At 62.7% G+C, this 95,280-nt stretch carries 84 protein-coding genes and 2 tRNA genes; 59 read left to right on the forward strand and 27 right to left on the reverse strand.

Translation table 11 applies throughout. The features are described from left to right. Window positions 1-165: 165 nt before the first annotated feature. Entirely contained in the window at window positions 166-1,368 is a 1,203-nt protein-coding gene (locus tag IGW04_RS15450) for an acetylornithine transaminase (protein WP_194713984.1), read from the reverse strand. A 383-nt stretch (window positions 1,369-1,751) separates the two neighbouring features. Continuing rightward, window positions 1,752-2,780 carry a CDP-6-deoxy-delta-3,4-glucoseen reductase gene (locus IGW04_RS15455; protein WP_194713985.1) on the reverse strand — a complete coding sequence of 343 codons (1,029 nt, stop codon included), beginning with the start codon at window positions 2,778-2,780 and terminating at the stop codon, window positions 1,752-1,754. 27 nt (window positions 2,781-2,807) lie between these two features. On the opposite strand from IGW04_RS15455, the gene IGW04_RS15460 reads away from it, so the two are divergent. Further along, window positions 2,808-3,686, forward strand: a complete 879-nt coding sequence (locus tag IGW04_RS15460) for an SDR family oxidoreductase (protein ID WP_194713986.1) — start codon at window positions 2,808-2,810, stop codon at window positions 3,684-3,686. A gap of 11 nt (window positions 3,687-3,697) precedes the next feature. On the opposite strand, the gene IGW04_RS15465 is transcribed toward IGW04_RS15460, so the two are convergent. After that, window positions 3,698-5,095: an alpha/beta fold hydrolase gene (locus IGW04_RS15465; RefSeq protein WP_194713987.1), complete on the reverse strand. Its 1,398-nt coding sequence runs from the start codon at window positions 5,093-5,095 to the stop codon at window positions 3,698-3,700. Between the two features lie 252 nt (window positions 5,096-5,347). Here IGW04_RS15465 and IGW04_RS15470 point away from each other — a divergent pair, with 252 nt between their 5' ends. The 7 genes from IGW04_RS15470 (at window position 5,348) to IGW04_RS15500 (ending at window position 14,164) form a co-directional block, all read left to right on the forward strand. Then, window positions 5,348-6,037, forward strand: a complete 690-nt coding sequence (locus IGW04_RS15470) for a 2Fe-2S iron-sulfur cluster-binding protein (protein WP_194713988.1) — start codon at window positions 5,348-5,350, stop codon at window positions 6,035-6,037. Between the two features lie 13 nt (window positions 6,038-6,050). Beyond that, window positions 6,051-7,037, forward strand: a complete 987-nt coding sequence (locus IGW04_RS15475; protein ID WP_194713989.1) for an FAD binding domain-containing protein — start codon at window positions 6,051-6,053, stop codon at window positions 7,035-7,037. Further along, entirely contained in the window at window positions 7,034-9,244 is a 2,211-nt protein-coding gene (locus tag IGW04_RS15480) for a xanthine dehydrogenase family protein molybdopterin-binding subunit (protein WP_194713990.1), read from the forward strand. The genes IGW04_RS15475 and IGW04_RS15480 overlap by 4 nt, the downstream gene beginning before the upstream one ends. Before the next feature lie 74 nt (window positions 9,245-9,318). Continuing rightward, complete coding sequence (locus IGW04_RS15485) at window positions 9,319-10,551, forward strand: putative DNA modification/repair radical SAM protein (protein ID WP_194713991.1); 1,233 nt, start codon at window positions 9,319-9,321, stop codon at window positions 10,549-10,551. Next, window positions 10,548-11,984, forward strand: a complete 1,437-nt coding sequence (locus tag IGW04_RS15490) for a UdgX family uracil-DNA binding protein (protein ID WP_194713992.1) — start codon at window positions 10,548-10,550, stop codon at window positions 11,982-11,984. The genes IGW04_RS15485 and IGW04_RS15490 overlap by 4 nt, the downstream gene beginning before the upstream one ends. Before the next feature lie 150 nt (window positions 11,985-12,134). Then, window positions 12,135-13,952, forward strand: coding sequence for a sensor histidine kinase (locus tag IGW04_RS15495; protein WP_194713993.1), 1,818 nt, complete (start codon window positions 12,135-12,137; stop codon window positions 13,950-13,952). A 26-nt stretch (window positions 13,953-13,978) separates the two neighbouring features. Next, on the forward strand, window positions 13,979-14,164 hold the full coding sequence (locus IGW04_RS15500) for a DUF1289 domain-containing protein (protein WP_194713994.1): 186 nt from the start codon (window positions 13,979-13,981) through the stop codon (window positions 14,162-14,164). Window positions 14,165-14,203: 39 nt separating this feature from the next. Here IGW04_RS15500 and IGW04_RS15505 read toward each other — a convergent pair whose 3' ends face one another. Next, complete coding sequence (locus tag IGW04_RS15505; protein ID WP_194713995.1) at window positions 14,204-15,325, reverse strand: ATP-binding response regulator; 1,122 nt, start codon at window positions 15,323-15,325, stop codon at window positions 14,204-14,206. A 7-nt stretch (window positions 15,326-15,332) separates the two neighbouring features. Continuing rightward, window positions 15,333-18,656, reverse strand: a complete 3,324-nt coding sequence (locus IGW04_RS15510) for a response regulator (protein ID WP_194713996.1) — start codon at window positions 18,654-18,656, stop codon at window positions 15,333-15,335. Between the two features lie 262 nt (window positions 18,657-18,918). Here IGW04_RS15510 and IGW04_RS15515 point away from each other — a divergent pair, with 262 nt between their 5' ends. Both IGW04_RS15515 and IGW04_RS15520 read left to right on the forward strand, forming a co-directional pair. Beyond that, a complete protein-coding gene (locus IGW04_RS15515) occupies window positions 18,919-20,376 on the forward strand; it encodes a Ppx/GppA phosphatase family protein (RefSeq protein ID WP_194713997.1) in 1,458 nt (485 codons plus the stop codon). A 59-nt stretch (window positions 20,377-20,435) separates the two neighbouring features. Next, window positions 20,436-21,674: a DUF445 domain-containing protein gene (locus IGW04_RS15520; RefSeq protein WP_228527124.1), complete on the forward strand. Its 1,239-nt coding sequence runs from the start codon at window positions 20,436-20,438 to the stop codon at window positions 21,672-21,674. Between the two features lie 23 nt (window positions 21,675-21,697). Here the strand turns inward: IGW04_RS15520 and IGW04_RS15525 are convergent, their stop codons facing one another. Beyond that, window positions 21,698-22,165, reverse strand: coding sequence for a SixA phosphatase family protein (locus IGW04_RS15525; RefSeq protein WP_194713998.1), 468 nt, complete (start codon window positions 22,163-22,165; stop codon window positions 21,698-21,700). A 14-nt stretch (window positions 22,166-22,179) separates the two neighbouring features. Next, window positions 22,180-24,270 (reverse strand): polyphosphate kinase 1, encoded by a 2,091-nt coding sequence (gene ppk1 / locus IGW04_RS15530; protein ID WP_194713999.1) that lies wholly within the window; start codon window positions 24,268-24,270, stop codon window positions 22,180-22,182. A 171-nt stretch (window positions 24,271-24,441) separates the two neighbouring features. On the opposite strand from ppk1, the gene pstS reads away from it, so the two are divergent. Genes pstS through phoR form a run of 7 tightly spaced genes read left to right on the forward strand, consistent with a single transcriptional unit; the run spans window position 24,442 to window position 31,002 of the window. Continuing rightward, window positions 24,442-25,482, forward strand: coding sequence for a phosphate ABC transporter substrate-binding protein PstS (gene pstS / locus IGW04_RS15535; RefSeq protein ID WP_194714000.1), 1,041 nt, complete (start codon window positions 24,442-24,444; stop codon window positions 25,480-25,482). A gap of 60 nt (window positions 25,483-25,542) precedes the next feature. Further along, window positions 25,543-26,562, forward strand: a complete 1,020-nt coding sequence (gene pstC / locus IGW04_RS15540) for a phosphate ABC transporter permease subunit PstC (protein ID WP_194714001.1) — start codon at window positions 25,543-25,545, stop codon at window positions 26,560-26,562. Continuing rightward, on the forward strand, window positions 26,559-27,419 hold the full coding sequence (pstA, locus tag IGW04_RS15545) for a phosphate ABC transporter permease PstA (protein ID WP_194714002.1): 861 nt from the start codon (window positions 26,559-26,561) through the stop codon (window positions 27,417-27,419). The genes pstC and pstA overlap by 4 nt, the downstream gene beginning before the upstream one ends. A gap of 22 nt (window positions 27,420-27,441) precedes the next feature. Further along, window positions 27,442-28,236 carry a phosphate ABC transporter ATP-binding protein PstB gene (gene pstB, locus IGW04_RS15550; RefSeq protein ID WP_194714059.1) on the forward strand — a complete coding sequence of 265 codons (795 nt, stop codon included), beginning with the start codon at window positions 27,442-27,444 and terminating at the stop codon, window positions 28,234-28,236. 33 nt (window positions 28,237-28,269) lie between these two features. Beyond that, window positions 28,270-28,974, forward strand: coding sequence for a phosphate signaling complex protein PhoU (gene phoU / locus IGW04_RS15555; protein WP_194714003.1), 705 nt, complete (start codon window positions 28,270-28,272; stop codon window positions 28,972-28,974). 5 nt (window positions 28,975-28,979) lie between these two features. Beyond that, on the forward strand, window positions 28,980-29,669 hold the full coding sequence (locus tag IGW04_RS15560; RefSeq protein WP_194714004.1) for a response regulator: 690 nt from the start codon (window positions 28,980-28,982) through the stop codon (window positions 29,667-29,669). A gap of 16 nt (window positions 29,670-29,685) precedes the next feature. Then, window positions 29,686-31,002, forward strand: a complete 1,317-nt coding sequence (gene phoR / locus IGW04_RS15565) for a phosphate regulon sensor histidine kinase PhoR (protein WP_194714005.1) — start codon at window positions 29,686-29,688, stop codon at window positions 31,000-31,002. Window positions 31,003-31,023: 21 nt separating this feature from the next. Here phoR and IGW04_RS15570 read toward each other — a convergent pair whose 3' ends face one another. Next, complete coding sequence (locus tag IGW04_RS15570; RefSeq protein ID WP_194714006.1) at window positions 31,024-32,061, reverse strand: Fe(3+) ABC transporter substrate-binding protein; 1,038 nt, start codon at window positions 32,059-32,061, stop codon at window positions 31,024-31,026. Between the two features lie 167 nt (window positions 32,062-32,228). Here IGW04_RS15570 and IGW04_RS15575 point away from each other — a divergent pair, with 167 nt between their 5' ends. Beyond that, a complete protein-coding gene (locus IGW04_RS15575; RefSeq protein ID WP_194714060.1) occupies window positions 32,229-33,170 on the forward strand; it encodes a patatin-like phospholipase family protein in 942 nt (313 codons plus the stop codon). On the opposite strand, the gene IGW04_RS15580 is transcribed toward IGW04_RS15575, so the two are convergent. Beyond that, window positions 33,148-33,684, reverse strand: a complete 537-nt coding sequence (locus IGW04_RS15580; RefSeq protein WP_194714007.1) for a C40 family peptidase — start codon at window positions 33,682-33,684, stop codon at window positions 33,148-33,150. The genes IGW04_RS15575 and IGW04_RS15580 overlap by 23 nt on opposite strands. A gap of 107 nt (window positions 33,685-33,791) precedes the next feature. Between IGW04_RS15580 and IGW04_RS15585 the strand changes: the two genes are divergently transcribed. The 5 genes from IGW04_RS15585 (at window position 33,792) to greA (ending at window position 40,399) form a co-directional block, all read left to right on the forward strand. After that, window positions 33,792-34,739 carry a response regulator gene (locus IGW04_RS15585; RefSeq protein WP_194714008.1) on the forward strand — a complete coding sequence of 316 codons (948 nt, stop codon included), beginning with the start codon at window positions 33,792-33,794 and terminating at the stop codon, window positions 34,737-34,739. Between the two features lie 34 nt (window positions 34,740-34,773). Then, the gene (locus IGW04_RS15590) at window positions 34,774-35,181 is read left to right on the forward strand and encodes a GlcG/HbpS family heme-binding protein (protein ID WP_194714009.1); all 408 of its coding nucleotides are present in this window, start codon (window positions 34,774-34,776) and stop codon (window positions 35,179-35,181) included. Between the two features lie 255 nt (window positions 35,182-35,436). Continuing rightward, complete coding sequence (gene carA / locus IGW04_RS15595; protein WP_194714010.1) at window positions 35,437-36,591, forward strand: glutamine-hydrolyzing carbamoyl-phosphate synthase small subunit; 1,155 nt, start codon at window positions 35,437-35,439, stop codon at window positions 36,589-36,591. After that, window positions 36,584-39,814 (forward strand): carbamoyl-phosphate synthase large subunit, encoded by a 3,231-nt coding sequence (gene carB / locus IGW04_RS15600; RefSeq protein ID WP_194714011.1) that lies wholly within the window; start codon window positions 36,584-36,586, stop codon window positions 39,812-39,814. Before carA ends, carB begins: the two co-directional genes overlap by 8 nt. 108 nt (window positions 39,815-39,922) lie before the next feature. Further along, window positions 39,923-40,399 (forward strand): transcription elongation factor GreA, encoded by a 477-nt coding sequence (gene greA / locus IGW04_RS15605; protein WP_194714012.1) that lies wholly within the window; start codon window positions 39,923-39,925, stop codon window positions 40,397-40,399. A 49-nt stretch (window positions 40,400-40,448) separates the two neighbouring features. Here the strand turns inward: greA and yhbY are convergent, their stop codons facing one another. Next, entirely contained in the window at window positions 40,449-40,922 is a 474-nt protein-coding gene (yhbY, locus tag IGW04_RS15610; protein ID WP_194714013.1) for a ribosome assembly RNA-binding protein YhbY, read from the reverse strand. Between the two features lie 31 nt (window positions 40,923-40,953). Between yhbY and IGW04_RS15615 the strand changes: the two genes are divergently transcribed. From IGW04_RS15615 to IGW04_RS15640, 6 genes are all read left to right on the forward strand, one after another. Beyond that, window positions 40,954-41,607, forward strand: coding sequence for an RlmE family RNA methyltransferase (locus IGW04_RS15615; RefSeq protein ID WP_194714014.1), 654 nt, complete (start codon window positions 40,954-40,956; stop codon window positions 41,605-41,607). 121 nt (window positions 41,608-41,728) lie between these two features. Next, window positions 41,729-43,609, forward strand: a complete 1,881-nt coding sequence (gene ftsH / locus IGW04_RS15620) for an ATP-dependent zinc metalloprotease FtsH (RefSeq protein ID WP_194714015.1) — start codon at window positions 41,729-41,731, stop codon at window positions 43,607-43,609. A gap of 85 nt (window positions 43,610-43,694) precedes the next feature. Further along, window positions 43,695-44,531, forward strand: a complete 837-nt coding sequence (gene folP, locus IGW04_RS15625; RefSeq protein ID WP_194714016.1) for a dihydropteroate synthase — start codon at window positions 43,695-43,697, stop codon at window positions 44,529-44,531. Between the two features lie 26 nt (window positions 44,532-44,557). Beyond that, window positions 44,558-45,895, forward strand: coding sequence for a phosphoglucosamine mutase (gene glmM / locus IGW04_RS15630; RefSeq protein ID WP_194714017.1), 1,338 nt, complete (start codon window positions 44,558-44,560; stop codon window positions 45,893-45,895). Window positions 45,896-45,954: 59 nt separating this feature from the next. After that, a tRNA-Pro gene (locus IGW04_RS15635) sits at window positions 45,955-46,031 on the forward strand. 67 nt (window positions 46,032-46,098) lie between these two features. Then, a tRNA-Arg gene (locus tag IGW04_RS15640) sits at window positions 46,099-46,175 on the forward strand. Between the two features lie 492 nt (window positions 46,176-46,667). Here the strand turns inward: IGW04_RS15640 and IGW04_RS15645 are convergent. From IGW04_RS15645 to wrbA, 6 genes are all read right to left on the reverse strand, one after another. Then, window positions 46,668-47,924 (reverse strand): glutamate cyclase domain-containing protein, encoded by a 1,257-nt coding sequence (locus IGW04_RS15645; protein WP_194714018.1) that lies wholly within the window; start codon window positions 47,922-47,924, stop codon window positions 46,668-46,670. A gap of 47 nt (window positions 47,925-47,971) precedes the next feature. Next, the gene (locus IGW04_RS15650) at window positions 47,972-48,424 is read right to left on the reverse strand and encodes a CesT family type III secretion system chaperone (protein WP_194714019.1); all 453 of its coding nucleotides are present in this window, start codon (window positions 48,422-48,424) and stop codon (window positions 47,972-47,974) included. Between the two features lie 266 nt (window positions 48,425-48,690). Further along, complete coding sequence (locus IGW04_RS15655; RefSeq protein WP_194714020.1) at window positions 48,691-49,110, reverse strand: DUF4124 domain-containing protein; 420 nt, start codon at window positions 49,108-49,110, stop codon at window positions 48,691-48,693. Window positions 49,111-49,144: 34 nt separating this feature from the next. Further along, window positions 49,145-50,551, reverse strand: a complete 1,407-nt coding sequence (locus IGW04_RS15660) for an FAD-binding oxidoreductase (RefSeq protein ID WP_194714021.1) — start codon at window positions 50,549-50,551, stop codon at window positions 49,145-49,147. Next, the gene (locus tag IGW04_RS15665) at window positions 50,544-50,948 is read right to left on the reverse strand and encodes a DUF2069 domain-containing protein (protein ID WP_194714061.1); all 405 of its coding nucleotides are present in this window, start codon (window positions 50,946-50,948) and stop codon (window positions 50,544-50,546) included. Before IGW04_RS15665 ends, IGW04_RS15660 begins: the two co-directional genes overlap by 8 nt. Further along, complete coding sequence (gene wrbA / locus IGW04_RS15670; protein ID WP_194714022.1) at window positions 50,948-51,556, reverse strand: NAD(P)H:quinone oxidoreductase; 609 nt, start codon at window positions 51,554-51,556, stop codon at window positions 50,948-50,950. Before wrbA ends, IGW04_RS15665 begins: the two co-directional genes overlap by 1 nt. Before the next feature lie 46 nt (window positions 51,557-51,602). On the opposite strand from wrbA, the gene IGW04_RS15675 reads away from it, so the two are divergent. Beyond that, window positions 51,603-52,883, forward strand: coding sequence for a YihY family inner membrane protein (locus IGW04_RS15675; RefSeq protein ID WP_194714023.1), 1,281 nt, complete (start codon window positions 51,603-51,605; stop codon window positions 52,881-52,883). 5 nt (window positions 52,884-52,888) lie between these two features. On the opposite strand, the gene IGW04_RS15680 is transcribed toward IGW04_RS15675, so the two are convergent. Both IGW04_RS15680 and IGW04_RS15685 read right to left on the reverse strand, forming a co-directional pair. Continuing rightward, on the reverse strand, window positions 52,889-53,698 hold the full coding sequence (locus IGW04_RS15680; RefSeq protein ID WP_194714024.1) for an alpha/beta fold hydrolase: 810 nt from the start codon (window positions 53,696-53,698) through the stop codon (window positions 52,889-52,891). Window position 53,699: 1 nt separating this feature from the next. Next, complete coding sequence (locus IGW04_RS15685) at window positions 53,700-55,010, reverse strand: O-acetylhomoserine aminocarboxypropyltransferase (protein ID WP_194714025.1); 1,311 nt, start codon at window positions 55,008-55,010, stop codon at window positions 53,700-53,702. 122 nt (window positions 55,011-55,132) lie between these two features. Here IGW04_RS15685 and IGW04_RS15690 point away from each other — a divergent pair, with 122 nt between their 5' ends. The 20 genes from IGW04_RS15690 (at window position 55,133) to IGW04_RS15785 (ending at window position 78,975) form a co-directional block, all read left to right on the forward strand. Further along, the gene (locus IGW04_RS15690; protein WP_194714026.1) at window positions 55,133-55,579 is read left to right on the forward strand and encodes a CBS domain-containing protein; all 447 of its coding nucleotides are present in this window, start codon (window positions 55,133-55,135) and stop codon (window positions 55,577-55,579) included. Between the two features lie 115 nt (window positions 55,580-55,694). Continuing rightward, complete coding sequence (locus tag IGW04_RS15695) at window positions 55,695-56,687, forward strand: NAD(P)/FAD-dependent oxidoreductase (protein WP_194714027.1); 993 nt, start codon at window positions 55,695-55,697, stop codon at window positions 56,685-56,687. Between the two features lie 68 nt (window positions 56,688-56,755). Then, window positions 56,756-58,642, forward strand: coding sequence for an MFS transporter (locus IGW04_RS15700; RefSeq protein ID WP_194714028.1), 1,887 nt, complete (start codon window positions 56,756-56,758; stop codon window positions 58,640-58,642). A gap of 106 nt (window positions 58,643-58,748) precedes the next feature. Next, window positions 58,749-59,852: a chorismate synthase gene (aroC, locus tag IGW04_RS15705; protein WP_194714029.1), complete on the forward strand. Its 1,104-nt coding sequence runs from the start codon at window positions 58,749-58,751 to the stop codon at window positions 59,850-59,852. A gap of 36 nt (window positions 59,853-59,888) precedes the next feature. Continuing rightward, on the forward strand, window positions 59,889-61,091 hold the full coding sequence (locus IGW04_RS15710; protein ID WP_194714030.1) for an MFS transporter: 1,203 nt from the start codon (window positions 59,889-59,891) through the stop codon (window positions 61,089-61,091). A gap of 102 nt (window positions 61,092-61,193) precedes the next feature. Beyond that, window positions 61,194-62,594 carry a 3-isopropylmalate dehydratase large subunit gene (gene leuC / locus IGW04_RS15715; protein ID WP_194714031.1) on the forward strand — a complete coding sequence of 467 codons (1,401 nt, stop codon included), beginning with the start codon at window positions 61,194-61,196 and terminating at the stop codon, window positions 62,592-62,594. 21 nt (window positions 62,595-62,615) lie between these two features. After that, window positions 62,616-63,263 carry a 3-isopropylmalate dehydratase small subunit gene (gene leuD / locus IGW04_RS15720; RefSeq protein WP_194714032.1) on the forward strand — a complete coding sequence of 216 codons (648 nt, stop codon included), beginning with the start codon at window positions 62,616-62,618 and terminating at the stop codon, window positions 63,261-63,263. Between the two features lie 19 nt (window positions 63,264-63,282). Beyond that, window positions 63,283-64,356: a 3-isopropylmalate dehydrogenase gene (gene leuB, locus IGW04_RS15725; RefSeq protein ID WP_194714033.1), complete on the forward strand. Its 1,074-nt coding sequence runs from the start codon at window positions 63,283-63,285 to the stop codon at window positions 64,354-64,356. Between the two features lie 35 nt (window positions 64,357-64,391). Further along, the gene (gene asd / locus IGW04_RS15730; RefSeq protein ID WP_194714062.1) at window positions 64,392-65,528 is read left to right on the forward strand and encodes an aspartate-semialdehyde dehydrogenase; all 1,137 of its coding nucleotides are present in this window, start codon (window positions 64,392-64,394) and stop codon (window positions 65,526-65,528) included. Window positions 65,529-65,858: 330 nt separating this feature from the next. Beyond that, complete coding sequence (locus tag IGW04_RS15735; RefSeq protein WP_323744864.1) at window positions 65,859-68,579, forward strand: FimV/HubP family polar landmark protein; 2,721 nt, start codon at window positions 65,859-65,861, stop codon at window positions 68,577-68,579. An 84-nt stretch (window positions 68,580-68,663) separates the two neighbouring features. Next, a complete protein-coding gene (gene truA, locus IGW04_RS15740; RefSeq protein ID WP_194714034.1) occupies window positions 68,664-69,467 on the forward strand; it encodes a tRNA pseudouridine(38-40) synthase TruA in 804 nt (267 codons plus the stop codon). Beyond that, window positions 69,464-70,171 carry a phosphoribosylanthranilate isomerase gene (locus IGW04_RS15745; protein ID WP_228527127.1) on the forward strand — a complete coding sequence of 236 codons (708 nt, stop codon included), beginning with the start codon at window positions 69,464-69,466 and terminating at the stop codon, window positions 70,169-70,171. Before truA ends, IGW04_RS15745 begins: the two co-directional genes overlap by 4 nt. After that, window positions 70,168-71,397: a tryptophan synthase subunit beta gene (trpB, locus tag IGW04_RS15750; RefSeq protein WP_194714035.1), complete on the forward strand. Its 1,230-nt coding sequence runs from the start codon at window positions 70,168-70,170 to the stop codon at window positions 71,395-71,397. The genes IGW04_RS15745 and trpB overlap by 4 nt, the downstream gene beginning before the upstream one ends. 108 nt (window positions 71,398-71,505) lie before the next feature. Beyond that, window positions 71,506-72,330 carry a tryptophan synthase subunit alpha gene (gene trpA / locus IGW04_RS15755; RefSeq protein ID WP_194714036.1) on the forward strand — a complete coding sequence of 275 codons (825 nt, stop codon included), beginning with the start codon at window positions 71,506-71,508 and terminating at the stop codon, window positions 72,328-72,330. 78 nt (window positions 72,331-72,408) lie between these two features. Further along, a complete protein-coding gene (accD, locus tag IGW04_RS15760) occupies window positions 72,409-73,281 on the forward strand; it encodes an acetyl-CoA carboxylase, carboxyltransferase subunit beta (RefSeq protein WP_194714037.1) in 873 nt (290 codons plus the stop codon). A gap of 82 nt (window positions 73,282-73,363) precedes the next feature. Further along, a complete protein-coding gene (folC, locus tag IGW04_RS15765) occupies window positions 73,364-74,671 on the forward strand; it encodes a bifunctional tetrahydrofolate synthase/dihydrofolate synthase (protein WP_194714038.1) in 1,308 nt (435 codons plus the stop codon). A gap of 19 nt (window positions 74,672-74,690) precedes the next feature. Next, window positions 74,691-75,611, forward strand: coding sequence for an SPOR domain-containing protein (locus IGW04_RS15770; RefSeq protein WP_194714039.1), 921 nt, complete (start codon window positions 74,691-74,693; stop codon window positions 75,609-75,611). Between the two features lie 18 nt (window positions 75,612-75,629). Next, complete coding sequence (locus IGW04_RS15775; protein ID WP_194714040.1) at window positions 75,630-76,118, forward strand: CvpA family protein; 489 nt, start codon at window positions 75,630-75,632, stop codon at window positions 76,116-76,118. Between the two features lie 24 nt (window positions 76,119-76,142). Further along, on the forward strand, window positions 76,143-77,660 hold the full coding sequence (purF, locus tag IGW04_RS15780; RefSeq protein WP_194714041.1) for an amidophosphoribosyltransferase: 1,518 nt from the start codon (window positions 76,143-76,145) through the stop codon (window positions 77,658-77,660). A gap of 67 nt (window positions 77,661-77,727) precedes the next feature. Continuing rightward, on the forward strand, window positions 77,728-78,975 hold the full coding sequence (locus IGW04_RS15785; protein WP_194714042.1) for a cystathionine gamma-synthase family protein: 1,248 nt from the start codon (window positions 77,728-77,730) through the stop codon (window positions 78,973-78,975). Between the two features lie 169 nt (window positions 78,976-79,144). Here the strand turns inward: IGW04_RS15785 and IGW04_RS15790 are convergent, their stop codons facing one another. From IGW04_RS15790 to IGW04_RS15800, 3 genes are all read right to left on the reverse strand, one after another. Next, window positions 79,145-79,741: an LOG family protein gene (locus IGW04_RS15790; protein WP_194714065.1), complete on the reverse strand. Its 597-nt coding sequence runs from the start codon at window positions 79,739-79,741 to the stop codon at window positions 79,145-79,147. Between the two features lie 67 nt (window positions 79,742-79,808). Then, complete coding sequence (locus IGW04_RS15795; protein ID WP_194714043.1) at window positions 79,809-80,474, reverse strand: TetR/AcrR family transcriptional regulator; 666 nt, start codon at window positions 80,472-80,474, stop codon at window positions 79,809-79,811. 105 nt (window positions 80,475-80,579) lie between these two features. Beyond that, the gene (locus tag IGW04_RS15800) at window positions 80,580-81,044 is read right to left on the reverse strand and encodes a fasciclin domain-containing protein (RefSeq protein ID WP_194714044.1); all 465 of its coding nucleotides are present in this window, start codon (window positions 81,042-81,044) and stop codon (window positions 80,580-80,582) included. Window positions 81,045-81,197: 153 nt separating this feature from the next. Between IGW04_RS15800 and IGW04_RS15805 the strand changes: the two genes are divergently transcribed. Beyond that, window positions 81,198-81,596, forward strand: coding sequence for a hypothetical protein (locus IGW04_RS15805; protein WP_194714045.1), 399 nt, complete (start codon window positions 81,198-81,200; stop codon window positions 81,594-81,596). A 6-nt stretch (window positions 81,597-81,602) separates the two neighbouring features. On the opposite strand, the gene IGW04_RS15810 is transcribed toward IGW04_RS15805, so the two are convergent. From IGW04_RS15810 to IGW04_RS15830, 5 genes are read right to left on the reverse strand one after another with little or no spacing between them, the layout of a single operon-like run. Next, window positions 81,603-82,583 (reverse strand): esterase/lipase family protein, encoded by a 981-nt coding sequence (locus tag IGW04_RS15810; protein WP_228527129.1) that lies wholly within the window; start codon window positions 82,581-82,583, stop codon window positions 81,603-81,605. Between the two features lie 25 nt (window positions 82,584-82,608). Further along, window positions 82,609-83,127 (reverse strand): RDD family protein, encoded by a 519-nt coding sequence (locus IGW04_RS15815; protein WP_194714046.1) that lies wholly within the window; start codon window positions 83,125-83,127, stop codon window positions 82,609-82,611. Between the two features lie 9 nt (window positions 83,128-83,136). Beyond that, the gene (locus IGW04_RS15820; protein ID WP_228527130.1) at window positions 83,137-83,781 is read right to left on the reverse strand and encodes a DUF3106 domain-containing protein; all 645 of its coding nucleotides are present in this window, start codon (window positions 83,779-83,781) and stop codon (window positions 83,137-83,139) included. A 1-nt stretch (window position 83,782) separates the two neighbouring features. Next, the gene (locus tag IGW04_RS15825; protein ID WP_194714048.1) at window positions 83,783-84,190 is read right to left on the reverse strand and encodes a DUF3619 family protein; all 408 of its coding nucleotides are present in this window, start codon (window positions 84,188-84,190) and stop codon (window positions 83,783-83,785) included. Beyond that, a complete protein-coding gene (locus IGW04_RS15830; protein ID WP_194714049.1) occupies window positions 84,187-84,756 on the reverse strand; it encodes an RNA polymerase sigma factor in 570 nt (189 codons plus the stop codon). The genes IGW04_RS15825 and IGW04_RS15830 overlap by 4 nt, the downstream gene beginning before the upstream one ends. 503 nt (window positions 84,757-85,259) lie before the next feature. Between IGW04_RS15830 and IGW04_RS15835 the strand changes: the two genes are divergently transcribed. The 8 genes from IGW04_RS15835 to IGW04_RS15870 all read left to right on the forward strand — a co-directional run bounded on the left by IGW04_RS15835 (window position 85,260) and on the right by IGW04_RS15870 (window position 94,612). Continuing rightward, window positions 85,260-86,984 (forward strand): acetolactate synthase 3 catalytic subunit, encoded by a 1,725-nt coding sequence (locus IGW04_RS15835; protein WP_194714050.1) that lies wholly within the window; start codon window positions 85,260-85,262, stop codon window positions 86,982-86,984. Continuing rightward, complete coding sequence (ilvN, locus tag IGW04_RS15840; RefSeq protein ID WP_194714051.1) at window positions 86,984-87,475, forward strand: acetolactate synthase small subunit; 492 nt, start codon at window positions 86,984-86,986, stop codon at window positions 87,473-87,475. The genes IGW04_RS15835 and ilvN overlap by 1 nt, the downstream gene beginning before the upstream one ends. A gap of 33 nt (window positions 87,476-87,508) precedes the next feature. After that, window positions 87,509-88,525 (forward strand): ketol-acid reductoisomerase, encoded by a 1,017-nt coding sequence (gene ilvC, locus IGW04_RS15845; protein WP_194714052.1) that lies wholly within the window; start codon window positions 87,509-87,511, stop codon window positions 88,523-88,525. 73 nt (window positions 88,526-88,598) lie between these two features. After that, window positions 88,599-89,357, forward strand: a complete 759-nt coding sequence (locus IGW04_RS15850; protein ID WP_194714053.1) for an SIMPL domain-containing protein — start codon at window positions 88,599-88,601, stop codon at window positions 89,355-89,357. Between the two features lie 212 nt (window positions 89,358-89,569). Next, window positions 89,570-90,454 (forward strand): CDP-diacylglycerol--serine O-phosphatidyltransferase, encoded by an 885-nt coding sequence (gene pssA / locus IGW04_RS15855; protein WP_194714054.1) that lies wholly within the window; start codon window positions 89,570-89,572, stop codon window positions 90,452-90,454. Between the two features lie 56 nt (window positions 90,455-90,510). Next, window positions 90,511-92,058: a 2-isopropylmalate synthase gene (locus IGW04_RS15860; RefSeq protein ID WP_194714055.1), complete on the forward strand. Its 1,548-nt coding sequence runs from the start codon at window positions 90,511-90,513 to the stop codon at window positions 92,056-92,058. A 160-nt stretch (window positions 92,059-92,218) separates the two neighbouring features. Beyond that, the gene (locus IGW04_RS15865; RefSeq protein WP_194714056.1) at window positions 92,219-93,529 is read left to right on the forward strand and encodes an NAD(P)/FAD-dependent oxidoreductase; all 1,311 of its coding nucleotides are present in this window, start codon (window positions 92,219-92,221) and stop codon (window positions 93,527-93,529) included. A gap of 102 nt (window positions 93,530-93,631) precedes the next feature. After that, entirely contained in the window at window positions 93,632-94,612 is a 981-nt protein-coding gene (locus IGW04_RS15870; RefSeq protein WP_194714057.1) for an NAD(P)H-quinone oxidoreductase, read from the forward strand. Between the two features lie 555 nt (window positions 94,613-95,167). On the opposite strand, the gene IGW04_RS15875 is transcribed toward IGW04_RS15870, so the two are convergent. Next, window positions 95,168-95,280 (reverse strand): transposase (locus IGW04_RS15875; protein WP_194713700.1); only part of this gene is annotated, 113 nt, incomplete at its 5' end.

The following is a 95,280-nucleotide window of genomic DNA, read 5'->3' on the forward strand; positions in this document are numbered from 1 at the left end:
TGAAGCCGCGCTGTCTCATCGTGGCAATGGTAATTCGGTCCTCAGGCTGAAGCTGCTGATAAGTGGTCGGTTTCTGCATGTGCACACTTTACAAGAAATGGTGTTGCACTTCATATTTGAGGCCGCCTAGAATAATGACCCGCTCAAAACCGACAATAAACCTGCTTAGTCCTCCAACTTTTCCAGCACCTCCGCCAGCATCGCGATCATCTGGTCAATCTCCTCCGTGCTCACATTCAGTGCCGGCATGAAGCGCAGCAGATCCGGCCGCGGCGAATTGAGCAGCAGGCCCACCGGCCCCATGTCGCGCGCCAGTTCCACGATCTGCGGGCCGATCGGGCGGCCCAGCTTCAGCGCCCGCAGCAGGCCCTCGCCGCGCTCGCCCACCAGGCCAAAGCGCTCGGTCAGTTTCAGCAGTTCGCCGCGCAGGTAGTCGCCTTTCTCGCGCACGCCCGGCAGGAAGCCCGGCTCCAGCAGCGCCTTGAGCACCGCGCCGCCCACCGCCGTCATCAACGGATTGCCGTTGTAGGTGCCGCCCTGGTCGCCCGGCTCGAAGCAGGCGACTTCCTCCTTGCACAGCATGGCCGACAGCGGCACGCCGCCGCCGATGCCCTTGCCCAGGGTCATGATGTCGGGCTCGATGTCTGACAGCTGGTAGGCAAACAGCTCGCCGGTCCTGCCCATGCCGGTCTGCACTTCGTCGACGATCAGCAGCAGATTGCGCTCTTTGGTCAGCTTCCTCAGCGCCTGCATGAATTCGCGGCTGGCGGGAATCACGCCGCCTTCGCCTTGCACCGGCTCCAGCATTACCGCCACGGTACGGTCGGTGATCAGGTTTTCCACGGTGGCGATGTCATTCAGGTCTGCCTTGTGGAAGCCCGATACCTGCGGTGCGAAGATCTTGTCCCAGCCGGGCTTGCCGCTGGCCGACATGGTCGCCAGCGTGCGGCCGTGGAAGCTGTGGTCGAAGGTGATGATCTCGTGGCGGCTCTCGCCTTTTTCGTTGGGCGTCTTCTGGCCCCATTTGCGCGCCAGCTTGATTGCGCTTTCATTGGCTTCGGCGCCGCTGTTGGCGAAGAACACGCGGTCGAAGCAGGAGTTGGCGGTGAGCGCCGAAGCCAGCGTCACCATCGGCTCGTTGTAGAAGGCAGGGGAGGGGTTGATCAGCTTTTTCGCCTGCGCACTCAGCGCGTCCTGTATGCATTGCGGCGAATGGCCCAGGCAGTTCACGGCCCAGCCCTGCAGGTAATCGAGATAGCGCTTGCCGGTATGGTCGGTGAGCCACATGCCCTGGCCTTCGGTGAAGACCAGCGGCGGGCGGTTGGTGATGTAGAGCAGCGCGTCGGTGTCGTACTGGCTGAATTCCATTTGATGACTCCTGTTCAAAAAATTTTTCACGGACCATTGTGAACGAACGGCGTTCGTAGAGTGGAATGCCCCGCAGGGGCATTCCACCATGATCAATCGAGGAAGTCGGCCGGCAATGCCATCGCAGTCTGCGACAGCGGTGCAATGCCCTTCGGGTATTACACCCTACGAAAACCGTCTATTCACGCTGGTCCGTGATGAATCAAAAAAAAAGCCACAGGGCTGACCTGTGGCTTGGTGACTGACTGACACTCACACGCACGGCTTCCCGGGTTCAGGATGCGGGATGCGGCGTCGCGAGGCGGTCAGTGAATGTGTCATGCGGGCGATAGTATGATTTTTATCGCAGCGCGTCAAACGGCCCGCACCGCATGCGTGCGCAGTCACGGCGCGGCCAGGTCGGCTTCCGAGGTGAAGGCGTCGGCGTAGAACTCGTCGGCCGGCAGCCTGCACTGCGCGGTGAAGTCGTTCTGTGCCGCATCCACCATGGCCGGCGCGCCGCAGGCATAGACCTGGTAGGCGGACAGGTCGGGCAGGTCTTCGATCACGGCGCGATGCACGAAGCCGGTGCGGCCCTGCCAGTTGTCCTCGGGCTTCGCATCCGACACCACCGGCACGTAGCGGAAATTCGGCAGGGTCTCGGCCCATTCGCGGCACAGTGCATCCATGTACAGGTCGCGCGGCCGGCGGCCGCCCCAGTACAGCGTGATCGGGCGCGTCATCTTGTTGTGCTGCGCCTGCTCGACCATGGCCTTGATCGGCGCAAAACCGGTGCCGGAAGCCAGCATCACGATCGGCTTGCTGCTGTCCTCGCGCAGGAAGAAGGTGCCCAGCGGGCCTTCGAAGCGAAGGATGTCGCGCTCCTTCATCGTGTTGAACACATGGTCGGTGAAGACGCCGCCCGGCAGGTGGCGGATGTGCAGCGTCAGGTGCTCGTCCAGATGCGGCGCATTGGCCATGCTGTAGCTGCGGCGGCGGCCGTCCTTCAGGATGAATTCGATGAACTGGCCGGCGCGGTACTGCAGCCGCTCGTTGGCCGGCAGCTGCAGCGAGAGCACGATCACATCGTCGGCGACGCGGTCTATCTTCGCCACCCGGGTCGGCATTTTCTTGATCGGAAATTCACTTATGCCCAGCACCTCGCGCGCCTCGATCACCAGGTCGCTGTGCGGCACGGCGCAGCAGAACAGGGCGAAGCCGCGCGCCTCGTCGGCTACCGGCAGCGCCCGTTCCTGGTGGGCGCGGTGGCTGACCTCGCCCGAGACCAGCTTGCCGCGGCAGCTGCCGCAGGCGCCGTTCTTGCAGCCATAGGGCAGGCCGACGCCGGCGCGGATCGCCGCGGCCAGCACGGTTTCGTCTTCGTCGCAGCTGAATTGGCGGCCGCTGGGCTCTACCGTTACTTGGAAAGTCATACAATCCCGCAGATGAAAAAATTGTCCATGAATAAGATCGGCAAGCCACGGCTGCTGATCATTGGTTGCGGCGACGTCGGCATGCGGCTGTTGCCGCTGGTGCGCGACCGCTTTCGGGTCTATGCGGTGACCAGCCAGCCGGCGCGTCATGCCGAACTGCGCGCGGCCGGCGCGGTGCCGCTGACGGCAAACCTGGACCAGCCGGCGACCCTGGCGCGTCTGGCGCGGCTGGCCAGCCATGTGATCCACCTGGCGCCGCCGCCCACTGCGGGCGCCATCGACAGCCGCACCCGCAATCTGGCCGCCATTCTACCGCAGGGGGCAAGCCTGGTTTATGTGAGCACCACCGGGGTCTATGGCGACTGCGGCGGCGCGGTGTTCGATGAAACCCGTCCGGTGCGGCCGGCCAATCCGCGCGCGGTGCGCCGGGTCGATGCCGAGCGCGTGCTGCGGCGCTGGGCCAAAAAAGCGGGCGGGCGGCTGGCGATACTGCGGGTGCCGGGCATCTATGCCCAGGACCGGCTGCCGCTGGAGCGGCTGCAGAAGGGCATGCCGGCGCTGGCCGAGGAAGACGATGTCTATACCAACCACATCCATGCCGACGACCTGGCGCGGCTGATTTTGCTCACGCTGTTTCGCGGCGCGCCGTCGCGCCTCTATCACGCGGTGGACGACAGCGACATGCGCATGGCCGACTATTTCGATGCGGTGGCCGACGCCCATCAGCTGCCGCGGCCGCCGCGCCTGCCGCGGGCGCAGTTGCGCGAGGCGGTGTCGCCTATGATGCTGTCCTTCATGTCGGAGTCGCGCCGCCTGCGCAACGACCGCGTCAAGCAGGAGCTGGGCATGCGGCTGCGCTACCCGACGGTGCGCTCGGCGCTGGCGGCGCCGGCGCAACAGGGCTGAGCCAGCCGTTCTTACTGGGTGATTTCCAGCACCGTCACGGCGCCGTCCGCCGCATTCCAGCTGCGCCCCGCCAGGCGTTCGCCATTGAACTCCGCCTGCACCGCGCGCGGCGCCGCGTCCTGCAGCAGCAGCTTGCTGGTCGCCAGCATGCCGCCGCGGGCGGGCAGGCCGGCGGGCGCACGGCCATCCAGCAGCATGCGGTCGCGGCCGGCGTCGAGATAGCCGCGCGGCCGGGTCAGGATCACGATCTGCTTCGCGGCGCGGTCGGCTTCGGCAATGCGCTCCGGCCGCAGTATCACGATGTCGCTGGAGCGCGGAAAGCCGCTGCGGTAGACATGGGTGCTTGCATAGCCCGGCGCGCTGATCACGAACTCGTAGGGCATGTTGGGCTGCGCCCGGAAGGGTCCCCATTTGCCATCTGCGCCTATGGTCTGGACATGCATCGCCTGGCCGATGCGCGCGCCGGCATCCGGGCCATCCGGCTGCACTGCATACACTTCCAGCTTTGCGCCGGGCAGCGGCAGATTGTTGGCGAAGTTGCCGGATTTCGTCTCCAGCGGATCGACGCCGGAGCCGGTCACCATGCCGGACAGCTGCACCTGCGCCTCGGGCGCAATGTCCAGCCGGGCCGGCGCGCGCCCCGTGATGAAGCGGTAGGTCGCCTCGAATGCCGGCGCGCTGTACGAGGTTTCGCGGTGGTCGATGCCGGGTATGACCACGTTGCGCGCGCCTTTCAGTTCCGGGCCGGCGAAGCTCACGCCGGTGGGCTTGCCGTTGCCTGCCGGCCAGCCGGCGTCGGGCTGCGCAAACTTGTCGTTGTTGTCCGAGCGTATCGTCATCCAGCGCACCGGGCCGGCGACTTCATCGCCGGCGGCATTCTTCGGCGCGTTCAGGCCGGTCAGGAAAGGGCCGGTGCCGGCGAATTCATTGCCTTCGCGCTCGCCCGGGCGCGCCCATACGCCGTGGTTGGGCGTGCCGCCCAGGACCGCATGGGACACGGCCGCAGTGCCGGTCTGCTGCATGCTGGTCTGGATGTAGTTGCGGATCGCATTGCCGCCGCGCGAGTTGCCCACCAGGACCACCTTGCTGGCGCCGGTCCGGCGCAGCACCTGGTCGATCTCCTTCTTCAGGTAATCCCGGTGCTCGGCGGTGGAGGTGCGGCCGGGCTGCGGCTTGCCGTCGTCGTCGCGCGCCAGCGGATAGGGCAGGTTGATCGCATGCAGGTGCGAGCGCGGCCAGCCATTGCTCTCGAAGCGCCAGTAGGTGGTTTGCCATAGCGCGGCGCTGTCGCCGTTGCCGTGCACGAAGACGATCGGCGGCGTGGCATCGGCGGCGACGGTATCGCCCTGGCTGGCGCAGCCGGCCAGCAGGGCGGCGGCCAGCAGGGAAAGAGGGAAAGCAAGCTTCATCGGGTCTCCTTGGTTTTTGTCAGGAACGGGCAGTGTCGGACAGTACAGGATTGTCGGGTCAGCCGCCAACTACACCGGCATGCATGGCTCGGCTGTAAAAATTACACGGCTTTTGCCGGCAGGCTACCCGGCGCGGCGGCCTGCATGGGGAAGCCCGCCCGCGCAGTGGCGTGGTATCGAATTTGCATTGGCCCTGCCCGCATCAGGCCGGGCACACATGCCGGGCCGCCACATCCAGACAGGCGCCATACCATGCAAAACGATTCCTCCGACCCTGAAAAGTCGTTCGGCGAACTTCCCCGCGCAGCGCTGACGCGGCGCGGCTTCATCCAGTCCGCAGTGGCCACCATAGGCGGGCTGGCCGCGCCGCTGGGAGGCGCCGAGGCGGCGACGCCGGCGCGCCCATCCGGCGCCACGCAGGCAGCGGCCACCGTGCCGGTGCTGCTGCGCATCAACGGCCGCGAACATCGCCTGAACCTGGAGCCGCGGGTCACCTTGCTGGACGCCCTGCGGGAAGTGGTGGGGCTGACCGGCGCCAAGAAAGGCTGCGACCGCGGCCAGTGCGGCGCCTGCACCGTGCTGGTGGAGGGACGCCGCATCAATGCCTGCCTGACGCTGGCCATCATGCATGAGGGCCAGGAAGTCACCACCATCGAGGGCCTTGGCCAGGAAGGCGCGCTGCATCCGCTGCAGGCGGCCTTCATCGAGCGCGACGCCTTCCAGTGCGGCTACTGCACGCCGGGCCAGATCTGCTCGGCCGCCGGCCTGCTCAACGAAGCCGCCGCGAATGCCGCCAGCGCGGTCACGAAAGACGTGCGCCAGATACCGATCGCTCTGGACGCACAGGAAATCCGCGAGCGCATGAGCGGCAATCTCTGCCGTTGCGGCGCTTACCCGAATATCGTTGCAGCGGTGCAGGATGCCGCCGGCGTCAAGCTCTAGCCCGAAGGCCATCATGCATCCCTTTTCCTATGAACGTCCGACTGAAGTGGCGCAGGCGGTCGCGCTGGCCCAGCAGCCGGGGGCGCGCTTCATCGGCGGCGGCACCAATCTGCTGGACCTGATGAAGAATGGCGTCGAGACGCCGCAGCGCCTGATCGATGTCAGCCGCCTGCCGCTGGCCGCCATCACTGAGCTGCCGCAGGGCGGCCTGCGCATCGGCGCGCTGGCCCGCAACAGCGATACCGCCAACCACCCGCTGGTGCGGCAGCGCTATCCGCTGCTGTCGCAGGCCTTCCTGTCGGGCGCCTCGCCGCAGCTGCGCAACATGGCGACCGTGGGCGGCAACCTGCTGCAGCGCACCCGCTGCTACTACTTCTACGACACCGCGTTCGACAAGTGCAACAAGCGCCAGCCCGGATCGGGCTGCGCCGCCCTTGAAGGCTACAACCGCATCCATGCCATCCTCGGCGCCAGCGAGCAGTGCATCGCCACCAACCCGTCCGACATGAGCGTGGCGCTGGCGGCGCTGGACGCGGTGGTGCGGGTGCGCGGGCCGAGCGGCGAGCGCGCCATCGCGATGACCGACTTCCATACCCTGCCCGGCGACACGCCGCAGCGCGACAGCGTGCTGCAGCCCGGCGAACTGATCCTGGGCGTGGACCTGCCGCCGGCCATGCATGCGGACCACAGCCATTACCTGAAGGTGCGCGACCGCGCCAGCTATGCCTTCGCGCTGGTGTCGGTGGCGGCCGCGCTGCGGATGGAAAACGACGTGGTGCGCGAGGCTCGCATCGCGCTTGGCGGGGTGGCGCACAAGCCCTGGCGCGCGCGCGAGGCCGAAGCCCTCCTGGTGGGCCAGGCGCTGACGCGCGAAGTGCTCGACCAGTGCGCGGCCACGGCGGTGGCCGGCGCCAAAGGCTATGAGCACAACGGTTTCAAGATCGCGCTCGCCCAGCGGGCCATCACACGCGCATTGCGCAAGGCGGGACAGACAGCATGACTTCCACAGGACAGCCACTCAACCGCGTCGATGGCGTACGCAAGGTTACCGGCACGGCCACCTTTTCGGCCGAGCACAAGATTCCCCGGATGGCGCATGCGGTGCTGGTGATGAGCACCATTGCCAACGGCCGCATCAGCGCGGTCGACAGCGCGGAGGCGGAACGCATGACCGGCGTGATCGCGGTGCTGACCCACAAAAATGCGCCGCGCCTGCCCTCCGCCGGCAAGGCCGCCGCCGGGCAACCGCCTGCGGGACGGGTGCTCAACCTGCTGCAGGACGACCGGGTGCATTACAGCAACCAGCCGGTTGCGCTGGTGGTGGCCGAGACGCTGGAGCAAGCCGCCGACGCGGCGCGCCATGTGCGCTTTTCCTACCATGCCGAACAGGCGAGCACCGACTTTGAAAAGGCCAAGCTGCAGCCGGTCGATCCGAAGAAGGCGAAGGATGGACCGGCCGACACCAATCGCGGCAATCTCGAAGCGGGCATCGCCGCGGCCGCGGCGCAGATCGACGTGGCCTATCGCACGCCGATGGAGCATCACAATCCGATGGAGCCGCATGCCACCATCGCGGTCTGGGAAGGCGAGCACCTGACGCTGTACGACTCGACCCAGTACGTGACCGGCGACCGCAACGCGGTGGCCAAGACGCTCGGCATCGCGCCCGACAAGGTGCGCGTCATCTGCCCCTACGTCGGCGGCGGCTTCGGCTGCAAGGGCTCGACCTGGTCGCACGTGGTGCTGGCGGCGATGGCCGCGCGCCGCGCCGGCCGCCCGGTGAAGCTGGTGCTGGACCGGCCGCAGATGTTCGGCCCGGTCGGTGGGCGGCCCAACACCGAGCAGCGCATGCTGCTGGCCGCCGGCAAGGATGGTGCGCTGACGGCGGTACGCCATAACGTATTGACCAGCACCTCGTTCCAGGAAGACTGGCTGGAGACCGCCGCGCTCGTCACCCGCATGATGTACGAGGCGCCCAACCAGCAGACCACCCACCGGCTGGCGCGGCTCAACATCGGCACGCCGACCTTCATGCGCGCGCCGGGCGAGGCCACCGGCAGCTTCGCGCTCGAATGCGCGATGGACGAGCTGGCCTATGAAATGAAGGTCGACCCGATCGAGCTGCGCCTGCGCAACTACGCGCAGCGTGACCCCGAGAAGGACAAGCCGTGGTCCAGCAATGCGCTGCGCGAATGCTACCGGGTCGGCGCCGAGCGCTTCGGCTGGGCCAGGCGCGATCCGCGTCCGCTATCCATGCGCGACGGCGGCACCCTGATCGGCATGGGCATGGCCAGCGCGACCTATCCGGCCAACCGCTCCGCCGCCAAGGCCAGCGCGCGCCTGCTGCCGGACGGCAGCGCGGTGGTGCGCTCCGGCACCCAGGACCTCGGCACCGGCACCTATACCGTGATGACCCAGGTGGCGGCCGATGCGCTGGGCCTGGCGCCGGACAAGGTGCGCTTCGAACTCGGCGACTCGTCGCTGCCGCAGGCGCCGGTGTCGGGCGGCTCGCAGTCCGTGGCCAGCGTCTCGCCGGCGGTGCAGGCGGCTTGCGCAGCACTGCGCGACAAGCTGGTCAGCCTGGCGCTGGCGGACCAGCGCTCGCCGCTGGCCGGCGCAAGACCGGACGACGTCGGCATGGAAGAGGGCTGGCTGTTCCTGCGCTCGTCGACGGACCGGCGCGAACCCTATGCCGCCATCCTTGCCCGCAACGGCGGCCGCGCGCTCGAAGCCAGCGGCGAGGCCAAGGCCGGCAGCGAGAAGGAGGCGTATTCCATGCATTCCTTCGGCGCCGTGTTTGCCGAGGTGCATGTGGACGCCGACCTTGGCGAGGTTCGGGTGCCGCGCATCACCGCGGCCTACGGCGTGGGCCAGCTGCTCAATGCCAAGACCGGCCACAGCCAGCTGATGGGCGGCATCGTCTGGGGCGTGGGCATGGCCTTGATGGAAGCCACCGAATACGACCTGCGCTATGGCCGCGCGGTGAATGCCAACCTGGCCGAATACCATGTGCCGGTGAATGCCGACATCGGCGCGATCGACATCGTGGTGGTGCCGGAAAAGGATGCGCACATCAATCCGCTCGGCGCCAAGGGCATCGGCGAGATCGGCATCACCGGCGTGGCGGCGGCGATTGCCAACGCGGTGTATCACGCCACCGGCAAGCGGGTGAGGGACCTGCCGATCACGCTGGACAAGCTGCTCTGACGGGGCGGGCCGGCGCCAGCGCGGATTGTCCATAACGCTTAAAATACTGTACTTAAACACAGTAAGAGGGCGCTATGGAACTGACCGACAAGCTGGAAATCCTGGCCGACGCCGCCAAGTACGATGCCTCCTGCGCCAGCAGCGGCGCAGCGCAGCGTTCGTCCAGGGGCAAGGATGGCCTGGGCGCGACCAACGGCACCGGCATCTGCCACAGCTATACGCCCGACGGCCGCTGCGTGTCGCTGCTGAAGATCCTGCTGACCAATTTCTGCCTGTACGACTGCCAGTACTGCGTCAACCGCCGCAGCAGCAATGTGCCGCGCGCCCGGTTCTCGCCGCAGGAAGTGATCCGGCTCACCATCGATTTTTATCTGCGCAACTACATCGACGGCCTGTTCCTCAGCTCCGGCATCATCCAGTCGCCGGACTACACGATGGAGCAATTGATCCTGGTGGCCAAAACCCTGCGCCAGCAGCACCAGTTCCGCGGCTACATCCACCTCAAGACCATTCCCGACGCCGCGCCCGAGCTGATCGAGGAAGCGGGACGCTGGGCCGACCGCTTGAGCGTCAACATCGAGCTGCCCACCGACCGCGGCATCGAGACGCTGGCGCCGGAAAAGAGCATGCACACCATCAAGTTCGCGATGGGCTCGATCCGTCGCCGCATCGATGAAAAGGCGGAGGAGCCGAAGGCGCCGGCGTTCTCGCCGGCCGGGCAGAGCACGCAGATGATCGTCGGCGCCGATGCCACCGACGACAGCACCATCCTCAACACCGCGCAAACCCTGTACAGCGCCTACCGGCTGCGCCGGGTGTACTACTCGGCCTTCAGCCCGATTCCGCAAAGCCCCAGCGGCCTGCCGCAGCGTCCGCCGCCGATGATGCGCGAGCACCGGCTTTACCAGGCCGATTTCCTGATGCGCGGCTATGGCTTCCAGGCTGCCGAGCTGCTGGACGGACCGGGCAACCTGCCGCTGGACATCGATCCCAAGCTGGCCTGGGCGCTGTCGCACCGCGACCTGTTCCCGCTGGACCTGAACCTGGCCGAGCCGCAGATGATCGCCCGCGTGCCCGGCATCGGCCTGCGCAATGCCAAGCGCATCGCCGAACTGCGGCGCAGCCGGCGCGTGCGCTACGCCGACCTGACGCGGCTGCGCTGCAGCATGGAAAAGCTCAAGCCCTTCATCATCACCGCGGACTACCGGCCGCAGCGCGACACGCTGCCGTCGGAAGCCCTGCGCCGCATGATGTCGGAAGCGCCGCAGCAGATGAGCCTGTTTCCCGCCCTGCAGGAAGCGGCTTGAGCCGGCGCGTCGCGGTCGGCTCGTTCGGCGAATGGCGCAACGCGGCGCGCACGCTGCTGGCCCAGGCGGTGCCGCCGCATGATGTCGACTGGGTGGCGCCGGGCGAGACCGATCTGTTCGGCAACGAAGCGCTGGACACGCCAGCCGCGGCCGGTGCGCCCAGCCCGGCGCTGCGCATCTCGTCCGGCCTCTTGAGCATGCTGGAGGCGGCTTCCTGCTTTCGCGCCGACGATCGCTGGGCGCTGCTCTACCGCATCCTGTGGCGCAGCCAGCAGGGCGATGCCGCGGTGCTGTCGGCCGCCGACCAGGATGGCGCCCGGCTGCACGCGATGGTCAAGGCAGTGCGGCGCGAGCAGCACAAGATGCATGCCTTCCTGCGCTTTCGCGAACGCGACCCGGCCGCCGGCGATCCACGCTTCATTGCCTGGTTCGAGCCGGCGCATGATGTGCTGCGCCAGGCCGCCGGCCATTTCGCCAAGCGCATGGGGCGCGCCAGCTGGCTCATCGTCACGCCCGACGGCACCGCCGCGTCGGATGGCGAAACGCTGCGTTTCGGGCCGGCGCCTTCTGAACGGCCGGCCGAGGTGGATATCGACGATCAGGGCGAGGCGCTGTGGCTGGCGTATTACCGCAGCATCTACAATCCGTCCCGCTTGAATACCGGCGCGATGGAAATGCACATGCCGGTGCGCTACTGGAAAAACCTGCCGGAAGGACGGCTGATACCGGGGCTGATCAGCAGCGCCAGCGCCGGCGGGCGTCGCGTCGGCCAGGCGCAGGCGGTGGGCGAGCGGCCGGGCGCGCTGGTGCAGGTCGACGCGCAGCAGGCCATGCCGCCGCGCGCGCTGCCGTCCGAGCTGTCGCAGTGCCGCCGCTGCGAATTGTGGCGCAATGCCACGCAGGCGGTGCCGGGCGCCGGCCCGGCCCAGGCGGCGCTGATGCTGGTGGGCGAACAGCCCGGCGACCAGGAAGACCTTGCCGGCCTGCCTTTCGCCGGGCCTGCCGGCAAGGTGCTGGACGACGCGCTGCGCCAGGCCGGCATCGAACGGCAGTCGGCCTACCTGACCAATGCGGTCAAGCATTTCAAGTGGGAGCCGCGCGGCAAGCGGCGCATCCACAAGACGCCGGCGCAGCGGGAAGTCGATGCCTGCAATCCCTGGCTCAGGAAGGAACTGGCCGATGTGGCGCCCGGGGTCGTGGTCGCCCTTGGCAGCACGGCATTGCGCGCTTTGACCGGCCGCACCGACCTGGCGCTGTCGAAGGTGCAGGGTCAGGCGCTGCGCCTGGGCGAACGCTGGCTGGTGCCGACCTGGCACCCTTCCTACGTGCTGCGCCTGCCCGGCGAACAGGAGCGGGCGGCGGCATTCAATGCGATGCTGGGGGCGCTGCAGCTGGCAAAAAGCCTGTTGCCGGGTCAAGCAGAGCCGGCCTGAAGGCAGCGCCGCTGTTATGATGGCCGCCATTGCGCGATGTCATCATTTTTCGGCGCATGACTTGCCGGTTCGGCGCGGAGGAAGAATGTTTGGCAGCGGGGTGCATGTAATGCGGATATGCCGGTATCGCATGGCGGCACGGGACTATTCATGAAGGCGCGCGCCTATCTGGCGGTAATGGCACTGGCGGTGCTGGTGCCCATCGTGCTGTTTTCCACCATTGCGCTGTCCATGCTGCTGCAGGCGGAGCGCGATGCGGCATTGCGCAGCCTGCAGGAAATCTCGCGCGCCGCTGCGTTGGCGGTCGAACAGGAACTGGGCCTGGCGGAGGCGCGGGCAAAGTTTCTGGCCTCGTCCGACAGCCTTTTGAAGGGCGACCTGCAAGGCTTTCACCAGCGCGCCAGCAATGTCAACCACGACGGCACATCCTGGACTGTGCTGTTTGACGAGGAAGGCCAGCAGTTGGTCAATACCCTGGTGCCGTATGGCACCGCCCTGCCGCGGCGCGGCCGTCCAGAACTGGGGCGCGAGGTATTGCGGACCGGCCAGACCCGGATATCCAATCTGACCAGAGGGAACGTGATCGGGGCGCAGGTGCTGGCGCTGGAGGTGCCGGTCGTTGTGGATGACAATCACCGCTATGTGCTGAACCAGGCACTTCTTCCCAGCCAGCTGAGCAAGCAGCTAAGCCGCGGCAAGATACCCCAGCATTACATCATTGGCCTGTTCGACCGCGAAGGCATGTCCATCGCGCGCTCCCACCGCGCCGAGGAAATGGTGGGCAAGCCGGTGCGCAAGGAATTGTTCGAAGGCTCGCGGCACGCGCCCGAAGGCGTGCTGCAGCATGACACCCGCGAGGGAATCAGGGTCTACGATGCCTATACCCGGCTGGCCTTTTCAGGCTGGACCGTGGCGGTTGGCATTCCGGTTCACGTCATCGAAGCATCCGCGCGTGGGGCGGTGCTGGTGGCATCGCTGGGCTTTGCCGCCGCCATCCTTTGCGCGCTCGGCCTGGCGCTGTTTTTCAGCCGCCGCATGGCGCTGTCGATCGACAGCGCCGCCGCTTCCGCAGCCGCCCTGGGCCGCGGTGAAATGCCGCAGCCTTTCGCATCCGGCGTACTGGAATTCGACCGGCTGCATGCTGCGCTGGACGTCGCCGGCGTGCTGCTGCGGCAAGAGCAGGAGTCGCGCGAGCGGGTCGAGCGGGAACGGGAGCGACTCTTCGTGAGCGAACAGCAAGCGCGCCACCTGGCGGAAGAGCAGAACCGGGCCAAGGATGAATTTCTTGCCATGCTCAGCCATGAGCTGCGCAATCCGCTCGCCGCGATCAGCAATTCGATCGCGCTGCTGGAGCACCCGGCGGTGCCGGCAGATACCGCCGAGCGGGCGCGGCTGATCATCAAACGCCAGAGCCGGCACCTGGCGCGCATCGTCGACGATCTGCTCGACCTCGGGCGTCTGATGAACGGCAAGGTGTCGCTGGTGCGGCACAGGCTGGACCTGGCCGAGGCCGTGCGTGACTGCGTTCAGGGCTTGCAGACGACTGGGCGAGTCGACCAGCACCGGATCACTATCCATGCGGTGCCTGGCTGGATCGATGCCGACCCGACCCGCATCGAACAGATCGTGTCCAACCTGATCGGCAATGCGCTGAAATACACGCCTGCCGGCGGCAGCATCGCAGCCGAAGTTGCCAATGCCGGCAACATGGCCGTACTGACGGTCAGCGATAACGGTGTCGGCATGCCGCCGGAGCTGGTGGAGCGGGTGTTCGAAGTCTTCGTGCAGGGCAGCGGCTCGCTGGACCGCGCCCAGGGCGGCCTGGGAATCGGCTTGGCCCTGGTGCGCCAGCTGGTCAAGCTGCATGGGGGCACGGTAAGCGCAGCCAGCCCGGGCCCGGGGCAGGGCAGCACGTTTGTCGTGCGCCTGCCGCTGGCGCACGCCGAGCAGCCGGTGCCGGTACAATAGCGGCTTCCCCGCAGCAATCCCTGTCCATGAACCAGCCTCCAGCCAACCGTCCCGACACGCCTTGCGTGGCGATCTGTTCCACCCTGTTCGACGAAGTCTGCCGCGGCTGCGGCCGCACCGTGGTTGAAGTGGCGAACTGGGTGTTCATGAGCGAGGAAGAAAAGAATGCGGTGTGGGAACGCATTACCCGCGAGGGCTATCCGCGCCGCTAGGACGTCTCGCTCAGGCCAAGCCAAGCTAAGCCGATCCGGTCACGGCAGTTCCGCCTTGGGACAGACGCGCACCGGTATCGTAATCCGCAACTCCGTGCCCTGATTCAGAGCGCTGCTGACGTCCAGGCTGCCGTCCAGCATCCGCAGCCTCTCCCTCATCCCCTGCAGGCCAAAAGTTTTCGGCGTGGGCATGCGCTTCGGGCTCATGCCCACGCCATTGTCGGCAATGCGCATCTGGAACTGGCTGGCGTCCCGGTCAAGCTCGACTTCCACGCGGCTGGCCTGGGCATGGCGCAGCACATTGGTCAGCGATTCCTGGAGTATCCGGAACAGGGCCGTGGCGCTGCGTTCATCCAGCCCGTCGTCGAAATCGCTGCGCTTGGCCAACAGCACGCATTCCAGGCCGTTGCGACGCTGAAACTCATCCACCTGCCATTCAATCGCCGCCTGCAGGCCCAGGTCTAGCACCGGCGGCCGCAGATCATTGATGATGCTGCGCACGCTGCGTATGGTCGAGTCGATCTGGTTCAGCGCGATCCGTGTCTTTTCGTTCAGGCGGGGATGCCGGCTGCCGGTGCGGGCGTTGAGCATGCAGGCGTCGATGCGCAGGGCCAGCAGGTTCTGCCCCAGTTCATCATGGATTTCACGGGCAATGCGCTTGCGTTCTTCTTCCTTGATGATTTCCTGGTGCGAGGCCAACTGCTGCAGCAACATTTTGGAATGGCGCAATTCCTCGGCCTGCCTCGACAGCCGTCGCTGCAAATGGAACAGGTCAACGAAGATCTTCACCTTCGCGGCCAGCACCTCGGGCACGATAGGCGAGCCGATGTAATCCACCGCGCCGGCGGTGTAGCCAAGCGCGCGGTCGACGTCGGACTGGGCTTCGGCGGTAATGAAGATCACCGGCGTATGCGCCGAGCGCGGCCTGCCATGGATCAGTGCCGCGGTCTCGAAGCCATCCAGTCCCGGCATGCGAACGTCAAGCAGGATCAGGGCAAAATCCCGCTTCAGCAGCAGGCGCAGCGCATCCCGGCCGGAGGCAATTTCGGTGGCATGCAGTCCCAGCCCGTGAATCACGGCGCCGATTGCCCTGCGCTTGGCGGCATTGTCGTCCACCACCAGCACCGATGCTGCGCCATCCGTCATGTGTTCGTTGTCCATGGCTTCCTCAGCGATGCAGCCGGCGCCGCATCAATGCCAGCAGTTCCTCGATATCGACCGGCTTGCTGACGTAATCGGTGGCGCCGGCGGCCAGGCACTTGTCGCGGTCGCCCTTCATCGCCTTAGCGGTCAGGGCAATGATGGGCAAGGCGTCGAAGACTGCATGGCGGCGTATCTCGCGCATGGTGTCGAAGCCATCCATGTCCGGCATCATGATGTCCATCAGGACGATGTCGCATGCCTGTCGCTCGTGCAGCAGGTCGACGGCCTCGCGGCCGTTTTCCGCCGAGCACACAGCCATGCCATGGTGCTCCAGCATGCCGGTGAGCGCGAAGACGTTGCGGATGTCATCGTCCACAATGAGCACGGTGCGTCCGTTCAATGCGTGGCTGCCCTGATGCAGCGCGCCGATGCGCTGCTGCCGCGGCTGCCTCATCGCCGCCAGGTCGCGATGCAGAAACAGGGCACTGTCATCCAGCAGCCTGTCTTCCGTATGAATGCGGCATACCAGCGCCTGCCGTTCCAGGTCGAGCAGGGCATGCAGCGCTTCCGACGGCAGGCCGTGCGGCATGTAGACCAGCACGGGAGACTGGCTGTTGACGCCGTGCTGGCGTGCGGCATGGAGCGCCAGCGCCGGGCGTGCATCCGCACCTGCCAGATGCAGCACGATGCAGTCGGTGCGGCGCCGCAGGGCTGACGGCAGGCCCGACAGCCTGGAGAGGCGCACCAGCAAGTCGTCCCCGGCTAGCTGGCCTTGAAGCCGGTCAAGCGCGGCGGCATCGTCGCCGATCAAAAGCAGGCGGCGCCGACGGCGTGCGGCCTTGCGCAGCAGGGCAGGCACGATGGTGCGCATGCTGTCCGCAGACGGCGGGCTGCTGCACGCCGATGCACCTTCCTGCCGCGCGCGCATCGCATCGCCGGGCGCGCAGACCACATGCAGTGGCAGGTGGCGGATTGAATCATCCCGTTTGATGGCCGCCAGCAGGCGCCAGCCATCGACATCAAGCAGATGCGCATCCAGCACGATGGCGCATGGCGCATGCCGTTTCAGCAGGTCCAGCCCATCGGCGCCGCGTTGAGCGACCAGGCCGGGGCAACCGTGCGCATGGGCTGCCACGAGAAAGGCGGCGCCAGACTCGGCGGCGGCACCGATGAGCAGCAGGACCCTGTCGCCAGGGGCAAGCCGATCGCGGTCATCGCTGTCGATTGGCGCGGTCGCTGCCAGCGCTGGCACAGCAGCGGCCTTGATGCTGCTGGCACCGTCGGATGCAATGGCTTGCCGTGGCTGCAGCGGTACGTAAAGGGCGAAGCAGCTGCCTTTTCCCGGCTCGCTGCGAAGCAGCCGCAGTTCCCCGTGCATCAGTCGCGCCAGATCGGTGCTGATCGACAGTCCCAGGCCGGTGCCGCCGTACCTTCGCGAAGTGCCCGTGTCGGCTTGCCGGAATGCTTCGAAGATCAGTTCCTGCTGCTGCGGCGCCACGCCGATGCCGGTGTCGCTTATCTTAAATGCGATGACCATGCCTGCGGCGTCCAACGCAGGCTGCCCGGCACGCCAGCCCCCGGACACCGGTTTGATCGCCAAGGTCACGCCACCATGCTCGGTAAACTTGAAGGCATTGGACAGCAGGTTCCGGATCACCTGCAGAAGCCGGATCTCGTCGGTACGGATAGTGGCCGGAAGCGAGGGTGAACGGGTGACCGAGAAATCCAGCCGCCGGCTCTGTGCCACCGGATTGAACATGCGCAGCACTTGCTCTTCCAGCGCGCTGAACGAGACGTCGCGCTGGTCGAGCACGACCGTGCCGGACTCGATCTTGGCGAGGTCGAGGATCTCGTTGATCATGCCGAGCAAATCGCCGCCCGCGCTGTAGATCGTCTCGGCATATTCCACCTGCCGCGACGTGAGGTTGCCCTCGGCGTTTTCACTGAGCTGCCGAGCCAGTATCAGCAGGCTGTTGAGCGGGGTGCGCAGCTCATGTGACATGTTGGACAGGAACTCGGACTTGTAGCGCGAGCTCAGCATCAGCTGTTCGGCCTTTTCTTCCAGCGACATGCGCGTCATTTCAACTTCGCAATTCTTCGCTTCCATCGCCGCTTTCTGGCGCTCCAGCAGGACGGCTTTCTCGTGCAGCTCCGCATTGCTCTTGCTTAACGCCTCCTGCTGGCTTTGCAGTTCCTGCGCAAGCGACTGGGCTTGCCGCAGCAGGTTTTCAGTCCGGGTCGATGACGCGATCGTATGCAGCACGATGCCGGTCGATTCGGCGAGTTGGGTCAGGAAGCTTCGCTGTATCGCCGTGAAGACGGAAAAGGAGGCCAGTTCCAGCACCGCCCTGATCTCGCCTTCGAACAGGATGGGCTGGATCAGCAGGCAGCACGGCGCGGCCGCACCGATGCCCGTGCGCACCGTCAGGTAACCTGGCGGCACGTCGGTGATCAGGAGCGGCTCGCGGTCCAGCGCGCATTGTCCGATCAGGCCCTCGCCCAGGCGCCATTCCGGCCTGGTTTCCAGTGCCGCGGCGTAGCTTGCGTACAGGCGCATCCTGGGTTGGCCGAGATGGACGTCATCCATCAGGTAGAACAGCCCTTGCTGGATATTGATCAATGGCGCCAGCTCGGACATCAGCATGCCAGCCATGGCCGCGATGCTGCGCTGCTCCTGCAATTGCTTTGTCAAGCGGGCGACGTTGGTCTTGAGCCAGTCCTGTTCGGCGTTGTGGTGCTTGTTTTCCCGCAGGCTCCGGATCAGGGCATTGATGTTGTCACGCAATTGCGCCAGTTCTCCGCGGGCTGCCATCTGCAGGTCAACGCTGAAATCGCCCTTGGCCATTGCCGATGTAACCTCCGACATGGCCCGGACCTGGGCGGTCAGGCGCGTGACCAGGCTGTTGACGTGGTTGCTCAGGTCACGCCAGGCGCCTTCCGGCCCGGCCAGCGCTGCCTGGCCGCCGAGACGTCCTTCGACACCGACTTCATGAGCGATGCGGCCCATTTCGGAGGTCATCCTGACCAGCCGGGTCCGCATCCGGTTGATGCGCTCCGCCAGTTCCAGCAAAGGCCCCCGCAAGGAATGGCCATTCACTTCCAGCGGCATGGGTTGTTCGAACCGGCCTTCGATGATGTCTGTGACAACCCGGTCGAAGGCGCGCAAAACGCTGCTGGCCGCATCCAGCCATCGGTCCACTTCGGCAGCGAGCTTGCCCGACGCCGCATCTTCTGCGGGCGGCATCCGCGCCGACAGGTCGCCGCTGCAGAACGCGGCAAGCGTCGTCAGCAGAAGTCGTTCGCGTGGCTGTTCCTGCTGCTCCGAGATGCTTGAGAATGGCGGTTCCATGGCAACTCCATCGCTGGGCGGCTTGCGCGGGATATGAAATTTTGGAGGGCATTTTAACCAAAAGTAAAATTTTGCGTATTTCTTCTGGTGGCGTTCGCCTCTTCTGCGTTGGAACGCTTGCATGAAATCGGCCGCATTCGCGATTTCCAGGCAGGCCTGCGGACCGATCCGTTATGATTGTTTGGCCTGGCCGGCACCCGCATGCCCGGCGTCAACGCCGGCCAGGCATTTTTGACGCAGGAAATCCTGAAGAAAGGCAAACATGTTTGCAGCGGTTGATCTCGGTTCCAACAGTTTTCGCCTGCATGTGGGCCATCACGACGGCAAGACCATACGCATCATCAAGAGCGCGCGCGAACCGATCCGGCTGGGCGCAGGACTGGACGAGCAGGGCATGCTCACGCCGCAGGCCATGCGGGTGGCCACCGAGTCGCTGGCCCGGTTCGCCGCCGTGCTCGGCGCCTACCAGCTCGACGCGGTGCGCGTGGTTGCCACCAATACCCTGCGTATCGCCGGCAATTCGGCCGACTTCCTGCCGCTGGCGGAAAAGGCGATCGGCTATCCGATCGAGATCATTTCCGGCGAGGAGGAGGGCAGGCTGATCTACCTGGGCGTGGCCTGTGCGCTGGACAACCCCGGCGAGCGGCGCCTGGTGCTCGATATCGGCGGCGGCTCTACCGAAGTCATCGTCGGCAAGGGGCTCGATATCCTGGCCGTGGAATCCTTCAGCACCGGCACGGTCCGGCAGAGCGACGGCTTCTTCATTGGCGGGCGCATCGACGATGCGAATTTCGATGCGGCCATCATTTCGGCGCGCGGTTACTTCGAGGATGCGGTGCCGCTCTACAAGAACCATGTCTGGGACATGGCGTATGGCTCGTCGGGGACGCTGCGCTCGATCTCCGAGGCCATTGCCAGAAACGGCCTGGGCGACGGCACGCTGACGCTGCCCAGCCTGAACGCGCTGCGGCAGCGCCTGATCGGCTTCGGCCACGTCGATGCCATCCAGCTGGCCGGCATGAAGCCGGACCGGGCGCCGGTGCTGGTGGGCGGCCTGGCGATCGTGATGGCCGTGATGCAGGAGATGGACATCAGCAGGATGCTGCCGATCGAAGCGGGATTGCGCCTGGGCGTGATGTGGGACATGCAGCTGCGCGCCACCCGGCATGACCGGCGCGAGCAGTCGGTGCGGGGCTTCCTGCAGCGCTTCCAGGTCGATGAAACCCGCGCCAACCGCACCGCCGATATTGCCAGCACGCTGTATGCGCGCCTGAAGCCGGGCAATGATGCCTATACCCGGCCGGTGTACTGGAGCGGGCTGCTGCACGAGGTCGGCATGGCGGTATCCCATAGCGGCTTTCACAAGCATGGCGCCTACATGATCGAAAACGCCGACCTGTCGGGCTTCACCAACCGCGAGCAGCGGCTGATGAGCCAGCTGATCCTGGGCCAGAAGGGCAACCTGAAAAAGCTCGACCGCATGCTGCTCGACCCGGACTTCGTTCGTGCGGTGCTGGCGCTGCGGCTGGCCGCAGTGTTCATGCATGCGCGCATCGAGGGCTCGCTGCAGCAGGTGGGACTGCGCATCAGGAACCGTATCGAACTGGAGTTTCCGCGCGCCTGGCTGGATGCCCATCCGACCCTGGCCTTCTGGCTGCAGAAGGAACGCGACTACTGGAAGGACGTCGGCACCGAGTTTCAGGTCCGGCATGCCGCCTGAATCATGGCGCGGCGCGGTCATTTCATGCTGATCCTGCACGTATGCGGGAGCGGGGCCTGATGCGGATGTCCGCAACGCCGCCTTCAGCCCAGCTGACCCGGATGCGCCGCATCGCCACCGGGCTGCTGCTCCTGATGGCGCTGATGTTCGTGGCGGCGCGCCTGCTGCAGCCGCGCTATCCATGGCTGTCCTTCGTGGCGGCGTTTGCCGAAGCGGCCATGGTCGGCGCCCTGGCCGACTGGTTTGCCGTCACCGCCCTGTTCCGGCATCCGCTGGGCCTGCCGATTCCGCATACGGCCATCGTTCCCAACAACAAGGACCGGATAGGCAGCAGCGTGGCCGACTTCCTCGAACATAACTTCATGACGCGCGAGGTGTTGACGGAGGAATTGCGGCATATCGACTTTGCCGGCGCCGCCGCGCACTGGCTCTCGGAGCCGGCCAACAGCCGTGCCGTGTCGCTGCAGATTGCGCACGGCGTGCCCGGCCTGATGCGCATGATGGAAGACCGCGACATGGCCGGCTTCCTGCAGGCCACGCTTGCCTCGGGCCTGAAGAACGTGCGCTTCGCGCCGCTGCTGGCCGAGGTGTTCGAGGTGCTGATTGCCGACCGGCGCCATCAGATGCTGTTCGACCACCTGATCGGCATGGCGGCCGATGCGCTGGACCGCAACCGCGACTTCATCCGGCAGAAGATCCATGAAAAGAGTCCGCGCTGGGTGCCGCGCATCATTGACGACAAGCTGTTCGAGAAGATCGTGGGCGAATCGCAGAACATCCTCGACGAGATGCGGCAGCCCGAGAGCGAGTGGCGCGAGCGCTTCCATCGCAGCGCCGAGGCCTTCATCGACAGGCTGAGGACATCGCCGGAGTACGAGGCCCGCATCGCCGGCATGGTGGAGCAGACGCTGCAGCATCCGCTGTTCAGGGATTACACCCATACCGTCTGGGGCAATGTGCGGGAGCGCCTGCTGGCCGACGTCGACAGGCCGGACTCCCGCATCGCCGCGCAGCTGGAAAGGGCGCTGGCCGGCCTGGGCGCGGCGCTGGGCCGGGATGCGCTGGTGCGTGACAAGCTCAACGGCTGGATCAGGGACTTTTCCGCCACCGCGATTTCAAGCCGTCGTCACCTGATCGCCGGGCTCATCAAGCGGGTGATCCAGAAATGGGATGCGGAGACCGTGTCCAACAAGTTCGAGTCCTATGTCGGCAAGGATCTGCAGTACATCCGCATCAACGGCACGCTGGTCGGCGGGCTGGTCGGGCTGCTGCTGCACCTGGTATCAATGGCGCTGTAACGCGTGCCTGAATCCGGGCGACGCTACCTGGCGCACAGATCGGGCGTCATTACCGCCTTCAGATAGACCTGCGGCTGGCCGTCGCGCTCGCGCCTGGCCAGCCACCATATCGCACCCTTGCGCACCGTCCAGTCCGCTTCCACGCCATGCATCAGCAGCGCGGCCAGACGGCCCAGCACTGGCTGATGGCCCACCAGCAGCACCGGTTCGCGCGCCAGAGGCCAGTTGACCAGTTCCAGGATCCGCTGCGGCTGGCCATCGATGCCAAGGTCGGCATGGATGCGGAACTGGCGCCCCAGCGCGTCGGCGGTCTGCACCGTGCGCCTGGCCGGGCTGCACAGGATGCGGCAGCCGGAAGGCAGGTTGCGGTCCAGCCAGCCGGCCATCTTCATTGCCTGCTTGCGGCCTCTGGCAGTGAGCGCACGCCCGGCATCGGGTGCGCCGGGCAGGCCGTCCTCCGCTTCGGCATGACGCCACAGGATCAGGTCCATGCTCTTCCTCGCTTTCAGATCATCTTTCCCAGGGTTTGCATCAGATAGTCCTGCGCGCTGAATGCCGTTTGCTTGCCGCGTGGCCGGCGCCGGGTGTAGCGGCCGTCCGGACCCAGTTCCCATGCATTGGTGTTGTCCTTCAGGTAAGGATCCAGGCCTTCCTGCAGCACGCGCCGCTTCAGCGCGCGGTCCAGCACCGGAAACGCGACTTCGATGCGGCGGAAAAGATTGCGGCTCATCCAGTCGGCGCTGGACAGGTAGACGTCGTGCTTCAGGTCATTGCGGAAGTAGAAGATGCGGCTGTGTTCCAGGAAGCGTCCGATGATGGAGCGCACCCGGATGTTCTCCGACAAGCCCGGCACGCCAGGCTGCAGCGAGCAGGCGCCGCGCACGATCAGGTCGATCTTCACGCCATCGGACGAAGCCGCATACAGCGCCCGGATCACCGATTCGTCGACCAGCGCATTCATCTTGGCGATGATGCGGCCATGCCGTCCGAGCCGGGCAATCCGCGCTTCATTGCGTATCGCCCGCAGAAATTCCCGCTGCAGGTCGAAGGGCGCCAGCCAGAGCTGCTGCAGCCTGGTCGGCTTGGTCAGGCTGGTCAGGTGGATGAACACCTCGTTGACTTCCGCCGTCAGCAGCGGATTGGCGGTCAGCAGGCCGAAGTCGGTATAGAGCTTGGTCGTGGTCGGATGGTAATTGCCGGTGCCGAGGTGGGCATAGAGCCGCAGCTCGCCTTCCTCGCGGCGTATCACCAGCGCCAGCTTGGCATGGGTCTTCAGGCCCACCACGCCGTATACCACCTGGGCGCCGACCCGCTCCAGCCGGTCGGCCCAGTTGATATTGGCTTCCTCGTCGAAGCGCGCCATCAGTTCGACGATCACCGTCACTTCCTTGCCGCGCTGGGCGGCCAGGATCAGCGATTCCATCAGCAGGGAATTCATGCCGGTGCGGTATATCGTCTGCTTGATCGCCACCACATTCGGGTCATGCGCGGCGCAGCGGATGAACTCGACCACCGGCAGGAACGACTGGAAGGGATGATGCAGCAGCATGTCCCGCTGGCGCAGCACGGCAAACATGTCGGCGTTGTCCAGGGTGGGCGGATAGGCCGGCGTGAAGGGCGCAAAGCGCAGGCCGGGCTTGTCCACCGCATCGGCCAGCGCCAGGAGCCGCGTCATGTTGACCGGGCCATCCACCGCATACAGCCGGCTGGACGGAATGGAAAACTGCTCCAGCAGGAAATTGGACAGGGAAAGCGGGCAGTTTCGCGCCACTTCCAGCCGCACCGCGAAACCGAAGTGGCGCGACTGCAACTCGCTCTGCAGCGCCTGGCGCAGGTTCTTGACCTCTTCCTCGTCGACCCACAGATCGCTGTCCCGGGTAACGCGGAATTGCGAATAGGACAGCACCTCGCGGTCGGTGAAGAGGTCCGAGATATGGGCATGGATCACCGAGGACAGCAGGCAGAAGGACATCGCGCCATCCTGCGAAAGCGCGTCGGGCAGCCGGATCACCCGCGGCAGCACCCGCGGCGCCTTCAGGATCGCGATCGCGGTGCCACGCCCGAACGCATCCTTGCCCGACAGCTCGACGATGAAATTGAGGCTCTTGTTGACAACCTGCGGGAAGGGATGCGCCGGGTCCAGGCCGATCGGCGTCAGCAGCGGCCGGACTTCGCGATCGAAATACGACTTCACCCAGGCCCGCTGGGCTTCGTTGCGGTCCTGGTCGCGCAACAGGTGTATGCCCTGGCGGGAAAGCTCGGGCAGGATCTCCTCGTTGAGAATTTTGTACTGCCTCTCGACGATGTCGTGCGACTCGATGCTGGTCTGCGCAAAATCGGCGCCCGGCCCGGAGGCGTCCGGCGTATGGCCGTCCATGCGCGCCAGCAGGCTGGCGATGCGGACCTCGAAGAACTCATCCATGTTGCTGCTGACGATGCACAGGTAGCGCAGCCGTTCCAGCAGGGGCAGCCGCTGGTCCTCGGCCTGCGCCAGAACCCGGCGGTTGAACGCGAGCTGGGACAGTTCACGGTTCAGATAGTTTTCCGCTCCCGGCTGCTTTGTCGTCAGATCGGCGGATTTTGGTTTTCGTTTCATGGCTGGCCGGTCGGGTTGCATTTGTCCTACTGTAGTAAGGCAATATTACGTGTTCGTGACAAATTTTCCATGCGATCTGTCCAATGTCATGTTTGTTACGGAAGGTCATAAACCTGTCATATTTGTCCGCTAGAGTGCGCGCTGTCCTGAATACCATCTGGAAGGAACATCATGAGATTTCAGCAACTCATCCGCGGCGGCCTGCTGGCCATGGCCTGCGCATTGCCCTTTTCCGCGACCGCGGCCGACATCACCGGCGCCGGCGCGACCTTTCCTTACCCCATCTATGCAAAGTGGGCCGAGTCCTACAGGAAGGCCACCGGCAACGGCATGAATTACCAGTCGATCGGCTCCGGTGGCGGCATCAAGCAAATCAAGGCGAAGACGGTGGACTTCGGCGCTTCCGACATGCCGCTGCCGGCGGCTGAGCTGGACAAGGCAGGACTGGTGCAGTTTCCGGCCGTCATGGGTGGCGTGGTGCCGGTGCTCAACCTTGATGGCATCAAGCCCGGGCAGTTGAAGATGAACGGCGCCGTGCTCGGCGCGATCTACATGGGCAAGATCACCAAATGGAATGCGCCCGAGATCGCTGCGCTGAACCAGGGCGTGGCGCTGCCCGCGGCCGACATCACGGTGGTGCACCGTGCCGACGGCTCCGGCACCACTTTCCTGTGGACCGATTACCTGTCCAAGGTCAGCCCCGAATTCAAGAGCGCGATCGGCGCCGGCACGGCGGTGAAATGGCCTGTGGGCGTGGGCGGCAAGGGCAATGAAGGCGTTGCCGCCAACGTGCAGCGGGTCAAGGGCGCGATTGGCTATGTGGAATACGCCTATGCGAAGAAGAACAACATCACCCATGCGCAACTGCAGAACCGCGATGGCCAGTTCGTGCAGCCGGATGACGAGACCTTCAAGGCCGCCGCCGCGGGCGCCGACTGGGCCAAGACGCCGGGCATGGCTGTCGTGCTGACCGACCAGGCCGGCAAGAACGCCTGGCCAGTGACGGGCGCATCCTTCATCCTGATGCAGAAGGCGCAGGACGACGCCGCCAAGGGCCGCGAAGTGCTGAAGTTCTTCGACTGGGCTTTCAAGGAGGGCGGCGCAATGGCTGCCGACCTGGATTATGTCGCGCTGCCGGCTCCTGTGGTCAAGCTGGTGCAGGACGGCTGGAAAGCGCAGATCAAGGATGCGTCCGGCAAGGCTGTCTGGTAAGTTTTTCCAACTGGCTGGCCTTGCCATTGCAACGCCAGCCGCTCCAGGATGATCCATGCCATGAGCGCAAATAGCCCTACACTGCACGATACCGCGCCGGATGCCGCGGCCGGCATCGATGCCGCCGAACGCGCGCTGGCCAGCGCCATGCGCCGCCAGCGCATCCAGGATTTCTTCTTCCACAAGATCACCCTCGGCTTTGCGATGCTGGTGCTGCTGATGTTGGCAGGCATCATCGTCTCGCTGATCATCGGCGCGATCCCGGCATTCCGCGAATTCGGTCCGGGCTTCATCACCACCGTCGAATGGGACCCGGTCAATGACCAGTACGGCGCCCTGATCGCCATTGCCGGCACCCTGATCACTTCCTTTATTGCGTTGCTGGTGGCCTTCCCGGTCAGCTTCGGCATCGCGCTGTTCCTGACCGAGATCTGTCCGGCGTGGCTCAAGCGGCCGCTGGGCACCGCGGTGGAACTGCTGGCCGGCGTGCCCAGCATCATCTATGGCATGTGGGGCCTTTTCGTGTTTGCTCCCTTCTTTGCCGACCATGTCCAGCCGCTGCTGAAGGAGACCATAGGCCAGCTGCCGGTCGTGGGCCAGCTGTTCAGCGGCCCGACCATGGGCATCGGCATGCTGACCGCCGGCTTCATCCTCGCCATCATGATCATTCCCTTCATCGCCTCGGTCATGCGCGATGTGTTCGACGTGGTGCCGGCGGTGCTGAAGGAATCGGCCTATGCGCTCGGCTGCACCCGCTGGGAAGTGGTGCGCAAGGTGGTATTGCCCTATACCCGCATCGGCGTGGTCGGCGGCGTGATGCTGGGGCTGGGTCGCGCGCTTGGCGAAACCATGGCGATCACCTTCGTGATCGGCAATGCCCACAAGCTGTCCTGGTCGCTGTTCGCCGCCGGCAACAGCATTGCGTCGACGCTGGCCAACGAGTTCGCCGAGGCGGATGCGCCGCTGCATGTGTCCTCGCTGTTCGCGCTGGGACTGATCCTGTTCGTGATCACCTTCATCGTACTGGCAGCCGCCAAGATCATGCTGCTGACCATGCAGAAAAGAGAGGGCACCAAATGATGCAGGACGCAAGAAACCCGGTTTATCGCAAGCGGCTGCTGATGCATCGCATCGGCATCGCGCTGTCGGTGCTGGCCATGGCCTTCGGCATTTTCTTCCTGCTGTGGATCCTGGTCACGCTGATCATCAATGGTTTCAGCGCCATCAGCGGCGCGCTGTTTATGGAAAGCACGCCGGCGCCAGGCAGCCAGGGCGGCGGCCTGCTCAATGCCATCGTCGGCAGCCTGATGATGGTTGGCATGGCCACGCTGGTGTCCACGCCCATCGGCATCCTGGCCGGCATCTACCTTGCCGAATACGGCGAGGAAAGCCGCTTTGCGCAGGTCACCCGCTTCGTCACCGACATCATGCTGTCGGCGCCGTCCATCGTGATCGGCCTGTTCGTCTACGCGATCTATGTGGCCAACATCCGGCATTTCTCCGGCTGGGCCGGCAGCTTCGCGATTGCGCTGATCGCCATTCCCGTGGTGGTGCGCACCACCGACAACATGCTCAACCTGGTGCCCACCAGCCTGCGCGAAGCCGCGTTCGCACTGGGCGCGCCGCGCTGGAAGGTCGCGACCATGGTGCGGCTGAGGGCGGTGAAGGCGGGCGTCATCACCGGCGTGCTGCTGGCGGTGGCGCGCATCTCCGGCGAAACCGCGCCGCTCTTGTTCACCGCCTTGAACAACCAGTTCTTCAGCACCAACATGAACGCGCCGATGGCCAACCTGCCGGTAGTGATCTACCAGTTCGCGATGAGCCCCTACGACGACTGGCGCGCGCTGGCCTGGGGCGGGGCGCTCCTGATCACCTTCAGCGTGCTCGGCCTGAACATCCTGTCACGCACTGTGTTCCGCCCGAAAACGCAACAATAACCGTTGATAGACGATAGCCATGATGAGCAATCCATCCGCAGCAGCAAGCCATGAGCACGGTCCCAGGGCCACGATAGAAATCAGCAACCTGAACTTCTTCTATGGCGGCTTCCAGGGCCTGAAGAACATCAATCTGCGCATCCATGACAAGAAGGTCACCGCCTTCATCGGCCCGTCGGGCTGCGGCAAGTCGACCCTGCTGCGCACCCTGAACCGCATGTACGACCTTTACCCGGGCCAGCGCGCCGAAGGCCAGATCATGTATAACGGCCGCAATATCCTCGAACCGGGACTGGATGTGAACATGCTGCGGGCACGGGTCGGCATGGTGTTCCAGAAGCCGACGCCGTTTCCGATGTCGGTCTACGATAACATTGCCTTCGGCGTGCGGCTGTACGAAAACCTGTCCCGCGGCGAGATGGACGAGCGGGTGGAATGGGCGCTGAACAAGGCCGCGTTGTGGACCGAGGTCAAGGACAAGCTGAACAAGAGCGGCCTGTCGCTGTCGGGCGGCCAGCAGCAGCGGCTGTGCATCGCGCGCGGCGTTGCGGTCAAGCCGGAAGTGCTGCTGCTGGATGAGCCGACTTCGGCGCTGGACCCGATATCGACCGCCAAGATCGAGGAGCTGATCAGCGAGCTGAAAGGGGAATACACGATTGTCATCGTGACCCACAACATGCAGCAGGCGGCACGCTGCTCCGACTACACTGCCTACATGTATCTGGGCGAACTGGTGGAGTTCGGCGAAACCGACCAGATCTTCATGAATCCGGGTCGCCGCGAGACCCAGGATTACATCACCGGCCGCTTCGGCTGATGAGTCAACAGACAGCAGAACAAGGAGAACACCATGCCAAGCGAGCATTCTTCCAAGCAGTACGACCTTGACCTGGAGCAGATTCGTTCCAAGGTGCTGCTGATGGGCGGCCTGGTCGAAAACCAGTTCCACGACGCGCTGGAATGCTTCCGCAACGGGGACGTCGATCGGGCCGGCCGCGTGATGCAGGCCGACGAGCAGGTGAACCGGCTTGAGGTCACCCTGGACGACGCCTGCAGCCATCTGATCGTGCGGCGCCAGCCGGCCGCCAATGACCTGCGCACCGTGATGGCCACGATCAAGGTCATCACCGATCTGGAGCGCATAGGCGACGAGGCGACCAAGATCGCCCGCGCTGCGCGCAGCATGCAGGAACGCGGCGTGGTCTCCATCAACCACTATGAGACCGTGCGCGTGATCGCCGCCTCGGCCGGCGCGCTGCTGCATGATGCGCTGGACAGTTTCGCCCGGCTCGATGCCCAGCAGGCCACCCGGCTGATTGCCCAGGACAAGGCGGTCGACCATGAATTCCGCTCCATCATGCGCAACCTGATCACCTTCATGATGGAAGACCCGCGCACGATCTCCAGCGCGCTGGAAACGTTATGGGTGGCCAAGGCGGTGGAGCGCATCGGCGACCATGCGAAGAACATCGCCGAGTACGTCATCTACGTGGTCGAAGGCAAGGACATCCGCCACACCGACTACGCCAGCACTGCCCAGTCGACGCAAGGGTGATCCGGATGGCAGCAGACAACCCGGAAATTCTGATCGTCGAGGACGAGCCGGCCATCGTCGAGCTGGTGCGATACACACTGCGCGACAGCGGCTGGAATGCGGCCGCGGTCGACACCGCCGGCGGCGCCTGGGACTACCTCCAGCAGCGCACGCCGCAACTGCTGCTGCTGGACTGGATGCTGCCCGACCAGTCCGGCCTGCGCCTGCTCTCCCGGCTGCGTGCCGACCGCAATTTCTCCAGCCTGCCGGTGATCATGCTGACCGCCAAGAGCATGGAGGAGGACAAGATCGCCGGCCTGAACCAGGGCGCGGACGACTACATCACCAAGCCGTTTTCGCCGCGCGAACTGGCGGCCAGGGTCAAGGCCCTGCTGCGGCGCAAGGCGCCCGAGCATGCGCAGACGCTGATGCGGGTCGGCGCGGTCACGCTGGACCCGGTCAGCTGCACCGTGAGCCTGAACGACAGCCGCATCGACATCGGCCACGCCGAATACAAGCTGCTCAAGTTCTTCATGGCCCATCCGGAGCGGGTGTTTTCACGCAGCCAGTTGCTGGACCGGGTCTGGGGCGACCATGCGGTGATAGAGGAGCGCACGGTAGATGTGCATGTGCTGCGTCTGCGCAAGGCCCTGAAAGAGGCCGAGTCGCTGATCAGGACGGTGCGCAGCGTGGGTTACATGCTGTCGGAGAAATAAGGATGCGCCTGCCACGATGAGTCCGAAGATGCTGTTCTGGGTGCCGACCCTGCTGCGCCTGGCGCTGATCCTGCTTGCTGCGATGGTTCCAGGCTATTTTTTCGGAAAGACCGTGGGCCTGGTTGCGGCGCTGATTGCCGTCTGCGCGTTGGTCATCCTGCAGCTGGGCTACCTGTGGCGGCTGTCGCAGTGGCTGGACAATCCGGACAGCCGCCTGTCAGATGCATCGGGCATCTGGACCGACATTTTTTCCAGGCTGTACAAGCTGCGCCGCGAAGACGAGCACAATCGTCAGCAGCTCAACGAGTGGCTGACCCGGTTCCGGCAGGCGATGAGCCTGTTGCCGGACGGTGTGGTGATCATGGACGACGTGCTGTTCCTGGAGTGGTGCAATGCGGCCGCCGAACAGCACCTGGGCCTGTCCAACGAGCGCGACAAGGGCATGCGCGTGACCAACCTGATCCGCAGTCCGCACTTCATCGACTACCTGATACTCGGCCGCTATGAACAGCCGCTCACGCTTTCGCTGCGCGACCGCAAGCTGATCGTCCATATCATCCCGTTTGAAAACCGGCGCCAGATCCTGGTGACGCATGATGCCACCGAGTCCGAGCGCATCGAGCGCATGCGGCGCGACTTCATCGCCAATGCCTCGCATGAACTGCGCACGCCGCTGACAGTGATCAATGGCTTCCTGGAAATCGCGCAGGCCGATGCCGGCCTCGCCAAGGAAACCCGGCAGGCGCATCTGAAGCTGATGGTGGAGCAGGGCAAGCGCATGCAGAACCTGGTGGAGGACATGCTGGCGCTGACCCGGCTGGAGTCGGTCGAATATCCGTTGCGGCCGGAGCCGGTGCGCATGGCAGCACTGATGGAACAGGTGTATCAGGAGGCGCGGGCATTGTCGGGAGGGCGCCACGAGATCACGCTGGAGATGGACGGGCCGGACATCAGCGGCAGTCTTGAAGAACTGCGCAGCGCCTTTGGCAATCTGGCGTCGAATGCCGTGCGTTACACGCCGGATGGCGGACGCATCCGGCTGAGCTGGCGCCTGGGCGAGGACGGGCCGCGGTTCGCCGTATCCGATACCGGCATCGGCATACGGCCGGAGCATATCGGTCGCCTGACAGAGCGCTTCTACCGCGTCGACAAGAGCCGGTCACGGGAAACCCGCGGCACCGGCCTGGGATTGGCCATCGTCAAGCATGTGCTGCTGCGCCATGGGGCGCAACTGGACATCGATTCAACGCCGGGCCAGGGCAGCACCTTTACCGCGCGTTTTCCGATGCGCAGCGCCATTGTCGCCACGCCCCAGCTGGAAACCAGCGGCTAGGGCGTCGCAGTGCAAGAGCTTTTACTTGTAGCCGGCCTTGTCCAGGATCTTCTGCGCGGTTGCCTGATTCTTGCCCATCGCAGCAACTGACACATTTTCCATCTTGAACTTGCCCAGCGCGTCCAGAGCCGGATTCTTTACCACGGCCGACTGCACCACTGGCCACTCATTGTTGCCGTTGGCGAAGTAGGCCTGCGCTTCGTCGCTGGACAGGTATTCAAGGAATTTGACTGCGGCTTCCCGATGCGGCGCATTACGAGCCACGCCACCGCCGGACACATTCACATGTGTGCCCGAGGTTTCCTGGTTAGGCCAGACAAAGCCGATCTTGTTGACCATGTCCTTGTCTTCCGGCTTGGTCGAACGCAGCATGCGCACGTAGTAGTAGGTATTGGCCAGCGCCACGCCGCATTCGCCGGTGGCTACGCCCTTGATCTGGTCGGTGTCGCCGCCGCGCGGAGGGCGGGCAAAGTTGTTGACCATGCCCTTGGCCCAGGTTTCCGTTGCCGCTTCGCCATTACGCTCAATCATGGCGCCTATCATCGACAGCATGTAGGGATGCGAGCCGGAGCGGGTGCACACCTTGCCCTTGTTCTTCGGGTCAGCCAGGGATTCATAGGTCGATACATCCTTCTTGTCCACGGCCACCTTGTTGTAGACGATGATGCGTGCACGGGTGGAAAAGCCGAACCATTCCGGTCCCTTGCCTTCATCGGATGCGCGCAGGTTGGCTGGAATGCGCGATTCCAGCACTGCCGACTTGACCGGCTGGAACAGGCCATCCGCTTCCGCCCGCCACAGGCGGGCTGCGTCCACCATCAGGATCACGTCCGCCGGGCTGTTCTTGCCTTCGCTTTTCAGGCGCTCCAGCAACTGGTTGTCGTCCGCCTCGATCCTGTTGATCTTGATGCCGGTCTGCTTGGTAAAGTTTTCGTACAGCAGTTCATCGGTCTGGTAATGACGTGCCGAATACAGATTCAGCACGTTTTCCTGCGCAAAGCTGGCATGGGTGACGGCAAGCGAGGCAGCGATCAGGGTCAGGCGAAAGGCAAGTTTCATCACGTAGGCATCCTGGCAAGTTAAGAAAGTTAAAAGTCGGGCAAGTATAACAAATCGGGTGCAAATGTGAATCATTCTCAATTAGATGCGACGCCGGTTCTGGCGCTTTTCCAAAGGAACTTCCGCTACAATCCGTGGTTCGTTTTTCCCTCAAGCCAAATTCCTTTATGCCAACGTTCTTAAAGCGCCTGCTTCCAGGCGTTATTGTCCTGCTGACCGCCTGTGGTACGACCAAAACCCCTGCGCCAGAGCCTGTGGCCGCGCCGCAGACGCCATCGGCTGCGCCGCATCCGGTACGCATTGGTCTTGCGCTCGGTGGTGGGGCCGCTCGCGGATTCGCGCACATCGGCGTGATCAAGGCGCTTGAAGCACAAGGCATCGTGCCGGAAATCGTGGTCGGCACCAGTGCAGGCAGCGTTGTGGGTGCGCTGTATGCCGCGGGCAACAACGGATTCAAACTCAACCGGATGGCGCTCGAGATGGACGAGGCAGCCATTTCCGATTGGGCCGTTCCTCTGTTTGCAAAGAGTTCAGGCGTGTTGAAAGGGGAGGCGATCCAGCGCTACATCAACCGCGCCGTGCGCAATGCGCCGATCGAGAAGTTCCCGATTTCCTTTGGCGCGGTGGCAACCGACTTGCAGAGTGGCAAGCCAATTCTGTTTCAGCGCGGCAATGCAGGCATGGCGGTGCGGGCGTCGTCCTCTGTACCCGGCGTGTTCCAGCCGGTAAAGATAGGCGATAAAAGTTATGTCGACGGCGGCCTGGTCGCGCCGGTGCCGGTGCGGTACGCCCGTGAAATGGGCGCTGACTTTGTCATCGCGGTCAATATATCGGCTGACCCCGATGCCCAGCCATCCACCAGCAGCCTGGACGTGGTACTGCAAACCTTTGCCATCATGGGGCAAACCATCAATCGTCTGGAAATGAAGGATGCCGACATTGTGATCACGCCCAGCCTGGGCGCGATGAAAGGGAGCGACTTCAGTGGAAGAAACTTGGCAATTCTGGCGGGAGAGCAAGCCGCGGCAAGCGTGATGCCGGAATTGCGGACAAAACTCAGGATGAAGCGGGAAGGCGCGGTAACAATCAGTTCTGCTCGGGATCGCTGATCCTGCGGGCGCCGTTGAAGCGTTTCTTCCAGTAACTCAGATCCATGCTTTCAATGCGGATGGAACTGCCGGCGGCGGGCGAGTGAATGAATTTGTTGTCACCCAGATAGATGCCCACATGAGAGAAGCCGCGGCGCAGCGTGTTGTAGAACACCAGGTCGCCCGGCCGCAAGTCATTCTTGTCCACGTTGTCGCCCACGCGGCTGATTTCCTCGGCGGTGCGCGGCAAGTCAGCGCCCCAGGCCTGCTTGAACACGTAGCGCACCAGGCCGCTGCAGTCGAGGCCACTTTCCGGATTGTTGCCGCCATACTTGTACCGTATGCCGATCATCGACATCGCGCGGATTGCAAGGTCGCCAGCGCGGTCGGTAATGTTATGCAAAGCATGCAGCGCCGCATTGCGCTCGGCCGGCGCCGACTCCGTGCTCCAGGCAACCGGCGTGACGGCAAATGTTGCCGCCAGCAGGGCTGGCGCAAGCAGCAAAGTGGAAAGTTTTGATCGTTTGACTGTCATTCTTCCTGCCTTGTACCATGCAAGGCGTCGAATGTAAGCGAAGCTGATGGGGATTGTCAAAGAGAAATTGCAGTAAAGTAATGTGATGTTTTGGCCAGTTGGAGGCAATGTTGTCTGATAATTCACAAAAAATATCGCACGGAAAGTTGCGCGCGCTCATTGCAGATGACTCGCGCATCGTGCGAGCCACCCTGACAAAACACCTGGGAGACCTGTTCGAGTTTGCCGAGGCGCATGATGGCGAGGAGGCCTGGGACAGTTTGCTGCGCGATGAAGATATCGCCTTGCTCATCACTGACCTGACCATGCCCCGGCTCGACGGCTATGGCCTTTTGCGGCGCATGCGTGCTTCGAAAGCGCAGCGGCTGCGCGAGATGCCTGTCGTGGTGGTTTCGGGCGCAGACGAGTTGGACGAGCGCCGGCTCGCCCGGGAAGCCGGTGCCACGGACCTGATTACCAAGGGTATGGCAACGACAAGGTTGGTGTCGCGGCTGGATTTGCTGGCACAACTGGTCATTGCGCAGCGGGAATACCAGACAGTCGCGGATGCCGCTGCCGCATCGGGGCAGGTGGCGGCCAGCGTATCCCCCTATGTCCTCCAGTCCGGCGCCGAGCGGCGTCTCGGCTACGCAATCCGCCAGCAGGAAAACTTTGCCCTGCTCAATCTGTGCCTGTCCGTGCCGGATGGGGTGGATCATGCCGGCTTGCGGCGCGATATCGAAGCCGTGCTGAGGCGGATACTGCGCCAGACCGACGCGGTCGCGCGCACCGGCAACGCCGATTTCACCATCGTCACCAGCAATGTCGAGCCTGCTTCCCTGTCCGGCTTTGCCAGCCGGCTGTGTCGTGCTGCAACCGAGGCAGCCGCGGAGCGCCATGGTGCTGGCACCGTCGTATGCTGTGGCACCGCCAGCCTTGCGGAATATGCCGGCGCGCAGCCGCCGTCGCTGCATGAGTTATGGGATGCAGCACGCCGACGCGCGATTGCCGGTCTTGGCAGCGGGAAATCGGGCGTTATAGGGCGTGAAGAAGAATCCGCCGCCAGTGCCGGTTAACATCGTACAATCGTGCCTTTTTAAAGGAGCAGAGATGCAGTCCAAGCAAGTGTTGACCCTCGAAGAAGTCCGAAAAATAGCAGCCGCCGCGGAAGCCGAAGCCTTGGCCAACAACTGGGCAGTGACGATCTCGGTCGTCGACGACGGCGGTAACCTGCTGTGGCTGCAGCGTCTGGACAATGCGGCTCCGATTTCCGCGCATATCGCGCCTTCCAAGGCCCGTACTGCCGCCCTCGGCCGCCGCGAGACCAAGGTCTACGAGGACATGATCAACAACGGTCGTTTCTCCTTCATCACCGCGCCCAATCTCGACGGCCTGCTCGAAGGCGGCGTTCCCATCATGATCGGCGGGCAATGCGTCGGCGCGGTGGGCGTGTCCGGCGTCAAGTCGTCCGAAGACGTGCAAATCGCCAAGGCGGGCATCGCAGCGCTGAACGCCTGAGGTGCCGCGGCGGCAAGCCGCAGCTAGAGTTCCGGCGCGCCACGGCGCGCCGTAAAAACGGGCAAAGCTATTTGCCTGTGAGGACCGTTACGCGCTATAATCGCTGGGTTTAGCCAAAATATTTTCCGCCGTAGCGCCTACCTTCCACCCAGTTCCGAAACCAGCCCTTGCATGTGCTTCGCGTCGTCACGCGGAACAGCGCGCAGGCGGTGTCCAGGCCCAGCGCAGCGGCGGTAACCATCTCAGGAGTTACCCTTGCCGCCATTTTTCCAGGGCCAACCAGTACCGGCCATCCTTGCGCTCGCAGACGGCTCGATTTTCCGGGGCGTTTCGATTGGCGCTTCCGGCCAGACCATAGGCGAAGTCGTGTTCAATACCGCGATGACCGGCTATCAGGAAATCATCACTGACCCCAGCTACAACAGCCAGATCGTCACGCTGACCTACCCGCACATCGGCAACACCGGCGTCAATCCGGAAGACAACGAGTCCAGCCGCATCCACGCCGCCGGCCTGATCATTCGCGACCTGCCGCTGCGCGTATCCAATTTCCGCGCCACCCAGTCCCTGTCGGACTATCTGAAATCCCAGAATGTGGTCGGCATCGCCGGCATCGACACCCGCCGCCTGACGCGCCTGCTGCGCGAAAAGGGCGCGCAGAACGGCGCCATCCTGGCAGGCGCCGACGCCACCGTCGAAGACGCGCTGGCGCTGGCCCGTTCCTTCCCCGGCCTGGCCGGCATGGACCTGGCCAAGGTCGTGTCGACCAAGAAGTCCTACGTGTGGACCGAAACCGAGTGGAAGCTGGGCGAGGGCACCGGCAAGCAGGAAGCGCCGAAATACCATGTGGTCGCCTTCGATTATGGCGTCAAGTTCAACATCCTGCGCATGCTCGCCGAGCGCGGCTGCAAGGTCACCGTGCTGCCGGCGCAGGCCACTGCCCAAGAAGCGCTGGCGCTGAATCCGGACGGCATCTTCCTGTCCAACGGCCCCGGTGACCCGGAGCCCTGCGACTATGCGATCAAGGCCAGCCGCGAACTGATCGAGCGCGGCATCCCCACCTTCGGCATCTGCCTCGGCCATCAGCTGATGGCGCTGGCGTCCGGCGCCAAGACCCTGAAGATGAAATTCGGCCACCATGGCGCCAATCATCCGGTCCAGGATCTCGACAGCGGCAAGGTGATGATCACCTCCCAGAACCACGGCTTCGCGGTCGACCAGGCAACCCTTCCGGCCAACTGCCGCGTGACGCACGTCTCGCTGTTCGACAACTCGCTGCAGGGCTTCGAGCGCACCGACAAGCCGGCCTTCTGCTTCCAGGGTCATCCCGAAGCTTCGCCCGGTCCGATGGACATTGCCCCCTTGTTTGATCGCTTCGTTGCGATGATGGAGAAACTGAAACATGCCTAAGCGCAACGACATTAAAAGCATCCTGATCATCGGCGCCGGCCCGATCGTCATCGGCCAGGCCTGCGAGTTCGACTATTCCGGCGCACAGGCCTGCAAGGCGCTGCGCGAAGAGGGTTACCGCGTCATCCTGGTCAACAGCAATCCGGCGACCATCATGACCGACCCGGAAATGGCCGATGTCACCTATATCGAGCCCATCACCTGGCAGATGGTGGAGCGCATCATCGACAAGGAGCGTCCCGACGCGATCCTGCCGACCATGGGCGGCCAGACCGCGCTGAACTGCGCGCTCGACCTGCATCGCCATGGCGTGCTCGACAAGTACAAGTGCGAACTCATCGGCGCATCGCCGGAAGCCATCGACAAGGCCGAAGACCGTTCCAAGTTCAAGCAGGCCATGACCAAGATCGGCCTGGGTTCCGCGCGCTCCGGCATCGCCCATAGCCTGGAAGAGGCCTGGACGGTGCAGAAGGATGTCGGCTTCCCGGTCATCATCCGCCCGTCCTTCACCATGGGCGGCAGCGGCGGCGGCATTGCCTACAATGCGGAAGAATTCGAAGCCATCTGCAAGCGCGGCCTGGAAGCCTCGCCGACCAATGAGTTGTTGATCGAGGAATCGCTGATCGGCTGGAAAGAGTACGAGATGGAAGTGGTGCGCGACAAGGCGGACAACTGCATCATCGTCTGCTCCATCGAAAACCTGGATCCGATGGGCGTGCATACCGGCGACTCGATCACCGTGGCGCCGGCGCAGACCCTGACCGACAAGGAATACCAGATCATGCGTAACGCCTCGCTGGCGGTGCTGCGTGAAATCGGCGTCGACACCGGCGGCTCCAACGTCCAGTTCTCGATCAATCCGAAAGATGGCCGGATGATCGTGATCGAAATGAATCCGCGCGTCTCCCGTTCCTCGGCGCTGGCATCGAAGGCAACCGGCTTCCCGATCGCCAAGGTCGCCGCCAAGCTGGCGGTCGGCTTCACGCTCGACGAGCTGCGCAACGAGATCACCGGCGGCGCGACCCCGGCGTCGTTCGAGCCCAGCATCGACTACGTGGTCACCAAGATCCCGCGCTTTGCATTCGAGAAATTCCCGCAGGCCGACAACCACCTGACCACCCAGATGAAATCGGTGGGCGAGGTGATGGCCATCGGCCGCACCTTCCAGGAATCCTTTCAGAAGGCGCTGCGCGGCCTGGAAGTCGGCGTCGATGGCATGAATGAAAAGACCACCGACCGTGAAGTGATCGAGGAAGAACTCGGCGAGCCCGGCCCGGACCGCATCTGGTATGTCGGCGACGCTTTCGCCCAGGGCTTCACCCTGGAGGAAGTGCAGCAGCTGACCCATATCGATCCGTGGTTCCTGGCCCAGATCAAGGAAATCGTCGACATCGAACTTTGGCTGGAAACCCAGACGCTGGAAAGCCTGAACAAGGATGTGCTGTTCCAGTTGAAGCGCAAGGGCTTCGCCGACCGCCGTCTTGCCAAGCTGCTCAAGACCACCGACAAGGCCGTGCGCGACAAGCGCCGCGCGCTCAACATCCGCCCGGTCTACAAGCGCGTCGACACCTGCGCCGGCGAATTCGACACCGATACCGCTTACATGTACTCGACCTACGAGGAAGAGTGCGAATCGCGTCCGACCGACCGCAAGAAGATCATGGTGCTCGGCGGCGGCCCGAACCGTATTGGCCAGGGCATCGAGTTCGATTATTGCTGCGTGCACGCGGCGCTGGCAATGCGCGAGGATGGTTATGAAACCATCATGGTCAACTGCAATCCGGAAACCGTGTCGACCGACTATGACACTTCCGACCGCCTGTACTTCGAGCCGCTGACGCTGGAAGACGTGCTGGAAATCGTCGACAAGGAAAAACCTTATGGCGTGATCGTCCAGTATGGCGGCCAGACGCCGCTCAAGCTGGCGCTGGATCTGGAAGCCAACGGCGTGCCCATCGTCGGCACCTCGCCCGATATGATCGATGCAGCCGAAGACCGCGAGCGTTTCCAGAAGCTGCTGCAGGACCTGGACCTGCGCCAGCCGCCCAACCGCACTGCGCGCACCGAGGAAGATGCGCTGCGCCTGGCGCAGGAAATCGGCTATCCGCTGGTGGTTCGTCCGTCCTATGTGCTGGGCGGCCGCGCGATGGAAATCGTGCATGAGCAGCGCGATCTGGAACGCTACATGCGTGAAGCGGTCAAGGTGTCGCATGATTCGCCGGTGCTGCTGGACCGTTTCCTGAATGACGCGATCGAAGTGGACGTTGATTGCCTGTCCGACGGCAAGCGCACCTTCATCGGCGGCGTGATGGAACATATCGAGCAAGCCGGCGTGCACTCGGGCGACTCCGCCTGCTCGCTGCCGCCTTATTCGCTGTCGCAGGCTACCATAGACGAACTGAAGCGCCAGACCTCGCTGATGGCCAGGGGACTAAACGTGGTCGGCCTGATGAACGTGCAGTTCGCAATCCAGCAGAAGGAAGTCGACGGGCAGATGCAGGACGTGGTGTACGTGCTGGAAGTCAACCCGCGTGCATCCCGCACCGTGCCTTACGTCTCCAAGGCAACCGGCCTGCAGCTGGCCAAGATTGCGGCGCGCTGCATGGTAGGCCAGTCGCTCGACAGCCAGGGCATCATGAATGAAGTGGTGCCGCCGTATTTCAGCGTCAAGGAAGCGGTGTTCCCCTTCGTGAAATTCCCTGGCGTGGACACCATCCTCGGACCGGAAATGAAGTCGACCGGCGAAGTCATGGGCGTGGGCAAGACCTTCGGCGAAGCCTTCGTGAAATCACAGATGGGGGCAAGCATCCGCCTGCCGAGTTCCGGCAAGGTATTCCTGAGCGTAAAGGCGAGCGACAAGCCGCGCGCAGTGCAGGTGGCGCGCGACCTGGTCAGCATCGGGTTTTCCATCGTCGCGACCAAGGGCACGGCAGCAGCCATCAGCGCTGCCGGCATTCCGGTCGAGGTCGTCAACAAGGTGGCCGAAGGCCGTCCGCATATCGTTGACATGATCAAGAACCAGGAAATCGCTCTGGTAGTCAACACGGTCGAGGAAAAGCGCAATGCGATCACCGATTCGCGCGCGATCCGTACCTCCGCGCTGGCGGCGAGGGTGACCACCTACACCACGATTGCTGGCGCAGAGGCAGCGGTCGAAGGCATGGCGCACCTGGATGAACTGCATGCCTATGATTTACAAGGCTTGCATAACACCTTAAACTAACCCATCGATTCAATCCCGGGCCACAGAGGCCACAACACACAGCATTCCCCGGTTCGCCGGGGAATCGTCTTTGTGGCCTCTGTGGTTTTCATTTCTATACGTCAAAATATGAGCTCAGTTCCAATAACGAAACACGGCGCAGAACTTCTAAAGGAAGAACTGGCCCGCCTGAAGTCCAAGGACCGTCCTGCTGTCATCAACGCCATTGCGGAAGCCAGAGCGCAAGGCGACCTCTCCGAGAATGCCGAATATGACGCCGCCAAGGAGCGTCAGAGCTTCATTGAAGGGCGCATCGCCGATCTGGAAGGCAAACTGAGCGCCGCGCAAATCATTGATCCGGCACTGCTGGACGCGGACGGTCGTATCGTATTCGGTTCGACTGTGCGGCTGGAGGATTTGGAAAGCGGGGAAGAGGTGACTTATCAGATCGTCGGCGTCGACGAAGCTGACTTGAAGGACAAGAAGGTATCCATCACTTCGCCAATTGCTCGTGCATTAATCGGCAAGTCGGCTGGCGATGTCGTGGAAGTACAGGCGCCCGCCGGCATCCGCGAGTATGAGGTTCTGGAAGTGCGATATATATAACAGCGATCAGCGCCGCGCTTGCATCGGCGGCGCCTGCTGAAATCGCCGCTCAGTTTCCGCCGAGCGATGATTTTTTCTGGCTTGTCTGGCGTGCCTTGGCGCGCTTGATATTGCCGCCGGCGGTTACGCGCTCATTTCCCTTGAGAAGAACACGCGTGACGGACGGGCGCTTGGTGCCGCTGGCGCTGGGTTTGACAATCGTTACCTCGCGCATGCCCCGGCCCTTTTTCTCCTGGCGCTGTTTTTCTTCTTCCTTTTTTGGACGGAACAAGACAAGCAGCTTGCCAATATGCTGCACCGGCGCCGCGCCGAGTTCCGAGCAAATGGTTTCGTACATGCCGACGCGTGCTTCGCGGTCGTCGCCGAACACCCTGACCTTGATCAGGCCATGCGCATTCAAGGCGGCGTCAATTTCCTTAGTGACGGCCGGCGTCAGACCGGCTTCCCCGATGAGTACGACAGGGTTGAGTCCGTGGGCCTGTGAGCGTAGTTCGCTACGCTCTGCGGGGGTGAGTTTCAGCATAAAAATCCTTTAAAAGCAGTATTCTACGCGAATGGCAAAGAACAAATTAAACAAAAACTGGCTGCACGATCACATAAACGACCCCTATGTGAAGCTTGCCCAGAAAGAAGGCTATCGCGCGCGCGCCGCATACAAGTTGAAGGAAATCGACGAAAGCGAGAAGCTGATCCGCCCTGGCCAGATCATCGTCGACCTTGGGAGTACTCCGGGCAGCTGGTCGCAATACGTCCGCCATAAACTGTCCGGCGCAGAAAATGGTGGCATCAACGGGACCATTATTGGCCTTGACATGCTGCCTATGGAACCGATCGCCGATGTCCATTTTATTTTGGGCGACTTCCGTGAAGAAAGCGTCTTGGCAAAACTCGAACTCATCCTTGCCGGCAGAAAGGTGGATCTGGTGCTTTCCGATATGGCGCCCAACCTGTCCGGTATCGCGATTGCAGACGCCGCGCGCGTGGAGCATATTATCGATCTGGCAATCGAGTTTGCTCGTGCACACATGAAACCTTCCGGTGCATTGCTCGTCAAATGTTTCAACGGCACCGGTTTCAGTCAATTGGTGGAAAAGTTCAGGCAGGAATTCAAGACCGTCATCCAGAAAAAGCCCAAAGCCAGCCGAGACAAATCGTCAGAGATTTTCTTGCTGGGTAAATCGTTAAAAAATCCCCCTTTAAACCGGTAAATCGCTTCTTAGTCCTTGATTAAGCAGATATTCGGCCTGATATCACGCCTAGTAAGCAGCCTTTAATGCGGGTAGAATTTGCGGACGCATAGAAGGACCAATCTGAGTCCAAGGAGTTCTAGTGAACAACATGTTTTCAAAAGCCGCCATCTGGGTGGTGATCGCGCTGGTCCTCTTTACTGTTTTCAAGCAGTTCGACGATCGCGGCCTGGCTGGCGGGGCAACGCCGATTCCTTACTCGGATTTCCTGGATGAAGTAAAGGCCAAGCGTATCAAGGAAGCTACGATCGAGGATCGCACCATCATCGCCACCACCTCGGACGGCAAGAAGATCAAGGCCACCGTCACCAATCTCGACCGTGGCCTGATTGGCGATCTGGTCAACAACGATGTGAAATTCGACGTCAAGCAGCCGGAACCGCCTTCCTTCCTGTCGCAAGTTTTCATTTCGTGGTTCCCGATGCTGTTGCTCATCGGCGTCTGGGTATTCTTCATGCGCCAGATGCAGGGCGGTGGCAAGGGCGGGGCATTCTCCTTCGGAAAGTCGAAGGCGCGCATGCTGGATGAAAACAGCAACGCCGTTACCTTCGCCGATGTTGCCGGTTGCGACGAAGCCAAGGAAGAGGTGCAGGAACTGGTTGATTTCCTGCGCGACCCGACCAAGTTTCAAAAGCTTGGCGGTCGTATTCCGCGCGGCGTGCTGATGGTTGGCCCGCCGGGTACGGGTAAAACGTTGCTGGCCCGTGCCATCGCCGGTGAAGCGAAAGTCCCGTTCTTCACGATTTCCGGTTCTGACTTTGTCGAGATGTTCGTCGGCGTGGGCGCTTCCCGCGTTCGTGACATGTTCGAAAATGCGAAGAAGCATTCTCCCTGCATTATTTTCATCGATGAAATCGACGCAGTTGGCCGTCATCGCGGCGCCGGCATGGGCGGCGGAAATGACGAGCGTGAGCAGACACTGAACCAGTTGCTGGTTGAAATGGATGGCTTCGAGGCGAATGCCGGTGTAATCGTGATTGCTGCCACGAACCGCGCGGACGTGCTGGACAAGGCGCTGCTGCGTCCCGGCCGTTTTGACAGGCAGGTGGTTGTTGGCCTGCCTGACATCCGTGGCCGTGAGCAGATCCTGTATGTTCACATGCGCAAGGTGCCGATTGCGCCCGACGTCAAGGCGGATGTGCTGGCCCGCGGCACACCGGGCTTTTCCGGCGCCGACCTCGCCAACCTGGTGAACGAGGCCGCCTTGTTTGCAGCCCGCCGCAGCAAACGCCTGGTGGAAATGCAGGACTTCGAGGATGCCAAGGACAAGATCGTGATGGGTCCGGAGCGCAAGTCCGCCGTGATGCGTGAGGAAGAGCGGCGTAACACCGCTTTCCATGAGTCGGGCCATGCCGTGGTGGCGAAACTCCTGCCCAAAGCCGATCCGGTGCACAAGGTCACCATCATGCCGCGCGGTTTTGCCCTTGGCCTTACCTGGCAATTGCCTGAGCATGACCGAGTGAATATGTACAAGGACAAGATGCTGGAAGAAATCGCCATACTGTTCGCTGGCCGTATTGCCGAAGAAATATTCATGCACCAGATGTCAACCGGCGCCTCGAATGACTTCGAGCGGGCAACCAAGCTGGCACGGGCCATGGTGACTCGTTATGGCATGTCGGAAACGCTGGGCACCATGGTCTATGAAGACGCCGAGCAGGATAACTACTTTGGCCGCATGTCTGCCAAGACGGTTTCGGAAGCGACTCAGCAGAAAGTCGATCAGGAAATCCGCAGCATCCTGGATCAGCAGTATGCGCTATCGCGTCGTCTGCTTGAAGAAAACAAGGCCAAGGTTGAACTGATGGCCAATACGCTGCTCGACTGGGAAACCATCGATGCCGACCAGATCAACGACATCATGGAAGGCCGAGAGCCGCGTCCGCCGAAAGCCGGTGTGCCGGTGAAGAAGCCAACGGACAGCGGTGGCGGCGTAGCACCGACCGCCACAGCACCGGCTTGAGCTAGGTCCAAAACTTGTTGTGACAAAAGTGTTGAGATGGAAGGTGGGGAGTAAAATCCCCACCTTTGTTTTTTTGTGGAAAGCCATGCGGGAAATCATGCACTGTGGGCGTTACGATTTGTCTTTTGATCAGGCATCACGCCCGCTGGTCATGGGAATTCTTAACATTACTCCCGATTCCTTTTCCGATGGCGGTTCATTTCAGCGACTGGAAAGCGCTATCGGTCGTGCGGAACAGATGATAGTGGAAGGCGTGGATATCATCGACATAGGCGCCGAATCCACCCGTCCCGGCGTCCAGCCCTTGCCAGACGGGGAAGAACTGAACCGCTTGTTGCCGGTGCTTTACGCGCTGCGCGATTGCGGCAAGCCTATTTCAGTAGACACCCGCAATCCGAAGGTGATGCGCGAGGCGTTGCTGGCTGGAGCAGACATGATCAACGACGTGAACGGCTTTCGCACGCCTGATGCGGTAGAGGCAGTGGCCGAGAGTGATTGCGGACTTTGCATCATGCACATGCAAAATAATCCGGAAAATATGCAGACTGCGCCGCATTACAGGAACGTGGTGGAAGAAGTCGGCAATTTTTTGCGCGACGCAACTGCCCGCTTGCAAGCACGCGGAGTAAGCCGTCACCGGATCTGCATTGATCCAGGATTTGGTTTCGGTAAAAGCCTGGAACACAACTTGGCATTGTTCAAGAATCTTGCAGCTTTGAAGGCGCGCTTGGATATACCCATTCTCGTCGGGGTTTCTCGTAAGTCCATGATAGGGCAGCTTACCGGCAAACCGGTGCAGGACCGGCTGGCAGGGAGCGTGGCGGCTGCCTTGTGTGCTGCGGCACATGGTGCAGATATCGTGCGTGTACACGATGTGGCCGCAACGGTTGACGCATTCAAGGTTTGGCGCGCATTGTTGTAATTTCTGGAAGTCAACTTGGGTTATTTATGAAAAGAAAATATTTTGGCACCGATGGCGTGCGTGGCCTGGTAGGACAGGCACCGATTACAGCAGATTTCGTCATGCGCCTCGGTTATGCGGCTGGAAAGGTGCTGGCGCAGACCAAGGCATCAACCGGGCGTCCGGTCGTGTTGATAGGAAAGGACACCCGCATTTCGGGCTACATGCTGGAAGCCGCGCTGGAAGCCGGGTTTGCCGCGGCCGGTGTCGATGTGATGCTGGGCGGCCCTTTGCCTACCCCGGCTGTTGCCTACCTGACCCGGGCTCTGCGACTGTCCGCTGGCGTGGTCATTTCCGCATCCCACAACCCATTCCATGACAATGGCATCAAGTTCTTTTCCGCACAGGGCAACAAATTGCCTGATGAAGTGGAACTGGCGATCGAGGCGGCGTTAGAAGAGCCCATGGGATGCGTTTCCTCCGAAAAACTTGGGCGGGCGAAACGACTTGAAGATGCCAGAGGGCGCTACATCGAATTTTGCAAAAGCACCTTTCCGAATGAACTAGATCTGCGCGGGCTGAAACTCGTCGTCGATTGCGCTCATGGTGCGGCTTACCACATCGCGCCGGATGTATTTCATGAGCTTGGCGCGGAAGTTGTTGCCATTGGCAACCAACCTAACGGATTGAACATTAACGACAGGCATGGCGCGACGGCACCGCAAAACCTTACAAAGGCGGTTCGCGAGCATGAGGCGGATATCGGGATAGCGCTGGACGGAGATGCGGATCGTCTGTTGATGGTCGACAATTCCGGTCGGGTCTACAACGGCGATGAGTTGCTCTACATTATGGTCAAGGATCGCATGGCGACTGGCCGAATTGATGGAGCAGTAGGCACCTTGATGACAAATATGGCGTTGGAAGTGGCATTCAAACGGATGGGCGTTGGCTTTGCCCGGGCTAAAGTGGGCGACCGCTATGTGCTGGAAGTACTGCAGGAAAAGGGATGGCAAATTGGCGGCGAAGGCTCTGGCCATCTGCTTTTCCTGGATAAACATACGACCGGTGACGGTATCGTGTCTGCCTTGCAGGTGCTATCTGCCTTGAAGCGCTGTGGCAACTCGCTTGCCGCATGTACTGCTGATATTGACATGTATCCACAAAGCCTGATCAACGTGAAAGTTCAGCCCGGTTTCGAATGGCAAAATAACGAGGCGATCCTGGTGGAAAAGGAAAGGGTGGAGAACGAATTGGGCGATGAGGGCAGGGTTTTGATTCGTCCATCCGGCACCGAACCCTTGATCCGCGTAATGGTAGAGGCCAAGCACGCGGAAGCTGCTGAGAAAATGGCTAAACGTATTGCCAGCCGTGTCCCGGTCTGAAAAGAAGATTTCAACAGGAAATTGACCGCACGCGTTTGATGTTGTATAGTTTCGCTTCTCGGAGTGTGGCGCAGCCCGGTAGCGCACCTGGTTTGGGACCAGGGGGTCCAAGGTTCGAATCCTTGTACTCCGACCAGTAACATGAACGGGCTGTCTTTTGACAGCCCGTTTTCAATTCAGTCCGCATTTCAGCTCCGTTCTTGCTGCCCATAGCTCAGTTGGATAGAGCATCGGCCTTCTAAGCCGAGGGTCGGGGGTTCGAATCCCTCTGGGCAGGCCAACCGGCACTTCCTATTTATGTCCTTTGTTCGGTTTCTGCCTTTCAGGCGGATTTCTAAAAGGCACATCATTATCTCTTGCCGCAATCACTGCTTGCGATGACTTGGTGGGCAGGTCACGAAGCTTTTATTGATTTCAGTAAGCTGCAAAAATACATCTTGCTTTTCACTGAATGAGAGCTTGCTTTTCCGTATGAGTCGGTTGACGCAACTGTTCAGACAATGGTGATGAAAAATTTCCATGTTGAAATAATGATGTAGTTGATTATGTTCCTATAAAACCTCTTTTATATTGGAAGACAGCAACTCATATATGTTGCAAAAATTCATGCTAGGCAGATTTCACGATTTTCCTATTGTCTTGATGGATGACCTATATTGCCTTGAGTTTTCATATGCGGAACAAGGTCATATGGATGGTTAATAAGAGGAATGCTTTTAATCCCTGGAATCAATAGTCGTATTACTGCGGTTTCAAGCAGCAGCAAATGATTTCATAAAGCAGTTTTCTTGTTCGTGTCGACCGGAAAAGTCAATGGGAAATTATGTGCAATATCCTGTACCTGCAACAGGTTCCCTATGTGTATTGCACTGCGTGCTCCGTCAACACAGGTAAAGTTGTACTGGCCTGAGAAAGCAGGATTTTCTATCTTTTCATTTAATTTTTTTCCGCGGGTGATGCCGTCCACCGCGCCTTCTTTGAAGAGAATCCGCAACATTTTTTCAAAATCTCTTTCAGTGCAACTCGGACCTTTCCCAGCTGCCGACATGACAAACTCCCCCATTGCAATTGCGCCAAGGTTGGAGTTCCATGCGATGACCTGATGTGCGGCTGGGATGACTGCCTGCATTTCTTCCTTGTTAAGCGCCTTTGACACGCCCTTTATTTGACCCATTCCTGCCTCATTTCCGCCGTCGCCAACAGCGATCGTGTTAATGCGACGTGCATTAGCCAAGTCAGCAATTTCGTCCAAGGCGGCGTTGAAGTCACTAATTTGGATCCCGCGCATATTGAGATATTTCCCATCTTTATTTCGTCCAGGAACTTCGGTATGCACGACGGCATCAGGTTGGTGCCTGTCAAGAATGTACTCCCATGAACCAGAAGGTTCTTGATTATTGGCTTTGACTTCTTCAATTGATATATTTCTCGCACATGCCGGATCAAGGAAAAATAATTGCTCCCTCAACAAATGAGCATTATGGGTGTCTGCTACCAGAGCAACGTATTTCTCAGCACGAAAACATGCATAGGCAAGAAGCGCCGTTCCCAAAGGGCCATCTGTTTCCGGCATGTTTTCCGCTACGTTAAAGCCAGTGCAAAGCAAGACTCTGGTTGCCTGAAGCAAAGTGTGAACGGCTGTGTTGAAATTGCCGGCTCCCGACTCGCGCACAAAATTGCCAATACCACGTGCCTGGAAGGCCATAAGCAGTGGCGTGATCAGGTTCAAACGGTTCCATGTCGCTTCGGAGAATGCCTGTTTGGACTGTTCTATGTCCACGAACAAAGGCTGAGAGAAATTTGTCGGATGAGGAGGGGCGCCGTGACTCTCTCCTCGATCATGAAAGAAGATCGGCGTGCTGTTAACCATTCTGGCTTTTGGCTGTTTTAAAGCGTTGTCTCCTGTTACTGAAAAATCATGTGGGGGTGAGTAATGCCTTGTGTATTTTGTTATGGGATGGCTGTCTGAAAAAGAGATTGACTGGGCGCGTGCCGAGTGTGTCGTTCTGCCAGCTATTGTCCGCAGCATTATTACCTCCTTAAAATTAATTCAATAAAGTACAGCTAATTGAACAGCTAAAAGTGTGAAATCCAGTTTTTATGCGTTGATAATGTCTCTGAAATATCGGTGTCGAAAAGAAAAAGATAGTCCCGCCATGCCAGTGCTTCCTGGGCATGATGCGAGAATTGCTCAATCAGCATTTTTCCTGTTGCCTCTACGAGTTGAACAACGGCTACCAAAATGACATGCCCCGTGTGCGGGGATAAGGAAAATATTGCTTTTGTACTGCAAAATTGCAGATAATTTTTTTTCAATAACTGATCGTACACAGCAGGGAGTTGATTGCCCGGAGGCAGGCCATAATCGATATAGCAGTAAATGTTTTCGGGCGTAATATGATTCTGGTAAATGATGGCGCATTCCACCTCATCGACATTAAACGATTTCCCTTCCGCAATGGCATCAGGCTCTGCCAAGGCGGTGAGGCCGCAAAATTCGTCGATCAGTTGCCTAAACTTGTTTTCCATTGATGCCCCTGAACCTTGGTGAAAAAGCGGAATAACTGATTCTCAGCCCTGATTGTTGCGGGCTTCAGAAGCAGGTATTCGTCTATCTTCAATAAGCCCAGGCGCGTAAGTTGCTGCGACTGCTGTCGAGTTCCTTGACTTTGATTTGAAAAAATTAAATGAAGGAAAAGATTTCGAAGAGTGTTCTATCGATGAATTGGCTGGCCGGATTTCGGCCGTCAGGAGGAGGGATGTTTATCTTGCAGTAAGAGAAATCAGGATGGGGTTCACCTGCCTTGGCACTCGGCGTTGAAGCGCTCGGCCTTCCGACGCGCATGACGCTTCAATGCTTCGGATTTTTCGGAGACCAGATGATTGGAAGAGGCGGCATCTTCAGCACTCCACTTTTTCTCCAGGCCGAGCTGGGTGCATCGCTTCCTGGCGGCAGCCACGGTTTTTTCGCGGCCAGTTTCTCGTCGGCGGCGTTCACTTTGCGCGCGCTCTTCCTGCTTTTCCATGGTGGCGAGTTGTTCCCGCTCTTGCTGAGCAAGTCGGCGTGCACCTGCTGGATCGGAAGCGGCAGGCGGAAGTGGCAGTTCCACCTGCTTCCCGGCACAGGGGATATCGGAGTACACGATGCCGCCATGCGTTTCGCATCGGTACACCGCCAGGGCAGGTGCTGCAACGATCATCATCGAAAACAGCATCAGCCCTGATCGCATGTATCCCTCGCTTCTCTGGTTATAAGACCTTTCCCGGATTCATCAGTTGAAGCGGGTCCAGTGCCTGCTTGATCGTTCGCATCAGGCGCATTTCGACGTCAGACTTGTATTGCTTTACTTCCTCGCGTTTCAATGCCCCCAAGCCATGCTCGGCGGAGATCGAACCGTTGTAGCTGTTGACGCTGTCATGGACCACCTGATTGACTTCATGCTGACGGTTGATGAACTCATCCGCTGGCACGCCCACTGGCGGCGAGACGTTGTAGTGCAGGTTGCCATCTCCCAGGTGGCCGAAGGTGACCATCTGTATACCCGGAAATTGCTCGGCAAGCGAGGCGTCGGTTTCACGTATGAAATCACCGATACGGGAAATCGGCACCGATACATCGTGCTTGATATTCTTGCCTTCGTCGGCTTGCGCCAAGGTAATGTGTTCACGCAGGTCCCATAGCGCACGCGACTGCGCAATGGACCCTGCAACGACTGCATCCTGGATGACGTCTTCCTCCAGCGCGCTGGTGATCAGCGACTCCAGCGTTTCCATCGCGTGCTCTTCGGACTCGCTATCCGATAATTCGAGCAGCACATACTGTGGATACGGCTGCGGAAATGGAAGCTGCATTTGTGGATAATGTTTCGCAACAAGTTCCAGGCAAAACTGCGACATCAGCTCGAAGCCCGTCAGTGTCGCCCCGCAGCGCTGCTGCGCCAGTGTCAGCAGCGCCAGGGCGTTGTCGGTCGTCTGCATGGCCGCCAGTGCAGTCAGCTGCGCCTTCGGCTGGGGAAACAGCTTGATCACCGCGCCCGTGATGATGCCCAGCGTGCCTTCAGCGCCGATGAACAGATCGCGCAGATCGTAGCCAGTGTTGTCCTTGCGCAGTCCGCGCAGGCCATTCCATATCTCGCCTTGCGGCGTGACGACTTCCAGGCCCAGGCATAGTTCGCGGGTATTGCCGTAACGCAGAACGCCGGTGCCGCCTGCATTGGTCGACAGGTTGCCGCCTATCGTGCAACTGCCTTCGGCTCCCAGCGAGAGCGGAAACAGGCGGCCCGCCTCGGCTGCCGCGTTCTGGATTTGAGCGAGGATGCAACCGGCGTCCACCGTCATGGTGTTATTGATCACGTCAACCGCCCTGATCCGGTTCATGCGTCCGAGCGAGAGCACGACTTCACGACCGCTGTCGTCGGGCACGCTGCCCAGCACCAGTCCGGTATTGCCGCCCTGTGGCACGACCGGCACCCGTGCTTCACTGCACAGCTTGACCAGGGCCGCGACTTCCTCCACCGACCCCGGCCGCAGGATGGCCTGGGCGCGGCCGGTGAAGCGGCGGCGCCAGTCGGTAAGGTAAGGGGCCATGTCGGCCTCGTTGGTGATGACATAGGGCGCGCCAATGGCGGCGCGGCACAGATCGAGAAAATTATTCATTCACGGATTCCGAAGCTTTTTTGATGACCTGCCTGGCCAGCATCTTTGCCGACTTTTTATAGGGGCGCAGATAGAGCAGGCTGCAGAGGAAGAAAATGCTGACCAGGGCGATCTCGCCGTAAGCCAGCCACGCGGAAAGGCCGGTGTCGGTATAGGCTCGCACCGATCCTTCGGCCAGATAGATCAATATCAGCATGGACGACCATTGCAGCGTGTAGACGTCACGCTTGATGATGCCGCGCAATGGCAGCAGCAGAGGAATGATCTTGAGCACCAGCCAGGAGCCGCCGGGACGCAGCGGCGCCAGCACTGTTTCCCATAGCGCGCAAAGGATGATCAAGGCGATCAGGCTGCCTACGGCACCGAAGTAGAAGGCTTTCTGGGCGGGGCTTTGCATCATGCGCCTCGTAATTTCAATGCGGTGAGCGCCAGGCGGCGGCCGAGTGCGATGGTCAGGGTACGGCTGTCCTCGCCGATCTGGCGGTCGCCGTTCAGGCCTGCCCAGTGACTGGCGCCATAGGGCGTGCCGCCGCCGGCGGTGGTCATCAGTTCAGGGTGGGTGTAGGGCAGGCCCAGCATCAGCATGCCATGGTGCATGAGCGGCAGCATCATCGACAGCAGGGTCGATTCCTGGCCGCCGTGCAGGCTGCCGGTAGAGGTGAATACGCAGGCCGGCTTGTCGACCAGCGTGCCTGCCAGCCATTCGGCGCTGGTGCCATCCCAGAAATATTTCATTGCCGACGCCATGTTGCCGAACCGCGTGGGCGAGCCCAGAGCCAGGCCGTCGCATTCCCGCAGGTCGTCGAGTTCGACGTAGGGCGGCCCATGGTCGGGTATGGCGGGCGCACTGGCCTGGGTGACTGTCGAGACCGCCGGCACGGTGCGCAGGCGGGCTTCGCAGCCCTTAACGCTGTCGATGCCCTGGCAGATGAGGTCGGCCATCTTGCGGGTGGCGCCATGGCGGGAATAGTAGAGAACCAACAGGGTGAGCGTGCGCTGAGTCATGCTTGGTATTATAGGGCGCTTTGGCTATAACAAAATCGCACAGCGCATGCTCTCGGATGACCAATCGCTCTTCGCCGGATTCGCCAATGTGCAGGTGCGCGACCTGCTGCGGTTCGCCGGCCGCCGCCTGCAGGAAGAACGCCTGCCTCAGGTCGCCGGCAGCCTGACCTTCACCACGGTGCTGGCCCTGGTGCCGGTGCTGACCATTGCGCTGGCCGTCTTCACCACGTTTCCGCTGTTCGATACCTTCCGCCGCGCTCTGGAAAGCTACTTTCTGCGCAGCCTGATTCCGGGCGGGATCGCCAATACCATCCTGAACTACCTGAACCAGTTCGCCAGCCAGGCGACCCGGCTGTCTGCCGTCGGCGCAGTGGCCCTGATTGCCACCGCGGTGGCCATGGTAGGCACGGTCGACCGCACCTTCAACCGGATCTGGCGGGTCCGGACCAAGCGGCCGTTCGCGCAGCGGGTGCTGACTTATTGGGCTGTCATCACCCTGGGACCCTTGCTGATCGGCGTTTCCATCTCGCTGACCGGTTACCTGTTTGCCGCCACCAATGGCGTCGTGCTGAGGGTGCCGCTGCTGGGCGCGCTGGCGTACACCCTGGTATCGCTGGCGCTCAATTCAGGCGCTTTCACGCTGCTGTACATGGTGGTGCCGAATCGGCTGATCGACTGGCGCGATGCCGCCTGTGGCGGGGTGCTGGCGGCGATTGCATTCGAATTGTCCAAGCGGCTCTTTGCGGTGTTCGTCGCCAGCTTTCCCACTTATACCGTGCTGTATGGCACGCTGGCCGCCATGCCGCTGTTTCTGGTCTGGGTCTATCTGGGCTGGCTGATTATTTTGATCGGCGCGACGCTGGCGGCGGCGCTGCCGGTGGTGCGTTATGAACGCTGGTGGCATGTGCCACGACCCGGCAGCGAATTCATCGATGCGCTCGCCCTGCTGGGCATGCTGTACCAGGCCCGGCATGAAGAGTCGGCCGCGGTATCGGCGGCAACGCTGCGCACGCGCACCCGCATTGGCTTTGAAGAGTCGGAACGGTTGCTGCAGCAAATGCTGGAAGCGGGCTGGGTCGGGCGTATCAGGCAGGAGGCGGTGCGCCGTCGCGTGCAGTTCGGCAAGCGCCAGACCGAGGGATTGGACAGCTGGACCCTGCTCGGCAATCCGGATCAGTTACGGCTGGCCGAAGTCTACCGGCTGTTCGTCTTCACTGCGACCGACGGCCTGCCGCTTTCGCAGGCAGTGGAGGAGGCGGTGGAGCAGGGGCTGCAGCAGACGCTGGCGGATTATTTTCGCCGGCATCCGCTGCCTGTGCTTGCCTGAGGACGCTATGTTTCGCTGGCAAAGCCGTACAGCGCGTCCAGCACCGCATCAGGCTGCTCCGCCATCAGCGAGTGACCCGCGGCCGGGACTATGACGGTGCGGGCATGGGCTATTGCCTGCTTCAGCGTGGAGGTCGCCTTCGGTGGCGTCATCATGTCGCGCTGGCCCAGCAGGAGCAGGGTGGGGCAGCTGACCTTTGCAGCAGCGGCTTGGCCATGCGCATAGTCGTTGCAGACTGAAAAATCGGTATGGAACAACAGTTCCGGGCCGCGCTGCGCGATGCGCTGCATCAGCCGGCGCGAGCCTTCCATCACGGAGAAGCCGGGTCCCGGGCTGGACGGCTTGGCCGACATCGTCGAGTGCGACCAGATGTTGACCATATCGATGGCGCGCTGCTCCTCCTCGCGTGCCGCGCTCAACAGCGCATCGGATACCTTCATCGGATAGGCGGTGCCGACCAGCGCCAGCTTGCTCACGCGCTCGGGCGCGCTGCCGGCGGTTTCCAGCGCCGCCAGCGAGCCCATGCTGTGCCCGATCAGCATGGCCTTGTCGATGCCGGCGGCGTCGAGCAGCGCAAGCAGCCACGCGCTGATCGCTTCAATGCTGTTCAGGGCCGGGCCGGCGCTGCGGCCATGGCCGGGCAGATCGACCGCCAGCACGTTATAGCCGTGATGGGCGAAGTAGCGGGTCTGCAGGATCCATACCGAATGGTCGGATTGCGCGCCGTGAATGAACACCACGCTGGGCTGCGCCGGATTGAAGGCTTTGCCGCCGGTGTAGCAGTAGGCAGTCTTTTCCTGGATCTGGAAGTCCATCTCAGCGTCCCTTCTGCGCAGCCTTCAGGCCGCGCGACAAGTCTTCGATCAGGTCGTCGGCATCCTCCAGGCCGACGGACAGGCGCATCGTGCCTTCCTTGATGCCGGAGGCGGCCAGCTGTTCGGCGGGCACCCGGAAGTGGGTGGTGGAAGCGGGATGAATCACCAGCGACTTGGCATCGCCGACATTGGCCAGATGGGAGAAGATGCTCAGTGCCTCGACGAAGCGGCGGCCGGCGGCGCGGTCGCCGCGGATGCTGAAGGAGAACACGGCGCCGCAGCCGCGCGGCAACAGGCGCTTGGCAAGCTCATGGTCCGGGTGCGATGGCAATTCAGGATAGGACACCGATTCCACCGCCGGATGGGCAGCCAGGAATTCCACCACGCGGCGGGCGTTGGCCACATGCTTTTCCATGCGTAGCGGCAGGGTCTCTATGCCCTGCAGGATCGCAAATGCATTGTGCGGGCTCATTACCGCGCCGAAGTCGCGCAGGCCTTCGCGCCGCGCGCGCAGCGCGAAGGGCGCCACCGTCGACTCTTCGGAAAAGACCATGCCGTGGAAGCCGTCGTACGGCTCGCACAGTTCAGGGAAGTTGCCGGTCCGGTCATGCGCCGCCTGCCAGTCGAAGGTGCCGCCGTCGACCAGCAGGCCGCCGACCGCGGTGCCGTGGCCGCACAGGAATTTGGTGGCGGAATGAAACAGCAGATCGGCGCCGTGCTCGAAGGGCTTGAGCAACCAGGGCGTGGTGAAGGTGGAGTCCACCATCAGCGGCAGATGATGCTCATGCGCGACCTCGGCCACGCGCGGAATGTCCAGCACGTCCAGGCCGGGGTTGCCCAGGGTTTCGCCGAACAGCACCTTGGTGTTGGGCTGGATGGCATTGCGCCAGGCATCGATGTCGCGCGGGTCGACGAAGGTGGTGGCTATGCCGAAGCGCTTCATCGTATAGGCCAGCAGATTCTGCGAGCCGCCATACAGTGCGCGCGATGCGACCACATGCGCGCCGGCGCCGGCGATGGTGGCCAGGCCCAGGTGCATCGCTGCCTGGCCGCTGGCCACGGCGATGCCGGCCACGCCGCCTTCCAGCGCCGCGATGCGCTCTTCCAGCACCGCATTGGTCGGATTGGAGATGCGTGAATACACATGGCCGGCGCGCTCCATGTTGAACAGGGCGGCGGCATGGTCGGAGTCCTTGAAGACGTAGGACGTGGTGAGGTAGATCGGGGTGGCGCGGGCGCCGGTGGCGGGGTCGGGAACGGCGCCGGCATGCAGCGCCATCGTGTCGAAGCCCGGGTATCTGGGGTCGCTCATGGCTGGTCTCTCTCCTTGATTATTGCCGGGCATCGTAGCAGTTGCGGCCCGGGCGTGCGCTGGATTTTTCAGGACGGTTACGCTACATTGCGGAAGGCAAAACAATAACGGGCTGGGCGGACATGAAAGTTTCAGAGATTTTAAAGGTCAAGGGCGACATCCTCTATACCGTCACGCCGGAAACCCCATTGCAGCAGGCCATCGCCACCATGGCTGAAAGGGACATCGGTTCCCTGGTCGTGATGGAATTCGGTGAACTGGTCGGCATGCTGACCTTCCGCGAAGTGGTCAAGGCAGTGCACGCAAACGAGGGCGTGGTGGGCAATGGCACTGTCCGCAGGCATATGGATGATCACCCGATCACGATCACGCCCGATACCGATATCAATGAAGTGCGCCGCCTGATGCTGGAGCGCCATGCCCGCTATGTGCCGGTGGTGAATGCCAAAACCCTGCTCGGCGTGATTTCCTTCTATGACGTGGCCAAGGCGGTGTTCGAGGCGCAGAGCTTCGAGAACAAGATGCTGAAGGCCTATATCCGCGATTGGCCCAACGAGGGGGACGAGTAGGCCGTCGCATGCAGATCCAAGCCGTTCATCGCGTTTGCCGCATGAACGGCTTTTTTTATGGCCGCGGCCAACGAGACAGCCGTCGCGGCTTGCCGCAGAACAGACAAGGAGACTTATGCATATCGCCATCATCGGCGCCGGGCTTGCCGGCTTGAGTTGCGCGCGCGAGCTTCTGGCCGCCCGCCATACCGTGACGATCTATGAAAAGCATCCCGATGTGGGTGGCCGTACCCGGACCTGCGAAACCGAAGTCGGCGGCCTCGATTTTGGCGCCCAGTACTTCACTGCCCAGAGCGATGCCTTCCAGAAGCGGGTGGCCGCCTGGCGCAGGGCGGGCTGGGTTGCGCCCTGGAGCGGCAAGCTGGTGCGCCTGGAAGACGGCAAGGCGCAGTCGGCGGGCCGCGCCCAGCAGCGGCTGGTGGGCGTGCCGGGCATGGGATCGCTGGCCGGCCATCTTGCGCTGGGCGCCGACGTGCGCCTGGAGCAGCGGGTCAATGCAATCGAAGCCCATGGCGACCAGTGGCTGCTGTCGGTGGAAGCCGACACGGTGCCGATCCCGGCCACCGCCGGGCCGTTCGACGCAGTGATACTCGCCATTCCGTCCGACCAGGCGACATTGCTGCTGGAAGCGGCGCCCGAACTGGGGGCCAAGACCGCTGCGATGCAGATGGCGCCTTGCTGGTCGCTGATACTGGCATTCCAGGACACGCTGGGCCTGGCGTATGACGGCGCCTGGGTGCAGGGCGGGCGGCTGGGCTGGATCGCGCGCGACGCCTCCAAGCCGCAGCGCCGGCCCGGCGAGCACTGGATCGCGCATTCCACGCCCGAATGGGCTACCGAGCACCTGATGGAAGACCCGGAACGTGCCCGCGAGAAGCTGCTCAAGGCCTTCCACGAGATCACCGGTTCTGCCGTCCAGCCCGTGTATTCGGCGGTGCATCGCTGGCCTTATGCGCAGGCGCTGCAGCCCTTGCCAGGCGTGTTCCTGTGGGATGAAGCGCGCCGCATCGGCGTCTGCGGCGACTGGTTCGACTGCGGACTGGAAGGGGGCGGGCGCATCGAAAATGCCTGCCTGAGCGGGATGGCGCTTGGCAACGCGATTGCCTGAGGTAGACTCCGGTTTTTGATTTCCTGCCGGCACGCATCGTGCCGGCAGATTTCCTTTCATCCCCGACCATGCAAAAGAACAGCCAGTTTGCCCTGCTGCGCCAGCGCCGCTTCGCGCCTTTCTTCTGGACCCAGTTTCTGGGCGCGTTCAACGACAATGTCTTCAAGACCGCGCTGCTGACCATCATCACCTATGAGGCGGCGAGCTGGACCACGGCCGATGTCGGCCTGCTCAACAACCTGATCCCCGGCCTCTTCATCCTGCCCTTCCTGCTGTTTTCCGCCACTGCCGGGCAACTGGCCGACAAGTTCGAGAAGTCCATGCTGACGCGCTACGTCAAGCTGCTGGAGATTGGCATCATGCTGCTGGCCGCGGTGGGTTGGGTAACGCACAGCCTGTGGCTGCTGGTGGCCGCGGTGGTCGGCATGGGCCTGCATTCCACGCTGTTCGGACCGGTGAAATATGCCTACCTGCCGCAACAGCTGAAAGCCGAGGAACTGGTCGGCGGCAACGGCGTGATCGAAATGGGCACTTTCGTTGGCATCCTGCTGGGCGAGGTCCTGGGCGCGGTGCTGGTGCTGCACAAGCCCTGGGGCGTGGAACTGGTGGCCGGCGGCACCATCGCGATTGCCATCCTCGGATGGCTGACCAGCCGCGCGATACCGCTGACGCCGCCGCCGGCGCCCAAGCTGCGCATCAACTGGAATCCAGTGACCGAAACCATACGCAACATCGGTTACACCCGGCAGAACCGGACGGTGTTCCTGTCGGTGCTGGGCAATTCCTGGTTCTGGTTTTACGGCGCCATCATGCTGGCCCAGTTTCCGCTGTATGCGAAGAATTACCTGCATGGCGACCATGGCGTGTTCGTGCTGCTGCTGACGGTGTTCTCGCTCGGCATTGGCGCCGGCTCGCTGCTGTGCGAGCGGCTCTCCGGCCACAAGGTGGAGATCGGCCTGGTGCCGTTCGGCTCGATCGGCCTGTCGCTGTTCGGCTTCGACCTGTTCCTGGCCAGCCTGTCCTATGTCAACACCGAGCTGGTCGGCGTATCGGGCTTCCTCGGGCAGCAGGGCAGCTGGCGCATCCTGTTCGACTGCGTGATGATCGGCGTCTTCGGCGGCTTCTACATCGTGCCCCTGTTCGCGCTGATCCAGACCCGCTGCGACCCGGCGCACCTGTCGCGCACGATTGCCGGCATGAACATCATGAATGCGCTGTTCATGGTGGCGGCCGCGCTGGTGGCGATGCTGCTGCTGGGGATGGGGCTGTCGATACCGCAGATCTTCATGGTCACCGCGCTGATGAATGCGGTGGTGGCGCTCTACATCTTCCTGCTGGTGCCGGAATTCCTGATGCGCTTCTTCGCCTGGATGCTGATTCACACCATCCACCGCGTGCATACGGTGGACACCGACCGCATTCCCGAATTCGGGCCGGCGGTGCTGGTATGCAACCATGTCAGCTATGTCGATGCGCTGGTGATCGCCGCCGCCAGCCCGCGCCCGATCCGCTTCGTGATGGACCATCGCATCTTCGCCATACCGGTGATCTCCTGGGTGTTCCGTGCCGCCAAGGCGATACCGATCGCGCCGGCGAAGGAAGACGCGCAGCTGATGCAGCAGGCCTACGACCGCATCGCCGCTGCCCTCGAGGAAGGCGAGCTGGTCTGCATTTTCCCGGAAGGCAAACTGACCCGCGACGGCGAGATCGATGCATTCCGCAGCGGCGTGCAGCACATCGTTGCACGCACGCCGGTGCCGGTGATCCCGATGGCGCTGCGCGGCCTCTGGGGCAGCCTGCTCACCCGCAGCGACGGCAATCCGTTCGAGCGCTCGTTCCGGCGTGGCTTCTGGTCCAGGCTGTCGCTGTCGGTGGGCGAGCCGCTGGCGCCGGCGCAGGCGACGCCGGACGCCTTGCGCCAGCAGGTCATGACGCTGCGCGGCGACTGGAAATAGCCGCGAACGCTAGGCGTGGCGCCGGCAAACGCCCGGCGCTTGCCGGGCAGCGTCGGCGCGCTGGTAAAATCACGGCTTTCCGCTCAACACTTCCTCTGGCGACATCATGGCTGGCAATACCTTCGGCACTCTCTTTACCGTCACCACTTTCGGCGAATCGCATGGCCCGGCAATCGGCTGCGTGGTGGATGGCTGCCCGCCCGGCCTGGCGCTGACCGTGGAGGACATCCAGCCTGAACTCGAGCGCAGGAAGCCCGGCACCTCGCGCCACGTGACCCAGCGCAAGGAGCCGGATACGGTGGAAATCCTGTCGGGCGTTTATGAGGGCAAGACCACCGGCACGCCGATCGCGCTGATGATCCGCAACCAGGACCAGCGCAGCCACGACTACGGCAACATCGTTGAAACCTTCCGCCCCGGCCATGCCGACTATACCTACTGGCACAAGTACGGCATCCGCGACCCGCGTGGCGGCGGCCGTTCCTCCGCCCGGCTGACCGCGCCGGTCGTGGGCGCCGCGGCCATTGCAAAGAAATGGCTGCAGCAGCAGTACGGCACCGTGTTCAGGGGCTGCATGAGCCAGCTGGGCGAGATCGAGATTCCCTTCGTCGGCTGGGAGCATGTGCCGGAGAATCCCTTCTTTGCCGCCAACCCGGATGTGATTCCCGCGCTGGAAGCCTACATGGATGGGCTGCGCAAGGCGGGCGACTCCTGCGGTGCGCGCATCGACGTGGTTGCCCAGAACGTGCCGGTAGGCCTGGGCGAACCCATCTATGACAAGCTCGACGCCGACATCGCCTACGCGATGATGGGCATCAATGCAGTCAAGGGCGTGGAGATCGGCGCCGGCTTTCGCTCGGTGGCGCAGAAGGGCACCGAGCATGGCGACGAGCTGACCCCGGCCGGCTTTGCCAGCAACCATGCCGGCGGCGTGCTGGGCGGCATCTCCACCGGCCAGGACATCACGGTCTCGATCGCCATCAAGCCCACTTCCAGCATCCGCACCGCGCGCAACTCGATCGACAAGGCCGGCAATCCGGTCATGGTGGAAACCTTCGGCCGCCACGATCCCTGCGTGGGCATCCGCGCCACCCCGATCGCCGAGGCGATGCTGGCGCTGGTGCTGATGGATCATGCGCTGCGCCATCGTGCGCAATGCGGCGATGTCGCGGTGGACACGCCGCGCATCCCCGGTCATATCGCTTCCTGATCTCGGCCCTACGCCAGGCGGCGCCCGCTCAGCACCATGTCCAGCCGCCTTCCCGCCGCGGACCAGGCCGGCGCCGCCTGGCCGCGCCAGGCTTTTCCGTTTGCCCTGTTCCTGTTCGCCTATTACGGCTATGTCGGCGTGTTCTCGCCGTATGCCAGCCTGTTCTTCGCGCATCAGGGCATGAGCGCACCGCAGATCGGCGTGCTGATGTCGATGATGCAGGTGATGCGCATCTTCGGCCCGGCCGCCTGGGGCTGGCTGGCCGACGCCAGCCAGCGCCGGGTGCTGGTGCTGCGCGTGACCGCCACCGGCGCGGTGGCGGCTTGCAGCGGCCTGCTGTTCGGGCAGGGCTTCGCCTGGTATTTCACGGTGATGGTGGCCATCAACACCTTCACCAGCGCCCAGGGGCCGCTGTCCGAGGCGCTGATGCTCTCCAGCATGCGCGGCGACCTGACGCACTACGGCAGGCTGCGCCTGTGGGGCTCGATCGGCTTCATCGCGGCGGTGACGCTGGCCGGCGAATTGCTGGACCGGTTCGGCATCGTCAACATGCCCTGGGTGGCGCTGGGCCTGCTGGCCATGGTGCTGTTTGCCAGCCTTTGCATGCGCGAGGCGCCGCATCTGCCGCCGGAGAAGGATGCGCCATCGGTCACGCAGTTGATGCGGCGCCCCGAGGTAATGGCCTTCTTCGCCTCGACCTTTCTGATGATTGGCGCCCATGCCGCGCTGTATGTGTTCTTTTCGCTCTACCTGTCCAGCCTGGGCTACAGCAATACCCTGATCGGCCTGATGTGGTCTCTCGGCGTGGTGGCGGAAATCGTGTTCTTTTATTACCAGGCGCCGATCTTCCGCCGCCTCGGCGTCAGGGTATTGATGCTGGGCTGCCTGCTGGCGGCGGTGCTGCGCTTCCTGCTGATCGGCTTCGGCGCGGAATCGCTGGCGCTGCTGGTGCTGGCCCAGGTGCTGCACGCCGCCACCTTCGGCACCCATCATTCGGCGTCGGTCGCGATGCTGCAGCGCTGGTTCAGCGGGCCGCTGCAGGCGCAGGGACAGGCGCTGTACATCAGCATTTCCTATGGCCTCGGCGGCACGCTGGGCGGCCTGGCGCTGTCGGCTGCATGGGACGCCTGGGGTGCGCGCTCGGTGTTCGTGCTGGCCGCCGCCGCGTCGCTGGCGGCGGCCTTTGCGGCGGCGCTCTGCTTCCGCTTTCTGCACCGGAGCGGGCGCGCAGCGGCCTGACAGCGGTTTCATGCGCCCGAAGGCAGGTTTGCGCCCCTTTGGGATATGGCATAATCGCAGACTATTTTTGACGAAACCTGCGCGCTGCGCGCCTTCCCGACCATGGCTCAAACTCTGTACGACAAACTCTGGGATTCCCACGTCGTTGATACCGGCGATGACGGCACCACCCTGCTGTATATCGACCGCCACCTGCTGCATGAAGTCACCAGCCCGCAGGCATTCGAAGGGCTGAAGCTGGCCGGCCGCCAGCCGTGGCGCCGTTCCGCCAACCTGATGGTGGCCGATCATAATGTTCCGACAACGGATCGCACGGAAGGCATCGCCGATCCGATCTCGCGCCTGCAGGTCGAGACGCTGGACCACAACGCCAGCGAGTACAAGCTGACCTACTTCAACATGCGCGACCGGCGCCAGGGCATCGTCCACGTGATCGGGCCGGAGCAGGGCGCAACCCTGCCGGGCATGACGGTGGTGTGCGGCGACTCCCACACTTCCACCCATGGCGCATTCGGCGCACTGGCCCACGGCATCGGCACCTCCGAGGTCGAGCATGTGCTGGCGACGCAATGCCTGCTGGGCAAGAAATCCAAGGCCATGCTGGTGCAGGTCGACGGCGCGCTGCCGGCCGGCGTCACAGCCAAGGACATCGTGCTGGCCATCATCGGCAAGATCGGCACGGCAGGCGGCACCGGCTACGCCATCGAATTCGGCGGCTCGACGATACGCGCGCTGTCGATGGAAGGCCGGATGACGGTGTGCAACATGGCCATCGAGGCAGGCGCCCGCGCCGGCATGGTGGCGGTGGACCAGACCACGATTGACTATGTGAAGGGGCGCCCGTTCTCGCCGGTGGGTCCGCACTGGGACCGCGCGGTCGAATACTGGCGCACCCTGCATTCCGATGCGGGCGCGCGATTCGACCTGGTAGTGACGCTGAACGCCGCCGAGATCAAGCCGCAGGTCACCTGGGGCACCTCGCCCGAGATGGTGGTGGCGGTCGACGGCCGGGTGCCGGACCCTGACAAGGAAAAGGATTCCGTCAAGCGCGACGCGATCGAGAAGGCGCTGGTCTACATGGCCTTGAAGCCCAATACCGCGATCGAGGATATCCGCATCGACAAGGTGTTCATCGGTTCCTGCACCAACTCCCGCATCGAGGACCTGCGCGCCGCCGCCGCCGTGGTGCGCGGCAAGTTCCGCGCCTCCAACGTGAAGCTGGCGATGGTGGTGCCGGGTTCCGGCCTGGTGAAGGAACAGGCCGAACGCGAAGGCCTGGACCGCATCTTCCGCGACGCCGGCTTCGAATGGCGCGAGCCGGGCTGCTCGATGTGCCTGGCAATGAATGCCGACCGGCTGGAGCCGGGCGAGCGCTGCGCCTCCACCTCGAACCGCAACTTCGAGGGCCGGCAGGGCGCCGGCGGCCGCACCCATCTGGTCAGCCCGGCAATGGCCGCCGCGGCCGGCGTGATGGGCCATTTCGTCGACGTGCGCGCACTGTAACCGGATAGGAAGCGATACTCCATGAACAAATTCACCCTGCTCGAAGGCCTGGTGGCGCCGCTGGATCGCGCCAACGTCGATACCGACGCCATCATTCCCAAGCAATTCCTGAAGTCCATCAAGCGCACTGGCTTCGGCCCCAACCTGTTCGACGAATGGCGCTACCTGGACCATGGCGAACCCGGCATGGACAACAGCAAGCGTCCGCTGAACCCCGACTTCGTGCTGAACCAGCCGCGCTACCAGGGCGCCTCCATCCTGCTGGCGCGCAAGAACTTCGGCTGCGGCTCCTCGCGCGAACATGCGCCCTGGGCGCTGGACCAATACGGCTTCCGCGCGGTGATCGCGCCCAGCTTCGCCGACATCTTCTTCAACAACTGCTACAAGAATGGCCTGCTGCCCATCGCGCTGACGGAAGCGCAGGTCGACCAGCTGTTCAATGAAGTCAAGGCCTTCCCCGGCTACAAGCTGGTCGTCGATCTGGAAAAGCAGACGGTCGCCACCAGCAATGGCAGCGCGGTGTTCCCGTTCGAGATCGACGCCTTCCGCAAGTTCTGCATGCTCAACGGCCTGGACGACATCGGCCTGACGCTGCAGAAGGCCGACAGGATCCGCGCCTTCGAGGAACGCCACCTGGCGGCCCAGCCCTGGCTGGCCAACACCATCTGAATCCACAGGAAAGAAAAGAATGAAAATAGCAGTCCTGCCGGGCGACGGCATCGGTCCGGAAATCATTGAACAGGCAGTGCGCGTGCTGCAGTCGCTGGACGAGAAATTCGAGCTGGAAAGCGCCCCGGTCGGCGGCGCCGGCTACGAGGCGCACGGCCATCCGCTGCCGGAAGGCACGCTGAAGCTGGCGCAGGAAGCCGACGCGGTGCTGTTCGGCGCGGTGGGCGACTGGAAGTACGACACGCTGGACCGTCCGCTGCGCCCCGAGCAGGCCATCCTGGGGCTGCGCAAGAACCTGCAGCTGTTCGCCAATCTGCGTCCCGCCATCCTGTACCCGGAACTGGCCGGCGCATCGACGCTGAAGCCGGAAGTGGTGTCGGGCCTGGACATCCTGATCATCCGCGAGCTGACCGGCGACATCTATTTCGGCCAGCCGCGCGGCGTGCGCGCCGCGCCCGACGGCCCGTTCAAGGGTGCGCGCGAAGGCTTCGACACGATGCGCTATGCGGAGCCGGAAATCCGTCGCATCGCCCATGTCGGCTTCCAGGCGGCGCAAAAGCGCGGCAAGCGCCTGACCAGCGTGGACAAGGCCAATGTGCTGGAAACCTTCCAGTTCTGGAAAGACATCGTGACCGACGTCCACAAGGAATATCCGGACGTGGCGCTGGACCACATGTATGTCGACAACGCGGCGATGCAGCTGGTGCGCGCGCCCAAGAAATTCGACGTGATCGTCACCGGCAACATGTTCGGCGACATCCTGTCCGATGCCGCCGCGATGCTGACCGGCTCGATCGGCATGCTGCCGTCGGCCTCGCTGGACGCGGCCAACAAGGGCCTGTACGAGCCGTCGCACGGCTCGGCGCCGGACATCGCCGGCAAGGGCGTGGCCAATCCGCTGGCCACCATCCTGTCGGCCGCGATGATGCTGCGCTACTCGCTGAACAAGCCGGAACAGGCCGACCGCATCGAGAACGCGGTGAAGAAGGTGCTGGCAGCCGGACTGCGCACGCCCGATATTTATGAAGAAGGCACGACCCGCGTCGGCACCCGTGAAATGGGCGACGCGGTGGTGAAGGCGCTGGCTTCCTGAGCCGGCGGCAATTTAATGACATCCAGGGAAAGATGATGAAACTCGTAGGCTTGGTAGGTTGGCGTGGCATGGTCGGTTCGGTCCTGATGCAGCGCATGCAGGAAGAGGGCGACTTTGCCCATATCGAACCGGTGTTCTTTTCAACGTCGAACGCGGGCGGACGCGCGCCGGCGCAGGCGAAAAACGAGACTGCGCTGAAAGACGCCAACGATATCGAAGCACTGAAGAAGTGCGACATCATCCTGACCTGCCAGGGCGGCGACTACACCAGCGAGGTCTTCCCCAAGCTGCGCGCAGCCGGCTGGAATGGCTACTGGATCGACGCCGCCTCGACGCTGCGCATGAACGACGACGCCATCATCGTGCTCGATCCGGTCAACCTGGACGTGATCAAGAATGCGCTCAAGCGCGGCGTGAAGAACTACATCGGCGGCAACTGCACCGTGTCCTGCATGCTGATGGGCCTGGGCGGCCTGTTCCAGCATGACCTGGTGGAATGGATCACTTCCATGACCTACCAGGCCGCCTCCGGCGGCGGCGCGCAGCACATGCGCGAACTGCTGACCCAGTTCGGCTCCATCAATGCCGAAGTCAAGTCGCTGCTGGACGACCCCGCATCGGCGATCCTGGAAATCGACCGCAAGGTGCTGGCCAAGCAGCATTCGATGAGCGCCGACGAGACCAGGCAGTTCGGCGTGCCGCTGGGCGGCAACCTGATCCCCTGGATCGACAAGGACCTCGGCAATGGCGTGTCCAAGGAAGAGTGGAAGGGCGGCGCCGAGACCAACAAGATCCTGGGCCGCGGTGCGGCATTCGGCGCCGAAGCGCGTTCGGCGATTCCGGTCGACGGCCTGTGCGTGCGCATCGGCGCAATGCGCTGCCATTCCCAGGCGCTGACCATCAAGCTGAAGAAGGACGTGCCGCTGGATGAGATCAACGACATCCTGGCCAGCAACAACCAGTGGGCCAAGGTGGTGCCGAATACCCGCGAAGCATCGATGAAGGACCTGACGCCTGCCGCGGTGACCGGCAGCCTGACGATTCCGGTCGGCCGCCTGCGCAAGATGCAGATGGGTAATGACTACCTGTCGGCCTTCACGGTGGGCGACCAGTTGCTGTGGGGCGCCGCCGAACCGCTGCGCCGCATGCTGCGCATCGTGCTGGAAGCTTGACAAGCGCAGCCCCAAGTCGTAGATTATGTTGCCTTAGTGCAACGTTAGCCCGTCAAATTGCCGTTACTGCGGACTTTGGCGGGTTTGCTTTATCCGGCGCGCCGGGGCTTGCTTGCAAGCGCCAGCAGGCCGGTGATAAGGTGAAACTTCCCGATCGTAGCCTTTATGGCGCATGCCGGCCGAGCCGGATGTGCCGCGGAACAAGTCCCTATGCCCAAGAAAACCACTGAAAAGATGTCCGGAAAATCGTCTTCCATCGCACGGAGGGCGCTAGGCGCGGCGGTGGTTTCCGCTGCTATTTTGGGCAGCGCCAGCGCAGGCGCCGCAGGCTTGGGCCAGTTGACCGTGCTGTCCGCCCTGGGCCAGCCGCTGCAGGCAGAGATCGAACTGACATCGGTCAGCAAGGACGAGGCCGGCAATGTGTCGGTCAGGCTGGCGCCGGCAGCGGCATTCCGACAGGCCAACATCGAATTCAATCCGTCGCTGGCGAATCTGCGCTTTGCGGTTGAACAGCGCGGAAATCGCCAGGTGGTTCGCATTACCTCTTCGCAGCCGATGAACGAGCCGTTTGTCGATGTGCTGCTGGAAGTCAGCAGCAATGGCACCCGCCTTCTGCGCGAATACGTGGTGTTGCTGGACCCGGTCGGCAGCCGCCGCGCCCAGCCGGCCGAAACCGCTCCAGCCCCGGCAGCAACGCCGGCTGCGCCGGCAGCCCGCCAGCAAGCCAGCCGTGCCGCACCGGCTGCCGCGCCCGCCCAATCGACCGAAACTGCACCGGGCGGTGACAGCTATCCGGTCAAGCGCGGCGATACGCTGGCCGCGATCGCCGGCCAGGTCAAGCCAGAAGGCGTGTCGCTCGACCAGATGCTGGTGGCGCTGCAACGAGCCAACCCCAACGCCTTCGTCGGCAACAACATCAACCGGCTGCGTACGGGACAGATCCTGTCGGTGCCCAGCGCCGAAACCGCCCGCAGCGTCAGCAACGGCGAAGCACGGCGGATCGTGGTGGCGCAGTCGGCTGATTTCAATAATTACCGCAACCGCCTGGCCAGCCAGGTCGCAGGCAGCGCTACCGGCCAGGGCGAGGGCGGCCAGCTGGCGTCGGGCAAGGTGACTTCCCGCGTCGAGGAACAGCGCAACACGGGAGGCGAATCGCGCGACCGTCTCCAGGTGTCGCGCTCCGGCGCGCCAGTCTCGGGTGCGGATGCCGAGGAGCGGATTGCCCAGGAAAAGGCGCTGGCCGAAGCCAATTCGCGGGTCAAGGAACTGGAAAAAACGGTCGGCGACCTGCAGCGCCTGCTGGAAATCAAGAACCGCGATCTCGCCGCCCGCCAGAATCAGGCGGTCGCGCCTGCCGCGCAGGAAAAACCGATGGCTGCCAATGACAAGCCGGCAGCCGCAGCGGTAGCCGGGACTGCGCCAGCCTCTGCTGCCAGCGCCACGCCGCCGGCAGCAGAGGCTGGCACGCCGCCGTCTGCCACTGCGCCAACGCCGACGCCGGCGCCCACGCCAGCGGCCGACAATGCCGCAAGCACTGCCGCAGCGCCTGCCGCCCAGGCCGCCAAGCCGGCGCCGAAACCAGCCATTCCGGCGCCGCCACCGCCCGAGCCGAGCATGCTGGAAGAGTTGGCCGGCAATCCGGCCGTACTGGGCGGATCGGCGCTGGTGCTGGCCTTGCTGGCGGCATTGGGAATCACCCGTTCGCGCAAGGCAAAGCAGGCAAAGGCCATACGCGGCACCAGCATCATGCCGACCTCCACGCTGAAGACCAATTCCCTGTTCGGCGCGGCCGGCGGCCAGAGCGTGGATACCAACAACAGCGTATTCAATTCGAATTTCTCACCCTCGGCCAGCCAGCTCGACACCAATGAAGTCGATCCGGTTGCCGAGGCCGATGTCTACATCGCCTACGGCCGCGATGCCCAAGCCGAGGAAATCCTGAAGGAAGCCCTGCGCACCCAGCCGGATCGCGCCGCGGTGCGCGGCAAGCTGCTGGAAATCTATGCCGCCCGCAAGGACTTGCGCGCATTCGAAGCAACCGCCACCGAGTTGTTCAGCCTCACCAAGGGCGAGGGCGAGGAATGGGCGCAGGCTGCCATCCTGGGCCTGTCGCTGGATCCAGCGAATCCGCTGTACGCGTCGGCGCGCAAGCCATCCGATGCGGCAGACACGGGTTCAGGCGCTGCCCTGGCCGCCGGTGCCGGGATCGCCGCGGCCGACGCATCCAACGCGGACGACGCGCACGGCAACGAGATCGATTTCGACGCGCTGCTGAACACAACCCAGCAGTCGCATCAGGACGATGCGCCGGCTGCCAGCGAAAAGATCGACGCCGAGACGACCGAGCAGGACGCTGCGGCGCCCGATCTGACGGAAACGCCGCTGGCAGCCAGCGAAACGCCGGTCGCTCCGGCACTCCCGGATGTCGACGGCGCCGATGTGTCTGACCTGCATCCCGCTCCCGCCGCCAACCATGCAGCGGAGCCGGAAGCGACCCCAGCCACCCCGGAGCCGGCCTCCAACCTGCTGGATTTCGATTTCGACCTTGACAGCTTCGGCAAGGCGCCGCCGCCCACGCCGCCGGCGGCACATGCAAACGACGAACCGGCCGAAGCGGCGCCTGCCGATTCCCGCCTGATGGATTTCAAGCTCGACGACCTCGACCTGCCGAAACCGGATGCGGCATCGGCGAGCGCCGCGCCCAGCCTGGATGACGATGAATTCCCGCCGCTGGAACTCGACGTGCCGGCCAGGCCGGCTGAAACGGCCGCCGTCCATGACGAGTCGGCGCCGATGGATTTCGACCTGTCCGGCATCAGCCTGGACCTCGACCCGCATGGCGGCACCGATGCCGCGCTGCAGGACGTGCCGACTTTGGGCGAAACCTCGTATTCCAATGCGGCCGAGATGGCAACCAAGCTCGACCTGGCGTCGGCGTACCAGGAAATCGGCGACCGCGAGGGCGCCCGGGAACTGCTGGAAGAAGTCATCAAGGGCGGCGACAACGAGCAGAGCGAAAAGGCCAAGGTCTTGCTGGCCAGGCTCGACTAAACCTGCCTTGCTCCTTCAGAAACGGGCGCAGCGCTGCTGTCGCCCGTTTTGTCATTATCACGACATCGATACAACGGACTTACCTTGAAACGCATTGCAATCGGCATTCAATACGACGGCACGCCCTGGCAGGGCTGGCAGACCCAGCCGCACGGGCAGACCGTGCAGGACATGCTGCAGGCAGCCGGCAGGCAGTTCACCCTGCGCGATCTCGATATACAGTGCGCCGGCCGCACCGACGCGGGCGTGCATGCGATCGAACAGGTCGCCCATTTCGATACCGACATCGACCGGCCTTTGCAATCGTGGGTGCGCGGCCTCAACAGTTTCCTGCATTCGTCCATCGCGGTGCGCTGGGCGCAGGACGTGACGGTGGACGCCAATGCCGAGGCATTCCATGCCCGTTTTTCCGCGCGTTGCCGCACCTATCATTACTACCTTTACAACAGCCCGGTCCGCTCGCCGCTGCTGCATTCACGCTCCGGCTGGGTTTTCCGGCCGCTCGACGCCGCGGCGATGCACCGCGCTGCGCAGGCGCTGATCGGCGACCTGGATTTCTCTTCATTCCGCGCCGCCCAGTGCCAGGCCAATTCGCCGGTGCGTACCATGCATGCGATCGACATCGAGCGGCAGGGCGACCTGATCCGCTTCACGCTCACGGCCAATGCCTTCCTGCATCACATGGTGCGCAATATCGTCGGCTCGCTGATCTATGTGGGCAACGGCAGCCGCCCGGAAAGCTGGATCGCGGAACTGCTGGCGTGCCGTGACCGCACCCAGGCGGCGCCGACCTTCATGCCGCAGGGCCTGTACCTTGCGAAGATCGATTACGGCCCCAACTGGAATTTGCCCGCCCACGCTATTTCCAATCCGGTGTTCGCCTTATGACCTTTCATTCCATGCAGCAGCGTACGCGCATCAAGCTTTGCGGCCTGCGCCGTCCGGAGGATGTCGCCGATGCGGTCAGCGCCGGCGCCGATGCGATCGGCCTGGTGTTCTATCCGCCCAGCCCGCGCAGCGTGTCACTGGAGCAGGCGGTCGTGCTGGCGGCGGCGACGCCGCCTTTCATTGCCGCCGTGGGCCTGTTCGTCAATCCCGGCGAGGAGGAAGTCCGGCAGGCCAGCGCGGCGGCCAGGCTGTCGCTGCTGCAGTTCCATGGCGATGAAACTCCCGCACAATGCCATGCGCTGGCCGCCGCCGTGAATCTGCCGTTTCTGAAGGCATTCCGGGTCCGTCCCGATACGAGGCCCGCCGATTTGCTAGAATACGACTCCATTTGTCGCGCCGGCGGCGACCGATATTCGGCTCTGCTGCTGGATACCTGGGTCGATGCCTACGGCGGCGGCGGAAAGGTTTTCGATTGGTCTCTCATCCCAGAAGAACTCGCGCCTCGGGTCGTTTTAAGTGGTGGCTTGAGCGTACAAAACGCGACTGAGGCGGTGTTGCGCGTTCGACCCTATGCGGTCGATGTCAGCAGCGGCATCGAACGCGAAAAGGGCGTCAAGGACGGCGGCATGATGCGCGCTTTCACAGCGGCAGTGCGCGCCGGCGACGCCCGTCTCCAACAGGCACACCCCGAAGGAACAGCATGACTACCCAAACCAGCAATGCCCAGCCATTGGGCCAGTACAACCTGCCCGATGCGCGCGGCCATTTCGGCCCCTATGGCGGCAGCTTCGTCTCCGAAACCCTGACCCACGCGCTGACCGAACTGCGCGAGGCCTATGCTCATTACCAGAAAGACCCGGAATTCCTGGCGGAATTCAACTACGAACTGAAGCATTTCGTCGGCCGTCCCAGCCCGATCTACCATGCCAAGCGCTGGTCCGAGATGGTTGGCGGCGCGCAGATCTACTTCAAGCGCGAAGACCTGAACCACACCGGCGCCCACAAGATCAACAACGTGATCGGCCAGGCGCTGCTGGCCAAGCGCATGGGCAAGCCGCGCGTGATCGCGGAGACCGGCGCCGGCCAGCATGGCGTGGCCACCGCCACCATCTGCGCCCGCTTCGGCCTGGAATGCGTGGTCTACATGGGCAGCGAAGACACCCGCCGCCAGATCCAGAACCTGTACCGCATGGAATTGCTGGGCGCCAAGGTGGTGCCGGTGGAATCCGGCTCCAAGACCCTGAAGGACGCGCTCAATGAAGCCATGCGCGACTGGGTCACCAACATCGAAGACACCTTCTACATCATCGGCACCGTGGCCGGCCCGCATCCTTACCCGATGATGGTGCGCGACTTCCAGTCGGTGATCGGCGAGGAATGCCTGACCCAGATGCCCGAGATGACCGGCCGCCAGCCGGACTACGTGGTGGCCTGCATCGGCGGCGGCTCCAACGCAATGGGCATCTTCCATCCGTATATTCCCTACCAGGATGTGCAGCTGATTGGCGTCGAAGCCGCCGGCAACGGCATCGAGACCGGCAAGCATTCGGCTTCGCTCCTGGCCGGCACGCCCGGCGTGCTGCACGGCAACCGCACGTATCTGCTGCAGGATGCGAATGGCCAGATCATCGAGACCCATTCGGTCTCGGCCGGCCTCGACTATCCCGGCGTCGGCCCCGAGCATGCCTGGCTGAAGGACATCGGCCGCGCCCAGTATGTGTCGATCACCGACGACGAAGCGATCGACGCCTTCCACAGGAGCTGCCGCATCGAAGGCATCATCCCGGCGCTGGAATCGAGCCATGCGCTGGCCTATGCCGCCAAGCTGGCCGCGACGCTGCCCAAGGACAAGACCATCCTGGTCAACCTGTCCGGACGCGGCGACAAGGACATGCATACCGTCGCCGAACGCACCAAGCGCGCTCTGTAGGAAGCGGGCCGGAACCCGGCGGGCATTACCGCCGCGGTTCCCGGTCCTGGCAGCACACTCGACTAATTTCCCAGCCGGCCTTTGCCGGCTGCATCACACATACAGGCCATGTCCCGCATAGAACCTACCTTCGCCGCGCTGGCGGCACAAAAAAGAACCGCGCTGATCACTTTCATCACCGGCGGCGACCCGGCGCCTGAACTGACGGTGCCGCTGATGCATTCCCTGGTTGCCGGCGGCGTCGACGTGCTGGAGCTGGGCGTTCCGTTTTCCGACCCGATGGCCGAAGGCCCGGTGATCCAGCGCGCCAGCGAGCGCGCCCTGACGCATGGCGTCGGCACCGGCGACGTGCTCGGCTATGTCCGTGAATTCCGCCGCACCAACACCACCACGCCGGTGGTGCTGATGGGCTACGCCAATCCGATCGAGCGCATGGGCCAGGAAGCTTTCGTCAAGGCGGCGCGCGATGCTGGCGTCGATGGCACCATCGTGGTCGACTATCCGCCCGAGGAATGCGAGGAATTCGCCCGCCTGATGAAGGAAAACGGCATGGACACGATCTTCCTGCTGGCGCCCACGTCCACCGACGAGCGCATCCGCCAGGTGGCCAAGGTCGGCGGCGGCTTCAGCTATTACGTGTCGCTCAAGGGCGTGACCGGCGCCGGCAATATCGACATCGACGAGGTCAGCCGCCGCATCGAGCACATCCGCCGCGACGTGAAACTGCCCATCGGCGTCGGCTTCGGCATCCGTGACGCCGCCACCGCCTGCGCCATCGCATCGGTGGCGGATGGCGTGGTGATCGGCAGCCGCATCATCCAGGAAATGGAAAATGCGCCGCAGGACGAGGCGGTGGCGGTGGCCCATGCCTTTGTCGCCACGATCCGCCAGGCGCTCGACGAACGGAGCGCAGCCGCCGGTCGGTCGGTGTAATATTGCCGCCTTGTGCGCGGCCGGCGCCGCGTCCATGGGGCATCCCAAGAACAGCACAATATTGAAAAAGAGGTCGCCATGAGCTGGCTAGAGAAACTGCTACCCCCGCGCATACAACGTTCCGGCACGGCCAACCGCAAGTCGGTGCCGGAAGGGCTCTGGGTCAAGTGCCCGTCCTGCGAGGCGGTGCTGTACCGCACCGATCTGGAGTCGAACATCCATGTCTGCCCCAAGTGCAGCCACCACCTGCGCATCCGCGCCCGCGAGCGCCTCGACGCGCTGCTCGACGCCGAAGGCCGTTATGAAATCGGCCATGAGGCGCTGCCGGTCGATACCCTGAAATTCAAGGACAGCAAGAAATATCCGGAACGCCTGAAGTCGGCCATGGAAGCCACTGGCGAAACCGACGCGCTGGTCGTGATGGGCGGCTCCATCATGTCGCTGCCGGTGGTGATTGCCTGCTTCGAATTCGAATTCATGGGCGGCTCGATGGGCTCGGTGGTGGGCGAGCGCTTCGTGCGCGGCGCCCAGATGGCGCTGGAACAGAAGGTGCCCTTCATCTGCATCACCGCCACCGGCGGCGCCCGCATGCAGGAAGGCCTGCTGTCGCTGATGCAGATGGCCAAGACCACCGCCATGCTGACCAAGCTGTCGGAAAAGCGCTTGCCCTTCATTTCGGTGCTGACCGACCCGACCATGGGCGGCGTGTCGGCATCGTTCGCCTTCATGGGCGACGTCGTGATCGCCGAGCCGAAGGCGCTGATCGGCTTTGCCGGCCCGCGCGTGATCGAAAACACGGTGCGCGAAAAGCTGCCGGAAGGCTTCCAGCGCGCCGAATTCCTGGTGCAGAAGGGGGCGGTGGACATGATCGTCGACCGTCGCAAGATGCGCGAGGAAATCGCCCGCCTGCTGGCGCTGCTGCAGAACCAGTCGGCCGACGTCCTCGCATAAGCGGCCGAGTTCGACTCCATGGCCCGGACCTGCTGCAGGTCCGGGCCTTTTCAATTGCCCATCCGTCTCCAGATAGCCTGTCATGAACAATCCTAACCTGCCCACCACGCTCCCCGACTGGCTGAGCCGCCTCGAAGCCATGCATCCCAAGGCGATCGACATGGGCCTCGACCGGGTAGCCCGGGTGCGCGACGCCCTCGGCCTGCGTTTCGACTGCCCGGTCATCACCGTGGGCGGCACCAATGGCAAGGGTTCGACCTGCGCGATGCTGGAAGCAATCCTGCTGCAGGCAGGCTATCGGGTTGGCCTCTATACGTCACCGCACCTGGTGCACTTCAATGAGCGTGCGCGTCTGAATGGCGAGATCGTCAACGATGCGGCCCTGGTCGAGCAGTTCCAGGCGGTCGAGTCTGCACGCGGTGACGTGTCGCTGACTTATTTTGAATTCACCACGCTGGCGATACTGCGCCTGTTTGCGCAGGCGGGCCTGGATGCCGTGATCCTGGAAGTCGGACTGGGCGGGCGGCTGGACGCGGTCAATGTGATCGACGCCGATGTGGCCATTGTCACCAGCGTCGACATCGACCATACCGAATATCTTGGCGTGACGCGCGAGCAGATCGGCTTTGAGAAGGCAGGCATTTTCCGCAGCGGCCGGCCGGCGATCTGCAGCGACCCGGTGCCGCCGGAGTCGCTGAAAAAGCATGCGGAGGATATCGGCGCCGACCTGTGGCTGCTGGGCAGGGATTTCAATTATTCCGGCGACAAGCAGCAATGGAATTACGGCGGCCGGAACATGCGCCGCAATGCGCTGGGCTATCCCGGGCTGCGCGGCGCCAACCAGCTGCTCAACGCCTGCGCGGCGCTGGCGGCGCTGGAAGCGCTGCGCGACCGCCTGCCGCTCGGCGCGCAGGAAGTGCGCAGCGGACTGGCGATGGTGGAGTTGCCGGGACGCTTCCAGGTACTGCCCGGGAGGCCGACCGTGGTGCTGGATGTTGCGCATAATCCACATGCAGCCGGCGCTCTGGCCCAGAATCTTGGCAACATGGGTTTCCATCCTTACACCTTTGCCGTGTTCGGTGCGATGAGCGACAAGGATATTGACGGCATCATTTCGCACATGAAGCCGCATATCGACCACTGGTGTGTGACCGATTTACCTCTGCCAAGAGCGGCCAGCGCCGCCAGCATTGCGGAAAAGTTGTCCGAAGCAGGTGTACAGGGTGCCGGTGCGCCGGATGCCGAACACAGCATCCTGACCTTTGCCAGCCCGGAAGAAGCCTATGCAAATGCGAGAAGCAGGGCAGGGGAGAATGATAGAATTGCGGTTTTCGGATCTTTCCTTACGGTAGCAGGCGTGATAGCCGCACGTAAATCCGAATATCACTGACAAATTCAGCAACAATCGCATGGGCTTGCTCTCATTCCTCCGCAAAAACAAGCAGGAATCCCGTTCCGACAGCACTTTCCAATCGCGTGCCGAGGAGGATTCCGACGCCGTGCGCAGCCGCGGCAAGCGTGGCAAGACTGGCAAGGAACGCAGGGCGTCCGACCCGGTGCTTCCGGAAAAGAAACGTGCCCGCCGCCGCCTGGTTGGCGCCGTGGCGCTGGTGCTGGCAGCAGTGGTCGGTCTGCCGATGATTTTGGATTCCGAGCCCAAGCCGGTTACCGATGACATCGCCATCGACATTCCGTCCAAGGACAAGCGAACCCAGGCTGGCGCCGTGCAAACGCCGCCGCCGGTGGCGAGCGCACCGAAGCTGCCCAGCAACGCCGGCCTGGACAAGGATGAGGAAGTAATCGATCCCGCCAGTCTTCCAACTCCGAGCGAAGCCGCGCCTTCCACCGCGGCACGTTCGGAGATGCCGCAACTTGTCAAGCCCGAACCCAAACCCAGGGCCGAGCCGCGCGCCGAAACGCCGCGCCCGCCCAAGCCCGAGGGCAAGAACGAAGCCAAGCCTGAGCGTAAAACCGAACTGGCGCATGCCAAGCCGGAAGCGAAGCCGGCGCCGCACGCTATCGAGAAGGCGGACGAGGCCAGCCGCGCCAGGGCCATCCTGGAAGGCCGCGCGGAGCCCAAGCCGGAAGCGAAGAAGGAATCCGGTCGCTTCGTGGTGCAGGTCGCGGCACTGGCAACGCAGGACAAGGTCGATGAATTGCAGGACAAGTTGCGTTCTGCCGGTATTTCTTCCTTCACACAGAAAGTATCGACGGATGGCGGCAGCCGGACCCGGATCCGCGTCGGCCCCTTCAGCAGCAAGGAAGAGGCAGACCGGGTACGTGCCAAGCTGTCGAAGATTGGCCTGGCTGGCACGCTGGTGCCGGCCTGATCCAGGCTGGCAGGCGGCGTGACGATCTTCGACTATTTGACTCTGTTCATTCTGGTCGCATCGGTCATCGTCAGCACCATGCGCGGCGTGGTTCGCGAAGTACTGTCGCTGGTGAGTTGGGTGGCGGCGTTTGTAGTAGCGAACATGTACGGAGAAACCCTGGCGCAGTGGCTGCCGGCAGCCGTGCCGGGCGCGCTTACCCGGCTCATTGTCGCCTTCGTGGTGCTGTTCATCGGCACCCGGCTGCTGATGGGTTTGCTGATTCTGATGTGCGAGGCGCTGATCAAGGCCGGCGGCCTTTCCTTCATTGATCGCGGCCTGGGAAGCGTATTCGGTTTTGCGCGCGGCATGCTGATTGTGCTGGTTGCAGTGTTGATATGCGGCATGACTGCCATTCCGCAGCAGCCTTTCTGGAAAGATGCGATGCTTAGCCCCCTGGCCGAATCCGCGGCCCGCAGCGTCAAGCCTTTCCTGCCCGGGGAATTTGCCCGGCATGTACAGTTTTGAATTGTCTTAGTTAGGAGTTCCACCATGTGTGGCATTGCAGGCGTCGTCTCCCAAAGCCCCGTCAACCAGCTGATCTACGATGCATTGCTGCTGCTGCAGCACCGCGGTCAGGATGCGGCGGGCATCGCGACCAATCAGGGCAACAAGTTCTACATGCACAAGGCAAACGGCATGGTGCGCGATGTGTTCCGCACCCGCAACATGCGCTCGCTGCCAGGCAACATGGGCATTGGACAATGCCGTTACCCGACCGCCGGTTCTTCCAGCGAAGAGGAAGCCCAGCCCTTCTACGTGAATGCGCCGTTCGGCATCACCCTGGCCCATAACGGCAACCTGACCAACTGGGAACAGCTCAAGATCGAGATGTTCCGCAACGATCGCCGTCACATCAACACCAGTTCCGACTCGGAAGTGCTGCTCAACGTGCTGGCCCATGAAATCCAGCAGGCAACGCTGGGTTATTCGCTGGATCCGTCGGCGCTGTTCAAGGCGGTGGCGTCGCTGCACAAGCGCGTGCGCGGCTCCTACGCGGTGGTGGCGCAGATCGCCGGCTTCGGCATGCTGGCCTTCCGCGATCCTTTCGGCATCCGTCCGCTGTGCCTGGGCGTGAATGAAACCGACGCCGGCACCGAATACCTGGTGGCCAGCGAGTCGGTCGCGCTGGAGGGACTGGGCTTCCGCTTCGTGCGCGACGTAACGCCCGGCGAAGCGATCTTCATCGACATCGACGGCAATATGGTCAGCCAGCAATGCGCGGAAAACCCGGTGCTCAATCCCTGCGCCTTCGAATTCGTCTACCTTGCCCGTCCAGACTCTGTCATCGACGGCGCCTCGGTCTACCATTCCCGCCTGAAAATGGGCGAATACCTGGCCGACAAGATCCGCCGCCAGTTCAGCGCGGGCGATATCGACGTGGTGATGCCGATTCCCGATTCCTCCCGCCCGTCCACCATCGAACTGGCGCTGAAGCTCAACCTCGACTACCGCGAAGGCTTCATCAAGAACCGCTATATCGGCCGCACCTTCCTGATGCCGGGACAGGCGATCCGCCGCAAGTCGGTGCGCCAGAAGCTCAATGCCATCGGCTCCGAGTTCAAGGGCAAGAGCGTGCTGCTGGTGGACGATTCCATCGTCCGCGGCACCACCAGCCGCGAGATCGTGCAGATGGCGCGCGACGCCGGCGCCCGCCGCGTGATTTTCGCCTCCGCCGCGCCGCCGGTGATCTTCCCGAACGTGTACGGCATCGACATGCCGACCCGCAGCGAACTGATTGCCTACGGCCGTACGGAAGAGGAAGTCTGCCGTGAAATCACCGCCGACGCGCTGGTGTACCAGGACCTGGAGGCGCTGAAACGCTCGATTTCCGACGCCAATCCGGCCATCCAGCGCTTCGAGGCATCCTGCTTCGACGGCAACTACATCACCGGCGACATTTCCCGCGACTATCTCGACCGCATCGAAACCGCACGCGGCAATGTACAGCCAACCAACGAAGACATGGTGCGTTCCCAACTGAACCTGTCGCTGGCTCCGGCCGACTGATTCTCATGCCCGAGGCCGCTGCCGGGCGGCCACGCGGCGCAACCCGCTTTTGCGAATCTGCACACCGATGAACGAGAACCACAAACCGCAGTACGGCTTCACCACCACCATCCTGCATGGCGACCGGCAAAAACCGATCGAGCACGGCTCCCTGCACAAGCCCATCCATACCTCGGTCGCCTTTGGCTATAAGGATGCACGCGAGCTGGCAGCGGTATTCCAGGGACGGCAGCCGGGCTACCGCTACGGCCGCCAGGGCAACCCCACCGTGTCGGCGCTGGAAGACAAGATCACCAAGATGGAAAACGGCTACGGCACCATCTGTTTTTCGACCGGCATGGCAGCCATCGGCGCGGTGGCGCAGGCGCTGCTGCGGGAGGGCGACCATGTTGTCTCGTCGGCCTTCCTGTTCGGCAATACCAACAGCTTGTGGCAAACCGTCGGCGCGCAGGGCGTGTCCGTATCGATGGTGGATGCAACAGAGGTGGCCAATGTCGAAGCGGCGCTGACGCCGGCCACCCGGCTGGTGTTCGTGGAAACCATCGCCAACCCGCGCACCCAGGTGGCGGATCTGGCGCGCATCGGCACCCTGTGCCGCGAGCGCGGCATCCTGTTCATCGTCGATAACACCATGACCTCGCCTTATCTGTTCCAGCCCAAGGCGGTTGGCGCGGGGCTGGTGGTCAATGCGCTGACCAAGTCGATTGCCGGCCACGGCATCGCCCTGGGCGGCAGCCTGACCGACACTGGTGTATACGACTGGACCCGCTATCCGCATATCGCCGAAAACTACAGGAAGTTTCCGCCGGTGCAGTGGGGCATGGCGCAGATCCGCGCCAAGGCGCTGCGCGATTTCGGCGGCACGCTCGGCCCGGAGGCAGCCCACCACATCGCAGTCGGCGCCGAAACCATGGCATTGCGGCTCGAGCGGGAATGCAGCAATGCGCTGTCGCTGGCCGAAATGCTCGATGCCGACGAACGCGTGGCGGCTGTCCATTATCCAGGGCTGAAGTCGCATCCACAGCATGCACTGGCCAGCGAACTGTTCCGCGCCTACGGCAGCCTGCTGAGCTTCGAGTTGAAGGATGGCATCGACTGCTTCGATTTCCTGAACCGGCTGCGCCTGGCCATTCCAGCCAGCAATCTCGGCGACACCCGTACCCTGGTCATTCCGGTGGCGCACACCATCTTCTATGAAATGGGCCCAGAGCGGCGTGCCAGCATGGGCATCGCCGAGTCCCTGATCCGGGTGTCGGTCGGCATCGAGGACAATGCCGACCTGCTGGAGGACTTCCGCCAGGCGCTCGCCGGCTAGGAGCCTGCGCGGCAGAAGGCGGCGAAGCGAAACGTGCGAAAAACGAGGACAGTTTGGTGGCACTGACAAGCCCAGGGTGGTTCCCTGGGCGCAGGTGGTGGCACCGAACTGGACCGTTTTCCCGCGCGTTGCAGCCGCCGATCCTTCTGCCGCGCAGGCTCCTAAAGCTTCAGGGCACGATCTTCTGTGCCTGTTCCCGCTCCAGCCATTTCACCGTGTGGCTGGGCACGAAATTCTCGAGCAGATCCAGCAACGCCGGCGCGCTGGGCGCATGCATCAGCAGCCGGGCATGGTCAGGGCGTACGAAGCCCTGCGTCACCAGGTGGCTGGCAAAGCCGGTCAGGCCGTCGTAGAAACCGTCGACATTCAAAAGGCCGATCGGCTTTTCATGCAAGCCGAGCTGCGCCCAGGTCGTGACCTCGAACAATTCCTCCAGCGTGCCAAAACCGCCCGGCATGGCGATGAAGCCATCCGACAAGTCGGCCATCATGGCCTTGCGTTCATGCATGTCCTTCACCACATGCAGTTCGGTCAGACCATGATGGCCGACCTCGCGTTTCATCAGCGCCTCGGGAATCACGCCAGTGGCCCGGCCGCCACCCTGCATGACGGCATCGGCGATGGCGCCCATCAGCCCGACATTGCCGCCACCGTATACCAGCCCGATGTCGCGCCTGACGAGTTCCTCGCCGAGCGCGCGGGCTGCCTGTGCATAGCGCTCGGAGGCGCCCATCGCAGAGCCGCAATAGACGCAGAGTGATCTGATTTTTTTCATTGTGATGCAACCTGACTGAATGAATTAAATGGACTTGAGTTGAATTGAACTGACTGGCTTACCTGGGGCGCTTCGAATATTCCTCGACCAGCTTCAGAAACAGCGCATGCGTATCGCCCCGCAGATACGGGCCGATCAGCGACAGCACCTGGTAACAGCCGCGCATCAGGGCTTCCGCCATGACCTGCTGCTCGGTGTACCTGCGTGGATTGAGCACGTATTCATACGACATCCAGTAACTTGCCACCACCACGATGTTCGATGCCAGCGCATCGATTTCCATATCGCTTGCCTGCAGCGCGTTGTCGCTGCGCAGGCCTTCGCAAAGCTGCCGTGCAACCAGGATCTTGTGCTTGTAGATTTCCTTGAACTGCAGTTCGAGTTTGCGGTTGCGCGAGAGCAGGTCAGACAGGTCGCGGTAGAAAAAACGATAGCGCCAGTGCAGCTCGAAAATCAGGTGCAGGTAGAGCCACACGTCTTCGATGGTCGGGCGGCGGTCCGCGGGCACCGACAGCATGCGCAGGATCTCTCCTTCGAACTGGGCAAAGATCGAGTCGACGATGTCGTCCTTGTTGCGGAAGTGGTAGTACAGGTTCCCGGGCGAAATGCCCATTTCCTCGGCAATGATGGTGGTGGTGATGTTCGGCTCGCCGAACTCATTGAACAAGCGCAGCGATAATTCCAGTATCCGTTCGCGGGTGCGGCGTGGCGCTTTTGCTTGCATTGGCGGGGAAGGGGGCGTGAACTGTCGGGTGGGGGCCTAGGATAGCATTGAAGGCGGCAATCCCGAAGCAGGAGCGCCGGCTCATGAAGCTCGCGGGCCGCTACTTCACTCCGGCATCACCACCTTGTCGAGGATATGGATGACGCCGTTGTCGGCGGCCACGTCGCTCTCGATCACATTGGCCTGATCGACCGTGACCTTGCCATTGTCGGACTTGACCGTGACGAAGTCACCCTGCGTAGTCTTGATCTGGCCTGGCTTGACTTCGGTGACCAGCATCTTGCCCGGCACCACATGATGCGCCAGCACGGCGGCCAGCTTGACCTTGTCCTTCGACAGCGCATCCCAGCTGCCTGCGGGCAGCTTGGAAAATGCCTCGTCGCTGGGTGCAAACACGGTATAGGGGCCGGTTCCCTTCAGGGTGTCACTGAATCCGGCAGACTTGACGGCCGCCGAGAAAATCTTGAGATTGGTTGCTGACGCCGCCTTGTCCACCAGGTCGGCTGCGCTGCTGGCTGCGCTGGCCACCAGCAATACTGCAGCAGCCAAATAGTTGAAAATTCTGTTCATTGCGATTCCTTTAAGGCTATGCCCGCTGCGCCGTGCATCATGCACGGAAGCATCAAGGCTCTTCCATATGGTTGCCATACAATCGAAAAGTTTCAATTGCAGCCCGGCGATGCAATGGCATTCCCGCCATGCGCAAGGGGTGACCACACGTTCATGGAAATAAATCAAACCGTCAGGACCTGCATCATTGCCATCGCATGGGCATGGCTGGCCGGCATTGCCTGTCTGTTTCTTTCATTGCAGTTCAGTCCGCCGCGCTTTTCATTCGATGCGATGGGCGGCGCGCTCTGGACTTCGGTCAAGTCCAGCCTGCTCTACGTGCTGCCGCCGCTGCTGGCGCTGGCAGCGTGGCGGTTGCGGCGGCGCAGCCTGGATGCGGCGATCGCGGTGCTTGCCGCCTGCCTGTGGATGGTGTTGACGGTGGGGTGGTGGGCGATCCACTTCAACCCGTTTCCGTGGATGGCGACGCTGCGCAACATGGTGCTGCTGCTGCCGTCGATTCTGGTGCCCTGTTTGATTTTCTGGCGGCTGCTTGCCCGGAAAGTCGCTTAAGGGTTTTCAGCCAGCGCGGACGTGCCTGATTGCCGCAATGACTTCTCCCAGTATCCTGGGATGCATGCCCAGGGCGACATGGCCAACGCCATTGAATTCGATATTGACGGCGCCGGGAAGCGACGAGGACAACTGCGGCGACACGATATTGTCCTGGTGGGAGTAGAGCGATATGAACAGGCTGCGCACCGCCGGGTCCTCCGAGCGTTCAAGACGCGCCAGCCAGGCACTGCAGCGGCCTTCGGTGGCGTTGCCGCGCCAGCGCATCTGGCGCGAATTATGGCCCGCGCCGAAGCGGGCCAGACCGGTGCCGCGGTGTGGCGTTCCCAGCGTGATGACGCGCGCCACCCGTGCCGCCCCGTGGTCGCGCAGGTACGCGCGTGCCACCAGGCCGCCCATGCTATGGCCGACGATGATGAGCTTGCTTTGCCCGGTCAAGCGGCAGATTTCCTCGATACGCGCATGCAGCGCAGGCACGAACTGGTCAATGCCGGCAAATACCGGCTCGAGGTCGATCGTGTAATGGCTGATGTCTGCCCGGCGCAAGGCGCGGCTCATGAAGTGCCAGTAGCCGCTGTTGCAGCCGTAGCCATGGACCAGCAGCACCGGCGGCAAGTCCGTCTTGCCCTGCCATTCGCGGAACGTGCAGAAGCCCATGGTCCAGGAGGACGTGATCATGGAAGCGCAGTACTCGGCCAGGAACAGGCGGATGGCCGCAGCGCGGCTGAGCTTGTGGTGATCCGGCGTTTCGCTGCGGTACAGCCAGGCCAGGCCGAAATTGTTTGCGGTAATCGCCATTCTCACCAGCAGCACCACACCGATGGCCAGCAATGCCGCCAGCAAGTGATTGCTCATGTTGAATCGTTTGATCGCGAGCAGGTAGAGCGCTGCCGCAATCAGCAACTGGACGGACAGCAGGATACGCGTGGCGCGGATGACCATATCTGAGCAGGGCGTGGTTGGAGTCGGGCTGGAACGCGGCGCCATGCGCGGCGCTCACCGGCGCAGACGCTCAGGCTGCTTTTGCGCGCTTGCGTTTGCCCAGCGTCAGAGGCAGCCTTACCAGGCGCGTGCCGGCTATCCTGTCATGCAGGAATTGGCGCTGCGGATCGAGAAAAGCCAGCATGGCCCAGATGGCGGCACTGGCACCCGGAATCAAGACCAGCATCCAGCCTTTGGCGCCGACCAGCCAGGCCGCCAGCAGGCCGGGCAGAAACCACATCCAGGCCAGCGCATAACGCAGCACCGCGTGCCAGAAGCCAACCGGGCCGCCGGCGGCGCGCTCGAGGCGGATGCGCCAGGTTTTCATCGCCAGGGTCTGTCCGCCGTGCGACCAGAACCAGGCGAAATAGACGGCAAGCACAACGAACAGCCAGATTTCCATCGCGCCCCGCAGATACAGGGCATGACGCTGCTGGGTCATCGTCGAGAACAGCCAGCCGGCAATGAAAAGAACGCCAAAGAGCAGCATTGCTTCGTAAAGCATGCAGGCAAGGCGAACGCGCAGGGAAGGTGTCGCGGGATTTTCCAAGGCCGGGGTTTATTTCGAGATGGATGGCAACAGAGGGGGTTGCTGCTCTTGTGGCTGTTGGGCTGGCTGCGGCACCGGCTGCGCGGCTTTCTTTTGCGCGTCAGGCTGCCTCAGCACTGCCTTGGAGGGTGGCACCAGCTTGCCATTGTCCTGCGCTGCAGGAGGCAGAACGGTGACACGTTTTCTGGCCAGGGTTTCTTCCGCAAGCTTGCTCTTCTGTTCTTCCGAAAGTTGCTGATACTTTTCCCACTGCGCGTTTTTTTGCTCGGGCTCCAGCCTTTTTGCACGCGCGTAGCTCTCGCGCGCGACACGGCGCTCTTCCGGACTGAGCTTGGCCCACTCGCGCATCCGTTCCTGCATGCGCGCCTGCTGATCCGGCGTCAGGCTGGAATAATGCCTGGTGAGCTCTATCCATTTTTTCTTGCGGGCGGCATCGAGCTTGTCCCAGTCTGCGGCGAGAGGGCTCAGGGCCTGTTGCTGTTCCTGACTCAAATCCTGCCAGAGCGGCTTTGCGACCGGCGCCGGCTTGGCCGGCGCGGCGGCCTTTATAAGGGTGATCGAAGGCTGCGTGCCGATGCTGTTCGAATGGGCGGCCGGCGGCAAGGCAAGCGCGCAGGCCAGAAGAGCAGGGAGAGAGCGCAGCAAACCCGTCATCCTAGTCGCCCCGCTTGGCCAGATAGGCATTGAAGCCGTGGTCCAGATAGGCATTCAGCGGCAGCTCGTCCGATAGCACCATGGCGTCGATTTCCGCCAGTTCGCTGATCCGGTGCTGCTTTTCCGCCTGGTACATGCCGACCAGGCTGGCCATCACGACTACAACAGGCAGTGCCGCCGAGAGACGGCTGAGCCAGGAAAACGGATTGCCAAGGCGTCCGCCGGCCATGCCCTGTGCCGTGGCAGTCGCTGCGTTCAGCACACGGATTGGCGCATCGGCTTTCTTGCGGGCCAGTGCCGCCTGGCGGGCGGCAGCCAGGCGGCTGGTGGTGGAGGCGGGCAGGTGTTCGAGGTTCTGATTCAGCGCGTGCCGCACCTTGTACGCGAAGTTGGTTTTTTCCATGTTCATAAACGTATTCCTTTGGCTTTCAGGGCATGAGCAAGGGCGTGTGTCGCTCGCGAGCAGTGCGTTTTCACGCTACCTTCGGAACATCCCATGATCGCGGCGGTTTCCGCGACATCCATATCCTGCCAATAACGCAGAAGAAACGCTTCGCGTTGACGTCCAGGCAGTTTTTGTACTTCAGCGTCGATCGCCTGCAGCACCTGGTCGCGCGATACCTTGTCCTCGCTGGACTCGGCTGCCTGCGTGCCTTCCTCGGCCTCGTAGTTTTCCAGCAGGTCGAAAGTCTCGTTGTCGTCGCTGTTGCCGCGCAGACCCGAAAACAGCGTGACCCATGTGCCCCTGACTTTTTCGCTACGGAAATAATCATGGATCGTATTTTGCAGGATGCGCTGGAACAGCAGTGGCAGTTCGGCAGCTGGCTTGTCGCCGTACTTCTCCGCCAGCTTGATCATGGCGTCCTGCACGATGTCCAGCGCCGCCTCATCCTTGCGCACCGCGAACGCAGCCTGCTTGAAGGCGCGGCGTTCGACGCTTTCAAGGAAGTCGGAGAGTTCTTTGTCGGAGGCCATTCAGTGCGGCACGTTCTTATTTTTTGCGGGATATGTCGGAAAGTGCAGAGCCTGCTGCTGACTGATGCGGATTTGCAATGCTGCGCATGCTAGCAAAAAAGCCTTGTATTGTGCGTATTTTTAGGTCAGAAACGGGTAAATTACCTGATTTTCGAACAATTTATCTTGACCAATAGTGCATAAGGAAGTACGGTATCGTTCCCTCGTAACTCGAGGTCGTTTCATGTCTTTCGGCGCGCGACCCATGATGATGCCGCCGACTTAGGCACGCTTCTTTTGAAAGCTGTTTGCTCTAACCCGCGCCACAAGCGCGATGAATCCGTACCAGAATGCAGCACCTCCGGCTGAACGAGTGGCGTTTAGCGTCGATTTGAACCGCATACAACCCTGCGCAACGAACCGGCGTCACCGCACAAGAAAGGGATGCCTCAGGACTGCCTTCATGTCGGTTTCGCCAGGAGAGAGCATCCGATCAATCTCCAATGGACCTTGAAAGGACTAGTATGACCCAGGAACTTACCGGCGCAGACATCGTTGTCCGCTGCCTCGCCGAAGAGGGCGTCGAACATGTGTTCGGCTATCCCGGCGGCGCCGTGCTCTACATCTACGACGCAATCTTCAAGCAGGACAAATTCCAGCACATCCTGGTACGCCACGAACAGGCTGCCATCCATGCCGCTGACGCCTATTCCCGCAGCTCCAACAAGGTCGGCGTGGCCATCGTCACTTCCGGCCCGGGCGTGACCAATGCCGTGACCGGCCTGGCAACCGCCTACATGGATTCGATCCCGATGGTGATCATTTCCGGACAGGTGCCGTCCACCGCGATCGGCCAGGACGCCTTCCAGGAATGCGACACCGTTGGCATCACCCGCCCCTGCGTCAAGCACAACTTCCTGGTGAAGGATGTGAAGGACCTGGCGGCGACGATGAAGAAGGCCTTCTATATCGCCACCACGGGCCGTCCCGGACCGGTGCTGGTGGATATTCCGAAGGACATCAGCATGCACACCTGCCCCTACGAGTATCCTAAGGAACTCGAGATGCGCTCGTACAAGCCGGTGGACAAGGGACATGCCGGCCAGATCCGCAAGGCGATGCAGCTGCTGCTGTCGGCCGAGCGTCCGATGATCTACACCGGCGGCGGCGTGATCCTCGCCAATGCCTCCCCTGAACTGAACAAGCTGGTCGACCGCCTCGGCTATCCCTGCACGAACACGCTGATGGGCCTGGGCGCATACCGTGCCTCGAGCGACAAGTTCGTCGGCATGCCGGGCATGCACGGCACCTATGAAGCCAACATGGCCATGCAGCACTGCGACGTGCTGATCGCCATCGGCGCCCGCTTCGACGACCGCGTGATCGGCAACCCTAAGCATTTCGCCTCGCATCCGCGCAAGATCATCCATATCGACATCGACCCGTCGTCGATTTCCAAGCGGGTGAAGGTCGATATTCCGATCGTTGGCAACGTCAAGGACGTGCTGCAGGAACTGCTGACGCAGCTCGACGCCGCTGATGCGCAGGCTATCCGTCCGAATCCTTCCGCGCTGGCCAGCTGGTGGGTGCAGATTAACCAGTGGCGCGAGCGCGACTGCCTGAAATACCCGACCTCGCGCGAAGTCATCAAGCCGCAGTCGGTAGTCCAGAAGGTATGGGAAGTGACGAATGGCGACGCCTTCATCACGTCCGACGTCGGCCAGCACCAGATGTGGGCGGCGCAGTACTACAACTTCGACAAGCCGCGTCGCTGGATCAATTCCGGCGGCCTGGGCACCATGGGTGTCGGCCTGCCATACGCAATGGGCGTGCAGATGGCCAATCCGGATGCGACCGTTGCCTGCATCACCGGCGAGGCATCGATCCAGATGTGCATCCAGGAACTGGCCACCTGCAAGCAATATCACCTGACGCCCAAGATCATCCTGCTCAACAACCGCTTCCTGGGCATGGTCCGGCAATGGCAGCAGATCGACTACGGTTCGCGCTATTCCGAGTCCTACATGGATTCGCTGCCCGACTTCACCAAGCTGGCCGAGTCGTTTGGCCATGTCGGCATGAAGATCGAGAACCCGAATGACGTCGACGGCGCACTGCGCGAGGCGTTCGCGATGAAGGACAGGCTGGTGTTCATGAACTTCATCACGGATCAGACCGAGAACGTCTGGCCCATGGTCAAGGCGGGCAAGGGCCTGACTGAAATGCTGCTGGGTTCGGAGGATCTGTAATGCGCCATATCATTTCTGTACTGCTGGAAAATGAAGCCGGCGCCTTGTCCCGCGTGGTCGGCCTGTTCTCGGCCCGCGGCTACAACATCGAAACCCTGACGGTTGCGCCGACCGAAGATGCAACGCTGTCGCGCATGACCATCGTTACTTCGGGGTCGGATGATGTGATCGAGCAGATCACCAAGCATCTGAACCGGCTGATCGAAGTCGTCAAGGTGGTCGACCTGACCGAAGGCTCGCACATCGAGCGCGAACTGATGCTGATCAAGGTGCGCGCAGTGGGCAAGGAGCGTGAAGAGATGAAGCGCACCGCGGACATCTTCCGCGGCCGCATCATCGACGTCACCGAGAAGACCTACACCATCGAACTGACCGGCGCCAAGAGCAAGCTCGACGCCTTCATCGACTCCATCGATCGCAGCGCCATTCTCGAAACCGTGCGCACCGGCGGCTCCGGCATCGGCCGCGGCGAACGCATCCTCAAAGTTTAACCAGCCACACACTACCCATATCTTAGGAAGATCATGAAAGTTTTCTACGACAAAGACTGCGACCTGTCCCTGATCAAGGGCAAGAACGTCGCCATCATCGGCTACGGCTCCCAGGGTCATGCCCATGCGCAAAACCTCAACGATTCCGGCTGCAAGGTTACCGTTGGCCTGCGCCGCGGCGGCGCTTCCTGGAACAAGGTGCAGGCTGCGGGCCTGAACGTGGCTGAAGTCAACGAGGCGGTCCAGGCTGCCGACGTGATCATGATTCTGCTGCCGGACGAGAACATCGCCCAGGTCTACAACGAGAACGTTGCGCCCCACGCCAAGGAAGGCGCCGTGCTGGCCTTCGCCCACGGCTTCAACGTCCACTACGGCCAGGTCGTGCCGCGCGCCGACCTCGACGTGATCATGATCGCGCCGAAGGCGCCGGGCCACACCGTGCGTTCGACTTATGCCCAGGGCGGCGGCGTGCCGCACCTGATCGCCGTCTACCAGGACAAGTCCGGCAATGCCCGCGACATCGCGCTGTCCTATGCAATGGCCAACGGCGGCGGCCGCGCCGGCATCATCGAGACCAACTTCCGCGAAGAGACCGAGACCGACCTGTTCGGCGAGCAGGCCGTTCTGTGCGGCGGCACCGTCGAACTGATCAAGGCTGGCTTTGAGACCCTGGTGGAAGCTGGCTATGCGCCGGAGATGGCTTACTTCGAATGCCTGCACGAGCTCAAGCTGATCGTCGACCTGATCTACGAAGGCGGCATCGCCAACATGAACTACTCGATCTCCAACAACGCGGAATACGGCGAGTATGTCACCGGCCCGCGCGTGGTGACCGAAGACACCAAGAACGCGATGCGCCAGTGCCTGAAGGACATCCAGACCGGCGAATACGCCAAGAGCTTCATCCTGGAAAACAAGGCCGGCGCGCCGACCCTGATTTCCCGCCGTCGCCTGAATGCAGAGCATGAGATCGAGCAAGTTGGCGCCAAGCTGCGCGCGATGATGCCGTGGATCGCCAAGAACAAGCTGGTGGATCAGTCCAAGAACTAATCGGCTTTTGCCTCTACAAAAAGCTGTGCGTCCGCGCAGCTTTTTTTTCGTCCATTTTTCCCACGGAGTCACCATGAAAAGACACGCCATGCTCATGCTGTCAGGCGCCAGCCTGCTGTGCACCGCCGCGCTGGCGCAGACCCCCGCCATGCAGCCGGTTCAGACCAGCGGCACGCTGGTCATCGTGCCGGCATCGGGCGAGGTCCGCCATGGCAATGATGAAGCGGTGCTGACATTGATGGTGGAGGAGCAGGACAAGGACAAGGCTGCCGCGGCGTCGCGCGTGAATCAGAAGATGAAGCAGGGCGCCGACATCGTGAAGCGGCAGGATCCCTCTGCCGTGCTGCAGACCCGCGGCTATTACACCTATCCGGTCTATCCCGAAGGGCAGCCGCAGCCAAGGCCGGCCGGTGCCAGGCTGCAGCCAGTGGGCTGGCGGGTAGGGCAGTATCTGGATGTGACCACGACCAACCTGGCGGGCCTGCCGGCCACCGTGGCGGCAAGCCAGAAGATGCTGGCGCTGAATGGCCTGCGCTTCGGCCTGTCGGCGGGCACTGCGAAGAAGCTCGACGAGCAACGCATCGCCGCCACCTACGTCAACCTGAACGAGCGCATTGCCGCGATTGCCAGGGCCATGGGCCGCAATCCGGCAGACGCCGTGCTCGCTACCCTCGACTTCGAAGGATCGGGCAACTACCTGCAGCAGGATGCCGCACCGAAGGCCATGCGCGCTGCCGCAGTCCAGGAAATGCAGGCCGTGGAAGAGCCCAGCTTCGAGCCGGGTGAAACCACGCTGCAAATGCGGGCGGTCGGCAAGGTGCGCTTTCGTTGAGTCCGCAGGCGTTACTTTTGGGCAGCCCTCGTCTAGAATAGCGGCGCTTCTCTATAATCCAGCTTTTGCCCGCCGGAACGCTCGAGCGCCGTATCGCCAGGCTGGTAGGCCGAGAGCGCTCTATCTTTCCCGAGTCTGCCTTGCCAGTCTGGTTCGCGGGCGCCCGATGCGGCCGCGACGGAACGCTCGCATCACATTAAAACGGAATCGCTATGGCTACATTCAACCGGCGCAAGCCCAAAGGCAATGTCACGCAGTTCCCCAAGGCGCCGCGCTCCCTGCGGCATGGGCTGCGTCGCGCGCCGCCGGAGGCAGCAACGGCCGACGATGTCGTGATCCGGCGCCGGCGCGGCATCTACCTGCTGCCCAATGCCTTTACCACTGCGGCATTGTTCTTCGGCTTCTATGCCATCGTCATGGCGATGAACCTGAAGTTCGACCAGGCCGCAATCGGCATCTTCGCCGCGATGGTGCTGGATGCGGTCGACGGCCGCGTCGCGCGCCTCACCAACACCCAGAGCGAATTCGGCGCGCAATATGACAGCCTGGCCGACATGGTGTCCTTCGGCGCCGCGCCGGCGCTGGTGATGTATGAATGGTCGCTGCGCGGCCTGGGCAAATGGGGCTGGCTGGCGGCCTTCGTCTACTGCGCCGGCGGCGCATTGCGGCTGGCGCGTTTCAATACCAATATCGCCGTGGTCGACAAGCGCTATTTCCAGGGCTTGCCCAGCCCGGCAGCGGCGGCGCTGGTGGCCGGCTTCATCTGGCTGATGGACGACCTGCGTTTCGTCGGCAACCAGCTGACCTGGGCCGCGTGGGGCATTACCCTGTTCGCCGGCCTGACCATGGTGACCAACGTGCCGTTCTACAGTTTCAAGGACGTCAATTTCCGCAAGTCCGTGCCTTTCATCGCGATATTCGTGATCGTGCTGGTATTCGTCGCAATCTCCAGCGACCCGCCCAAGGTGCTGTTCGGCCTGTTCATTCTGTACGGGCTGTCGGGCTACATCATTTTCTTCTGGCGCCTGCTCAAGGGCAAGCCGGTCAGCATCGTGCAGACCAAGCCGGAACATGACGGCGCCGAAGAGCGGGAATAAACTGCATTCTTTCATCGACCGCAGCTTCATCAATCGACATCAACAGGAGAGCAGCCATGGCCGCCAACCCAGAAAAACTGATCATCTTCGACACCACGCTGCGTGACGGCGAGCAGTCGCCAGGCGCGTCGATGACCAAGGATGAAAAGATCCGCATCGCCCGCCAGCTCGAGCGGCTGAAGGTGGATGTCATCGAAGCCGGCTTCGCCGCTTCCTCGCAAGGCGATTTCGAAGCGATCAGGGCCATCGCCGGCTTGATCAAGGACTCCACCGTCTGCTCGCTGTCGCGCGCCAATGACCGCGACATTGCGCGCGCCGCCGAGGCGCTGGCCGCCGCGTCGCGCAAGCGCATCCACACCTTCATCGCCACTTCGGCGCTGCACATGGAGAAGAAGCTGCGCATGACGCCGGACCAGGTGCATGAGCAGGCCAGGCTGGCAGTGCGCTTTGCGCGCCAGTTCACCGACGACGTCGAGTTCAGCCCGGAAGACGGCAGCCGCTCCGACATGGACTTCCTGTGCCGGGTGATCGAATCGGTCATCGACGAAGGCGCCACCACGATCAACTTCGCCGACACCGTTGGCTATGGCGTGCCCGAGCTGTACGGCAACATGATCCGCACATTGCGCGAGCGCATTCCCAATTCCGACAAGGCGATCTGGTCGGTGCATTGCCATAACGACCTCGGCATGGCGGTCGCCAACTCGCTGGCCGGCGTGATGATAGGCGGCGCGCGCCAGGTCGAGTGCACCATCAATGGCCTGGGCGAGCGTGCCGGCAATACGGCGCTGGAGGAAATCGTGATGGCGGTGCGCACCCGGCGCGACCATTTCAACCTGGAAGTCGGCGTCGATGCGAGCCAGATCGTGCCGACCTCCAAGCTGGTGTCGCAGATCACCGGCTTCGCGGTGCAGCCCAACAAGTCGGTGGTGGGCGCCAACGCCTTCGCCCATGCCTCCGGCATCCACCAGGACGGCATCCTGAAGGCACGCGACACCTACGAAATCATGCGCGCCGAAGACGTGGGCTGGACCGCCAACAAGATCGTGCTGGGCAAGCTGTCCGGGCGCAATGCGTTCAAGCAGCGCTTGGAAGAACTGGGCATCAAGCTCGACTCGGAAGCCGAAGTCAATGCCGCATTCAGCCGCTTCAAGGAACTGGCGGACCGCAAGGCCGATATCTTCGACGAAGACATCATGGCGCTGGTGTCGGACGAGCAGCAGTCGCATGAAAACGAGTATTACCGTTACGTGTCGCTGTCCCAGCATTCCGAAACCGGCGAGCGCCCCGCAGCGCGCGTGGTGTTTTCGGTCGATGGGCGCGAAGTCAGCTGCGAGGGGCAGGGCAACGGCCCGGTCGACGCGATCGTCAATGCGATCGAGTCCAATACGCAGAGCGGCGCCGAGCTGCTGCTGTTCTCGGTGAATGCGATCACCACCGGCACCCAGTCGCAGGGCGAGGTGACGATGCGCCTGTCGAAGTCGGGCCGCATCGTCAACGGCGTCGGCGCCGACCTCGACATCGTGGTGGCCTCGGCCAAGGCCTACTTGTCCGCGCTTAACAAGCTGCATTCCAAGACCGAGAAGCTCAACCCGCAGCTTTGATCGAATCGGCGCGAAGGCGACGAAGCGGTCACGCCCGCCTTCGTTGCCTCCTTGTTCCGTGCTATGGTTGTTGCGAATTTGTTACGTGGTCCGGCGCTTAATGGACCTTACTTGTTCGCAACTCGCCAGCCGGTCGCCGTGCCGGCTGCAATGACGGCTTATGACTCATATCGTTATCCTGGGCTGTGGTTTCGGTGGCCTGGAAGCCGCGCGTGGACTGGCACGCGCCGATGTACAAATCACGCTGATCGATCGCAGCAATCATCATCTTTTCCAGCCCCTGCTGTACCAGGTCGCCACTGCAGGCTTGTCCGGCCCGGCCATTGCCGCGCCGATCCGCCACATTCTGGCGCGCCAGCGAAATCTGACCACGCTGATGGGTTCCGTGACGTCGGTGGATATATCAAGGCGCATGGTGCAGTTGAACGACGGCGCCACCATCCCCTATGACTACCTGATCGTCGCCACTGGCTCGACGCACAGCTACTTCGGCAATGATCAATGGGCGGAGGTGGCGCCGGGATTGAAGACGCTGGGCGATGCCTTCGAGATCCGGCGCCGCATCCTGATGAGCTTCGAGCATGCGGAGCGTGAACTGGACGAGGAGGCCAGGGCGCCCTGGCTGACGTTCGCCGTCGTCGGAGCGGGCGCCACCGGCGTGGAAATGGCCGGCACCATGACCGAAATAGGGCAGTACACCCTGAACGGCGAATATCGCCGTATTGACTCAAGGAAGGCCCGTGTCGTGCTGATCGAAGGAAGCGACCGGGTATTGCCGCCGTATCCGCCAGACCTGTCCGAAAAGGCGAGAAAGCAGCTCGAGCGCCTGGGCGTGGAAGTGCGCACCGGCTGCCGCGTCACGGCAATCGACAGGGATGGCGTCACCTTCACCAGCGCCAACGGCGAGGAACGGCTGCATGCGAAGACAGTGATCTGGTCGGCCGGCGTTGCGGCATCCCCGATCGGCAAGACGCTGGGCGTGGAACTGGACCGTGCCGGCCGGGTTCCTGTCAGCCCGGACCTGACCATTGCCGGCCATCCGGAGGTCTACGTGATAGGCGACCTGGCCGCCGCCAAGTCCGAGGGCCAGCCGGTGCCCGGCGTATCGCCGGCGGCCAAGCAGATGGGACGAACGGCCGCCCGCAACATCCTGCTGCACATGCAGGGCAAGCCGGCGGAAACCTTCCGCTACAAGGACTATGGCTCGCTTGCAACCATAGGCCGGAAGTCGGCGGTCGCCAAGGTCGGCAACATCAAGTTTTCCGGCCTCCCGGCCTGGCTTTTCTGGCTGTTCGTGCATGTCTATTTCCTGATCGGCTTTCGCAGCCGCCTGATGGTGCTGACCGACTGGGCCTGGGCTTACTTCACCTTCAAGCGCAATGCCAGGCTGGTAGTGGGAACCGAAGAGGAACCTGATGCGCTGGAAGCAGGCGCTGCGGCCCATCGCAGGCGCGCCAGCCAGGAAACCTGACCATCAGCATCAGGGCAGTCGCTGCAGCACTCTTGTGCGGTTGCCATTACAATCAGTTTCCTTTTCAACCCCGGTCTTACCGACTTTTTTGATGGACATTCCATGCGCGCTATAGAAATCACCCAGCCAGGAGCCCCCGAAGTCCTGCAGTTATGCGAACGCCCCATGCCTGTGGCCAAGCCAGGCGAGGTCATCATCAAGGTGCATGCCGCCGGCATCAATCGTCCCGATGTATTTCAGCGCACGGGCAACTATCCGGTGCCGCCGGGCGCATCCGACCTGCCTGGGCTCGAAGTGGCCGGCGAGATCGTCGATGGCGATCTTGGCAATAGCGGTTTCTCCAAGGGCGACATGGTTTGCGCGCTGGTGCAGGGCGGTGGCTATGCCGAGTACTGCGCTGCACCGGTGGAGCAGTGCCTTCCGGTGCCCAAAGGCATGTCCGCGGTCGAAGCCGCCTCGCTGCCGGAAACCTTTTTCACTGTCTGGAGCAATGTGTTCGATCGCGGCAACCTGAGCGAAGGCGAAACCCTGCTGGTGCAGGGCGGCACGTCGGGCATTGGTGTCACTGCGATCCAGCTGGCGACCGCGATGGGCCACAGGGTGTTCGCCACCGCTGGATCGGACGACAAGTGCCGCGCCTGCGAAGAACTGGGCGCCGAGCGCGGCATCAATTACCGCAGCGAGGACTTCGCGGAAGTCGTGAAGGCCGCAACCGGCGGCAAGGGCGTGGACGTGGTGCTGGACATGGTTGCCGGCGACTACCTGCCACGCGAAGTCAGCTGCCTGGCCGATGACGGCCGCATCGTCATCATCGCGCTGCTCGGCGGCGCAAAGGCCAATGTCAGCCTCGGCGACGTGCTGCGCCGTCGCCTCACCATCACCGGCTCGACCCTGCGGCCGCGTCCGGTCGCATTCAAGGCTGCCATCGCTGCAAAGCTCAGGCAGAACGTCTGGCCGCTGCTGGAGTCAGGCAAGATCAAGCCGGTAATCTACAAGACTTTCCCGCTGGCGGAAGCGGCCCAGGCGCATACGCTGATGGAGTCGAGCACGCATGTGGGCAAGATTGTGCTCGAGGTGATTTAAGAGGCTCGCAGCCGTTCGTAGCGGTTGCGACGAACTGGGCCGAAGTTCAGGTTACGAATCAGCCCCATTCACTTTTCGACAGTGTCAAGGCGGCCGAAGCGGGCTGCCTTGACGCGGACAATCCATGGCGGATAAGGACCCAGGCATACGAACGTTTGAATCGCTTACCAGAGCCAACCTGTCGGTTCGATTTACCCCGCTGATAACTAGGCAGACCAGTCCCAGGCCTCACCTAGCCACTGAAATTTCTCCGCCTTCCGATCCGGCGACAGCAAATACTGGCGCCTCAAAGCCGGCATTACGCACCGTCGTCAAGGCATGTCCGCCTGTAAGCATGAAAGTTTTACTTGGGCCTTATCAGGCCAATATAAGGATTTTTCAGAGCCCGGCATGGCTGCTTGAGGAGCAGCACAACCTTAATGAGAAAAGCGGAAAACATCCTGCCGGAAAAAACCTCGTTGCAGCCGCTCAATCCCTGCTTGATCTATGCCGCTTCATAGAAATTCTGCTCAGCAAAATCTATTGGGAAAAATCTGCGTCATCTAGGGCGTGTCATCAATTAAGCCAGACAACAACGGCAGCAAGATGGATGGCGCCGAGGAAGTTGCGGGCGGTCTTATCGTAGCGGGTGGCAATGCTGCGATATTGCTTGAGTTTGTTAAAGAATT

This window comes from Noviherbaspirillum soli, from assembly GCF_015352955.1.
Lineage (GTDB): Bacteria > Pseudomonadota > Gammaproteobacteria > Burkholderiales > Burkholderiaceae_D > Noviherbaspirillum_A > Noviherbaspirillum_A soli.

Excerpts from the sequence above, each read along its gene's own strand:
- IGW04_RS15805 (WP_194714045.1), top strand. The coding sequence starts at position 81,198 with ATGGAAATAAATCAAACCGTCAGGACCTGCATCATTGCCATCGCATGG.
- IGW04_RS15700 (WP_194714028.1), top strand. The coding sequence starts at position 56,756 with ATGCAAAAGAACAGCCAGTTTGCCCTGCTGCGCCAGCGCCGCTTCGCG.
- IGW04_RS15695 (WP_194714027.1), top strand. The coding sequence starts at position 55,695 with ATGCATATCGCCATCATCGGCGCCGGGCTTGCCGGCTTGAGTTGCGCG.
- leuB (WP_194714033.1), top strand. The coding sequence starts at position 63,283 with ATGAAAATAGCAGTCCTGCCGGGCGACGGCATCGGTCCGGAAATCATT.
- IGW04_RS15585 (WP_194714008.1), top strand. The coding sequence starts at position 33,792 with ATGTTGTCTGATAATTCACAAAAAATATCGCACGGAAAGTTGCGCGCG.
- IGW04_RS15575 (WP_194714060.1), top strand. The coding sequence starts at position 32,229 with ATGCCAACGTTCTTAAAGCGCCTGCTTCCAGGCGTTATTGTCCTGCTG.
- folC (WP_194714038.1), top strand. The coding sequence starts at position 73,364 with ATGAACAATCCTAACCTGCCCACCACGCTCCCCGACTGGCTGAGCCGC.
- IGW04_RS15745 (WP_228527127.1), top strand. The coding sequence starts at position 69,464 with ATGACCTTTCATTCCATGCAGCAGCGTACGCGCATCAAGCTTTGCGGC.
- IGW04_RS15770 (WP_194714039.1), top strand. The coding sequence starts at position 74,691 with ATGGGCTTGCTCTCATTCCTCCGCAAAAACAAGCAGGAATCCCGTTCC.
- ilvC (WP_194714052.1), top strand. The coding sequence starts at position 87,509 with ATGAAAGTTTTCTACGACAAAGACTGCGACCTGTCCCTGATCAAGGGC.
- IGW04_RS15645 (WP_194714018.1), bottom strand. The coding sequence starts at position 47,924 with ATGCTGCGGACAATAGCTGGCAGAACGACACACTCGGCACGCGCCCAG.
- trpB (WP_194714035.1), top strand. The coding sequence starts at position 70,168 with ATGACTACCCAAACCAGCAATGCCCAGCCATTGGGCCAGTACAACCTG.
- IGW04_RS15820 (WP_228527130.1), bottom strand. The coding sequence starts at position 83,781 with ATGACGGGTTTGCTGCGCTCTCTCCCTGCTCTTCTGGCCTGCGCGCTT.
- IGW04_RS15505 (WP_194713995.1), bottom strand. The coding sequence starts at position 15,325 with ATGGACAACGAACACATGACGGATGGCGCAGCATCGGTGCTGGTGGTG.
- ppk1 (WP_194713999.1), bottom strand. The coding sequence starts at position 24,270 with ATGAAACGAAAACCAAAATCCGCCGATCTGACGACAAAGCAGCCGGGA.
- pstS (WP_194714000.1), top strand. The coding sequence starts at position 24,442 with ATGAGATTTCAGCAACTCATCCGCGGCGGCCTGCTGGCCATGGCCTGC.
- IGW04_RS15460 (WP_194713986.1), top strand. The coding sequence starts at position 2,808 with ATGAATAAGATCGGCAAGCCACGGCTGCTGATCATTGGTTGCGGCGAC.
- IGW04_RS15665 (WP_194714061.1), bottom strand. The coding sequence starts at position 50,948 with ATGCAAAGCCCCGCCCAGAAAGCCTTCTACTTCGGTGCCGTAGGCAGC.
- IGW04_RS15850 (WP_194714053.1), top strand. The coding sequence starts at position 88,599 with ATGAAAAGACACGCCATGCTCATGCTGTCAGGCGCCAGCCTGCTGTGC.
- IGW04_RS15865 (WP_194714056.1), top strand. The coding sequence starts at position 92,219 with ATGACTCATATCGTTATCCTGGGCTGTGGTTTCGGTGGCCTGGAAGCC.
- greA (WP_194714012.1), top strand. The coding sequence starts at position 39,923 with ATGAGCTCAGTTCCAATAACGAAACACGGCGCAGAACTTCTAAAGGAA.
- IGW04_RS15785 (WP_194714042.1), top strand. The coding sequence starts at position 77,728 with ATGAACGAGAACCACAAACCGCAGTACGGCTTCACCACCACCATCCTG.
- IGW04_RS15515 (WP_194713997.1), top strand. The coding sequence starts at position 18,919 with ATGTTTGCAGCGGTTGATCTCGGTTCCAACAGTTTTCGCCTGCATGTG.
- IGW04_RS15590 (WP_194714009.1), top strand. The coding sequence starts at position 34,774 with ATGCAGTCCAAGCAAGTGTTGACCCTCGAAGAAGTCCGAAAAATAGCA.
- purF (WP_194714041.1), top strand. The coding sequence starts at position 76,143 with ATGTGTGGCATTGCAGGCGTCGTCTCCCAAAGCCCCGTCAACCAGCTG.
- IGW04_RS15650 (WP_194714019.1), bottom strand. The coding sequence starts at position 48,424 with ATGGAAAACAAGTTTAGGCAACTGATCGACGAATTTTGCGGCCTCACC.
- IGW04_RS15480 (WP_194713990.1), top strand. The coding sequence starts at position 7,034 with ATGACTTCCACAGGACAGCCACTCAACCGCGTCGATGGCGTACGCAAG.
- IGW04_RS15680 (WP_194714024.1), bottom strand. The coding sequence starts at position 53,698 with ATGGACTTCCAGATCCAGGAAAAGACTGCCTACTGCTACACCGGCGGC.
- IGW04_RS15450 (WP_194713984.1), bottom strand. The coding sequence starts at position 1,368 with ATGGAATTCAGCCAGTACGACACCGACGCGCTGCTCTACATCACCAAC.
- pstA (WP_194714002.1), top strand. The coding sequence starts at position 26,559 with ATGATGCAGGACGCAAGAAACCCGGTTTATCGCAAGCGGCTGCTGATG.
- trpA (WP_194714036.1), top strand. The coding sequence starts at position 71,506 with ATGTCCCGCATAGAACCTACCTTCGCCGCGCTGGCGGCACAAAAAAGA.
- leuD (WP_194714032.1), top strand. The coding sequence starts at position 62,616 with ATGAACAAATTCACCCTGCTCGAAGGCCTGGTGGCGCCGCTGGATCGC.
- pstC (WP_194714001.1), top strand. The coding sequence starts at position 25,543 with ATGAGCGCAAATAGCCCTACACTGCACGATACCGCGCCGGATGCCGCG.
- phoR (WP_194714005.1), top strand. The coding sequence starts at position 29,686 with ATGAGTCCGAAGATGCTGTTCTGGGTGCCGACCCTGCTGCGCCTGGCG.
- IGW04_RS15500 (WP_194713994.1), top strand. The coding sequence starts at position 13,979 with ATGAACCAGCCTCCAGCCAACCGTCCCGACACGCCTTGCGTGGCGATC.
- IGW04_RS15525 (WP_194713998.1), bottom strand. The coding sequence starts at position 22,165 with ATGGACCTGATCCTGTGGCGTCATGCCGAAGCGGAGGACGGCCTGCCC.
- phoU (WP_194714003.1), top strand. The coding sequence starts at position 28,270 with ATGCCAAGCGAGCATTCTTCCAAGCAGTACGACCTTGACCTGGAGCAG.
- IGW04_RS15825 (WP_194714048.1), bottom strand. The coding sequence starts at position 84,190 with ATGAACATGGAAAAAACCAACTTCGCGTACAAGGTGCGGCACGCGCTG.
- IGW04_RS15560 (WP_194714004.1), top strand. The coding sequence starts at position 28,980 with ATGGCAGCAGACAACCCGGAAATTCTGATCGTCGAGGACGAGCCGGCC.
- wrbA (WP_194714022.1), bottom strand. The coding sequence starts at position 51,556 with ATGACTCAGCGCACGCTCACCCTGTTGGTTCTCTACTATTCCCGCCAT.
- IGW04_RS15510 (WP_194713996.1), bottom strand. The coding sequence starts at position 18,656 with ATGGAACCGCCATTCTCAAGCATCTCGGAGCAGCAGGAACAGCCACGC.
- IGW04_RS15485 (WP_194713991.1), top strand. The coding sequence starts at position 9,319 with ATGGAACTGACCGACAAGCTGGAAATCCTGGCCGACGCCGCCAAGTAC.
- asd (WP_194714062.1), top strand. The coding sequence starts at position 64,392 with ATGAAACTCGTAGGCTTGGTAGGTTGGCGTGGCATGGTCGGTTCGGTC.
- pssA (WP_194714054.1), top strand. The coding sequence starts at position 89,570 with ATGGCTACATTCAACCGGCGCAAGCCCAAAGGCAATGTCACGCAGTTC.
- IGW04_RS15465 (WP_194713987.1), bottom strand. The coding sequence starts at position 5,095 with ATGAAGCTTGCTTTCCCTCTTTCCCTGCTGGCCGCCGCCCTGCTGGCC.
- IGW04_RS15690 (WP_194714026.1), top strand. The coding sequence starts at position 55,133 with ATGAAAGTTTCAGAGATTTTAAAGGTCAAGGGCGACATCCTCTATACC.
- IGW04_RS15795 (WP_194714043.1), bottom strand. The coding sequence starts at position 80,474 with ATGCAAGCAAAAGCGCCACGCCGCACCCGCGAACGGATACTGGAATTA.
- IGW04_RS15470 (WP_194713988.1), top strand. The coding sequence starts at position 5,348 with ATGCAAAACGATTCCTCCGACCCTGAAAAGTCGTTCGGCGAACTTCCC.
- IGW04_RS15580 (WP_194714007.1), bottom strand. The coding sequence starts at position 33,684 with ATGACAGTCAAACGATCAAAACTTTCCACTTTGCTGCTTGCGCCAGCC.
- pstB (WP_194714059.1), top strand. The coding sequence starts at position 27,442 with ATGAGCAATCCATCCGCAGCAGCAAGCCATGAGCACGGTCCCAGGGCC.
- IGW04_RS15800 (WP_194714044.1), bottom strand. The coding sequence starts at position 81,044 with ATGAACAGAATTTTCAACTATTTGGCTGCTGCAGTATTGCTGGTGGCC.
- accD (WP_194714037.1), top strand. The coding sequence starts at position 72,409 with ATGAGCTGGCTAGAGAAACTGCTACCCCCGCGCATACAACGTTCCGGC.
- IGW04_RS15835 (WP_194714050.1), top strand. The coding sequence starts at position 85,260 with ATGACCCAGGAACTTACCGGCGCAGACATCGTTGTCCGCTGCCTCGCC.
- IGW04_RS15710 (WP_194714030.1), top strand. The coding sequence starts at position 59,889 with ATGTCCAGCCGCCTTCCCGCCGCGGACCAGGCCGGCGCCGCCTGGCCG.
- folP (WP_194714016.1), top strand. The coding sequence starts at position 43,695 with ATGCGGGAAATCATGCACTGTGGGCGTTACGATTTGTCTTTTGATCAG.
- IGW04_RS15495 (WP_194713993.1), top strand. The coding sequence starts at position 12,135 with ATGAAGGCGCGCGCCTATCTGGCGGTAATGGCACTGGCGGTGCTGGTG.
- yhbY (WP_194714013.1), bottom strand. The coding sequence starts at position 40,922 with ATGCTGAAACTCACCCCCGCAGAGCGTAGCGAACTACGCTCACAGGCC.
- IGW04_RS15655 (WP_194714020.1), bottom strand. The coding sequence starts at position 49,110 with ATGCTGTTTTCGATGATGATCGTTGCAGCACCTGCCCTGGCGGTGTAC.
- IGW04_RS15675 (WP_194714023.1), top strand. The coding sequence starts at position 51,603 with ATGCTCTCGGATGACCAATCGCTCTTCGCCGGATTCGCCAATGTGCAG.
- IGW04_RS15860 (WP_194714055.1), top strand. The coding sequence starts at position 90,511 with ATGGCCGCCAACCCAGAAAAACTGATCATCTTCGACACCACGCTGCGT.
- carB (WP_194714011.1), top strand. The coding sequence starts at position 36,584 with ATGCCTAAGCGCAACGACATTAAAAGCATCCTGATCATCGGCGCCGGC.
- leuC (WP_194714031.1), top strand. The coding sequence starts at position 61,194 with ATGGCTCAAACTCTGTACGACAAACTCTGGGATTCCCACGTCGTTGAT.
- glmM (WP_194714017.1), top strand. The coding sequence starts at position 44,558 with ATGAAAAGAAAATATTTTGGCACCGATGGCGTGCGTGGCCTGGTAGGA.
- IGW04_RS15685 (WP_194714025.1), bottom strand. The coding sequence starts at position 55,010 with ATGAGCGACCCCAGATACCCGGGCTTCGACACGATGGCGCTGCATGCC.
- IGW04_RS15660 (WP_194714021.1), bottom strand. The coding sequence starts at position 50,551 with ATGAATAATTTTCTCGATCTGTGCCGCGCCGCCATTGGCGCGCCCTAT.
- IGW04_RS15810 (WP_228527129.1), bottom strand. The coding sequence starts at position 82,583 with ATGGCGCCGCGTTCCAGCCCGACTCCAACCACGCCCTGCTCAGATATG.
- IGW04_RS15475 (WP_194713989.1), top strand. The coding sequence starts at position 6,051 with ATGCATCCCTTTTCCTATGAACGTCCGACTGAAGTGGCGCAGGCGGTC.
- IGW04_RS15520 (WP_228527124.1), top strand. The coding sequence starts at position 20,436 with ATGCGGATGTCCGCAACGCCGCCTTCAGCCCAGCTGACCCGGATGCGC.
- aroC (WP_194714029.1), top strand. The coding sequence starts at position 58,749 with ATGGCTGGCAATACCTTCGGCACTCTCTTTACCGTCACCACTTTCGGC.
- IGW04_RS15615 (WP_194714014.1), top strand. The coding sequence starts at position 40,954 with ATGGCAAAGAACAAATTAAACAAAAACTGGCTGCACGATCACATAAAC.
- IGW04_RS15870 (WP_194714057.1), top strand. The coding sequence starts at position 93,632 with ATGCGCGCTATAGAAATCACCCAGCCAGGAGCCCCCGAAGTCCTGCAG.
- ilvN (WP_194714051.1), top strand. The coding sequence starts at position 86,984 with ATGCGCCATATCATTTCTGTACTGCTGGAAAATGAAGCCGGCGCCTTG.
- IGW04_RS15455 (WP_194713985.1), bottom strand. The coding sequence starts at position 2,780 with ATGACTTTCCAAGTAACGGTAGAGCCCAGCGGCCGCCAATTCAGCTGC.
- IGW04_RS15570 (WP_194714006.1), bottom strand. The coding sequence starts at position 32,061 with ATGAAACTTGCCTTTCGCCTGACCCTGATCGCTGCCTCGCTTGCCGTC.
- IGW04_RS15830 (WP_194714049.1), bottom strand. The coding sequence starts at position 84,756 with ATGGCCTCCGACAAAGAACTCTCCGACTTCCTTGAAAGCGTCGAACGC.